This is a genomic window from Microbulbifer sp. S227A (assembly GCF_049800935.1).
Window position 1 is genome coordinate 56,774 of the sequence record NZ_JBNAFZ010000002.1, and the last position, 112,350, is coordinate 169,123.

The window sequence follows — 112,350 nt, forward strand, 5'->3', positions numbered from 1 at the left end:
AACTTCACCGATGTACAGCCACAAGTTCTGATCGGCGAGGTTGTGGGCTAGGTCACCGTTTTCCTGAAACCGCGCGCGGCGGGTCTGCTCCGGGTCAGGTGATCACCCGCCGCCAAACGCAACGGGGCGCGCCAGCTTGCCCGGCGCGCCCCTATCTCTTGACATGATCCCGGCTTACTTCCGCTTTTTCGGCGGCATCAGGTCGGTGATCGTGCCCTCGAACATTTCCGCCGCAAAGTTCAGCGTTTCGCTGAGCGTCGGATGCGGGTGGATCGTGTGGCCAAGATCGACCGCATCCGCCCCCATCTCGATGGCCAGCGCCGCCTCGGCAATCAGGTCGCCGGCATTGGTGCCGACAATCGCCGCGCCGACAACCCGGTCATCCTCGGGATCAAACAGGATCTTGGTCATACCTTCGCTGCGCCCGTTCGACAGGGACCGGCCCGAGGCAGCCCAGGGGAACACGCCCTTCTCGACCTTGATGCCCTTTTCCTTGGCCTGCGTTTCGGTCAACCCGACCCAGGCAACCTCGGGATCGGTATAAGCGACCGACGGGATGACCATGGCGTCAAAGGCCCGCTTGTGACCGGCGGCAACCTCTGCCGCGACCTTGCCCTCATGCACCGCCTTATGCGCCAACATCGGTTGGCCAACGACGTCTCCGATGGCAAAGATATGCGGCACGCCGGTGCGCTGCTGGTTGTCGACTGCGATAAAGCCACGCTCATCCACCGCGACACCCGCGGCCCCGGCATTGATCAGCTTGCCATTGGGCCGCCGCCCGACCGAGACCAGAACCCGGTCGAACGTGTCAGTCGTGACCTCGCCCTTGGCATCCTCGAAAGTGACCTTCAGCCCCTTTTTCAGAGCCTCCATCGCGGTCACCTTGGTCTTGAGCATGATCTTTTCATAGCGACCTTCGATCCGCTTGTGCAACGGGCGCACCATGTCCTTGTCGGCCCCCGGCATCAGCTGGTCCATGAATTCGACCACCGTGACCTTGGCACCCAGGGCGTCATATACACAGGCCATTTCCAACCCGATGATGCCGCCGCCCAGAACCAGCAGACGTTTCGGGATCTCGGCCAGCTCCAGCGCGCCGGTGCTGTCCATCACCCGCGGATCGTCATGCGGAATGAAGGGCAATTCGACAGGCTCGGACCCGGCGGCGATGATGCACTGGTCAAAGCTGACCGTCGTGTCGCCGTCCTCGCCCCCGGAAACCGCGATCATGTTCGGCCCCGAGAAAGTTCCGGTGCCACGCACCACCTTGACCTTGCGCGCCCGCGCCAGCCCGTCCAGACCGCCGGTCAGCTGGCTGACCACCCCGTCTTTCCAGCCGCGCAACGCGTCCAGATCGACCTTGGGCTTGGCAAAACTGATACCATGCGCGCTCATCTCCTCGGCCTCGGTGATCACCTTGGCCGCATGCAGCAAGGCCTTGGACGGGATACAGCCCACGTTCAGACACACGCCGCCCAACCGGTTTTCACGCTCGATCAGGATAACCGACTTGCCCAGATCGGCCGCACGATAGGCCGCCGTATAGCCACCCGGCCCAGACCCCAAAACCACCACCTCGGCGTGATGTGCGCCCGCACCGCTGGCGGTTCCGGTCGCTGCGACGGCAGCCGGAGCTGCCGGCGCAGCCGCGGGGGGCGGGGGGCGGGGCGGGCCGGGGGGGGCGCCCCCCGCCCCACCACCCCCGCCCCGGCCCCCCCGCCCCCCCCCGCCACCCCTTCCAACACGATAATCACGCTGCCTTCCGACACCTTGTCGCCCTCGGCCACCTTGATCTCGGCCACCTTGCCCGCCGCCGGGCTTGGCACTTCCATCGTCGCCTTGTCGCTTTCCAGCTCGATCAGCGGATCTTCGGCGGCCACCTCGTCGCCCACGGCGACCAGTATGCTGACAACCGGCACTTCGGCGAAATCGCCTATATCGGGAACTTTGACATCCATCTCCACGCCCTCCTTACAGCATCAGCCGGCGTACATCGCCGAGCAGGTGTTTCAGCGTGGCACAGAACCGCGCCGCCAGCGCCCCGTCGATGGCCCGGTGATCATAGGACAGGCTCAGGGGCTGCATGTTACGCGGCACAAACGCCTCGCCATCCCAGACCGGTGCCATCTTGGACCGGGTCAGACCCAGGATCGCCACCTCCGGCGCATTGACGATGGGCGTGAACGAGGTGCCGCCAATCCCGCCAAGCGACGAGATCGTGAATGTTGCCCCGGACATGTCATCGCCCTTGAGCTTGCCTTCACGCGCCTTGGCCGACAAATCGCCCAGCTCCTTGGAAATCTCGATGATCCCCTTGCGATCCGCATCCTTGATCACCGGCACGACCAGCCCGTTCGGCGTGTCGGCGGCAAACCCGATATTGTAGAAATCCTTTCTGATCAGCTTGTCGCCATCCGGATGGATCGAGGAATTCACCTCCCAATGTTTCTTGAGCGCCGAAACCGACCCCTTGATGACAAAGCTGAGCAAGGTGACGCGATACCCCTCCTGCTTGGCCTGCCCATCCAGCTCGCGGCGATACCCGTCAAGATCGGTGATATCCGCCTCTTCGTTGTGGGTGACATGCGGAATATTCAGCCACGAGCGATGCAAGGCCGGACCGGACAGCTTCTTGATGCGCGGCATCTCCACGTCTTCGACGGGGCCGAACTTGCTGAAATCCACAACAGGGATCGGCGGGATCCTCATGCCACCCTGCGCGCCACCCGCAGCCGCCACCGGGGCGGTCGAGGATTTCAGGAACTTGGTCACGTCCTCGCGCAGGATACGCCCCTTGCGCCCGGTGCCGTTGACCTTGCCCAGGTCGACATCCAGCTGACGGGCAAAGGCCCGCACCGACGGGCTGGCGTGAACCTTGCCAAACCCCGCATCGGTTACCGCGGGCGCCGCCGCCGGCGCTGCCGGGGCCGCAGGTGCCACGGGGGCCGGGGCGGCAGCGGCCGGGGCGGCCTCGACGGCCGGCGCGGACGCCCCCGCTTCGGCCTCGACCATCATGATCACGCTGCCCATCGACACCTTGTCGCCTTCACTGACCCTGATCTCGGTCACCTTGCCCGCTGCCGGGCTGGGCACTTCCATGGTTGCCTTGTCGCTTTCCAGCTCGATCAGCGGGTCTTCCTGCGCGACCACGTCGCCGACGCTCACCAGGATGCTCACCACCGGAACGTCGTTGAAATCGCCGATATCCGGCACGGTTACTTCAATTGCCATTATTCTGTCTCCTCGTGCCCGCACTCAGACCAGGCGGGGGTTCGGCTTGGCGCCGTCAATGTCGTATTTGCTCAGGGCGGATTCCATTTCCTCGCGGCTGACATGGCCGGCGCGATAGAGCCGCTCCATGGCCGAGGCCGCGATATGGTTGGCGTCCACCTCAAAGAACCGCCGCAGGTTGACCCGGCTGTCCGAGCGGCCATAGCCATCCGTGCCCAGCACCGTGTATTCCCCCGGCACCATCGCCCGGATCTGTTCGGCATAGTTCTTCATGTAGTCGGTCGCCGCGATCACCGGCCCCTTGGCCCTGGCGAGTTGACGGGTCACAAACGGGACCATCTCCTCGGCCAGCGGGTTCAGACGGTTGTGGCGCAGACAATCCTGCCCCTCGCGGGCCAGCTCGTTGAACGATGTCGCCGACCAGATGTCGCTGGTCACACCAAAATCCTCTTCGAGCATCTCCGCCGCCTTCAGCGCCTGAACAAGGATCGTGCCCGACCCCATCAGGTTGACATGCTTGTCGCCGGGCTTGGGCGTTTCGCGGAACCGGTACAGCCCCTTGATGATGTCATCCTCAACACCCATCGGCATGTCCGGATGGCTGTAATTCTCGTTCATCAGGGTCAGGTAGAAATAGACATCCTCCTGGTCGCCATACATGCGCTGCAACCCGTGCTGCACGATCACCGCAACCTCGTATTGGAAGGTCGGATCATAACTGATGCAGTTGGGAATGGTCCCCGCGAGGATATGGGAATGTCCATCCTCGTGCTGCAACCCTTCGCCGTTCAGCGTGGTGCGCCCGGCGGTCCCGCCCAGCATGAAGCCCCGCGCCCGGCTGTCGCCGGCGGCCCAGGCCAGATCGCCGATCCGCTGGAACCCGAACATCGAGTAATAGATGAAGAACGGGATCATCGGCACGCCGTGGTTGGAATAGGCGGTTGCCGCCGCGATCCAGTCGGCCATGGCCCCAGCTTCGTTGATGCCCTCCTGAAGCACCTGACCGTCGGTGCTTTCCTTGTAATAGGACATCTGGTCGGCATCCTGCGGGGTGTATTTCTGCCCCAGAGGGTTATAGATGCCGACGCTGCGGAACAGCCCTTCCATACCGAATGTCCGGCTTTCATCCGGCACGATCGGCACCACGTTCTTGCCGATTTTCTTGTCGCGCAACAGCGTGGTCAGAATGCGAACAAAGGCCATGGTGGTCGAAATCTCGCGATCACCGGTCCCCTTGAGCTGGGTCGCGAATTTGTCGAGCGCCGGGATTTCCATCTTGTCGCTGACCGATTGACGCTGTGGGAACGCCCCGCCAAGCGCCTTGCGGCGATCCGCCAGATACGCCTTTTGCGCGTTGTTCAGCGTTACGAACGGAGCCTTGCCCACATCCTCGTCGCTGACCGGGATCTGGAAACGGTCGCGGAAGGCGCGCAGCTGGTCTTCGTTCAGCTTTTTCTGCTGGTGGGTGGTGTTCTGCCCCTCGCCCGCGGTGCCCATACCGTGCCCCTTGACGGTCTTGACCAGCAGGCAGCTCGGCTGTCCCTTGGTTTCGGTTGCGCGCTTGAATGCGGTATAGACCTTTTCCGGATCATGCCCGCCCCGACGCAGTGCCCAGATCTGGTCATCGGTCCAATCCTCGACCAACGCCGCGGTTTCCGGGTACTTGCCAAAGAAATGCTCGCGGATATAAGCGCCATCCTTGGATTTGAAGGTCTGGTAATCCCCGTCGACGGTTTCGTCCATCAACTGGCGCAACCGGCCGCTGGAGTCCTTTTCCAGCAACTCGTCCCAGCCCTTGCCCCAGAGCAGCTTGATGACATTCCAGCCCGCGCCGCGGAAATCGCCCTCGAGCTCCTGCACGATCTTGTGGTTGCCGCGCACCGGCCCGTCCAGACGCTGCAGGTTGCAGTTGATCACAAAGATCAGGTTGTCCAGCCCCTCGCGCGCGGCAAGGTCAATGGCGCCCCGGCTTTCGGGTTCGTCCATTTCGCCGTCGCCAAGGAAACACCAGACCTTACGGTCGGCCATGTCGATCAGGCCACGGTTGTGCATGTATTTCATGAACCGCGCCTGATAGATCGCCATCAGCGGGCCAAGGCCCATAGAGACTGTCGGGAACTGCCAGTAATCAGGCATCAGCCACGGGTGCGGATAAGATGACAGCCCCTTGCCGCTCACTTCGCTGCGGAAATTCTCCAGCTCTTCTTCGCTGATGCGGCCTTCCATAAAGCTGCGCGCATAGATGCCGGGGATCACGTGACCCTGGAAAAACACCAGGTCGCCTCCATGCACCGCCGACTTGGCACGCCAGAAATGGTTCAGGCCGATGTCATACATTGCCGCCGAGCTGGCAAAGGACGCAATATGCCCGCCATATTCGCTGCTCTCCTTGTTGCGGCGCACGACCGTGGCCATGGCGTTCCAGCGATTGATGGTGCGGATCCGCCACTCCATCTCCATGTCGCCGGGAAAGGGTTCCTGATCATCCGCCGGAATGGTGTTCTGGTACGGCGTGGTCGCCGAGAACGGCAGGTTGGCCCCGGCGGCGCGGGCTTGCTGTACCGCCTTGTCCAACAGGAAATGCGCCCGGTTCGCGCCATCGCGTTCGATGACGTCCTCGATCGCTTCCTGCCACTCCTGGGATTCGACAGGATCAATATCCTGAGCGTGGTCTGTCATATGCCCTCTCCCTTGCCCCGCCCTACTGCGAGGTTAGTTTAAGATTAAACTATACTCCAGACACCACATCCAGAACATAGCGAGAGCCAACCGGAATGATCGGCCCGTTTCAATGAGCGGTGCCTATCACGCCACCCTTACCTCGCGTAGCCCCCATTGCGCATATCTTGTCTGCGCGCGGCGCATAGCCGATAGTTTAACGCTGAACTATTTTACCCACCCGGGCAAAACGCACATATTTTATGCGCGATCCTCCACCCTCGAATGGACTACAGCAATTTTTGCGCATCCTGTCTATGGCCCCGGCAATCCGGATAGCCATGTGCGATTCGACGGGGTGCCGACGTGTGCCAACAGCAAGCACTACAGCCACAGCACGCGGTCCGGTGTCGGCGAAACACTCGCTTGCCCCCACGTCAACTTTGCTTTAGAAGCGCCGCACCAAACTTCGCAAGCATACGGCCTCGCCATTTTCCGGCGGATTTAACCAACCTGAGGAATCCTCGCCCTTGCTCGATCAGATCGCGTTGCGCGCCGAACTCTCCGATCACTACGATCTCTCCCCTTCCATCGAAATCGCCGAGACCAACGCCCATATCCATGCGCGTATGAACCGCGTCGTTTCGCCACCGGACTGGGCGATCTTTGCGCCCTATGTCGCCGCGATCAACAAACTGAAGGCCGAACGCAATGCGGTGATCCTCGCGCATAACTACATGACGCCCGAGATTTACCACGGCATCGCCGACGTAGTTGGCGACAGCCTGCAACTGGCGATCGAGGCAACCAAGGTCGAGGCCGAAGTGATCGTGCAATGCGGCGTTCATTTCATGGCCGAAACCTCGAAAATCCTGAACCCAGCCAAGACCGTGCTGATCCCCGACAGCGAGGCGGGCTGTTCGCTGGCCGAAAGCATCACCGCCGAAGGCATTGCCGAGATGCGGGCGCGCTATCCGGGCGCCCCGGTGGTCAGCTATGTGAACACCACTGCCGAGGTAAAAGCCGCCTCCGACATCTGCTGTACCTCGTCGAACGCCGCCCAGATCGTTGCCGCCCAGGACAGCGACACCGTCATCATGACGCCGGACAAATACCTGGCCCAGAATGTCGCGAAACAGGTTCCCCACAAGCGGATCGTCTGGTGGGACGGGGCCTGTATCGTGCATGAACGCTTTACCGCCCGCGACCTGCGCGATTTCCGCGAGGGCGACCCGCAGACCCGGATCATCGCCCATCCCGAATGCCCGCCGGACGTGGTGGCCGAGGCAGATTTTTCCGGCTCGACCAGCGGCATCATCGACTATGTCGAACGCGAACGCCCCACCAAGGCGCTGCTCGTGACCGAATGCTCGATGGCCACCAACATCTCGGATGCCCTGCCCGAGGTCGAATTCGTCGGCCCGTGCAACATGTGCCCCTACATGAAAAAGATCACGCTCGAAAACGTACTCTGGTCCTTGCACTCGATGCAGGGCGCCGTAGAGGTCGACCCCGCCACCGCCGCCAAGGCGCGCGTTGCGGTCGAACGCATGATCGACCTGTCCCGACGCCAACCCGCGTGAGCGGCATGCACAGGCTTGACACCGACCGCGTCGTGATCGTCGGCGCGGGGCTGGCGGCGCTTTATGCCGCGCTACAGCTTGCGCCGCGCCCGGTGCTGATCCTGTCTCCCGACCCGCTCGGAACCGGGGCCAGCTCGATCCTGGCGCAGGGCGGTGTTGCCGCCGCCATGGACCCGGCCGACAGCGCCGGGGCCCACGCATTTGACACGATCCGCGCCGGGGCCGGTTCGGTGCTGCCCGATATCGCGCGGCTGGTCACCGCCGAGGCCCGCGACCATATCCTCGACCTGACCGCCCTTGGCACCCCGTTCGATGTCACCGACGAAGGGCGCTATGTCCTCTCGCGCGAGGCGGCGCATTCCTGTGCCCGCGTGGTGCGGGTCAGCGGCGATCAGGCCGGGGCCGAGATCATGCGAACGCTGGTGGCACTGGTCCGTCGGACGCCGTCAATCCAGGTGCTTGAGCATGTCGTGGCCACCGGATTGCACAGTCAGGGCGACACCGTTACCGGGGTCGAACTTGCCCATTGCGCCCCGAACGGGTCCGGATCCTGCCTGATCCGGGGGCCCGCTGTCCTACTGGCCGGGGGCGGCTCCGGCGGGTTGTATGCCGTGACCACCAATCCGCACCGTATTCGCGGCGAGGTCATGGGCATGGCGGCCCGCGCCGGCGCGGTGATCGCGGATGCGGAATTCGTCCAGTTCCACCCCACCGCAATCGATTGTGGCCTTGACCCCGCGCCGCTGGCCACCGAGGCACTGCGTGGCGAGGGGGCGACGCTGGTCAATGCTGCGGGAATCCGGTTCATGCAGGCCATGCATCCCGAGGCCGAGCTGGCAACCCGCGATATCGTGGCCCGTGCGGTCTATGCGCAAACCCAATCCGGCGGACGGCCCGCACTCGACACCCGCGCGGCCATCGGTGTGCGCATCCACGATGAATTTCCCGCCGTTGCGGCGGCCTGCCGCGCCGCAGGGATCGACCCCGCGCAACAGCCGATCCCCATTGCGGCGGCGGCGCATTACCACATGGGCGGCGTCGCCACCGATGCCAATGGCAAGAGCTCGCTTTCCGGTCTCTGGGCCTGTGGCGAGGCGGCATCGACCGGGTTGCACGGCGCCAACCGGCTGGCCTCGAATGGCCTGCTCGAAGCGCTGGTCTTTGCCCGCCGCGCGGCGCTTGATATCGACGGGCAGCTTGGCGCATCGCGCCGGGCGGCACCGGTTGTCACCCTGCCTGATCTGCCCCCCGCGCCAGCCGCCGATCCCGGCCTGATCGCGCGGCTGCGCCGGACGATGACCGACGGCGCGGGGGTGATCCGTGATGCCGACGGGCTACGGCGAACATTGGGTGAAATCGCCGCCATCGAAGCCGCCCAACCCGATTGCGCGCCGCTTGCCAACATGACCGCCACCGCCAGCCTGATCGCCGCAGCCGCGCTGGCCCGCGAGGAAAGCCGCGGCGCGCATTACCGCTCGGATTTCCCGGATCAGGATGGTGACACCGGCCAGCGCTCGGCGCTGACCCTGACCGATGCCCTGGCTCTTCGCCACGACGCCCGATTGGAATACACATGACCCACACACCCCTTCCCGACCTGGTCCTCGAACCGCTGGTCCGCGCTGCCCTGTTCGAGGATCTCGGCACCAGCGGCGACATCACCACCCAGACGGTGATCCCCGCCGGGACCACCTATGTGGCCCGCCTGAATGCCCGCGCGGCCGGGGTTGTTTCAGGGCTTCAGGTCGCCGCGCTGGCCTTTCGCCTGATTGATCGCGACTTGCGCATCACGCCCCGCGCCACCGATGGCGACCAGATTGCGCCGGGCGATCTGCTCATGGAGATCGAGGGCGCAGCGGCATCGATCCTGTCGGCCGAACGGGTGGCGCTCAACTTTGCAGGGCGGCTCAGCGGCATCGCCACGCTGACCGCCGGTTTCGTCGACCAGACCAAAGGCACCCGGACCCGCATCACCTGTACCCGCAAGACAACTCCGGGGTTGCGCCTCGTCGAAAAACAGGCGGTCCTGCATGGCGGGGGCTTCAGTCACCGGTTTTCCCTGTCGGATGCGATCCTGATCAAGGACAACCATATCGCCGCCGCCGGGGGGATCCGCCCGGTGTTGCAGGCGGTCAAGGCACGGGCCTCGCATATGATCCGCACCGAGATCGAGGTCGACCGGCTCGACCAGCTTGCCGAGGTGCTGGACGAAGGCGGGGCCGACGTGGTGTTGCTGGACAACATGGACACCGCCACCCTGCGCGACGCGGTTGCGCTGACTGCCGGCCGCCTGCCCCTCGAAGCCTCGGGCAACATGCGCCTGGACCGCGTCGCCGAAGTGGCGGCCACCGGGGTTGACTATATCTCGTCCGGGGCGCTTACCCATTCGGCGCAAACGCTCGATCTCGGCCTCGATTTCTGACCGCTGGCGGCTCAGGCGGCGAACGGGCGCAGCTGCGCAAGGATCGCCAGCGCCACCACCAGCAGCATCGACAGCGCCATGCCGATATTGATCGTCCGGTGGACCCGCTCGGGCAGATCAAGCTGGCCCAGCCGAATACCCGCCCAAAGCCACAGGAAATGGATCGGGATCCAGATCGCGTTCATGATCAACAGTTTGATCGCCGTTTCCAGGAACAGGTCATCGGCGAGAAAGGAAAACCCGGTAAACAGCGTGGTGTTCACCGCATAGGCCTTGGGGTTGATGACCTGCAAAGCCACCCCGCCCAGCACCCCCGGCGCGCGCGACCGGCGGATGAACGCCAGGCGCGAGCCGGCCAAGGCAATCCGCGCCGCGAGATAGAACAGGTAGGCCACCGACAGCAGGAACAGCACCGTGCGCAGCCGCGCGTCGGCCAGTACAATCGCGGCAAGCCCGCTGATCACCGCGACAGAGACGAGGTTTTGCCCGATGAACAGGCCGCCCACATAGCGGCTGCCCGCCGCGCGGCCAAAGGCCGATCCGACCCCGGCGGTCGACAACACCCCCGGCCCCGGTGTGATGATCAGGAAGAAAACCGCCGCCGCAAAGGTCAGCATGACAGACCGGTCACACCAGCCATGGTTCTAGCGGCGCCCATGTCGGGCCTCGATCATCTTTTCACGCCACCAGATCACCAGCCCCGAGAACACCACCACCCCCGCTCCGATCACCGTCCATTGGTCGGGCAGGTTGCCAAACACTACGTAGCTGCTGATCGTGAGATAGATCATGAAGGAATAGGTATAGGGCATCAGCGTCCCCGCCGGCGCGAACCCGTGCGCGCGGGTCAGCAATTCGTGCCCCAGCCAGCCCCAGAACCCAAGCGCGATCATCAAAGCCCAGTCCAGCCCGGTTTCCGGTGTCTTCCATGTCATGATCGCAAATGGCAGCAAGGCAATGGTGCCCACCGCCCCGGCATAAAGCTGCATGGTCTGCGCCGCGATCTGCCCCGCGAGGCGACGGGTCAGGATCGAGTAAAGCGCCATCATCACGGCATTGATCACCGACAGCAGCGCCGCGGGATGGAACGCCTCGCCAAACGGGCGGATGATCACCAGCACACCGATGAACCCCATCAGGATCGCCAGCCAGCGCCAAGGCCCCACACGCTCGCCCAGCAGCGGCATCGACAGCGCACAAACGATGATCGGGGCCGAGAACATGATCGCCGAGGTCACCGTCAGCGGCAGATAGTTCAGCGCAACAAAGTTCAGAACGGTCGAGCCCACCAGGAAAAACGCGCGCAGCAGCACCAGCCCGATCTGGCTGGTGGCAAAACGCGACCACGACACCCCGCCCCCGCCGATATGCACAAGCGAGATCGCAAAATGGCCGACATAGCGGAAAAAGGCCAGTTGGAAGGCGTGAAAGCCGCCGACAACCAGCCATTTCACCGAAGTATCGAGCGTCGCGAACAGGAAGTAGGCCGCCAGCATCATCACGATGCCCAGTTCGGCGCGATCCTGCCTGACCTGGGCGCTCAGCCCGGCCATCTGTTACTTTGCAAATCGTTTGACATAGAAATCCACCATTTCCGGCACCAAAGCATCCCCCATTCCGCCATCGACGGCAAGGCCAAGCGCCTCGCGGGCGCAGTTGGACATGATCGAGGGGGCCTCCAGATCCGCAGCCATCTGCGCGTAATACCCCACATCCTTGTTCGCATTCCGCACCGAAAAGGCAAGGTTGCTGGCATCGCCCTCCACCGCGTAGGCCTTGATGAAGTCCATCATCCCGGATTTCAGCGGCCCCGCCGACATCACGTCATACAGATCGCTGCGCTTCACGCCCGCACGATCCGCCATGGCAAAGGCTTCGGCCATGGCATTTGCCGTGGTCATCGCAAAGAAATTGTTGATGAGCTTGATCGTGTGCCCGTTGCCCAGAGCACCGAGGTGGAACACGTTTTCGCCCAGGTCCCGGAACACCGGTTCGACCCTGTCAAAGGCCGTCTTGTCACCGGAACACATGATGTTCAGCAACCCGTCAACCGCATGGGCCGGCGTGCGGCCCAGCGGCGCATCCAGATAGGTGCCGCCCCGTTCCGCCACCGCCGCACCCAGGGCCTTGGTCGAGCCGGGCAGCGAAGTGCCGAAATCGACCACGATGGTGCCCGGCCGGAGCCCCGCGATGACCCCCTCCTGGCCCTGCATCCGGCTCTCGACGGATTCGGACGTATCCATGCACAGCATCACCACGTCCGACGCGCGGGCCAGCTCTGCCGCCGTCTTGGCCTCGGTCGCCCCGGCGGCAACCGCCGCGTCGATACGGGTGCGGGTGACATTGCCCATGACGGTCAGGTCATACCCCTTGTCCTGAAGCCGCCCGACCATCGCCGCGCCCATCAGGCCCAGCCCGATAAATCCGATATGTGGTTTGCTCATCTCTTCTTCTCCGTTCTTGAGTTCGACCTATCCGGTCCCGCCCCTCAGGCGCTGGCATCCAAGGCGAGTGCGGACCCGCAGGCGGATCGCCCGGCTTGATCCAGCATCTCCGATCGTTCAATTGGGTCAGGGCATCACGGCAGCCCGGCCGCCCGCATCCGAAGTCACATCACGGCCCCGATCTGCCAGGGGACGAATTCATAGTCCCCAAGCCCCTGCGCTTCGGATTTGCTGACCTCTCCCGAGGCGACCCGCAGGATCAGCTGGTAAATCTCGCGCCCCTTCTCCTCGACCGTGACGCCGTCGGTCAACATGTCGCCGGCATTGACGTCCATGTCGTCAACCATGCGGGCAAACATCTCGCTGTTGGTCGCCACCTTGATCGTCGGCGCGGGCTTGGAGCCAAAGGCCGATCCGCGCCCGGTGGTGAACACCACGAGGTTGCAGCCCCCGGCGATCTGACCGGTAACGCTGGCCGGGTCGTAACCGGGGCTGTCCATGAAGGTAAATCCGCGCGCTGTGACCGGCTCGGCGTATTTGTAGACCCCCATCAGCGGGCTGGTGCCGCCCTTGGCCGCCGCGCCCAGCGATTTCTCAAGAATGGTGGTCAGCCCGCCCTTCTTGTTGCCGGGGCTGGGATTGTTGTCCATGCTGCCCCGATTGCGCGCGGTATAATCTTCCCACCAGCGGATAAGCCCGACCAACCTGTCGCCGGTCGCCCGGTCCGCCGCGCGCCGCGTCAAGAGATGTTCGGCACCGTAGATCTCGGGGGTTTCGGCCAGCACGCCAGTGCCGCCCTGTGCCGCCAGCAGGTCGCTGGCATAACCAAGCGCGGGGTTCGCGGTGATCCCCGACCAGGCATCCGAACCGCCACATTGCAAGGCCACCATCAACTCCGAAGCCGGGCACGGTTCGCGCCGCGCCTGATTGGCCAGCGGCAACATCGCGCGCACCTTCTGGATGCCCATGTCGACGGTGCGCTGCAACCCCGCGACCGACTGGATGTTCATGGTCTGAAACAGTGGCCCCTGTTGCAGCCCGTAGGCCTCGAGCAGCCAGTCGATCTGGTTCATCTCACAGCCCAGCCCCACCATCAGGACCCCGGCGTGGTTCGGGTGGCGGGCATAGCCCCACATCACCCGCTGCAACGCCTCGAACCCTTCGCCATCGCCGGCCATGCCGCACCCGGTGCCATGCACAAAGGCCACCACGCCATCGACATTCGGATATTGCGCCATCTCGTCTGGGCCGAACGCATCCGCGATCCGGCGCGCTGCCGTCGCGGAACAGTTCACCGAGGTGACCACCGCGATATAGTTGCGGGTGCCGACCCGCCCGTTCGCGCGCCGATAGCCCATGAACGTATCGGCCCGTGCCTCGGGAACCGGGTCAACCGGACGCAGGTCGGTGCCGAATTCATAGGCCGTTTCGGTGTTGCGGAACGATACATTATGGGTGTGCACGTGATCGCCGGGCGCGATGTCTTGTGACGCAAGGCCGATGAACTGCGCGTATTTGCGGATCTGCTCGCCCTCGCGGATCGGGACCGTGGCGATCTTGTGGCCCGAGGGCACCAACCCGGTTGTCGCGGTCTCTTCGACCGGGATGCCGGCCTGCAACGCGTGGGTGGCGGTCACGACGTTATCGTCGGGATCAAGGCGGATGAAATCTCTCATCTCTCTACTCTCTCTTTGCCGCGGGACATATGCGCCCATCATCACCGGGCGCAGAGGCACAGGCGGTACAGGCCCGCGCCCCGCAAAGGGCGTCTGCCTGGCTCACACCCGCATGCGCAGCCTGCGACTATTCGGTTGAACACGCAACTGATCAACACATCGCCCGCCCATCCGTTCAGCCCCGGAAGAACATGGTCAGTTCCGGGAAGAACAGGATCAGCATCAACACGAACAGCTGGATGGCGATGAACGGCAGGAAACCACGGAAGATGTCGGGCAACGAAATATGCGGCGGTGCCACGGATTTGAGGTAGAACGCCGCCGGTCCGAACGGAGGCGACAGGAACGACACCTGCATGTTCACGCAGAACAGGATGCCGAACCAGACCGACAGAAAGCGCGGATCCTCGACCAGCGGCGCGAAGACCCCGATCTCGTCAATCGGCAGCTTCAGCACGATGGGCAGGAACACCGGCATCACCAGAAGCACGATCCCCACCCAATCCATGAAAGCGCCGAGGAACAGGAAGATGATCATCATCACCGCCAGCACACCCAGAGTCGGCAGGTCATAGCCGACAATCAGGTTCGCCACATAGGTCGGGCCACCGGCAATCGTATAGGCCCCCGCAAGCGCAGTTGCCCCGAATGTCACCCAGATGATCGTGCCGGTGGATTTGAACGTGCGCATCAGGGCTTCGCGCACCAGGGTCCATGAAAACTCACCGCGCATGATGATCAGGACCAGTACCGCGAACGTTCCCATGCCCGCCGCCTCGGTGATGCCGGTGATGCCGCCATAGATCGAGCCAAGCACGACCCCGACCACCAGCAGCGGTGCGATCAGCCCCTTGCCCACGTTCCATGCGGCGGCAATGCGGGGGGGGCGCACATAGATGAACAGATAGGCGAGCAGGATGGCAATGATGCCCGCGCGGGTCATCATCTGCCCCGAACTCAGAACGGCGGTGTCCGCATCGATGCGGCCCATGGCGGTGATGAAACCCGAACGGATCAGCGTGACAGCCAGAAAGCCGATGGCGATCATGGCCAGGAGGCTGGACCCGTATACCGCCTTTTGCGCCCCGGTCATATCGTCAGGCCCCGGCTCGGGAAGCGGAGCCAGCGACGGGTTCATCCGCGTGCGTACTATAATATAGAGCATGTAACACGAGGCGAGGATGAAGCCGGGAACAAACGCCCCCTTGAACAGCGCATGGATCGAGGTTTCGGTGATCAGCCCGTAAAAGATCAGCACGATCGACGGCGGGATCATCGTGCCCAGGGACCCCGAGGCACAGATGGTGCCAATGGCGAGGTTCTGATCATACCCCAACCGCAACATCTGGGGCAGCGCGATCAGACCAAGCAGCACGACTTCGCCGCCGATGATACCCGACATCGCCGCCATCACCACCGCCATGACCGACGTCACCAGCGCGATGCCGCCCCGTGTCCGGTTGAGCCAGACCGACAGCGAGGAATACATGTCCCGCGCGATCCCCGATCGCTCCAGCAATGTCGCCATGAGAATGAACAGGGGCACCGAGATCAGCACGTAGTCGGTGGTCAGCCCGTACATCCGCTGTGCGAGGATGTTCAGCGGCCCGGACCCGAAATTGCTGAACAGCAGATCGGGACCGAACTTCATCACCATCACGACGACGGCGAGAAACCCAGAAGCAAACCCCAGCGGCATGCCAATTGCCAGCAATGCCAGCATCCCGACCAGCAGGACCAGTGAAATAGTACCGATATCCATAAACTGTCCCCTGCCGCGTCAGCCCCGATCGTGGTCGGCCTGGCCCTGTGCGCGTTTGACTTCTTCGATTGCGATGTCGATCTCGTCGGTCACGTCATGTGACTCGGGTTCCTTGTTCCAGTCGTTGATCAGGTTCGACACCGCCTGGATCGTCACCAATGTCAGCGTGATCAGGATCAACGGTTTCATCGTCGCCGGGATCGGTGGATCCCACGCGGTTCCGAACCGCTCCCATCGCATGAACTTGGCATAGGCCTCGCCATATCCGCCCCAGATCACCGCAAGGCAGAAAATGATGATCGCCAGAGTCGACAGCAGGTCGAACAGGTGACGCAACCATTTCGGCGCGATGTCATACAGGATGAAGATACGAATATGGCTGCGCTGCTGCATCGCGTAGAGGCCGGAGAACAGATAGACCATACCGCCCATCCACAACGACGCCTCGTTCACCCACAGGGTGGGACGCTCGAACACGTAGCGCATGATGACTTCGTAAAACATGATGGCGACGATCACCGCCGGTAGGATCATCGCCACCCGGCTGAACCGCCAGGTAAACGCATCCACCCAGCCGGTACGTTCATGTTCGACCATGACAACCTCGCAGGATCAGCCCGAAAGAAAACGGGCGGCCGATGATCCGGCCGCCCGTGAGCAAGAGCAGTTACTCGGACACCAGCCCGAGCTGCTTGAGATAGCTCAGATGCGCCTCGACCAGGGCCTCGGCCTCGGGCGTGGTCGCAAATTCGCTCCAGGTGGCCTGCGCGGCATCCCGGAATTTCTGCTTTTCTTCCGGTGTCCATGCCGACAGCGTCACCCCGGCCTCGGTCAGCTCGGCAGCCGCCTCGGCATTCTTCTTCTCGAAGGTCAGCGCCGTGCGCAGCGCCAGGGATTCCATCGCAACCGACATGATCCGGCGATGGGATTCAGGCATCGCATCCCACTTGGCCTTGTTGCAGGCAAGGTGGTCGGAGGGCATCGAATGGAAACCCGGATAGTTGGCGTATTTCACCAGGTCATACAGCCCCAGCCCGACATTGTTGGCCAGGCCCGACGCATCCGCGCCATCGATGATGCCGGTTTCCAGCGCGGTAAAGATCTCGGTGAAATCCATCACGATCGGCTTGGCGCCAAGCTTTTCAAAAATCTTGGTCTCCATGCCCGGAGGCGAGCGGAATTTCCAATCCTTGAAGTCCTCGACCTTGGCAATCGGCTTGGACGAGGCAAAGCTCTCCTGCCCATAGACCCACCAGCCGATCAGCTGCATGTCGTATTTGTTGTAGAGCTCCTGCGCCGCATCGAGCCCGCCACCGTAGTAGAGCCAGCTCAGCTGCTGATAGGGCGTGTCATAGCCGCCCATGATGTCGCCGACGAACTGGAACGCGGCGTTCTTGCCGGTCTGATACGCCCCGCCGGTCATGTCGCAATCGACGATCCCGGTTGCCGCCGCATCAAAGGTCTCAACCGATTTGACGACCGAAGACGAATAGAACATTTCGATTTCGATTTCGCCGTTCGACATGGTCTGAACGTTATCGACATACTCGGCGGCAAGCTTGCCGGAAACCGTCTCGGGCGCGTAATGCGTCTGGATGCGCAGGCTGGTTGTTTGCGCCGATGCGGTGAGTGCGGTCGCCGACAGGAGCGCGGCGACACCAACGGCGGATGCCGCCCTGGTCAAGATCTTCATTCTGTCCTCCCAAACAAATGTCACCGGCCTCACGCTGTTCTCCTCCCGCGCTTGGTGGCCGTAAAGACGAGCCTAGCAACCCGCTTGGCATGCGGCAACAAAAAATCTGAAATTTTAAAAATTTTGAAATTCTTGCGATAATTCAAAATTTGTGCTTAGGTCTCCGGCACCAGGGAAGGCCGCCTCATGACCAAGCGTTACGAGACCATCGAGATCTACGAGGACCTGCGGGTCAAGCTGACCACCGCGCATTTCGCACCGGGCACCAAGCTCAAACCTTCGGATTTGCAGCCCCTCTACGGGCGGTCGGCAAACACGTTGCGCGAGGTTCTGTTCCGCCTGTCGACGGTGGGTCTCGTACAGTTCGAGGACCAGCGCGGATTTCGCGCCCAGCCCTCTGACCGCCGCAGGCAGCATGATCTCGCGAGTTTCCGCATCACCCTTGAGCAGGTCGGCGCGGCACAATCCATGCGCAATGGCGGTATCGAATGGGAAGCCCGGCTGACCGCCGCGCATTACAAGCTCTCGCATATCGAGAACCGAATCGCGGCCTCGGGTGACATTACCGGCATCGTCGTGCCCTGGTGCACCGCCGAATGGGAATTCCACGAAACGCTGGTTTCGGCCTCGGACTCGCCGTTGCTGCGCAGCACGTTTCAATCGATCTACGACCAGTTCCGCCAACAGCTTGTCACCAAGGAGCGCAACTACGGTTATTTTCCGCGCAACGTGGCCGAACACGCGCATATCGTGGAATGCGCGCTCGCGGCCGACGCGGCGGCGCTGCAACAGGCGATCCACGATCACCTGTCGCGCAATCTTCTGGAAAATCAGCCGGCGGGCCGTTCCTCGGCGATGTAGGTCCGGATGATTTCGGAAAACTCCGTTTCCGCCACAAAGCCCAGGGCCCGCGCCCGTGCGGTATCGAAATCGCGCGGCCAACCGGCGACGATCTGCATGATCGACTCGTCCGGCTCGCGCCGGATACGCGCGACGGCATCCGCGCCCGCCACCTGGCGCAGGGCTTCGATCTGTTCGGCAACGGTGCAGGACAGGCCCGGCATGTTCAGGCTGCGCCGCGCGCCCAGCGGATCAAGGTCCATGGTGCCCGCTTGCAGCAGGAACCCCACCGCAGAACGGGGCGACGCGTGCCAATGGCGCACAGTGTCAGGCACCGGCAGCACTGCCTCCTGACCGTTCAGGGGCTCGCGGATGATCCCCGAAAAGAACCCCGAGGCCGCCTTGTTCGGCTTGCCCGGACGCACGCAGACTGTGGGCAGGCGAATCGACACCCCATCAATGAACCCCTTGCGGCTGAAATCGCCGACCATCATCTCGCAACATGCCTTTTGCGCCCCGTAAGAGGTCAGCGGCGCGGCCAGGAACTCGTCGCCGATCTTGTCGGGAAACGGCGCGCCGAACACCGCGATGGACGAGGAAAACACCACGCGCGGCCGATAGGTTTCGCCGCTGTTCACATGCTCGGCCCGCAGCGCCGACAGCAACGCCCAGGTGGGAAACATGTTCACATCCCACCCCTTGTCGAAATCCTGCTCGGCTTCGCCCGACACGATCGAAGCCAGGTGAAACACCACGTCAGGGCGCATCGCGGCCAGCCGCTCGGAAATGCCGGCCTCGGTCAGGCTGCTGGTCAGTCGCTGCGCCGCTTTGGCCCCCGCCGGCGGAAAGGCGATGTCGTGCAGGATCACGTCGGCGGCACTGCCTTGCCAGCCATCCGTCGCCAGCCGGTGGGCCAGCTTCTGGCCGATCATGCCGCCGCCGCCCAGGATCAGGATCTTGGTCATCGTTCACTCCACCTTCAGGTTGTTGCGGGCACAGAGTTCGAGAAAGAGGCCCGAATGGTCCTTGTCGCCACCCTGCATCGCGTCACAGAAATGCGCGAACCGGTCCCGGATATGTCGGGATGTCGGAAGCGCAAGGCCCAGGCTGTCGGCCTCGTTCAGCAGGTTGTCCAGATCCTTGAGCTGGAACCTGGACAAACCGCCCGGTTCGAAATTGCGCTCGCTCATCCGCTCGCCATGCTGTTGCAGGATGGTGCTGTCGGCAAACCCGCCCCGGAGCGCGTCGCGCACAGCCGCCGGGTTGGCACCGCCTGTCTCCAACAGCAGCATCGCCTCGGCCACCGCCCCGATCGTGATGGCGACAATCGCCTGATTTGCGAGCTTGGACAATTGCCCCGCCCCCGCCGGCCCCACGTGAACCGGGCGGCCCATCGGCTGAAACACGGGCTCCGCGCGATCGAATGCTGCCCTGTCGCCGCCGACCATGATGGCCAGGCTGCCCGCCTCGGCGCCGCGCGTGCCGCCAGAGACCGGCGCATCCAGATGATCCACGCCCAGCCCGGCAAGATGTTGCTGTTGTGCCCGCGCCTCTTCCGGCTTGGTCGAACTCATGTCGAGCCAGAGCGCGCCAGGTTGCAACGCCGCCCCGACCTCTGCATCGCGGGTCATCGCCCCGGTCGCCACTCCGTCGCTGAGCATGGTGATGATGACATCCGCGCCCTGCACCGCCCCGGCGGGTGTCTGGCATATGGTGGCGCCGTCGGACAGCAGCGCCTCGGCCTTGCTCGACGTGCGGTTCCACGCCCGCACCGGGAACCCGGCCCGCAGCAGGTTGCGCGCCATCGGCCCGCCCATCAGCCCGGTGCCCAGAACGGCAATTGTCGGTTTCATGTGCAATCTCTCCCTCAGATCGACGCGGTCATGCCGCCATCGACAAACAATGTCTGGCCATTCACGAAAGACGACCCCTCCCCGGCGAGGAACACCGCCGCCGCGACCAGCTCGTCGACATCGCCCCAGCGTCCGGCGGGGGTGCGGTTTTCCAGCCATTCCGTAAAGGCCGGATCATCCACCAGCGCCTGGTTGAGCGGCGTCTTGAAATAGCCCGGCGCAATGGCGTTGCATTGCAGACCGTGCCGTGCCCAGTCGGTCGCCATCCCGCGGGTCAGGTTGCGGATCGCCCCCTTGGTGGCGGTGTAGGGCGCGATACCGGGGCGGGCCAGTTCGCTCTGAACCGAGGCGATGTTGATGATCTTGCCGCGCCCGCGCGCAATCATGTGCCCGGCCACCGCCTTGCCCACGAGAAACGCGCTGGTCACATTGGTGCGCAGCAACCGGTCCCAGGCGTCTTCCGGGAACGCGTCCAGCGGCGCGCGATGCTGCATCCCGGCATTGTTGACCAGGATATCGATTGCCCCGATCCCGTCCTCGAGCCGCGAGATGGCGGCGCTCACGGCGGCACTGTCGGTGACGTCAAAAGCCGCCTCGGCCACGTCCAGCCCCTCGGCCCGCATCGCCTCTGCCGCCTCGCCCAGACGTGCCGCATCGCGTGCATTCAGCACCACGCTGGCCCCGTGTTCTGCCAGGCCCCGCGCCAGCGCGCGGCCAATTCCCAGGCTCGACCCGGTGACCAGCGCCCGCCGGCCCGACAGGTCAAAATAATTCTTCCTCAAACGCTCTCTCCCCCAAGCTCATGTGCCGGCGACCCGACGGAACTGGACCCTAGTATTTTGAATCGCTTTCGACTAGGCCATTAAAAAACGGCCCGGTTCGGGGCCGGTTCGGGGGGGATAGATGAAGGCTGTGGTCATCCACGCGGCAAGGGATTTGCGCATAGAATCATGCGCTTGCGATCCTGTTGCGCCCGGCCGGGTCAGGGTTCGCATCGAAGCCGGCGGCATCTGCGGCTCGGACCTGCACTATTATCACGACGGAGGATTCGGCACCGTTCGCCTGCGCGAACCGATGATCCTGGGGCATGAAATTTCCGGCACCATCGCCGAGCTTGGCGCGGGTGTCACGGGACTTGCCCAAGGGGACCGGGTCGCCGTTTCGCCAAGTCGCCCCTGTCATGATTGCGGCTATTGCGATCGCCAACTGTTCAACCATTGCGCGAACATGCGCTTTTACGGCAGCGCCATGCCCATGCCCCATATCCAGGGCGCGTTTCGCGAGGAACTGATCGCGGATGCGAGCCAGTGCCACGTGATTGCACCGGATGTTCCGGCCGAACTGGCGGCCTTTGCCGAACCTCTCTCGGTCGCCCTGCACGCGCTGAACCGCGCCGGGGACATTGCCGGCAAACGTGTCCTGATCACCGGCTGCGGACCGATTGGCGCACTGGCCCTGCTGGCGGCAAAGCAACGCGGCGCGGCTCTGGTGGTGGTGACCGACGTGATCGATCACGTGCTTGGCATCGCCCGCGCGGTGGGCGCGGACCGGGCGATCAATGTTGCCAATGAGGCCGATTGGGCGAATGCGTTTCGCGCCGATGCCGACGGGTTCGACGTGATGATCGAGGCGTCAGGCAACGAGCGGGCCCTGCGATCCGGGCTCGAACTTTTGCGCCGGCGTGCGGTGCTGGTCCAGGTGGGGCTGGGCGCGGATGCCTCGCTGCCGCTGAACCTGATGGTGGCCAAGGAGATCGATCTGCGCGGTGCCTTTCGGTTCCATGAAGAATTCGCCGAGGCCGTGGCGCTGATCAACGCTGGCGCGCTTGATCTGGCAGCCCTGCTCAGCGCCCGCTATCCCCTGCACGATGCCCTGCAAGCCTTTGAAATGGCCGGAGACCGCAGCCGCGCAATGAAGGTGCAGATTGACTTTACAACTCACCCACCAGGCGAGACCAACCATGGCAAGACTTGACGGAAAACGCGCATTGATCACCGCCGCCGGACAGGGCATCGGCAGGGCATCCGCCCTTGCCATGGCTGCCGAGGGTGCCCAGGTCTTTGCGACCGATATCAACCCCGACGCGCTGGCCGCGCTGGCGCAGGACAGCGACGGCCGGATCGAGACCTTTGCGATGGATGTCCTGAACGCGGACTCGGTGAACCAGGGCGTCGCCCGCGCTGTGCCCGATGTGCTGTTCAACTGCGCCGGGTTTGTCCATGCCGGGTCGGTGCTGGACGCGACGGACGAAGACATGGATTTTGCGCTCGACCTGAACGTCAAATCCATGTTCCGCACCATCCGCGCGGCGCTGCCCGGAATGCTGGAACGCGGCACCGGCTCGATCATCAACATGTCCTCTGCCTGCTCCTCGATCATCGGCGCACCGAACCGGTTCGTCTATGGCACGTCCAAGGCGGCGGTGATCGGCCTGACCAAATCGGTCGCCATCGAATACATCGCCAGCGGCGTGCGCTGTAACGCCATCTGCCCCGGCACGGTCGAGAGCCCGTCCCTGCATGAGCGGCTGCGCGCCACCGGGGACTACGACAAGGCCATGACCGAGTTCATCGCCCGCCAGCCGATGGGCCGTATCGCCAAGGCCGAGGAAATCGCGGCCCTTGTCGTGCATCTCGCCAGTGACGAGAGCGCCTTTACCACCGGACAGCCCTATATCATCGACGGCGGCTGGTCCGGCTGACCGCAACACATTACCCAAGGAGAGCGCACATGACGGACAAGAAACCCCCGCTCCGGTCGCAAAAATGGTTCAACAACCCGGATGACCCGGAAATGACCGCGCTCTATCTCGAGCGTTACCTGAACTATGGCCTGACGCGCGAGGAATTGCAGTCGGGCAAGCCGATCATCGGCATAGCCCAGACCGGCAGCGACCTCAGCCCCTGCAACCGGCACCATGTCGAGCTCTCCAAGCGCGTGCGCGACGGGGTGATTGCGGCGGGCGGCACGGTGATCGAGATCCCGGTTCACCCGATCCAGGAAACCGGCAAGCGTCCCACCGCGATGCTGGACCGCAACCTTGCCTACCTGTCGCTGGTCGAAACGCTTTACGGCTATCCCATCGACGGCGTGGTTCTGAACATCGGCTGTGACAAGACCACGCCCGCGCTGCTGATGGCGGCGGCGACGGTCAATATCCCGGCCATCGCCCTGTCGGTTGGTCCGATGCTGAACGGCTGGTTCCGGGGCGAGCGCACCGGGTCGGGCACCATCGTCTGGAAAGCGCGTGAATTGCTGGCCGCCGGCGACATCGACGAGGACGGGTTCATGGAACTGGTTTCGTCCTCGGCCACCTCGGTCGGCTATTGCAACACCATGGGCACCGCCAGCACGATGAATTCGCTGGCCGAGGCACTTGGCATGCAACTGCCCGGTTCCGCCGCGATTCCCGCCGCCTATCGCAAGCGCGGGCAGATCAGCTATGAAACCGGCAAGCAGATCGTGCAGATGGTGCATGACGATCTGCGCCCCACCGACATCATGACCCGCGAGGCGTTCGAAAACGCCGTCGTCGTCAATTCGGCCATCGGCGGTTCGACAAATGCGCCGATCCACCTGAATGCAGTGGCCCGTCACCTGGGGGTCGAGCTTGACAATGACGACTGGCAAAGGCTGGGCCACAAGGTGCCGCTGCTGGTCAACCTGCAACCGGCGGGGGCCTATCTGGGCGAAGATTATTTCCACGCGGGCGGCGTGCCGGCGGTGATCGGCGAACTGCTTGGGGCCGGGTTGCTGCCGCATCCCGATGTGATCACCGCGAACGGCAGGACCATGGCCGAGAACTGCGGCGACAAGCGCAGCGAAACTCCCGACGTGATCAAGCCGATCGCCGAGCCGATGACCGGCGAGGCCGGGTTCATCAACCTGTCGGGCAACCTGTTTGACAGCGCGATCATGAAAACCAGCGTGATCTCCAAGGAGTTCCGCGACCGATACCTGTCGAACCCCGAGGATCCGGATGCCTTCGAAGGCCGCGCCATCGTGTTTGACGGGCCCGAGGATTTCCACAAGCGGATCGACGACGAGAGCCTCGCCATTGACGAGCATTGCATCCTGATCATGCGCGGTGCCGGGCCTATCGGCTATCCCGGCGGGGCCGAGGTTGTGAACATGCGCCCACCCGCCTACCTGCTCCGGCGCGGTATCCATGCGCTGCCCTGTGTCGGGGACGGACGCCAGTCGGGCACCTCGGGCAGCCCGTCGATCCTCAACGCCTCGCCCGAGGCGGCGGATGGCGGCGGGCTGGCCCTGGTGGCAACCGGCGACCGGGTGCGCATCGACCTGCGGGCCTGCACCGCCAATATGCTGGTGGATGATGCCGAGCTGGACCGTCGCCGCGCCGCCCTGCCCGAACGCCCCTTTGCCCCGCCCAGCCAGTCGCCCTGGCAGGAAATCTTCCGCGAAAAGGTCCGTCCCTTCTCGGAGGGCATGGTGCTGGAGGGGGCCACCGAATTCCAAGACATCGCGCGCAAATCGATGCCGCGTGACAATCACTGACAGGAGAGCCCAAATGAAACTGGTACGATACGGTGCACCCGGCGCGGAAAAACCCGGCCTGATCGATGGGGACGGCACGCTGCGCGACCTGTCCGGCAAAGTTGCCGACATCGCGGGCGCGGCCCTGGATGATGCCACGCTCGATCAGCTGCGCGCGCTCGACGCCGCCAACCTCCCCGTGGTCGAGGGCAACCCGCGCCTTGGCCCCTGTGTCGGCGATATCGGAAAATTCCTGTGCATCGGGCTGAACTATTCCGACCACGCCGCCGAGACGGGTGCCGATATTCCCGAGCATCCGATCCTGTTTTTCAAGGCCAACTCGGCGGTGGTCGGCCCCAATGACACCGTCAGCATGCCGCGCGGTTCGACCCATACCGATTGGGAAGTCGAACTGGGCGTTGTGATCGGCAAGACCGCGAAATATGTCAGCGCCGCCGATGCGCTGGATCATGTGGCGGGCTATTGCGTGGTCAACGATGTCTCCGAACGGTATTTCCAGACCCAACTCACCGGCCAGTGGACCAAGGGCAAATCCTGTGACACTTTTGGCCCGACCGGCCCGTGGCTCGTCACCCGCGATGAAGTGCCCGATCCGCAAAAGCTCGACATGTGGCTGGATGTGAATGGCAAGCGGATGCAGACCGGCAATACCAGCACCATGATCTTTACCGTCGCGGAAATCATCGAACATCTGTCGGGGCTGATGACCCTGCATCCGGGCGACGTGATCTCGACCGGCACGCCTCCGGGTGTTGGCATGGGGATGAAACCCGAGCCGGTCTATCTGAAATCCGGGGACCGGATGGATGTGTGGATCGAAGGGCTGGGCCAACAGACCCAGACCGTGACCGAGGACAGCTGAGATGACCGCGAAACCCGATCTGCTGGTGATCGGCGGGGTAACCGAGCGCATGATGGGCCGGCTGACCGCCGAGTTCACCGTTCATGCGCTCTATGACCAACCGGACCAGGGCGCGTTCATGGCCGCGCATGGCACCGCGATCACCGCCGTTCTGACCAACGGTCATGACGGGTTGCGTCCTGACCTGATGGCGGCGCTGCCCAACCTGAAAATCGTGTCGAGCTATGGTGTCGGCTATGACGCCATCGACGCGACCGCCGCCGCCGAACGGGGCATCGTGGTGACCCACACGCCCAACGTGCTGAATGACGAGGTTGCCAATACCGCCCTGCTGCTGTGGTTCTCGGTCAGCCGGCGGCTGGTGCCAAATGACGCCTATGTGCGCGCCGGCCGATGGGAGGCCGAAGGCAACGCCCCGCTGTCCCGCTCGGTTCAGGGGCGCACCGTGGGCATTGTCGGGCTGGGTCGTATCGGGCAGGCCATTGCCGACCGGCTCGCGGTGTTTGACAGCACCGTGGTCTATCACTCGCGCAGCCCCAGGGATGTGCCCTATCGCTATTATGCCGATCTGACCGAGATGGCCGGCGATAGCGATGTGCTGATCTGCATCACACCGGGCGGGGCCGGGACAAGACACCTGATCAACAGGGACGTGATTGACGCGCTTGGCTCCGAGGGCATTCTGGTCAACGTCTCGCGCGGCTCGGTGGTGGATGAAACCGCCATGGTTCAGGCGTTGCGCGAGGGGCGGCTCGGCGGCGCCGGGCTTGATGTGTTCGAAGCGGAGCCGCGCGTCCCTTCCGAACTGTTCGACATGGACAACGTGGTGCTGCAACCCCACGTGGGCAGCGCCACCCATGAGACCCGGCAGGCGATGGGCGATCTGACCTGCGACAACCTCAGCCAATGGCTTGGTGATGGCAGCACCATCACGCCGGTGCCGGAGTGTCGGAACATCGGCTGAAACCCTGCGGGCTCTGGCAGGCTGCTAGAGCCCGAAACTGCCATAGGGAATGAACCGCACCGGATCTCCGGGCTGGATGTGCCGCTCTGCATCGCCGATCTCGACCAGGCCCTCGGCCCAGCTCAGCCCGCTGATCCGCCCGGATCCTTCCGATGCAAATACTTCGGCCCGCCCGTTCCGAATCCGCGCCCGCAGGTATTCACGCCGCCCCGGCTTCTTGCGCTTCCCGAACGCCGCGGGCACGTCGAACCCCTGCGGTTCCCGCCATTCGGCCCCGGCCAGCAGGCACATGGCCGGGCGGGCAAAGATCAGGGTACAGACCATCGCCGCCACCGGGTTTCCCGGCAGCCCGAATACCGGCACACCCCGCCACAGACCCAATGCCAGCGGCCGCCCCGGCTTGATCGCGATGCGCCATTCCTGCATCGCACCCGCCTCTTGCAACAACGCCGAAACATGGTCCTCGTCCCCTGCCGAGGCCCCACCGCTGGTCAGGATCACGTCCGCCGAGCCCGCCGCCGCATCCAGCCGCGCCCGCAGGGCCGCGCGGTCATCGGCCACCCGCCCCAGGTCCAGCGCCTCAAATCCAAAGGCCCGCGCCATCGACAGCAACATGGGCCGGTTGGCGTCGAAAATCTGACCCGTGGTCGCGGTATCCCCCGGCTCGACAAGTTCATCCCCGGTGGACAGGACCGCCACCCGCAATCGGTTGCGCACCGGCACATGCGCGATGCCGACCGCCGACAACAGGGCCATGTCCGCCGACGTGATCACCCGCCCCGCCGCAAGCGCGAGGTCGCCCGCGACAACGTCTTCCCCGGCCTTGCGAGTGTTGGCCCCCTGTTTCAACGGCCCGCGAAAGGCGATCTGGCGGCCATCGCAGGTCACATCCTCTTCGAGAATCACCGTGTCGACGCCCCCGGGCACCGCCGCCCCGGTCAGGATGCGGATCGCGTGACCGGCGGGCACCGACCCCGCAAAGGGAACACCCGCCGCCGCCCGCCCCTCGATCAGCGGCAGCACATGCGCGCCATCGACTATTGCCCCGGCAAACCCATAGCCATCCACGGCGGAATTCGGCTGGGGCGGGTTCGACCGCAGCGCCATCACGTCCCGCGCCAACACCCGGCCAAACGCCTGTTGCAGTGGCACGGTTTCATCCCCCGTCACCGGGTTCAGGCGGGTGCGCAACATCTCCAGCGCCGCGTCGACCGGGGTCCAGGCCACGCCTGCGGGCAGGGCGAAACAATCGTTACGCAAGGGCGGCGGCGCCAGCGGCTTGGCCCCCGTGCCGGTCTGTTTGTCCTGATGTTGCGACCCCATGTTCTGCCCTTTCCGCGCTGCGTCCGTCACCCGCGTTCCGCCAATCCCGGCGCCGAAAGCGCGGCCCGGCCCAATCGGCTCACAGACCCACCTCGGCAAGGATGAAATCCGCGATCCCCGTGGTATCATCCAGATCAAAGACCGGGCGATCCAGCGTGATTGCGGTATCGCTTGCCACTGCCCGGACGGTCGGATCGTCAGGCGCGATCAGCGCTTGGCCGACCTCGGCGCGATGGGTTTCGATCTTGGCATGCGCCTCGCGCTTGTAGCCCTCGACCAGCACCAGGTCGACCGGGGACAACCGCGCCAGCAGCTCCCGCATCCCCGGTTCCCGGTCCTCGCGCAGTTCGTGCATCAACGCCCAGCGTTTGCCCGACGCCAACAGAACCTCCTGCGCCCCGGCCACGCGATGCCGGTGGCTGTCCCGCCCCGGCTGATCCACGTCAAAGCTGTGATGGGCGTGTTTCAGGGTCGAAACGCTGAACCCCCGCTCGGAGATTTCGCGCACCAACCGTTCAACCAGCCCGGTCTTGCCGGTGTTTTTCCAGCCGACGATGCCAAACAGCTTCATGCCAGCACCCCTAGCATCTGTTCGGCACGCGCCAGGTCGTCGGGGGTGTTGACGTTGAAGAACGGGTCGATATCGGCAACCGGAAACACCGCCTCGCGCCCGCCATGACGCTCGGTCCAGAGCACCACCTTGCGCAGCCCGTCATTCAATGCCGCGCGCAGATCGTCGCGCAACGATACCGGCCACAAGCCGAACGTCGGGTGGCGAACCTGCCCGCGCCGCGCATCCGGTGTCGCCGCCAGCACCAAGGGGGCCGCCATGCCCTGCCCGGTCTCTTGCAGACGGGCAACGAGATCTGTCGGAAAGAACGGCGTATCCGCCGCCGCCGTCACAATGGCCTCTGCCCCCTGCGCCGCGGCCCAGTCTAGCCCGGCCAGAACCCCGGCCAGTGGTCCGGCAAAGCCCTCGATACTATCGGCCAGCACCGGCAGCCCACAGGCCTCGAACCGGGCCGGATCGCCATTTGCGTTCAGGGCCAGCCCCGCCACCTGCGGCGACAGCCGGTCGATGACCCGCGACAGCAGGGTCTGTCCACCCAGAGGCAGCACCCCCTTGTCACCGCCCCCCATCCGGGTTGCCCGCCCACCGGCCAGGATCACGCCCAGCGGCGCGCTCATGCGCGGGCACTCTTGCGGCGGTGTTTGCCGTCCTCCGCCGGGACCGACGCCGGGTCTACATCGCGCAGCAACCGCTCCTCTCCGGCCAGGCAGATGAACCGCTGCCCCCGCATCCGCCCGATCAGGGTCAGCCCAACCTGCCGCGCGATTTCCACGCCCCAGGCGGTAAATCCCGAGCGCGACGCCAGCACCGGGATCCCCATCATCGCCGTCTTGATCACCATTTCCGAGGTCAGCCGCCCGGTCGTATACAGGATCTTGTCATCCGCCGCCGTTGCGGTCTGCAACATCCAGCCGGCGATCTTGTCGACCGCGTTATGCCGGCCGACATCCTCCATGTAGACCAGCGGACGGTCCTGCCAACACAAGACGGTGCCATGGATCGCCCCGGCCTCGAGATAGAGCGACGGCGTGCGGTTGATCGTGGCCGCCAGCGCATAGAGCCAGCTGCTTCGCACCTGCGTTTGCGGCAGGGTGACGTCTTCAAGCCCGTCCATCATGTCACCAAACACCGTGCCGACGGCACAGCCCGAAGTTCGGGTCTTTTTGCGCAGTTTCTCTTCATAGCTGGTCTGGCGTTCGGTGCGCACCACAACGGTTTCCAGGTCTTCGTCGTAATCGACCCCGGTGATCCGGTCATCGGGCAACAGCATCCCCTGGTTTCTCAGAAACCCCAGGGCAAGATATTCCGGATAATCCCCGATCGTCATCGCCGTCACGATTTCCTGCGCGTTCAGGAAAATCGTCAGGGGGCGCTCCTCGACAACGTTGATGCGGCTGATTTCGCCTGCCTGGTCAATACCCTCGACGGCCCGTGTCAACCGGGGCGCCGTCGGGTCCGGTGCGATGAGGTAGCCCGAGATGTCCTGCTCTTTGGCCAATTGCAAACCTCTCCGTTCGTCGATAGTGCAGTCCGGCACAGTCTAGGGTCAACGCATGTCATCCACCACCGCGAAATCGTATTTCTGGAAAGGCGTCAGGGACAGCACTCCCTTTCTTTTTGTCGCCACGCCCTTTGGGCTGCTGTTCGGCGTGCTGGCGACCGAAGCGGGCCTGAAAGTCTCGGAAACCATGATTTTCACCATGACGGTGTTCGCCGGGGCCGCGCAGTTCGCGGCACTGCAACTCATGCAGGAAAACGCGCCGACCCTGATCGTTCTGGCCTCGGCGCTGGCGGTGAACCTTCGGGTTGCGATGTATTCCGCCTCGCTCACCCCCTATCTCGGAGCCGCGCCGGTCTGGCAGCGGGCGCTGGTGGCCTATTTCACCGTCGATCAATCCTATGCGCTGTCGGTATCGCAATTCGAAACACATCCCGAGATGAGCCTGCCTTCGCGGATCCGTTATTTCGCGGGCACCTGCGCGCTGATCGCGCCGTTCTGGTATGCCGCCACGCTGGTCGGGGCGCTGATGGGGGCAAGCATCCCGGAGAGCTGGGCGCTGGATTTCGCGTTGCCCATCGCCTTTCTGGCGATGATTGCGCCGATGTTGCGCACCGCCGCGCATGTGATCGCGGCGCTGGTGTCGATCGTGGTGTCGATTGCCGCCGCCGGCCTGCCCTATAATTCCGGCCTGCTGGTCGCCGGGATCATCGCGATGATGGCCGGCGCACGCACCGAACTCTGGCTCCAGCGGCGGGGATTGTGGACATGAGCATCGCCCCCGGCACCCTCTGGATCGTCATCATCGGGCTGGCCATCGGCAGCTTTGCCCTGCGGTTCGTGTTCATCGGATTGGTCGGTGACCGGCCCTTGCCCGCATGGCTGTTGCGGCACCTGCGCTATACCGCCGTGGCGATCCTGCCCGCGCTGGTCACGCCGCTGGTCATCTGGCCCGCGGCCACCGGCGGCACGCCCGACCTGCCGCGCATGGCGGCGGGGGCGGCAACTATCGGGGTCGGATTGCTGACCAAGAACGTGATCGCCGCCATCATTGCGGGGGCCGGCACGCTCTATGGTCTGCTCTACCTAGTCGGCTAGCGGGGTCACGCCCTCGTCCAGCGCCTTGTGCAGGTCCGGATCGTCATCCTCGTAATAGCGCGTGGTGGTGACGCCGGGGATCTCTTCGAACTGCGCCATCAGCTTGTTCGGGTACATCACCTGCCGGATCGATTCGAAACCCGACACCTGCGACAGCAGTTCGGATGTCGACGACGTGCATAGCGCATCCATCACCGGCCCGGCCTGCAACGCCAACTGATAGGCGATCTGGGCCTGTTCGGGGGACACGGCGATGGTCTGGCTGACCACGTGATAGGTGCTGCGGGCATGGGCGCTGCGATAGCCCTTTTCCATACCCGGCGTGATGCCGAACAACACGTCATGGCGCTCGGGCGTCGCTTCGGAATGGAACGATCCGGCGGGATCGAAAATCACCCGTTCAGAGGCATTGATCAGCAACGCGCTATGCGCGCCATTGCCGGTCCGGTTGTTGACCATCGTGTAGAGCGTCAGCGACGGCGGTCCGGAATGCCGGTACGAGGCACGCGCCACCACATCATCCGGGGCATAGACGCGCGGCTTGCTGCAACCGGCCACGACAAGGATCAGGGCCAGACAGGCAAAGACGGTTTTCATCGATGAAACAGGGGCGTCAGCGCGCAAAGATCGCGAGGAACACCAGGAATGCGAGGATACCCACAACGGCCCAGGTGGTGAACCGCATGAAGCCCTCGAAAGTCTTGGTCTGAACTTCGATATCCATCTCGCCGTGCTTGTATTCCGCCATCTCAGAAATCCTATTCGCGTTGCGTTGTCTCTTGTTATCGCATTCGCAAATCCCTGTCACCGCGTCAACCGGGCACGGCGCGGCAAATCCACGTCACTCCGCCCCGCCCAGTTGCAGGATCGAGCAATCGGGCCAGCCATAGCCCCACCGCCATGGCAACCCGGAACAGGGCCCCCCGCCGAATCGCACGGCGAGATACATGCTCTCGGCGATCACCTGATAGGCCTGCTCGACAGTGGCGACATCCACCTCGTAATGCGCCGCCAGCCGGGCCTTGCGGGTCTCGCCGGTCTGCACGACACAGCTGCGCAGGGCGGCATCAGCCTGCAATCGCGCATCATAGCTTGCATTGGCATCCTGGGCCCCGGTGATGTCGTGATAGGCCCGGTCATGGGTAACACAGCAGGATTCCCAGGGCGGGGCGGCTTGGTGAGCAGCGGCAAAATCCGGCAGCTGCGCCGAGACCAGCCGCCACACCCCGGACAGGCCGCCGCTACAGCCATCGGTCTCGAACGGGGCCAGTTCCGCCCCCTCATCGGCGATGGTATCGATCAGAACGCGGTGCGCCGGCATCTCGAGCGCCCGGCTGATCCCGCCGCTTTCGATCCCGCTTTCCTGCCCGGATACCGCATGGCACGGCACCAGCATCGCCAATGCCAGCACATTACGGTGACGCATCGCGATACTCCCTTGTATTGACCGACAGGCCAAGCTCTTCGGACATCCACAACACCAACCGCTCGGCAGTGCTCAGCTCGGCGCGGAACGCAAGAACCTGCCGTGCCAGCGCCGGTTCGTCAGTGATCAGCCCGTTCACCCCCATCGAAATCATCTTGGACATTTCCAGCGGGTCATTGACGGTCCAGACATAAAGGTCCTTGCCCGCCTCCTGAACGCTGCTCGCCAGCCAGGGGGTCGCGCGCGCCTTGCTCAGGGCGACGAAATCGCCGTCCAGCCGCGCCATGTCGCCCACGGCGGTTGCCGCCAGCACCCCGGCACGCCAGTCGGGTTCGAGCCGCAGCATCTTTTGCACCGCCGGATACTTCAACGACATTGTCGCGATATTGCCGACCATGCCGGTTTCCTTGACAAGTCCGATCACCCGGTTTTCGAGATCCTCGTCATAGCCATAATATTTCAACTCGATCAGGACCTTTGATCGCCCCTTCGCAAGTTCCAGAACATCGCGCAGCAACGGCGTCCGCTGGTCGGAATAGGCCGGATCGAACCAGCCACCGATGTCGATACCGGCAAGCTCCGGCATGGTCGCGTCCCAGATCTTGAGATCAACACCCGCCAGTTTCATGAAGTCGCTGTCATGCATGACCACGACCTGGCCATCGGCGGTTTCCTGGACATCGATTTCCACCCAGTCGGCCCCGTCCTGCAACGCCTTTTCCACCGAGGCCAGCGTATTTTCGGGGCGGCTGCCTGCCGCGCCGCGATGGGCGATGATCGTCACATCATCCTGCGTCGAGATCTCGTCCAGCAATTCCGCGGCAGACCAGAAGCCGAGCGCCACGAGCACGGCCAGCCCCGCGCCCAGCCATTTCAGACGAAGGGTCAAACGGGCCGCATCGGCCTTGCCAGCGGGCGCAAGATGGGCATGATCGGAAAAGAACCCGTTGACCACATGCGCCAGCGCGCCAAGCGACAGGGCCGAAACCGCGGTATTGGCCAGCCCCCACAGGCTTGCCATCGCCAGCGTCAGGGCCAGAACCAGCCGCAAGCCGCCCTCCGTCGGCAGCGGTATCAGGTTGAGAACAGCGGTCGCGATCACCCCCACCAGCGTCAAGAGCACCACCCGGATTGCCAGCCAGATCACGATGTCCCGCTGCAACCGGACCCGTTGCCCGGACATGCGCGCGGCGCTGGCGGCAAAGGCCCGGCGCGGCGACAGGTCTTCAAACAGCACGAGATGCAGCGACAACGCCCAGCCGGTCAGCGTCAGCAGCAAGACAATCGCCAGCACCAGGCCCAGCCCACCGATCAGCGCGCCGGCGATCCACGCCTGTGGCGGCATCTCGGTCAGGTAATAGTTGATGTCGTAATCCGACAGCAGCAGCCACGCAACACCCAGCCCGAGCAGCACGAAAGGCAAGGCAATCGCCAGGATGCGCAGCACGAACAGCACCGCAAAGGCAATCAACGGCCGGGTGCGCCGCAGTACCGCAACCAGCGCCGCGCGCGCCCGCGTAAGACGATCTCCCCGGTCCGCGCGCCAGAGCGCCGCCATCACGGCAAAGCCCAGAACCTCGATCAGCAGGAACAGCGCGATGACCACGATAGCGGCCACGAACCCGGCCGGCGTCAGAAAGAACCCGGCAATATCCTGATCGGTCAGCGCCGATTGATCGGACAGCGACACCGCGCGGTTGAGCAACGCCCCCAACAGCGGGGCAAGCACCGCATAGACCGCCAGCCGCAGGGCCAGGTAAAGCCCAGTGATGACAATGCCGCGCGACCACGCGGCGCGGTAGGCGGAAATCACCGTGGTCAATGCGGTCATGGGCGCAGGGCTCCTGTGGCGTGCCGGGCTGGTCCCATAGAACGCCAGCCCCCGCCAAGGTGCAAGACCGCGTCAGGCGTTTTCCAGATCCGCCGCCAGCCGGAACCCGATGCGATTGGCCGGAACATCCGCGCTCGGCCTGGGCAGGGCCCGCAACATCACGCTGAGCTGGCTCACATGCTGGATCAACTGGGTGCGGGCCCCGGTGCCGTCGCTGCCATAGAAGGTCACGATATCGGGATCGTAATATCCCAGCCCCTCGATCCGCAGCACCCCGGCCCCGCCGCCGACAAACCCCATGGCGACCTCGTGCTCGCCATCCAGCTGTTCCTCGAAATTGCGTATATACAGGATCAGCCGCTCATAGGCCCATTGCGCCGCGCTCTTGCCCGCAACCGGTTGTTTCAGGCGGTCCGGCACGCAATCCGGTGTCGTACATTTTTCGGGATCGGCGTGAACCTCGTGTATCCGGGGCAGAATATCGCCCTCGATGAGTTCGGCCGTTGTCTTGATATCGTCATCCATCTGAACCACCCTCTGCCTGGTACAGCCATGCGCCATCGTCGCCGCGGGTGCGGCTGACAAGGCCCGCATGGTAAAGATGGTTCACATGGGCCACCGCTTCAACCAGTGCCAGGCCATATTCGCCGGCCCCGATCCGCCGCTTGAACAGGGTCGGGAAACAGGCCGCCGCCGTCTGCGGTGTCTTGAGGAATTCCTGCAACCTGCGAAGCGCACCGTGGTGGTTCTCGATCAGCTGCTGCAACCGAAAGGGAAGACCGGTAAAGGGCAGCTTGTGGCCGCCCAGAACCAGATGGTCTTCACGCGCCAGTGGCAGCAACCTTTCGCACGCCTCGAGCCACCCCTCGAGCGGATCGGCCTCGGGTTCGGTGGCATAGACCCCGATATTGGGGCTGATCGAACACAGGATCTGATCGCCCGAGATCACCAGATTGTCGTCACGGCTCCAGAAGGTGGCATGTTCCGGGGCATGGCCATTGCCGATATGCACATCCCAGCAGCGCCCGCCCATGCGGATCGTATCACCCTGTTTTACCCGCCGGAATCCCAGCGGCATCGGGGCAACGATATCCGCGTAGTTGAACGGCTTTTCCCCGGTCCTCTGGGCGAGGATAGCCGCGTCCATCCCCGCGCTGCGCCAGAATTCGAGCGTTTCCGGCGGCGGTCTCTGCTGGTCATCCAGCAACAGCATCCGCGCAAACAGCCACGCGGTGCGGGTTGCGACCAGCTCGGCGCCATGGTCGCTCTGAAACCACCCGGCCAGCCCCACGTGATCGGGATGATGATGGGTGACGACCACGCGATGCACCGGCTTGCCCGCCAGCGGCCCGGCCATCAGGTCGGTCCAGATGCCCCGGCTGAGCTTGCTGTTGAACCCGGTGTCGATGATCGTCCAGCCGTCGCCATCATCCAGCGCATAGACATTCACGTGGTTCAGCTTCATCGGCAGAGGCAGGCGCATCCACAGCACGCCCTCGGCCACTTCTATCGCCTCTCCACGCTCGGGCGGAGCCTGCCAAGGATAGCGGATAACGGGTGTGGTCGCGCCATCCATGCTCATGCGCCCAACTCGTCAATACTCAGCGCGTAGAGATCCGCCGCACCCGCCTGGGCCTGCGCCAGCAGCCCCGCATGTTCCGGCAGCATCCGCGTGATATAGAACCGGGCCAGTTTTTCACGGGGGCCGTCACGGCCGGCCAGCGCCGCCATCACGTGGAAATGCCCGCCCAGAACCCGCGCAAAGGCCCGCAGATAGGGCACCGCCCCGGCAAAGCGGTCATTCATGTCGTTCTGCGATACCAGCCATTCCGTCGTTTCGCGCAAGGATTCGGTGGCCTGCCACACCGCCTCGGCCATCTCGGGGAATGTCGCCCGCGCGCCCTCTGCATGGGCCTCGATCTCGTCCAGCAGGCGCGATGCCGCCTCACCGCCATCCATCATCTTGCGCGCCACGAGATCCATTGCCTGGATGCCGTTGGTGCCTTCGTAGATCGCCGTCACCCGCACATCGCGATAGAATTGCGCCGCGCCGGTTTCCTCGATAAAGCCCATGCCGCCATGAACCTGCACGCCCGTCTCGGCGATCGCGATCCCCACATCGGTGCCAAAGGCCTTGGCAATCGGGGTCAGCAAGGCGGCGCGCGCGGCCCAATCCGCATCCCCCGTTGCCGTCTGCATGTCGATCGCCACCGCACAGGCCAGCAGGATGGCACGGGCCGCGAACAGGTCGGCTTTCATCGTGGTCAGCATCCGGCGCACATCGGCATGGTCGATGATGGTGCCGCTGGGGGTTTTCCCCTGTTTGCGCTCCTGCGCATAGGCCAGCGCGTGTTGATAGGCCCCTTCGGCCACGCCCACACCCTGTCCGCCGACACCCAGCCGCGCATTGTTCATCATCGTGAACATCGCCGCCATGCCGCCATGTTCCCGACCGACGAGCCAGCCGGTTGCGCCGTCATATTGCATCACGCAGGTCGGGCTGCCATGCAGGCCCATCTTGTGTTCGAGGCTCACCACCTTGAGGCTGTTGGCGACGCCGGCATTGCCCGCCTCGTCCGGCAGGCGCTTGGGCACGAGAAACAGGCTGATGCCCTTGGTGCCGGCAACCCCGTCGGGCAACCGGGCCAGCACGAGGTGACAGACATTGTCGGTGAAATCATTGTCACCCCAGCTGATGAAGATCTTCTGACCGGTGATCGCGTAGGTGCCGTCGTCGTTGCGTTCGGCGCGGGATGACAGCGCCCCCACATCCGATCCGGCCTGCGGCTCGGTCAGGTTCATGGTGCCCGCCCATTCGCCGCTGATCAGTTTCGGCAGATATAGATCGCGCAGCGCGTCGCTGGCGTGGTGCTCCAGCGCCTCGATCTGTCCCTGGCTCATCAGCGGGGCGAGTTGCAGCGACAGGCAGGCGGCGCTCATCATTTCATTGACGCTGGTGGTCACGGTCATCGGCAGCCCCATGCCGCCCTGCGCGGGGTTGCCGCTCATCCCGATCCAGCCGCCCTCGGCAATGGCCCGCCAACCCTCGGCAAAGCCCGGCGAGCTGCGCAACACGCCGTTCTCAAGACGCGCCGGGTGCAGATCGCCATTGCGTTGCACCGGGGCCATCACCTCTTCGCACATCTTGCCCGCCTCGGTCAGGATGGCGCTGACGAGATCGGGGGTGGCCTCGTCAAAACGCCCGGTTTCCGCGACCCGGTCAAAGCCGACAACATGGCGAAACAGGAACTCGTAGTCTTGGACAGGCGCGCGGTAGGGCATGACGGACCTCTTGAAATGACGGGCGGCGGGCTTGGCTTTGCCGGGTGTCGCCACTATGGAACGGGGTAGAAGCCATTGCAAACCAGCGCGCCCGCCTGCGCAACCGAAACGCCGCGTCACGGATATGTCCGAAGAATCCACCCTGATACTGTCCCCCTCGCCCGGCGACATGGCCCGGGCCGCCGGGCTGCTGCGCCGCGGCGAACCCGTCGCGTTCCCGACCGAGACGGTTTACGGGCTGGGCGCGGATGCGCGTTCGGGGCCGGCGGTGGCGCGGGTTTATGCAGCCAAGGGGCGACCGGCATTCAACCCGTTGATAGCGCATGTTCCGGATGTCGAAACGGCGCGGGAGCTGGTCATCTGGACGCCGATGGCCGACAAGCTGGCCCGGGCCTTCTGGCCCGGTCCCCTGACCCTGGTTCTGCCGCTGCGCGAGGGTCACGGCATTGCCTCGCTGGTCACTGCCGGTCTTGAGACATTGGCGGTGCGCGTTCCGGCGCATCCGACGGCGCAGGCGCTGCTGCGGGCTTTTGGCGGCCCGCTCGCCGCCCCCTCGGCGAACCCCTCGGGACGAATCAGCCCGACCACCGCCGCCCATGTCCTGGCCGGGCTGGACGGGGACATCGCCGCGCTGATCGATGACGGCGCTTGCGCGGTGGGGCTGGAATCCACGATTGTCGGGCTGATCGACAAGACCCTGCGCCTGTTGCGCCCCGGTGGCCTGGCGGCGGAACCGATCGAAGCGGTGATCGGTCGGCCCTTGCAGCAACATGCAACCACGGATGCGCTCGTGGCGCCGGGACAGCTCTTGTCGCATTATGCGCCCAGGGCGGCGATGCGGCTGAATGCAGAGGAGTCGCGCAGGGGCGAACTGTTGCTGGGGTTCGGCAATGTGGAGGGTGAGCTGAACCTGTCACCGGGCGGAGACCTGGCCGAGGCGGCGGCCAATCTCTTTGATCACCTGCACCGCCTGGACCAGATCGGGCGCCCCATCGCGGTGGCACGGATCCCCGGTCACGGGTTGGGCGCGGCGATCAACGACCGGCTGAAACGGGCGGCGGCACCCCGCGATACCTAGGGGCTGATACGGTCATGGGATGAGGGGCGCTGCCCCTCAAACTCCCCGGAGTATTTGCACAAAGATGAAGATCAGGCGTGCCCGGCACTTGCCGAGAGGCTGAGGGGATCGACGCCGAGCGAGTGCAGGGCCGCGCCCCATTTTTCCTCGTCGGCCATGTCAAAGACCAGTTTCGCGTCGGCATCGGCAGTGAGCCAGCCATTCATCGAGATCTCGCCTTCGAGCTGGCCGGGCCCCCAGCCGGCATAGCCAAGCAGCATCAGACCACGTTCCGGGCCCTGGCCGGTGGCGATATCTTCGAGGATGTCGAGCGTTGCGGTCATGCTGAATTCATCGGAAATCGACAGGGATTGCAGGTTGGAGCGGTAATCCGGCGAGTGCAGCACGAAGCCGCGCGCACCCTCGACCGGGCCGCCGAAATAGACCGACATGTCGCGCGCCGGTTGTTCGGGCGCGATGTCGAGCTGTTCGAGCAGGTGCGACAGCCGCACGTCCTGGGCCGGTTTGTTCACGATCAGGCCCATGGCCCCCTCGGCACCGTGGCTGCAAAGGAAGATCACCGCATGTTCGAACCGCATGTCCCCCATGCCCGGCATCGCGATCAGCAGTTTTCCGGTCAGGTCCATTTGATGTCCAGATGTCGTATCAGCAATGCCCATGCATTCAACATGGCCCCAGCCCCCGCGCGGTGCAAGAGTCAGTTGGCCGAATTGCCGGCTTGTCATGGAATTGACCGGAACGTGACTTGGCATTTCGGCGGTGAGCGCGCATGTAGAGGCCATGAGATCACCTGTTCCCTCCTTGTTGGCGCTGGCCGCCACGCTGACCCTGGCGGCGATGCCGCTGTCCGCGCAGGTCAGGGTGGATGACCTGGTGCGGGCAGACGTCCTGGATGGCGGGCTGACCAAGCGCGGCACCTATATCACGGCGCTGCGCCTGACCCTGTCGGATGGGTGGAAGACCTATTGGCGCGCCCCCGGGGATGCGGGCATTCCACCGCAATTCGATTGGGGCAGGTCCCAGAACCTTGGGGCGCTCCGGATCACCTGGCCAACGCCGCGCGTGTTTGACCAGAACGGCATGCAGAGCATCGGTTATGACCGGCAGCTGGTTTTGCCGGTCGAGATCACGCCGGCCGACCCGCAGCGTCCCGTGCGGTTGCGAGGCAAGGTCGAGGTGGGGATCTGCAAGGATATCTGCGTACCCGGCACGCTTGCGGTGGATCATGAGCTGGATGCCGGGGCCGATCGCAACCCGGCGATCGTCGCGGCGCTTGCACAGCGCCCGTTCACCCGCAAGGAGGCCGGGGTGACGTCGGCCAGCTGCCGCCTGGCGCCGGTCGAGGGCGGGATGCGGATCGAGGCGCGCATCGCCATGCCGTCGGCCGGGGGACCCGAGATTGCCGTGATCGAACCGGGAAGCCCGCGCATCTGGGCGTCGCAGACCGAGACCCGGCGCGATGGCGGCACGCTGGTGGCCACGAGCGAGCTGGTCCCGGTGACGGGCGGTCCGCTGGCGGTGGATCGCTCGGCGGTGCGCATCACGGTGCTGGGACAGCGGCACGCGGTGGATATCCGCGGCTGCACCCCCGGGTAACGTGATGTCCCAACGGCCCAAGCTTGGCGCGATCGCAGTGGTGATTTCCGAAGGTCACGTGCTGTTGGCGCGGCGCAGGAACCCGCCCGATGCCGGGCTGTGGGGCTATCCGGGTGGCCATGTGGAGTTTGGCGAAACCGCGCTCGCCGCCGCTGCACGCGAGTTGAAAGAGGAAACCGGGATCGTTGCCACCCCCGTCGACTATGTCACCAATATCGACGTGATCGGGCGCGATGCCGAGGGCGGCCCGTCGCTCCATTACCTGCTGGCCGCGGTACGCTGCGATTATGTCGGCGGATCGCCGATCCCGGCGGATGATGTCGCGGAGGCGGCGTGGTTTCCGTTTGAGCGGGTCCGCAGCGGTGACATCCCGATGAGCGAACGTGTCGCCGAGGTGATGGATCAGGCCATCGCCCTGCGACGGTAGGCCAGCACCGCGCCCAGCCACGCCAGTATCACGATCAGCAACGCGCCGGGCACAAAGGCCAGCAGGGCCGCGCGCATCGGTGCCATGTCTTGCAGCATAGGCACGAGGCCGGTCAGCGGTGCGGGCAATGCGCCGGTAAGCGCGGTCAGCCCCAGCGTGGCCCCCATCCATGCAGCCAGAAACATGCCCGTCGTCCAGATGACCCCGCGCACGGTAGTTGCCGGGCTGCGCAGGGCGCGGCGCAATGCGGCCAATGGCCGGGCGATATCCTGTTGCGCCGCCACCAGGGCCGGCACCACGAGCAGCACCAGCACCATGCCAAAGGCCAGCCCGTAGACCAGCGTGATCACCGTGGGTTTGAGGAATTGCGCCTGCTGGCTTTGCTCGAACAGCAGCGGTGCCAACCCGAGAACCGTGGTCAGCGTGGTCAGCATCACCGGGCGCAACCGGTCGGTCGCACCTTCGATGATCGATTGCATCAGGCCGCGTTCACGGGCGTATTGGTCGATCGTGGTGACCAGAACGATGGAATCGTTGATGATGATCCCGGTCATCCCCAACAGCCCGACAACGGTGAACATGCTGAGCGGCACGTCCCAATGGTGATGCCCCCAGATCGTCCCGACCAGCCCGAAGGGAATGATCGCCATCACCACCAGCGGGCGCGTCCAGCTTGCAAAGACCCAGGCCAGCACCAGGTAAATCCCCGTGAGGCACAGGATCAGCCCGTTGCGCGCATCGGTGAGGAAATCGCTTTCCTGTTCGCTCAGCCCGGAAAGGCGCCAGTCCACCTGCCGTTCACTGGCAATTCTCGGCAGGATTTCGGTTTCCAGCGCGGTCTGGATTTCCACCGCACGGGCCGGGTCATCCTCGGCGATGTCGCCGGTGACCGAGATCAGCCGGATGCCGTTCTCGCGCCGCACCGTGGAAAAGCCGGTGCGCTGCGCAACGCTGACGACATCCGACAGTGGCACATAGACCCCACCGGGCGTGCGCATATAGGTGCGTTCAAGGAAATCGGCACTCAGTTCCCCTTGGGGGAGTTCCACCCGGATCGTCGCGCTGCGCGGACCGTCGGGATAGGTCGCGGCCTCGATCCCGTTCAGCCGCGACCGCAAGGCCCGTCCGAGCGTGTCGATGGTAAAGCCAAGGGCCTGCCCGCGGGGTGTCAGATCAAGGATCAGCTCTTCCTTGTCATAGGCCAGATTGTCCTCGACCGCCGACACTTCGGGATAGCGCAGCAAGGCCGCCTGCAAATCCTGGCTGGCGGCCTTGAGCGTCTGCACATCCGCGCCATGAAACTGCACGTCCAGCGCATCGCCACCCGGCCCCGAGCGCCAGCCCCGGAACGACACGATCTCGGCCAGGGGATGACGGCGCACGCGGTCCTGAAGCTCGCCGACAAAGGCAAAACTCGAATAGGGGCGCAGGTCCGCATCAATCAATTCGATGGCGATACCGCCCAGCAGGTCGCTGTCCTTGGTCTCCGCGCCGGGCAGGTTGCGGCCCGAATTGCCACCGGTTTCCGCCATCACGTAGAGCAGCGGGTTGGTGCCGTATCGGTCCTCATAGTCCCTGCCCAGTTCCTCGGTCGCCCGCTGCATTTCGCGCATCATGGCAAGGGTATCGGCGCGCACCGCGCCTTCGACCATCGCGAAGTTTCCGGTCACGGAACCGCGTTCGGGCGCGTTGAAGAACCGCCACTGCACATCGCCCCGGATGAACACCGCGACCTGGCTGGCCAGCACCGCCACCGCCGCCGCCAGCACCACGTAGCGCGCCCTGATGACCCAGCCCATGAAGGGCGCGAACAGCCGGTCGCGCACCCAGCGGAACCCGCGATTGACCGCCCGGTTGGGCCAGTCATACCAATGCTCTTTCGCGGAATGGGCAATGGCGTGTGACATGTGATTGGGCAGGATCAGGAAACATTCGACCAGCGACGCGATCAGCACCGCGATCACGGTAAAGGGGATATCCCGGATCAGGTCGCCAAAGCGCCCCCCCACTGCGGTCAGCCCGAAAAACGCGATCACCGTTGTCAGCGTTGCGGCAAAGACCGGCATTGCCATGCGCCGCGCGGCATTCTCGGCGGCGGCAACCGGATGCTCGCCCAGCCGCCGGGCCCTGAAATCCGCGTGTTCACCGACCACGATGGCATCATCCACCACGATCCCCAGCGTGATGATCAGGCCAAAGAGGCTGACCATGTTGATGGTCAGCCCCCCCACATACATCAGTGCAATCGCGGCAAACATCGCCACCGGTATCCCGGCTGCGACCCAGAATGCCGTGCGCGCGTTGAGAAACAGGAACAACAGCGCCACCACGAGGCCAAGCCCCATGATGCCGTTATCCACGAGGATGTTCAGCCGACCGCTGATCGCTTCGGCACGGGTGCGGATCAGGTCGATGGTAACCCCGGCCGGCAGGCTGAGCAGCATGTCGGCGGCGACAACTTCGACCTGTCGCTGGATGCCGATGGCGTCGCCCTGGTCCGAGCGATCCACGCGGATCGACATGGCGGGGTTGTCACCGACGAAATAGCTGCGGTTGCGGTCCACGCCCTCGACCCGGATCGTGGCGACATCGCCCACCGTCAGCTTGGACCCATCGTCATTTGACCGCAGAACGATCCCGGCAATGTCATCGGGCGCGCGTTTCTGGGTGCCGGTGCGCACCCGTGCATTGGCGCCGGTCACGTCACCCGCCGGGCTGGTTTCGACTTCGGCCGCGATGGCCTCGGCGATCTCCGCCATGCTGATATCATTGCGGATCAGCTTGACCGACGGCACCTCGATCAGGGTCTGCGGTGCGGCAACGCCGCGGATTGTCGTCCGTGTCACGCCCACCGCGAACAGGCGATTGACGAATTCATCGGCAAACAACGCCAGTTGCCCGGCACCGATGGGGCCGGTGATCACCACGTCGGTCACCCGGTCCCGCCACGCGCCACGCCGCACAGTGGGCTCTTCTGCCTCGTCCGGCAGGGTGGTCACCGCGTCCACCGCCGCCTGGGTGTCATCCGCCGCCCGCGCCATGTCCCAGCCCGGTTCGAATTCGAGCACGATGGTTGCAATGCCCTCGCGCGAGGTCGAGGACGAGCTTTCGACGCCATCCACCGCCAACAACGTCGGTTCGAGCACCTGCACGATTGCGCCGTCCACGTCCTCGGGGCCCGCGCCCTCCCATTCGACGCGCACCGTCACCTCGTCGACGATCACATCGGGAAAGAACTGTGCCCGCATGTTCGGGATCGCCGCCGCGCCCAGAACCAGCATGACCAGCAACAACAGGTTCGCAACCGTGCGATGCCGGGTAAAGTAGGACAGAACGCCGCCAGCGGCCCTTGGAATGTCGCGCGCCATCCCCGATTACCCGCCGTTGCGGGATTCGATCCGCTCGACAAGACGGGACGGCACCCGTGCCTCGGACAGCTGGGCCAGAACCCGGGCCTTGGCCTCGGCGGGCATCCGGTCATTGGCCTGCACCACCGCGACCAGCCGCGCGCGGTGATCCTCGCTCAGTTCGAGCATGGCCTGTTCCGGTTCGGCGCGCGCCTCGTCACGCAGGGGGCGCACGCGGATCCCGGCACCCAGCAACGGGGTGCGCCCCACGACGACCTCGCGCCCCGCCAGCGCCGGCGCGCGGACCAGCACATCATCGCCCTGCCGCCGCACCAGTTCGACGCCGATGGTTTCCAGCCGGTCCCCCGCCCCCAGCACCAGCACCGTCTGCGCCGCGTCCAGCGACGAGGCCGGCAATCGCGTCACCATGTCAATCGCAGGTTCCTGAACGGTGACGGTGACAAAATCGCCAGGCTTGAACCCCGGTGCGGTGTCGAGCCGGGCAAAGATCATCCGGCCGGACTGGCCTTCGCCGGCAATGGCGCTGTCGCGGCTGATCCGGCCCCGCGCCGTCAATTCGGCCCCGGTCACATCCAGCGTTGCGGTCACATCGGCGGCCAGCAAATCGCCGCGCCCGTCCAGCAGCCGTGAATATTGCGCCGTCGAGACCCGGAACGCCACTTCCAGCGCGTGTGGGTCCACCAGCATCGCCAGCTTTTCATTTGCCGAGACCAGCCGCCCCTCGACAAGGCTGACCTCGCTCAGCGTGCCTTCGAACGGTGCCCGCATCGTGGTTTCGGCCAAGTCACGCTCGGCGGTGGCAACCGCGATCCGCACCCGCGCCAGCGAGGTGGCCGCCTGATCCACCCGCGCCTCGGCCTGGGCCACGGCCTGGCGGCGGGACAACACGGCCTGGCGCGCCGAGGCGGCGGCCAGTTCCGCGGTCTCGACCGTGGCGGCGGTGCCCACCCCGCGGTCCTGCAAGTTCTTCTGCCGCTCAAAGGCCCGTTCGCGCAATGTCGCCTGATCTGCGGCCGCGGCCAGCTCATCGCGCGCCAGCACCAGCACCCGCTCTGCGTCCCGCTGCTCGGCTTCGGCATCCAACCGGTCGCTCAGCAAGCGGTCCAGCGCCGCCTGCGCGTTGGCGGGGTCGATCTCGACCAGCACATCACCGGCATGCACCTCGCCGCCTTCCTCGAAACTCTCGGCCAGCGAGACAATCCGCCCCGCCGCCGCTGTCCGCAATTCCAGCAGGCGACGGCTTTCGACCTGTCCGAACGCCTGCAAAACCGGGGCAATGGTTTCGGTTCTGGCGGTAACAACATTCACCGCGAACACCCGCTCGCGCGCCTGTGGCGGCGTCTTGTCGCTGTTCATTCGTGACTGGACCGCAGACATTACCGTGGTGACCGCATAAATCAACAGCGCCATCATGAGCGACGCCAGAAACAGGCCAACCAGACTTTGTCGCAAAAACCGCATCCGCACACATCCCCAGGGCCGCGTCTGCGGCCAAACCTATCCTAGCGCGGCCCCGGCAAAACCCAAACCACAAGGGTGTTACGCAGCGCGGCGCTATTTCCGTCGCTGATGTTCGTCCAATCTGGGCATTATTTCCACGAAATTGCAGGGACGATGCCGGTAATCCAGTTGCAACGACAGGATCTCGTCCCACGCATCCTTGCAAGCCCCCGGACTGCCGGGCAGCGCGAACAGGTAGGTGCCCCCCGCAACGCCGCCCGTGGCACGCGACTGCACCGCGCTGGTGCCGATCTTGGCCATCGACACCATGGTGAACACCGTGCCAAAGGCATCGATCTCTTTTTCATAGACATCGCGATGCGCCTCGACCGTGACATCCCGCCCGGTCAGGCCGGTGCCGCCGGTGCTGATCACCACATCGATTTCGCTGTCCGCGATCCATTTGCGCAACTGTGCCGCGATGGCGTCGCGCTCATCCCGCACGATCGCCCGATCGGCAAGCACATGCCCCGCCCCGTCCAGCCGATCCACCAGAACCTGCCCCGAGCGATCGTCTGCCATGCTGCGGCTATCGGACACCGTCAGGACCGCGATACGGACCGGGATGAACGCCTTGCTTTCGTCGATACGTGACATATTTCACCTTTCGCGCGGGTCGATGTCAAACCAGTTGGGCAAGGGCCCGAGATTGACCACCTCGCTGGTTCCGATGCTGCCGCGCCTGCCCCAACTGTCGTGAATATGCCCGCAAACCGCCAGCTGCGGCTGGATCCGCGCAATCGCCGCATGGATCGCGTCTGAGCCGACCGATTGACCGGTCGAGGTGAGATCGGCAATGCCCTTGGGCGGGGAATGCAGGATCAGGATGTCCGCCGTCTCGCAATCCGCCAGCATATCCCCTGCCCGCGCCTCTGACAGATCACAGGACCATTCGCCAAACGGCGTTTCCGGCACCCCGTAGCCCAGCCCGAACAGGCGCAGCCCCGCGACCTCGGCCCCCTGCCCGTGCAGCACAACCGCCCCGTCCGGAGCGGCGGCGGCCAGTTCGTCGTGGCTCTCGGCATTGCCCGGCACCAGCACCAGCGGCGCGGCGATCCCCGCGAGCATCGCCATCGCCTCGTTCAGCCCCTTGCGCATGTTGCAGAAATCCCCGGCCCCGATCACCAGGTCGGCCGCCGCGCTGGCCTCGACAATCGAGGCCGCGCGGTTGCGTGCCCCGTGCAGGTCGGAAAAAGCCAGAATTTTCATGTATTCCCTTTCAATCGCGCCTGTAGGCTCAGCAGATCCGCCCAAGCCTCGCGCTTGGCAAGCGGCTGGCGCAACAGGTAGGCCGGATGAAACATCGGCAGCACCGGCTTGCCAAACGCCGTGCCCCAATTGCCGCGCAACCGTGTGATGCCACGCCGCCCCAGCACCGCGTCACAGCTGATATTGCCCATGGCGATGATCAAATCCGGCGCCGCCAGTTCCACGTGCCGTTGCAGGAACGGACGCATCATCGCGATCTCGTCGGGCTTGGGGTCGCGATTCTGCGGCGGACGCCATGGCAGGACATTGGTGATATAGACCGAAGTTTCCCGGCTCAGGTCCACCGCCGCCAGCATCCGGTCGAGCAACTGCCCGGCACGCCCGACAAAGGGACGCCCCTCGCGATCCTCGTCGCGTCCGGGGGCTTCGCCGATAATCATCACCCGCGCCCCGGCAACCCCGTCGCAGAACACGAGGTTGCGCGCGCCCTTTTTCAGCTCGCAATGTTCGAATGCCGACAGCGCCGCGCGCAATGCCTCAAGCGAGCCCGCCTGTTTCGCCGCCGCGCCGGCGACCGCAACCGGGTCCTCCTCGGGCGCAGCCATGGGCATTGCGGCGGCGGCCGGCTTGGCGGCGTTTCTTTTCTGCTGCCACGGGGCGGCACCCGGCAAGTCATACCGGTTAACCGGCACATCACCGAGCGCATCGGTCACGCCGAGTTCAAATTGCCATTCGAGCAGCGCCCGCGCCGTCTGGTGATCCAATGCCGATTCCATGATTGGCAAGCTAGTCTGCCCACCGGGGCGCGAAAACCCTTGCCATCACGCTGGGCGCAAATTTCCTTGCTAGGCGGCGATCTGCTCGCGCAGGGCAGAGACGGCGCGTGCCTGAATATCGGCATAGGGGTCCAACTGAGTCCTGAGCCGCTCAAGCCGCGGCAACCGCGCCTGGTAATCCGCCTCGGACATGCCCTCCAGCGCGGCGAGGATCTCGGCCTCGCTGGTGCATTGAATGATACCGTCAGGGTCGAGAAAATCGGGCAGGTTCGGACAGCCCCAATAGATCGGGACGGCACCGCAGAACACCGAATCCAGCAGCTTTTCCGAGAAATAGTTCTTTTCGCGCATGTTCTCGATCACCACAGAATATCTATAGGGCGCGAGGCCATCCGCCTTGTCCTTGAACGGGGCATAACCACCGCCCATCACGTCGACATCCAGACCGCGCACCCTTGCGTGATCCACGATCGCGTGGCGCAGCTTGTGCCCGGTCGTGTCCTTTTTCGCCGACGCGATCAGCGAACAGGCCCTGGATTTTGTCAGGTCGCGCTCGCGCCAGTCGGGCACCCATGTGCCGCCCAGCGGAAACATCACCGCATTGGGAATGCTATCAAGCAGCGTCTGGCTGAAGGTCAGCACCCGATAGAAACGCCGATAGGTCAGACGCAGCAGGCGGATATGCTTGGCATGGATAAAGGACGGCTCGCCCATCATCAGCGTGACCCGCGCCCGGGTGCCCCAGTTGCGCCGGAAATGCATGCTGGTTCTGGGAAATACGATCAGGTGGTCGTCGCGCCGCAACTCGCCGATGCGGGCCCCGTCGTAATGCGCGGGGCATCCCTGTGGCCAGATCAGGTCGGTGACCGGACGCGCCGCCAGCGCCGCGCCCAGCGACTTGCCATAGGGCAGGATAGCGATTGCCGGTGCCTCAGCCATGCGGCATGTCAACCTCGCCGCGCATCAGGATGTGCCCCTGCCCTGCAACCCGGATCCCGGTCATCGCGTCAGGCGGGCCCACCCGCGTGACCCGCGCCTGGCCGGGACGACCCATCCAGTGCCCCTGCTGCGCGACGAAACTGTCCTTGTCCATCAACCCGTGATGCCAGAGATAGGCCGCCATTGCGCCGGTCGCCGACCCGGTAAACGGATCTTCCTGCGGGCTGGGCGGGGCCAGCAGCAGGCGGGAAAATGTATCTCCGGCGTTTGTGGCACCGGTCAATGTCACAAGAAATGGTTCCATCATATCCGTGCCATCATAGCCCAAATCGACCGCCATGTCGCGTAGCGCCTCGACATTCAGCCGCGCGGCCCGCAGGTCGCCATGGTCGCGCAGGACGGTGACGCAAAACGGCAGCCCGGTCGAAACAATCTGTGGTTGCGCAACGATGGCATCCGGCATCAACCCCACCGCATGGGCGACGCGCGCGGCATCCGGCGTGGCACCAAAGGTCGGTGCCACCTGGGTCATCTCGATCAGGTCGCCGTCCAGAACCACCTCGACCACCCCGGCCCCGGTTTCCAGCCGCAGCCGGTCGCCATCGACCATCCCGCGGGCGCGCATCGCCGCCACGGTCGCGATCGTCGGGTGGCCGGCAAAGGGAATCTCGCGGCTGGCCAGGAAATAGCGCACCCGGATGTCGGCAACTTCGGAGGGGCCGGTAAAGGTACATTCGACCAGCGAGGTTTCCCGCACATAGGCCATGCAGGTCTGATCGCTCAGCCCCGCACCCCCGTGCACCACCGCACATCCATTGCCGCAGAACGGGGTATCGGTGAACGCATCCACCCAATCGAATTCGTAACTTGCCATGGCGGCCCTCGTTGCTGGCAGCGTGGGCCGCCGTCCGGCTTACATCGTTTCGCGCTTCACGCGGCGCAGGGGCTGTCGCCCAACGCGTTGAAACCCAGTGTTCCTATCCGCGTCGGGCGGGTCGGGTTCAGACCCGGCGCGTCAATGTACTGCAACCGGGGAATAATCATGCTGGCGCGCCAGCACGAAGGCCGTCTTGCGGTCAGAGACCAATGCCAGCTGCTGTCCGTCGGCGCTGTGCACTGCGTAGAGATGTTCCAGCTCGCCGGCCTCTGCGCGCACGTCCTGCGGCAGGTCGGTCACGTCCACGGTCTTGACATAGACGATCCGGTTGTCGGATTGGTCAATTTCATATGGCGTATTCATAACTTACCCTTTCCTGATACTGATTGTCTGAACCACGGTCTCCGGTGCGGCGCGGGTCAGGTCCACGTGCAACAGCCCGTTTTCCATGATCGCCTCGCCGACCTCGACCCCGTCCGCCAACACGAACATGCGCTGAAACTGGCGTGCGGCGATGCCACGGTGCAGATAGATGCGCCCTTCGCTGTCATCGGATTGCCGCCCGCGGATCACAAGCTGGCGGTCCTCGACGGTGATCGAAAGATCGCCTTCGGCAAAGCCCGCGACGGCGAGCGTGATCCGGTAGGACCGGTCCGACGTCTGTTCGATATTGAAGGGGGGATACCCCTCGTTCCCGGTCTTGGAGGAGCGCTCAAGCAGGCGTTCGAGTTGCTCGAACCCCAACAGGTGAGGGTAGGAAGCCAGAGTGAGTTTTGACACGTACTTCGTCCTTTGACATGAAAAGCGACGCTGCGCGCGGTCCCGTTCCGGCAACCGTGCCCGATATACATGGGGCCAATCTCGCGGATTCACAAGGTCTAGGCGAAAACATCTTCTCCGCGTACTCTGGGCAGCAATCCTGCCCTGATTCTGGATCGCCTACATGAACGTTCAATCCGATCTCTCGATGAAGACCGATGACGTGCTGCGCGTCGAACTCGAGGTGTTTCGCCGCGAACACCGCGATCTTGACGAAGCGATCACCGCCCTGACCGAGCGTGGCACGGCGGACCAGCTGACACTGAAACGCCTGAAAAAGCAGAAACTGCGGCTCAAGGACATGATCGCGCTGATCGAAGACCGGCTGACTCCGGACATCATCGCCTGAAATACCGTGCCGGGCGCATTGCCTCGCCCCGTGATCCGGCTATAGTGCGCGCTCTTTTTGCTAGGCAGGGGTAGGCAATGTCCGACATTCACGTGGGCATCATCATGGGCAGCCAGTCCGATTGGGCGACCATGAAAGAGGCGGCTGACATTCTCGACGAACTGGGCATTCCACATGAAACCCGCATCGTTTCGGCGCATCGCACCCCCGACCGGCTCTGGGACTATGGCAAGGGCGCAGTCGCCCGTGGGTTGCGGGTGATCATCGCCGGAGCCGGCGGCGCAGCGCATCTTCCGGGCATGATGGCGTCCAAGACACGGGTGCCGGTGATCGGTGTACCGGTGCAGACCCGGGCGCTGTCGGGGGTTGATTCGCTCTATTCCATCGTGCAGATGCCCCGCGGTTTTCCGGTTGCAACGATGGCGATCGGCGCGGCGGGGGCCGCCAATGCGGGGCTCATGGCCGCCGGCATTCTTGCCTTGCAGGATCCGGCGCTCGCCACCCGGCTGGATGCGTGGCGACAAGCGCTCTCGGCTTCGATCCCGGAACAGCCGGTGGACTGACCCAACTGCCCGGGTTGGGACACGCCCCCGGCCCGCGCATATCGAAATAGGACCTCGTCACCATGGTAGAAACTCCTGCTCCCCTGCCGATCGGCGCAACCATCGGCATCCTTGGCGGTGGACAGCTGGGCCGAATGCTGTCGGTCGCCGCAAGCCGCCTCGGGTTCCTGACGCATATCTACGAACCCGGTGCCAACCCGCCCGCCGGACAGGTCGCGGATCGGGTCACCACCGCGCCCTACGACGATCATGACGCGTTGGCCGCCTTTGCCGCGTCTGTCGACGTGATCACCTATGAGTTCGAGAACATTCCGACCGAAGCGCTCGACATCCTTGAGGCGCACAGGCCGATCCACCCGGGACGGGAGGCCTTGCGGATCAGCCAGGACCGGTTGACCGAAAAAACCTTTCTGCAAGGGCTGGGCCTGCGCACCGCTCCCTTTGCCGACATCGCCTCGCTTGACGGATTGTCCCGCGCCATCGACGAAATCGGCACACCCGCGATCCTCAAGACACGGCGGTTCGGATATGACGGCAAGGGGCAGGCCCGGCTCGCGGCTGCGGCTGACGCCGAGGCCGCCTATGCCGCGATGGCCGGCGCGCCCGCGCTGCTCGAAGGCTATGTCGATTTCAGCCACGAAGTATCGGTGATCGCCGCCCGCGGCATCGATGGCCAGGTCGCCTGTTTCGATCCCGGCGAAAATATCCATCGCGACGGCGTCCTGCACACCACCACAGTGCCCGCACGGCTGTCCTCGGCGCAGCGGACGGATGCAGTGCTCCTGGCTGCCAATATCCTGAATGCGCTCGACTATGTCGGGGTGCTGGGTGTCGAGCTGTTCGTAACGGCGCAGGGGCTGATCGTGAACGAAATCGCCCCGCGGGTGCACAACTCCGGCCACTGGACGCAAAATGGGTGCAACGTGGATCAGTTCGAACAGCATATTCGCGCGGTGGTTGGCTGGCCATTGGGAGACGGGCAGCGTCACGCCGACGTGGTGATGGAAAACCTGATCGGGGACGAGATGGAAAAGGTACCGGATCTATCGCGGCAACCGATGATCGCACTGCATCTCTACGGCAAGGCCGAGGTCAAACCGGGACGCAAGATGGGGCATTTCAACCGCATCGTCCAAAACGGCTAGGATACCAGGCACCGGCAACACAAGGTATTGCGCCGCCTTCGGCGCCGCCAGGGGCGAGGGGCTCTGCCCCTCGCGCTCCCCGGGATATTTGAGGCAGGAAAAAGTGAAGGCGTCGCATTCAGGCAACGGCCGGCAAACTTGTTCGTAGCACGAAACGCTTGGCAACAGGAGGATGTGAAGGCCCGCAGGGCGTTCACGCGCCCTGACGAGGGCTCGTTGAGCCCGAGAAGGGGCGCCTTTGACCGATCAGGCGGCTGGCAATATCGCCATGCAGGTAGCTGAGCCTCCCGGCGGATATGGTAGCGGCGACCCGTTGGGACGCCGCGTCGAGAATCACGAGGTCCGCCCGCAAGCCCGGCGCAATACGCCCCCGGTCGCTCAAGCCGAGTATCCGCGCAGGACCTTGGGACAGCAGGTTCCATGCAGTCGCCAGGTCGCATATTCCGCTGCGCACCAACATCAGCGCAGCGCGGCGCGGGCTGGGATAGTGGTAATCGGATGCCAAGGCATCGCCCAGCCCCATGGTAATGAGCTCCACCGCGCTGGCATTTCCCTTGTGCGAGCCGCCGCGCACAACGTTGGGGGCGCCCAGAATGACCGAATCCGCAGCATCGCGCGCCGCTTCGGCGGCCTCAGCCGTTTCGGGAAACTCGGAAATCGCAACGCCCCGGGACCGCCATGTCGCGCGGTCGATCTCGGTGTGGTCGTCATGGCTGCCCATGCGGAGCCCCGCCGCGGCCAATTGCGGCACCAACCTGTCCAGCGCCGCCGGCACTTCGGGGCTGCGGTCGTGCAACTCGCGCAGAAACGCCCAGTGGCGTTCGGGATTGCGTCCGGCCTTGAGCGCCTGCCCGGTCAGGCGGGGCGGTTTTTTGCCTGCTGCCAGCCGGTCATGCGGCAGGTGGTCGTTGAAGACCACATACGGCACATCCCACTCCGCGATCTGCTTGGGCAGCCCCGCGTAATGATCGAGCAGGTTGATCTCGAACCGCAGCTGCGGGATCAGGTCGGTGACCACTTCGCCGCGCACATCGCGGATCGCCGCAAAAACCCTGGCGGCAAATTCCGGCCCGCGAAGCCCGCCTTCCCAGCTGTAGAACTGCGCCATGACCCCGGTGGTGATACCATTGGCGGCCAGCTCTGCTTCCGCCGCGACCACCCCTTCGGTCATCTCTTTCATGGCCCCTCTGCGCGGGGCGAGGTGTCGTTCGAACCCATCGCCATGCAGATCGATTATGCCCGGCAAGACGAGGAACCCACCAAGGTCCACCTCGTACCCTGTCGGGTCGGATGTGATCACCCCGTCGGCAAAGGACAACCGTTCCCGTCGCAGCCCGTCGGGAAACAACACCTCGGCCCCTGTGAGGTCCAGCGCCAGTCCGGTCATCGGTTCAATTCTCCTGCCTCGCATCGTCGCAGGGGCGTCCCCGGCAAATGTCGTCGATCACACCGAACACCGCGTCCAGCCATGAGATGTCGGGATCAAAGCGCCCGTGCTCGATGAAATGCAGCGCCTCGGCGATGACCCTTGGATTGTTCATCATGAAGGTATGCGTAACCGGCAATACCATGTGATCTGCCATCCCCGCCACCACGGTCGAGCGAACCGAAACCTTGCCATCGTCCGGCCCTTCGATCAATGCCGAGAACACCGGGTTCAACGAGCTTGTGCCGGCGATCACCCCAAGCGGGAAATTCACCGGGGGCAGCCGTCGCGGCAGGCTGTCGGGGCCGGTTCCCAATTGCATCCCCGCCGGGCCGTTGAGCAGGCCGAATACCTCGAGATCGCCCAGCACGTCGACCAGCTCGCTACCCTGGTTGGGCGGGCCCAGCATCACAACCCGTCCGAGATTGTCCGGCCTGCCCCGCTGAAACGCATAGCGGATCAGGATACCGCCCATGGAATGGGCCACGAAATGCACGGTTTGCGCGCCACATCGGTCGATGGCGGCAGGGACCGTGCCCTGCGCCAAGATCGGGATCGGCAGATCGGTCGAGGGATATCCCGGCCGTACCACGTCATAGCCACGCCGGGTGAGCACGTCTTCCATCAGGGCAAATGACGTTTCGGTACGTGCCAGCCCATGCAGCAGCACCACGCACTCCGCCCTGAGCGGCGCGGCCCAGAGCGCCAGCAGCAATGCCCCCAGCCGCATCATGTCACGACGAGGCCGCACGTTGCCTCCGCGCGGCGCGCGATTTGCTGACCGCGAGCGCGATACCCCCAAGCACCAGCAGCGTCCCGGCCACCAGTCTCAGGCTCGCCTGTTCATCAAGCAGCATGATGCCGGCGGCCAGGGCAATGACCGGCACCGCCAACTGGATGATCGCAACCAGCGACGGCGCATAACGCGGCACGAGGCTGTACCACAAGGCATAGCCCATGCCCGAAGTGACCGCACCCGAGAGGACCGCCAGCGCGACGCCCGGCGCGGTGATCGTGGTGGCCACCGGGATCACCAGCGCCCCCGCCGCAACCAGTGGCGAGGCCACGCAGAAATTCGCCGCCGTCCCGGCCAGCGCATCGGCTTCGCTGCGGCCTTCGAGCGTGTAGACCGCCCAGCCGATCCCGGCCAGCACCATCAGCAGCAACCCCAGCTGGTCAACCACGACCGGTCCGGAAGGCCACAGCACCCAGACGAGACCGGCAAAGGCGATACCGGCCCCCGCCAGTTGCCGCCAAAGCGGCGGTGTGCCGGCAAGCGAGGCGATGGCAAAGATCGACAATTGCACCACGCCGAACAACACCAGCGCGCCAAGGCCGGCCTCGAGCGTCAGGTAGCTCCAGGAAAACCCGATCATGTAGAGCGTGAGGGATCCCGCCCCGATCAACCGGCGCGGCGCGAAGATCGGCACCCGCCGCCCGCGCAACAGAACCAGCGCGCTGAGCACCCCCGCCCCGGACAGGATGCGCAGGATCGCAAAGCTTGCCGGATCGATCGCGCCGCTGTCAACGGCGAGACGATTGAGAATCGAATTCGCCGCAAAGGCGATCATGGTCACGGAGGTGAGAAGAAACAGGCGCATGAGTCTCCCATAACCGCAACGCGCGCGGAACAACACTCCCGTTTGCTGGCGCGGCCGTTCCGATGCAGCCCATTCCCGGGTGGAAAAGGAAAAAGGGGGACCAAATGGCCCCCCTTTGCAGTCGTTCACAAGAACGGGCTGGCTTACATCATGCCGCCCATGCCGCCCATGTCGGGCATGCCGCCGGCCGGTGCTGCACCTTCCTTCTGCGGACGGTCTGCGACCATCGCTTCGGTGGTGATCAGCAGGCCAGCAACCGACGCTGCGTCTTGCAGCGCGGTGCGGACAACCTTGGCAGGGTCGATGACGCCAAAGCTGAACATGTCGCCATATTCTTCGGTCTGCGCGTTGAAGCCGAACTTGACATCGTCGCTTTCGCGGATTTTGCCGGCAACAACCGAACCGTCGACACCGGCGTTCTCGGCGATCTGGCGCAGCGGTGCTTCCAGGGCTTTGCGAACGATGCGGATACCGATGTTCTGGTCGTTGTTTGCGCCTTCCAGACCTTCCAGGACCTTGCCGCCCTGCACCAGAGCCACGCCGCCGCCGACAACGATACCTTCCTGAACGGCCGCACGGGTCGCGTTCAGGGCATCGTCAACGCGGTCCTTGCGCTCTTTCACTTCGACTTCGGTCATGCCGCCAACGCGGATAACGGCAACACCACCTGCCAGTTTGGCAACGCGCTCTTGCAGCTTTTCACGGTCATAGTCGCTGGTGGTTTCTTCGATCTGGTTGCGGATCTGGGCAACACGTGCTTCGATCTCGGCCTTCTCGCCGGCACCGTCAACAACAGTGGTTTCGTCTTTGGTGATGGACACTTTCTTGGCGGAACCCAGCATGTCGACCGTGACGTTTTCCAGCTTCATGCCAAGGTCTTCGCTGATCACCTGACCACCGGTCAGAATTGCGAGGTCCTGCAGCATCGCTTTACGGCGATCGCCAAAGCCCGGTGCCTTGACAGCAGCAATTTTCAGGCCGCCGCGCAGCTTGTTGACAACCAGGGTTGCCAGCGCTTCGCCTTCAACGTCCTCGGCAATGATCAGCAGCGGCTTTTGCGACTGGATGACCGACTCGAGCAGCGGAACCATCGGCTGCAGCGAAGACAGTTTCTTCTCGTGCAGCAGGATCATGCAGTCTTCGAGTTCCGCAGTCATCTTGTCGGCGTTGGTGACAAAATAGGGGCTCAGGTAGCCGCGGTCGAACTGCATGCCTTCGACGACATCGGTCTCGGTTTCCAGACCTTTGTTTTCCTCGACGGTGATGACACCCTCGTTGCCGACTTTCTGCATCGCGTCCGCGATCTGCTGACCGATTTCCGCTTCGCCGTTGGCCGAGATGGTGCCGACCTGCGCGACTTCGGCGCTGTCGTTGACTTCACGAGCGGCGGCTTTGATCGACTCGACCACCTTGGCGGTCGCGAGGTCGATACCGCGCTTGAGATCCATCGGGTTCATGCCGGCGGCAACCGATTTCAGGCCTTCCTTGACGATGGCTTGTGCCAGAACCGTCGCGGTGGTGGTGCCGTCGCCGGCTTCGTCATTGGTGCGGCTGGCGACTTCTTTCACCATCTGCGCGCCCATGTTCTCGAACTTGTCTTCCAGTTCGATTTCCTTGGCAACCGAAACACCGTCCTTGGTGATGCGCGGTGCGCCAAAGGATTTGTCGATGACCACGTTGCGGCCTTTGGGGCCCAGGGTCACCTTGACCGCGTCGGCAAGGATGTTGACACCCTTGAGCATGCGATTGCGGGCGTCGGTGTCGAATTTGACGTCTTTTGCAGACATGGATTGTCTCCTAGTTTACTGGCTTGGGATCAGGCGAAGCGTGGCGATCAAGCCGCTTTTGCGGTTGCGCTTGCTTCGATGATGCCCAGGATGTCGCTCTCTTTCATGATCAGCAGTTCTTCACCGTCGACGGTGACTTCGGTGCCGGACCATTTGCCGAAGAGGATTTTGTCACCTTCCGCAACAGCCATCGCGATCAGTTCGCCGCTGTCCTTGCGGGCGCCTTCGCCACAGGCAACAACGATGCCTTCGGCGGGCTTTTCTTTGGCGCTGTCGGGAATGATCAGCCCGCCAGCGGTTTTCTCGTCGCTTTCGACGCGGCGCACCAGCACCCGGTCATGAAGTGGTTTGAATGCCATCTTTGCAGCTCCTTAACGCTCAAAGTTTCGGGGTCCTCCGCAACCCTCAGAGGGTATTATCACTCACCCCGCAGGAGTGATAACGGCACATAGGTAGGCGGCACCGCCAAGCCTGTCAACAGGTCGTTTCACAAAAAATCACGGTCAATTGAGCGCGCGACCGCGCCCCCGGCCAAGGTAGCGAAACACCAGCAATAATTGCCCCTTTGGCGCGGTTGGCATGTGTGGGGGCGGCAACCGGGTCAACCCGTTTGGCCGAGATTGCGGAATTTCCACGCACTGCGGGCTACCAGCTTTCCGCCCAATGCCTGAGTCCCTCGCTCCCCGCTTCGCTCAGCGCATAGACCCCGCGACTCAGCCGCTCGAACCAGCCATAGTGGTTGTCGGCCATCAACCGGGTCGCCGCCCCGACACCGGTGGCGCGCGCCACCTCCGCCCCCTTGCTGGGACCGTGTTCGGCAAGGTATGCCGCACAGCGCAGCGCGTCCTGGCGATAGCCGGTCACGATACCATGCCGGGTTGCGCCCCCGGCATTCGGATCGCCGCGCAGCCTGCCGAACTCGCGCAACAGCCGTTGCGCCCGTTTCTTCGACTTGCGCGGCGCGTAGGGGCCGGGATCGCAATGAACCTCGACATGCCCGTCGGGCCGCACCGTCATCAGGCCCAGCCCGAGCCGGCGGCAGAGCGCCAGGTTGTCCTTCAATGCCCGCCGCGCACTACGTCCCGCCGGGCGCGCCACGGCCACATAGACAAGGTCGGTGAGTTTCAGCCGCTCAACCGCCTGATGGAACAGCGATAGCGAAAAACGCAGCTTCAACTCGACAATGACCGGCGGTTCATCGTCACGGCGGGCGACCACGTCCGCCGCGCCCACCTCGCCCTTGACCACGTATCCCTGACGCTCGAGCAGTGACTTGACCGGCGGATAAAGCTGCTGCTCCTGGGCAAAGGCATCACCGCTCATGACCGGGCGCCCCACATCGACGGAACCACGGGCCGCCGACCGGCACCGGTGCGCGCCGGTTGCCGGGACACGAGGCCCTCTCTGGACATGGGAAATCATCGACGGATCGGCGCATTGCGGGCCTACCGTCACAATCGCCTGCACGAAAGTCAACGCATCCGCTGCGCGGACCGATCAGACCAAGGGTCGCAGCCCGCGCAACAACGGGTGACAACCCGGGATGACATTCCTATAAGGCGCGCAAATTATACCCTGCACAGGACGCACAAGATGACCATTCAGGTTTTTGGACATAAATCCCCCGACACCGACTCGACAGGGTCCCCCATTCTCTGGGCGTGGTACCTGAACGAGGTCAAGGGCACGCCCGCCGAGGCGGTGCTGCTGGGAGAGCCCAACACCGAGGCTGCCTTTCTGCTGCAACGCTGGGATCTGCCGAAACCGGCAATCATCGCCGACGTGGCCGACGACGCGCCGGTTGTGATCGTGGACACCAACAACCCCGCCGAGTTGCCCGCGAATATCAACAATGCCGACATTCAGGGCATCATCGACCATCACAAGCTGGTTGGCGGGCTGGAAACCAAAGGCCCGATCGACATCACCATCCGTCCGCTCGCCTGCACCGCCACCATCATGCACGACCTGATGGGCGAGGATGCCGCCAGGATGCCCGATTGGGCCAAGGCCACCGCGCTGACCTGCATCCTGTCCGATACGCTGGAATTCCGCAGCCCGACCACCACACCGCATGACAAGGCCGTGGCCGAGGCGCTGGCCGCCGATCTGGGCCTGTCGATCCCGGAATATGCTGCCGAAATGTTCGCCGCCAAATCCGACGTGTCGTCGTTCAGCGATGCGGAATTGCTGCGCATGGACAGCAAGGAATACGAGGTCGACGGCACCAAGTTCCGCGTTTCGGTGCTGGAAACCACGTCGCCGGCAACCGTTCTGGACCGCAAGGCCAGCCTGATCGAGACCATGACAACCGTCGCCGCCGAAGATGGCGTTGATCAGGTTCTGCTGTTTGTTGTCGATATTCTCAACGAAGAATCGACGCTGCTGGTGCCCAACGACCTGGTCAAGACGGTCGCCGCCAAGAGCTTTGACGCCGCCGCAACCGGCGACAGCGTTGTCCTGCCCGGAGTGGTGAGCCGCAAGAAACAGATCATTCCGAATCTCAAGGTCTGATCCGGTTAGTGCCGCCCCCGGTAATTGCACCGGGGGCGCGTACCCTTGTGTCGCGCGCTCTAGCTGCTGCTCATCCCTGCCAGCATCGCGCCGAGCGCCACCAGATGCACCAGCATCAGCGCCTTGTCCTTCCACAACGCGCCCACGGCAAACCAGCCGATCACCCCGACCAGGAACAGGTACAGGTTCAGTGGAGTCCAGCCAAAGCCGGTCGCCGTATAGCCGAGGATCTGGATGATCGACGCGGCCCATTTGACGAAAAACACCACGGTTTCGCGCGATGGTCTGACGGGTGTGACAACAGATTGCATGGTTCTTTCTTTCGCTGGACGGACGAGAGAACGCCCTGTCTCTCGCCGCACTTGATATGATAGGTTGATGTTACGGCCCATTGATGCGGTCTATACCCGTCACGCCGGCCGCAATCTCGCCAGTTCGATCCACGCCTGGCAGCAGTTTTTCTACTGTCACTCCCCCGCCCCGCCGGGTTCTGACATGCGAAACAACCGCGCGACCACGCATCGGGCACGCCGCCGCTAGGCCTGGATACGCCTTCAAACGCTTGACAACCCGCCGCCCCTTGGTCATTCCGCGACATGTTGGTTTCTGCGAAAGCAGATGAAAAGGGAATGCAAGACGCAGCCGCCCCCGCGACCGTGACCGGAGAGGTCGCCCAAGCCACTGGCCATTCGGGTCGGGAAGGCGGGCAGACCGCCAGAAAGCCCCGGCTTTCTGACATCCGCAAGCCGGGAGACCTGCCAGCGCCGATATGACGTTAACCGGGCGGGGTGCCTCGGTGACGGGCCCGGCCCCGGCTTTGCCCGCCCGCCCCGCCTGCCAAAGATGGAAGGTGACCGGATGAACCAGACTGCAAACGGGACCGCCCCGGTCGAATTGCTGGTCTGCACGACCTGCCGCAAGGGCATGCCCACCGATACCGAGGGTCCGCGCCCCGGCGCCGTGCTGTACGAGGCGCTGGCGGCGGGCCAGCTGCCCCCCGGCGTCACCCTGCGCCCGGTCGAGTGCCTGTCAAACTGTGACAGCGGCTGTTCCATCGTGCTGCGCGGCGGCGATGGGCGCTGGACCTATGTTTATGGCAATTTCGACGAGACCGGTGACGCGGACATGATCCTCGAGGTCGCCTCTCGCTATCACGACACGCCCGATGGGCTGATACCCTGGCGTGAACGCCCGGTGCATTTCCGCAAGAACTGTATCGCCCGCATTCCCCCGATTGGAGACCAGTAACATGTCCGACCTGTCCAAACTGCCCGTCACCGTGATCACCGGATTTCTCGGGTCCGGCAAGACCACCCTGATCCGCCACCTGATGCAGAACCCCCAGGGCAAGCGGCTGGCCGTTGTCGTCAACGAGTTTGGCGATGTCGGCGTCGATGGCGAGATCCTGAAATCCTGCGCCATCCCGGATTGCCCCGCAGAGAACATCATGGAACTGTCCAACGGCTGTATCTGCTGCACGGTGGCCGATGATTTCATCCCCACCATCGAAGCCCTGATGGCGCTGGATCCCCGCCCGGATCACATCCTGATCGAGACCAGCGGGCTGGCCCTGCCCAAACCGCTGCTCAAGGCGTTCGACTGGCCCGATATCCGCAGCCGCATCACCGTCGATGGCGTGATCGCGCTTGCCGATGCCGAGGCGGTGGCCGCTGGCCGCTTTGCCCCCGATGTCGCGCGCGTCGATGCACAGCGCATGGCGGATGACTCGATCGACCACGAAACCCCGCTGTCCGAGGTTTTCGAGGACCAGATCAGCTGTGCCGACATCATCCTGCTGACCAAGCCCGATCTGGCCGGCCCCGACGGCATCGCCAAAGCGCGCGAGATCATCGCCGCCGAGGCGCCCCGCCCGCTGCCGGTGGTCGAGGTAGCCGAGGGCGCGGTTGATGTGCGGGTGGTCCTGGGCCTTGAGGCCGCCGCCGAAGACGACATGGACGCCCGCCCAAGCCACCATGACGGGGCCGACGACCACGAACATGACGATTTCGAAAGCATCGTTGTCGAACTGCCCGAACAAGCCGATCCCGCCGACCTCGTTGCACGGATCGAGCGCCTCGCCAACGAAAGGAACATTCTGCGGGTCAAGGGGTATGTCGCCGTGACCGACAAGCCCATGCGGCTCTTGGTGCAGGCGGTGGGTGCGCGTGTGCGGCACCAGTATGACCGCCCGTGGACACCCGGCGAAGCCCGTCGCGGCCGGCTCGTGGTGATTGCCGAGCATGACGACATCGACGCCGCCGCGATCAACGAGATGCTGACCGGCCTCGCGGTCGCCGCCGAATAGGAAAGCGCGCCGCCGATGCATGTCGTCTTTCGCGAAAGCCATGGGCTCGAGGAAACGGAAACCCCGACCGACCTGGGCCAGAGCCCGGCGGATCTGGTGGTTCTGTCCTTTTCCGACAGCGACCTTGGCGCCTTTGCGGCGGGCTGGCATCGCGGCGGCGGCCCCGAGGGGCGGATGCCCACGCTGCGGCTGGCCAACCTTGCGGCGCTGAAACACCCGCTGTCGGTCGATACCTATGTGGAACAGACGCTGAGCGGGGCCCGGGGCATCCTGATCCGGCTGATCGGCGGGGTGCCCTATTGGCCCTATGGCTTGCAGCAGGTGCAGGCGCTGGCCGCGCAAAACGGGCTGGCGGTTGCGGTGTTGCCCGCCGATGGCCGCCCCGACCCGCGGCTTGACGATTTCTCGACGCTGCCGCGCTCGACCCTGCGGCGGCTGCAACATCTCTGCGACACCGGCGGAACCGTCGCGGCACAGGCGGCCCTGGCCCAGTTCGCGCTGGCGGCAGGGCTGTATGCCGGCCCGGTGCTGGGCTCCAAGACCCTGCCACAGGTGGGCGCGTGGACCCCGGAACAGGGCGTGACCTGCCCGGCCACGATATTCGGCGACCGGGCGCGTCCACGCATCCTGATCACCTTTTACCGCGCCTATCTCGCGGCGGCGGATCTGGCCCCGATCGAGGCGCTGTTCACCGCGTTCCGCGCGCGGGGGTTCGAGGTTGGCGCGCTGTTCGTTCCCTCTCTCAAGGCCCCCGAAGCGGCCGGTTGGCTGGCGCGGCAGGTCGAGTCCCTCGCGCCCGCTGCCATCGTCAACGCCACCGCCTTTTCCGGCAAGGGCGAGGGCGGCGTGTCGCCGCTGGACAATGCCGGGGTGCCGGTTTTTCAGGTGGCGCTCGCAACCTCGTCACAGGCCGCCTGGACCCAGGCCGAGCGCGGCCTTTCGCCTGCCGACCTTGCCATGCACGTGGTTCTGCCCGAGGTCGACGGGCGCATCCTTGCCGGCGTCGCCAGCTTCAAGGAGCCGGACAGGCGCGACGAGGCACTGCAATTCGCCCGCAATACCCACCATCCGATGCCCGCGCGGATCAACGCGATAGCCGACCGGGTCGCCGGATGGGTGCGGCTGGCGCGGAAACCGGATGCGGACAAGGTGCCGGTCCTGGTGCTGTCGACCTATCCCGGCAAGGATTGGCAGATGGCCCATGCGGTGGGGCTGGATGCGCTGGCTTCGGCACAGGCGATCCTGGACGATCTGCGAGAACAGGGCTTTGATACCACACCGGGCGAGGCGCTTGATACGGCGCTTGCCACCGCCCGGATCGACTGGCCGCTTGACGCCTACAAATCCGCCCTCGCGCGCCTGCCTGACGCGCTGCGCGACGATCTGGCCGCGACCTGGGGACCGCCCGAAAACGACCCGGCCTGTTTTGACGGTTCCATGCGCTTTGTCGCCCTGCGGCGCGGCAAGGCGATCATCGCCCTGCAACCGGAACGCGGCCAACCGGAAAGCCGCGATGACGAATATCACGACCTGTCGCGCACGCCCCGGCATGGGTATGTCGCTTTCTACCTCTGGCTGCGCCTTGCGCTCGGTGCCGATGCGCTGGTCCATATCGGCGCCCATGGCACTCTGGAATGGCTGCCTGGCAAGGCGGTTGCCCTGTCGGATGACTGCTGGCCCGAGGCGCTGATCGGCGAACTGCCGGTGATCTACCCGTTCATCGTCAACGACCCCGGCGAGGCGGCACAGGCCAAACGGCGTATCGGCGCGGTGACATTGGGCCACGTGCCGCCGCCCCTGCGCCGCAGCGAAACACCCGACCGGATGATACGGCTGGAAACCCTGCTGGACGAGTTTTCGAACGCCGACGGGCTGGATCCGCGCCGCCGCGACCGGTTGCAGGCCGATATCCGGGCCGAGGCACAGGCCATCGGGATCGAGGACGATCTGGGTCTTGATCGCGCCAGCAGCACCGCCGAAGCGATCACCCGGATCGACCGCTTTGTCTGTGACATCAAGGAGAGCCAGTTCGGCGACGGGCTGCATGTCTTTGGCCGCGCGCCGCAGGTTGCCAGCCCGTTTGACCCGCAGATGACCGCCGAGGCCGAACGCGCGGGCCTGATCGATGCGCTGCACGGGCGGCGGATCAAGGCCGGTCCCTCGGGTTCCCCCTATCGCGGGCGGACCGACGTGCTGCCCACCGGGCGCAACCTGTATACCACCGATCCCCGCTCGGTCCCGACCCGCAGCGCCCATGCGCAGGGTGTCAAGCTGGCCGAAGAGCTGGTGCGCCGCCATTTGCAGGACGAAGGCGATTACCCCAGGGGGCTGATCGTCGATCTCTGGGGGTCGGCCACCATGCGCACGGCGGGCGAGGAATTTTCCATGGCGCTGCACCTCTTGGGGGTCAGGCCTGTCTGGGATACCGGCAGCGAGCGGGTTTCGGGGATCGAGATTCTGCCCATCACCGAGCTGGAGCGCCCCCGGCTGGATGTCACGCTGCGGGTGTCCGGCCTGTTTCGCGACGTGTTCCCGACGCTTTCCGCGCTGTTCGGGCAGGCCGTGCGCGCCCTCGCCGACCGGGACGAGGCCGCGGACTGGAATCCCTATGCGGGCCACGCCCCGGCCGCGCGGGTCTATGGCCCCGCACCCGGCAGCTATGGGCTGGGCATGGGCGATCTGCCGGAAACCTATACCGCCGAGGCCCGTGCGCAAGCGGGCGAAGCGTGGCTGGGAGCGAGCAGCTTTGCGCTCGAAGGCGATCATGTTGCCCGCGACCCGGATGGTATCCGCGACCGGGTGGCGCGGGCCGATGCCTATGTGCATTTGCAGGATCTGTCCGAGACCGACCTGCTGCTGGCCAATGACTATGCCACCCACGAAGCCGGGTTTGCCGCTGCCAAGGCGCAGACCGGCGGCGGGGCGGCGCTTTACCATCTGGACAACACCAACCCGGCGACACCCCGCGCCCGCTCCCTGCCCGAAGAGATCGCCCGCGTGGTACAGGCCCGCGCCGCCAATCCCGGCTGGATCAGGGGGATGCAACGGCACGGGTTCCGAGGGGCCGCGGAAATTGCCGCAACGCTCGAACATATGGCCGCCTTTGCCCATCTTGCCGATGCCGTGGGGTCGCACCTGTTCGACCTTTACCACGACGCAACGCTGGGGGATGCGGCGGTCGACCGTTTCATCGCCGAGGCCAATCCCGAAGCACATCGCGCCATGCAGGACCGGTTCCGCGCCCTGCACGACGCCGGCCTGTGGACAACCCGGCGCAATTCCATCCGCGCCGCCATCGGGGACGGCACATGAGCGCGCAGGTCAGGGGCTGGTGCCCCGGCGCCTATCGCCCGATGATGTCGGGCGACGGGCTGGTTGTACGGGTGCGGCCACGGCTCGCGCGGCTGGAACGCGAACAGATCCTCGGCCTGTGCGCCGCCGCCGCGCGATACGGCAATGGCATGATCGACCTGACCAACCGTGCCAACCTGCAACTGCGCGGCGTGCAAGCGACCGATCATGACGCCCTGCTCGCGGATTTGGCGGCGCTTGACCTGCTGGATGCGGACCCGGCGATCGAAACCCGGCGCAATATCCTCGTGACGCCGTTTTACGAATGCGGCGACCTGACGGCCCGGCTGGCGCGGGACCTGAGCGACCGGCTGCCAGACTTGCCCTTGCTGCCGGCCAAGTTCGGATTTGCCATCGATACCGGACCCGCCCGTATGCTGGCGCACGGTTCTGCCGATATCCGGCTTGAGCGGAGCGCAACCGGGCTGCTGCTGCGCGCGGACGGGGCGGATACCGGGCGGACGGTAACCGAGGGTGACGCCATTGAACAGGCGATTGCGCTGGCCCGCTGGTTCGCCGAGACCCGTGCGCCGCAGACCCGGCGCATGGCGCGATTGACCGCCGATCACCCGCTGCCCGGGCGGTGGCGCGGCACGGCCCCCGTCGCCTGTGCCCCGGCTTGCCAACCCGGCCCGCATGATGCCGGAACGCTTTATGGCGTGCCCTTCGGACAGCTTGACGCCGATGCCCTGACCACGCTGATCCGGCAGACCGGGGCCAGCGCCCTGCGCGTCACCCCCTGGCGGATGTTCCTGCTGGAAGGCGCGGACGCGGGCCTCTCCCGTGCCTTTGTGACCCGGTCCGGTGATCCGCTCCTGTCTGCCGATGCCTGCCCCGGAGCCCCCTATTGCCCGCAGGCCGAGGTGCAGACCCGCGAAATCGCCCGGGCGCTCGCGCCCCGGACCCGCGGCAGCCTGCATGTCTCGGGCTGCGCCAAGGGATGTGCCCGCCGCAACCCGGCGGATGTGACGCTTGTGGGCCGCGCCGGGCGATTTGATCTTGTAAAACATGGCTGCACGGGGGATGAGCCTGCGATGCGTGACCTGACACCCGATGACCTGCTGACCCTGACGGACCTGACCTGATGCCCTACGAATACGAAACCGATGGCGCGGCGATCTATGCGCAATCCTTTGCCACCATTCGCGCCGAGGCCGATCTGGCCCGGTTTGACGCAGACGAAGAACAGGTCGCGGTGCGCATGATCCACGCCGCCGGAATGGTCGGGCTGGAAGAATTCGTCCAGTTTTCCGACGGTTTCGTCGCCGCCGCCCGCGCCGCGCTGGACAATGGCGCGCCGCTGCTTTGCGATGCCCGCATGGTCAGCGAGGGCATCACGGTTGCGCGCCTGCCCGCCGATAACGAAATCATCTGCACCCTGCATGACCCGCGCGTGCGGGCGCTGGCGGCTGGCATGGGCAATACCCGTTCGGCCGCCGCGCTGGAACTGTGGCGCCCCCGCCTTGCGGGGGCCGTGGTTGCAATCGGCAACGCGCCGACCGCGCTGTTTCACCTGTTGAACATGCTGGAAGACCCCGACTGCCCGCGCCCGGCCGCGATCATCGGCTGCCCCGTGGGGTTCGTCGGCGCGGTCGAGAGCAAGGACGCCCTGTGGCAGGCACAGCCGGTGCCCTGCTGCATCGTCAAGGGCCGGTTGGGCGGTTCCGCGATCACTGTCGCCGCGGTCAACGCCATCGCGAGCCGCGCCGAATGAGCGGCGGCACAATCTACGGCGTCGGGCTGGGCCCCGGCGATCCCGACCTGATGAGCGTGCGCGCCGACCGGCTGCTGCGCAGCGCCCGCCACGTGGCCTATTTCCGCAAGGCCGGACATGTGGGCCGGGCGCGGGCCACGGTTGACGGCCTGCTGCCGGAAAACGCCGTGGAATTCCCGATGGAATATCCCGTGACCACGGAAATCCCGCTGAGCGATCCGCGCTATAACCAGATGCTGTCGGAATTCTATGCCGGTTGCACCGAACATCTGCGCGCGCTGGCGCGGGCGGGCGAGGATGTCGTCGTGCTGTGCGAGGGGGATCCGTTTTTCTACGGCTCTTTCATGCATCTCTACAGCCGCCTGCACGGCAAGGTTCCGGTGAATGTCGTGCCCGCGGTGACCGGCATGTCCGGCGCATGGACGGCGACGGGAACCCCGATCACCTGGGGCGACGATGTTCTGACCGTGCTGATGGGCACCCTGCCCGAGGACGCTCTGGTGCGGCACATGACCGATACCGACGCGCTGGTGGTGATGAAGATCGGGCGCAATTTCGACAAGGTGTGCCGCGCGCTGACCCGTACCGGCCTTGCAGACCGGGCCTGGCTGGTGGAACACGCCGCCATGCCCAACCAGAGCGTGACCCCGCTGCGCGATGTCACAAGCGTCGCCGCCCCCTATTTCTCGATCATCCTTGTGCATGGGCAGGGGCGCAGACCATGAGCGGCTGGGTCCGTATCGCCGGTCTGGGCCCGGGCAAGGACGCGCTTGTCACGCCCGAAGTGACCGAGGCGCTGGCGCAGGCCACCGATGTGATCGGCTATATCCCCTATGTCGCCCGCATCGCACCGCGCGACGGGCTGACCCTGCACGCCAGCGACAACCGCGTGGAACTGGACCGCTCGCGCCATGCGCTGGAGTTGGCGGCACAGGGGCGGCGGGTCGTGGTCGTATCATCCGGCGATCCCGGCGTCTTTGCCATGGCGGCGGCGGTGTTCGAGGCCCTCGAGGCCGGACCGGCAAGCTGGCGCGCGCTCGACATATCGGTCCTGCCCGGCATCACCGCCATGCTGGCCGCCGCCGCCCGTGCCGGTGCGCCGCTGGGCCATGATTTCTGCGCCATCAACCTGAGCGACAATCTCAAACCCTGGAGCCTGATCGACAAGCGCTTGCGCCTCGCGGCAGAGGGCGATTTTGCCATGGCGTTCTACAATCCCCGCTCGAAATCCCGGCCCGAAGGCTTTGAAAAGGCGCTGCGCCTGTTGCGTGACACATGCGGGCCCGAGCGGTTGATCCTGTTCGCTCGGGCGGTGTCGACACCCGACGAGCACCTGAACGTCACGACCCTTGGCGACGCGACCCCGGACATGGCCGATATGCGAACCGTGGTGATTGTCGGCTCATCCCGCACGCGCGTCGTAGACAACAGCAGGTCCACCATCGTCTACACCCCAAGGTTCACCCCCGAATGAGCGAGCCAGCCCAAAACCTGTGCCGGCGTCTGCGCCTCGGGGCGTGCGGGAATGGCTGGGCGGTCGATCATCAACACCGGCACCCCCAATTGCCGCGCCGCATCGATCTTGGAACGCGCGCCGGTGCCACCGGCATTCTTGGACACCACCCATTCGATCTGGTGGTGCCGCAACACCTCAATATCCGATTCCACGCTGAACGGGCCACGGTCAATCACCACGCTGGCCCCCGGCAGGGGAAGCGCAACGGGCCGGTCGACCAACCGCAGCAGGTAGCGATGCTGCGGTTGCGCCGCAAAGGCCGCCAGATGCATGCGCCCAACCGCCAGGAACACCCGTCTGGGCGGCCCGGCGAGCGCCGCGACAGCGGCATCCATGTCGGGCACCCGCGTCCAATGATCCCCCGGCCCGGCACTCCACGGCGCGCGGGTCAGCGCGATCAGCGACACGCCGGTTGCCGCACAGGCCATGACCGCATTGGTGCTCATCTGCGCGGCAAAGGGGTGCGTGGCATCGATCACGTGGCTGATGGCCTGTGCGCGCAGGTACCGCGCCAGCCCCGCGACCCCGCCAAAGCCGCCAACCCGCACCGGGACCGGCTGTTCGCGCGGGCGATCCACCCGTCCGGCATAGGAAAACACCGCCGGCATCCCGGCCTCGGCCACTTTGCGGGCCAGCGCGCTGGCCTCGGTGGTGCCGCCCAGGATCAGGAGTTTGGCTGGCATGGCTGAGGCTCCGTGGTTGACCATTGTCGGATTGGGCGAAGATGGACCGGCGGGGCTGTCGCCTGCAAGCCGGGAAGCGCTGGATCAGGCGGAAATCGTCATGGGCCCGCCCCGGCATCTTGGCCTGCTGCCCTCGCTGAACGCCGAACGGCTGGAATGGCCGGTTCCTTTCGCCGATGGCATCGACCGGTTGCTCGGCCTGCGTGGGCGGCGGGTGGTTGTGCTTGCCTCGGGCGATCCGTTCTGGTTCGGGGCCGGAGCGGTCATCGCGCGCCATCTGCCGGCGGAAGAATGGCGTGCCCTGCCCGGCCTGTCGGTCTTTGCGCTCGCCGCAGCCCGGCTGGGCTGGCCGCTGGAACAGACGGTGACGCTGGGCCTGCATGCCGCACCGCTGACTCGGGTCCGCCCGCATCTGGCCCCGGGACAACGCGCCATCGTGTTGCTGCGCGACGGGGCCGCGGTTGCGGATTTGGCCGCGCTGATTACGGAGCTGGGCTTTGACGACAGCATCATGCATGTGTGCGAAGCATTGGGTGGCCCGCGCGAGAGGTGCCGCAGCAGCCGCGCCGCGACGCTGGGTCTTGACGACATCCGCCACCCGGTCTGTGTCGGGATCGAGGTTGCCGGAGCCGGCGCGCCCCTGCCCCTGACCGCCGGCAAGCCGGACCGGGTTTTCGAAACCGACGGGCAGATCACCAAGAGCCCCATGCGCGCATTGACGCTTGCCGCGCTTGCCCCGCGCCCCGGCGAACATCTCTGGGACATTGGCGGCGGCAGCGGATCCGTCGCGATCGAATGGCTTCTGACCCATCCCAGCCTGCGCGCCACCAGCATCGAGCCCCGCGCCGACCGGGCCGCGCGCATCGAGCGCAACGCCCGACAATTGGGGGTGGATCATCTGCGGGTGGTCACGGGCGCGGCACCCGACGCAATTTGCGACCTGCCCCTGCCGAATGCGGTCTTTGTCGGCGGTGGCCTGTCGGGTGACATGCTGGCCTGGCTTGTCGGCAACCTGCTCCCGGGAACGCGGCTGGTGGCCAATGCGGTGACGCTCGAGAGCGAGACCCTGCTGGCAGAGGCACAGGCCGCGCATGGCGGAGACCTGTTGCGGATCAACCTTGCGCAGGCGCAGCCGCTAGGACGCAAACGCGGCTGGAAATCCGCCTATCCGGTGGTGCAATGGAGCGTTACCCTATGATCGTTGCCGGGTTCGGATTTCGTGCAGCCGCCAGCCAAGCCAGCCTGCAATCGGCGTTTGACCGCGCTGCAGATGGGCGCGCCGTTGCCGCGGTCGCGGCCCCCGAGGACAAGGCGGATGCCGGCTGTCTGACGGAATGGACGGGGGCGCAGGGCCTGCCGGTGCAGCCGGTTTCGCCCGCCGCAATGCGTGCCGTTTCGACCGCCACCCACTCCGCGCAGAGCCTGGCGCGACGCGGCACCGGCAGCGTCGCCGAGGCGGTTGCCCTCGCCGCCGCCGGGCCGGGCGCGCGGCTTCTGGAACCTCGCCATGTCTCGCAGGACCGTCTGGCCACCTGCGCCATTGCAATCGGAAAGACCACATGACCGTACATTTCATCGGTGCCGGACCGGGTGCCGCCGACCTCCTGACCCTGCGCGGGCGCGATATCATCGCCGCCTGTCCTGTGTGCCTCTATGCCGGATCGCTGGTGCCGGAAGAGATCCTCGCGCATTGCCCACCCGGCGCGCGGGTGGTCAATACCGCCTCGATGGACCTCGATGCCATCATCGCCGAGTGCCGGGCCGCCACGGATGCGGGACAGGATGTTGCGCGGCTGCATTCCGGTGATCTGTCGGTCTGGTCGGCGATGGGTGAACAGATGCGCCGCCTGCGCAGCGAGGGCATCGCCGTGAGCGTGACACCGGGTGTGCCGTCCTTTGCCGCCGCCGCCGCGTCGCTGGGCACCGAACTGACGCTGCCGGGGCTGGCGCAATCGGTGGTGCTGACCCGCACGCCGGGGCGGGCATCGTCGATGCCGACCGGTGAAACGCTGGCGAACTTCGCCGCAACTGGCGCGACGCTGGCGATCCACCTGTCGATCGGCAATCTTGATCACGTGATCGCGGAACTGACTCCCGGCTATGGCGCGGCGTGCCCGGTGGCGGTGGTCTATCGGGCAAGCTGGCCTGACGAGCGGATCATCCGTGCGACATTGGGCACGTTGAAGGACGCGATGGATGACGGTATCTCGCGCACGGCGCTGATCCTCGTGGGGCCGGCGCTGGCGGCGGAAGGGTTCACCGAAAGCTGTCTCTATTCCAAGGATTACGATCGCCGCTACCGGCCGCAAAGCGCCGACAGCCCGTGGTCGAGCTGGAGCCATGGCGATGACTAACCCCCCCGGCCTGCTGATTTCCGCGCCCTCTTCGGGCACTGGCAAGACCACCGTGATGCTGGGCCTGTTGCGGGCGCTGGCCGAGGACGGTCTGGCGGTGCAACCGTTCAAGAGCGGACCGGACTACATCGATCCGGCCTTTCACCGCGCGGCGGCCGGGCGGGCCTCGTTCAACATGGACAGCTGGGCCATGCATGACGGGCTGCTGGACGCGGTGGCGACGCAGGCGGCAGGTGCGGATATCGTGATTGCCGAAGGCTCGATGGGGCTGTTTGACGGGGTGGCAAAGCCGGGTGAGACCGGGCATGGCACCAGCGCCGAAACCGCCCTGCGCATGGGCTGGCCGGTTGTTCTTGTACTGGATGTGGGTGGACAGGCGCAATCGGCCGCGGCCACGGCGCTCGGGTTTCGGCGTTACAACCCCGATCTGCCCTTTGCCGGCGTGATCCTGAACCGGGTCGCCAGCCCCCGGCACGAGCGCCTGACCCGGCTGGGGATGGAGCGGGCCGGCTTGCCGGTGCTGGGGGTGTTGCCCCGGCGCGGGGATCTCATGCTGCCGGAACGGCATCTGGGGTTGATCCAGGCGGTCGAACATCCCGACCTTGAAAGTGCGATTGCAGGATATGCCGCGTTCCTGCGCGACCATGTGGACCTTGCCGCACTCCGGGCGGCGGCCTCCTCGGGCCCCGATGGGCCCTCGTCGGCCGCGCTGCCGCGACCGCCCGCGCAACGGATCGCCCTGGCGCAGGACGCGGCATTCTCTTTCACCTACCCGCATTTGCTGGCCGGGTGGCGTGCCGCCGGGGCCGAGATCCTTCCGTTTTCCCCGCTGGAGGACCAACCGCCCGCACCGGATGCCGACCTGGTCTGGCTGCCCGGCGGCTATCCCGAACTCCATGCCGGGCGGATCGCCGCAGCGAGCCGGTTCCTGACCGGGCTGCGGCACCATGCGCAAACCCGCCCGGTGCACGGGGAATGCGGCGGCTACATGGCGCTTGGCGAGGCGCTGATCGACAAGGAGGGTAAGCGGCACCGGATGGCCGGGCTGCTCGGGCTGGTCACGTCTTATGAGAAGCGCAAATTCCACCTTGGCTATCGCAAGGCGACGCTGGCCACGGCGATGCCCGGCTTTGCAGCCGGTTCCGCGCTGCGCGGGCACGAGTTCCATTATTCCACCATTCTCGAGCAGCCGGACAGGCCGCTTGCGGATGTCACCGATGCCGAGGGGGCCACGGTTCCCGAGACCGGTTCGATACGGGGCAATGTCACCGGCACGTTCTTTCACCTGATCGCGGAGGCCGTGGCATGAGCGGGTTTGTTTCCTTTGTCGGGTCCGGGCCCGGAGACCCGGAATTGATGACGCTGAAGGCCGTGGACCGGATGAAACATGCCGATGCCATCCTGTTTGACGACCTGTCCTCGGGCCCGATCCTGTCGCATGCGGGGGCCGGGGCCGATCTCGTCGGGGTTGGCAAGCGCGCCGGGCGCCCCTCGCCCAAGCAGGACCATGTCAGCCGCCTGTTGGTTGACTATGCCAAGGGCGGTGCGCGGGTGGTGCGCCTGAAATCCGGGGATGGCGGCATGTTCGGACGGCTCGAAGAAGAGCTTGTCGCACTGCGCGACGCGGGGATTGCCTATGAGATCATTCCCGGCATCCCTTCGGCCTGCGCGGCGGCGGCGGCGGCGGGCATACCGCTGACCCGCCGTCTGACGGCACGGCGGGTGCAATTCGTGACCGGTCATGATGTTGCCGGCGAATTGCCCGAGGATCTGAACATGGCCGCACTCGCGGATGATCAGGCCACAACCGTGGTGTTCATGGGCAAGCGCACCTTTCCAAGGCTGGCGGAGATGCTGATCGCACACGGGCTGGCGGCAGACACCCCCGCGCTGCTGGCCGAAGCCGTGGGCACAGCCGAACAGGCGCTGCACCGCACCACCATCTCGGCCCTGGCAGAACGGTTGGGCGGGGAACGCGGCTCGGCACCGGCGCTGATCCTGTACGGGCCGCTGGCAGAGGGCTGATTGCCGGTTTTGGACTTGACGCAAGACGGTGCTGTCACCCATGAAAGGGAACACGGTGCCCGTGCCCGCAAGGCCCGGGATAATAGGGAACAGGGTGAAATGCCCGGACTGCCCCCGCAACTGTAATCGGGGAGCATGTGCGAAGCTAACCACTGGCATATCGCCGGGAAGGTTCAGCGCATGCGCCGATCCGAAAGTCAGGAAACCTGCCGTGGAGAAACCGGCCGCGCTGGCGGCCACGCAATCCGCCGGGGTTGGCGGTAAGGAGACAGAACATGCATATCGAACCCGGAATCGTACATGGCGCCAAGATGGTCCTGGCCTATAGCACCGCGGCAGCCGCCGCTGGCTATTCGCTGAAACTCATCGCGGACGAGTTGAAAACCCGCTCTTTGCCGTCCCTTGTGGCGCGCAGCGTGATTGCCACGCTGGCGGTTTTCATATTTTTCGAAGTCCTGCCGCATTTCCCCGTCGGGGTTTCCGAGGTGCACTTTATCCTGGGCACGACCTTGCTGCTGATCCTGGGGATCGCCCCCGCCGCCGTCGGCCTTGCCGCCGGGCTGGCGATACAGGGCCTGTTCTTTGCGCCCAGTGACATGCCGATGTATTTCGTCAACATCACCACGCTGCTGGTGCCGCTCTTTGCAATCGGGGCCATGGCGCGCCGGGCCGTGCCGCAGGACGTGGCCTATGTCGACCTGAAATACATGGATGTGTTCAAGCTGTCGGCGGCCTATCAGGGTGGCGTTGTTGCCTGGGTGGCGTTCTGGGCCTTTTATGGCCAGGGCGTCGGGGCCGAGAGCTTTGCGTCGGTGGCCAGCTTTGGGATCGCCTACATGATGGTCGTGCTGATCGAACCGCTGATCGACCTTGCCGTGCTCGCCGGGGCCAAGTCGATCAAGGGCTTGCGGGACTCCGCGTTGGTCACGGATCGCCTGCACAACCCCGCATAGGAACCCACGACATAAAGAGAGGGGGGCCTCGTCCGGTTGCGCGACGGGGCCTTTTGTTTGCCATGCAAGACTTGTTGCTGATCGGAATCGGCTCGGGAAACCCGGACCACCTGACCCGCCAGGGGGCCGAGGCGATCCGCTGCGCCGACCTGATCCTGATCCCGCGCAAGGGGGCCGGGAAATCGGACCTTGCCGGGCTGCGCGAAACCATCATCGCCAACGTGACGGAGCAACCGCCGCGCATCGCTTATTTCGACATCCCGCAACGCCGCGCCGATGACGGGTATCTGCGCGGGGTGGATGCATGGCATGACGCGATCGCGGCGCGATGGCAGGCGGCGATCGATACCTGCCCCGAGGCACGGGTCGTTGCCCTGTTGGTCTGGGGCGATCCGTCGCTTTATGACAGTTCGCTGCGCATTGCCGCGCGCCTTGATCCGCGCCCCCGCACCCGGGTCATTCCGGGCATCACGGCCTTGCAGGCACTGACCGCCGCCCATGCCATTCCGGCCAACGAACTTGGCGCGCCGTTCGTGGTGACGACGGGCCGGCAATTGCGCGACAATGGCTGGCCGCAAGGCACCGACACTGCGATGGTCATGCTTGACGGGGAATGTTCGTTTCACAGCCTCGATGCCACCCAATACGATATCTGGTGGGGGGCCTATGTGGGCATGGACCAGGAGCTTTTGCTCAGCGGACCGTTGGACAAGGTCGCCGGTCAGATCCAGACCACGCGCGAGCAGGCACGCGCCGAACATGGCTGGATCATGGATATCTACCTGCTGCGCCGGCGACGCTAGCGCGCCACCGCAAGCAATCCGGGCAGGTCCAGATGCGCCTCGATATGGTCGGCCAGCGCATCCAGCGTGGTCTCGACGCCCGCGTCATACCGAATGCCGGAACTGCGTGCGCCAAGGCCGGACAGGAATGCCGCGCGAAAGCCGTCATGGCGAAAGAGCCCGTGCAGATAGCTCCCCATCACCCGCCCGGTGCCATTGATCGCGCCCTCGTCAACGCCGTCGATACGCGCAAATGGCCGGGCGCAATCGGGGCCACCGGTCTGGCCGATATGGATCTCATAGCCATCAAACATCTGCCCCGTAGCCAGGTGCTCGGCCTGGACCCGCGTCAGGCGTTTTTCGGGTTCCATCACGGTAGCCACGTCCAACAGGCCCAGCCCCGGCGTTTCACCTGCCGGTCCCTCGATCCCCTGCGGATCGCGCACGATCTGTCCAAGCATCTGGTAGCCACCGCAAATGCCCAGCACATGACCACCACGCCGCACATGGGCCGCAAGATCGATGTCCCAGCCCTGTGCCCGCAGAAAGCCAAGATCGCCACGGGTCGATTTGCTGCCCGGCAGGATCACCAGATCCGCATCACCGGGGATCGGCTCGCCCGCGCGCAACATCGTCAGCGTCAGGCCGGGCTCCTGCGCCAGCGGGTCGAGATCGTCGAAATTGGCAATCCGCGACAGGCACAGACAGACCACGTGAAACGCACCCGTATGCGGGGCCGACGCAATGTCGAGCGCGTCTTCGGCAGGCAATTTCCAGGCGTCGTCAAACCACGGCAAGACGCCAAACCCCTGCCATCCGGTCTGCGCCCGGATCAGATCATAGCCATCGTCAAAGAGGCGCGGATCACCGCGAAACTTGTTGATCAGGAACCCGGCAACCGTTGCCCTGTCCTGATCTGACAGAACCGCGCGGGTACCGACCATCTGGGCGATCACCCCGCCCCGGTCGATATCCCCGGCGAGCACGACCGGCACACCGGCGGCCACCGCAAAGCCCATATTGGCAATGTCCCCTTTGCGCAGATTGACCTCGGCGGGGCTGCCTGCACCCTCGACGATCACCAGGTCATGCGCCGCCCCGAGGCGGTTGAAACTCTCGAGCACCGCCTGCAGCAGCGCCGGTTTGAGCTCCGCGTATTCCCGCGCCCGCGCGGTGGTGCGATACTGCCCCTGAACCACCACCTGGGCACCCATGTCGGTTTCGGGCTTAAGTAGCACCGGGTTCATGTCGGTATGCGGCTCAAGCCCGCAGGCCAGTGCCTGCATCGCCTGTGCGCGCCCGATTTCGCCACCGTCTGCGGTGACGGCGGCATTGTTGGACATGTTCTGCGGCTTGAACGGCGCGACCGACAGCCCCCGCCGCCGCGCCGCCCGGCACAACCCCGCCACCAACATGGATTTCCCCACATTCGAACCGGTTCCCTGGATCATCAAAGCCGGCACGACCGGTCAGAACTCCACGCCGGCCTGCGCCTTGATGCCATCGCGGAACGGGTGTTTCACAAGGGTCATCTCGGTCACCAGGTCCGCCGCCTCGATCAATTCAGGCTTGGCATTCCGGCCGGTCAGCACCACGTGGGTCATCGCGGGTTTCTCGGTCAGCAGGAAATCGACCACCTCGTCAATGTCCAGATAATCATAGCGCAGCGCGATGTTGATCTCGTCCAGCAGAACAAAGCGGATATCCGGGTCGCGGATCAGCTCTTTTGCCCTGGCCCATCCGGCCTGGGCGGCGGCAATGTCACGCTCGCGGTCCTGGGTCTCCCAGGTAAATCCTTCGCCCGAAATCACAAAGGTACATTCATCGGCGAACCGTTCGCGCAGGAAATCCGCCTCGCCGGTTTTCCAGTTGCCCTTGATGAACTGCACCACGGCGCAGGGCATGCCATGGGCGATGCACCGCATCACCATGCCAAAGCCTGACGAGGACTTGCCCTTGCCCGGTCCGGTATGCACGATCACCAGCCCTTTCCTGTCTGTCTTGGTCGCCATCATCCGGTCGCGCGCGGCCTTGATCTTGCGCATCTTTTCGCGGTGGCGGGCGTTCTCGTCTTGCATGGCTCTGTCCTGTGCGTGGCGGCGAAGTGCTGTTGATCCTGTCTATACCAGCGCCCCGGGGAACGCGATGGTCCCTATGCGGAATTTTTCCGCGACCGGCCCCTGCATAACGTGGTTTGCAATTGCCATATTCCATTGAAAATCTTAGACTTTGCCCCATACGGATTGACCTGACCGGGAGAGGATTTCATGCTGCCTGAAACCATGAAGACGGTAGAGATGCGCGAACCCGGCAAACCCGAGGTGCTGATCGCGGGAGAACGCGCCGTGCCGACCCCGCGCGATGGCGAGGTTCTGGTCCGCGTCACCGCCGCCGGGGTCAATGGCCCAGACCTCGTGCAGCGGCGCGGGCATTATCCGCCGCCCAAGGGGGCCTCCGACCTGCTCGGCCTCGAAGTGTCCGGGGAAATCTGTGCCAAGGGGTCCGCGGTGACAGGCTGGGCAATCGGCGACCGGGTCTGCGCCCTGACCAATGGCGGCGGGTATGCGGAATATGTCGCCGTCGATGCCGGGCATTGCCTGCCGCTTCCCGAGGCGGTCAGCGAACAGGATGCCGCCGGTCTGTGCGAGACCTATTTCACCGTATGGAGCAACCTGTTCCATCGTCAGCCGGATCCGCAAGGCAAGCTGTTGCTGGTACATGGCGGCGCGGGGGGCATCGGGTCAACCGCGATCCAGCTGGGCAAGGCACTGGGCATGCGGGTCTTTACCACCTGTGCCAATTCCGATGATTGCACCTATGTGCAAGGTCTTGGAGCCGAGAGGGCCATCAATTTTCATAACGAGGATTTTGTCGACGTGGTGCGCGATGCAGGCGGTGCGAACCTTGTTCTTGACATCATCGGCGGCGACTATGTCGCCCGCAACGTCAAGGCCGCCAGCCCGGATGCCCGCATCGTGCAACTGGCGTTCAACGCCGGGTCCAAGGTCGAAATCAACCTCATGCCGATCATGCTCAAGCGGCTGGTCTATACCGGGTCGACCCTGCGCTCGCGCCCCGAGAGCTTCAAGACCGAGATCGCCGGCGACCTGCGCGACAAGGTCTGGCCAATGTTCGCTACCGGGCAGCTTTCGGCGCAGACCCATCGTGTCTTTGGGTTCGACGCGGCGGCAGAGGCCCATGACATGATGGAAAAGGCCGCGCATCGGGGCAAGATTCTGCTCTCGCCCACCGGTTGACCGCCCGGGAGGTCACGCAACCATCCCCATAAATGGCGAGGTTCACTCGCCCTCTGGCTGTGCTATCGACAATGGGCAGCCATCTGAGGGGAGCGCGCCGATGAAGAACCTGACAAGGTCGGGTCTATTGCTGATGCTCGTAACCGCTTCGCCCATTGCCTCGGCCGAGGACTGGTCGGGGTTCTATGCCGGGGCGCAGATTGGCAAGATCGACACCGAGATGACCTATTTCGGCAGAACCATGACCGAGGATTCCGGCACATATGGATTGATTGCCGGGTATAACCACGTCTTCGGCCCCGGCGTGCTGCTGGGTGCGGAGCTGAATATCGACAAGCTGAACTACTCGGAAATGCCGTTTGAACACGACCTGATGGCCCGGCGGGTCAAGGCCAAGCTGGGCTATGACCTGGGGTCGGTACTGGTTTACGGCACCTATGGCTATTCCGAGATCGGCGACGGCACCGGCAACAACGAAGACGGAACCGCAGTCAGCCTGGGCCTTGACTACAGCGTGAATGACTCGCTGACGGTCGGCGCCGAGTGGTTGCGCGATTCCTACGAGTTCAAGGGGCTCGACATGGAGATTTCGGCCCTGCGCGTTCGGGTCGCCTTTCAGTTCTGAACCGCGCGCCGATCAATCGCCGCCCCACGTGCCAACGGTGAATTTCCGATCCGCATCGATGTCCACAGGCATCGCGCCCGATGCATCCGAGGAAACCATAGCGCTGCGTCCTGCCCGTTCGGCAAGACGCTTGCAGATACCGCCCAGCGACAGGCCGTCAAGATACCCCTCGCGCGCATAGAAACAGGTGCCATCCCGGATCTGCGCTCCGACCTCGAGGCTCGCCTGATCGGCAAAGGTGACATTGGCCACCCGCATCATGCACTCCGCGAGGATGTCCTGGCCGGGGGGATCGCCGGGCAACAGTACCTCCTGCGGGCTGCGCGCTTCGATGTTGATATTGTGATAGCGCCCCATGCTGCGCATGCAATCGGGGTCAAGTATGGTGATGCTGTCATTCCAGCCAAACGCCGCCGTCCTTGGGCGCTCCCCAAGCGGCACGCTGTTGTCCAGAAACTCGAAATGGATTTTCTGGTTGGTTTTCTTGACCCAGTTGAAGAACAGCTGGGGCATGCCGATATTCGCCTCGATATTGAAATGCAACATGTCGTCAAGCGCCTTGTACCGTCCGGTCTTGAGCCCGCGCTGCCAGGCCCGTTCGACCGTATCCTGGGGCGGCGTGATCATGAAGAACAGGTAAACCGTGTCGGCAAAGCGGCTGAGCAGGGTACCGCCGGGTTTCTGGTAGGGTGCCGGCATGAAGCTGTCGAAACGGAACCGGTCAACCAGCACATGCGGCATTTCGGAATTGGCCGCCTTGGCCTCCATGTAGCCATCGATCTTGCGGTCTATGATCTCGAGCTCTTGCGCGGTGAAGGACGAGGCATAGCGAAAATCTGCCCCGAGGCTATCGTAATCAAGCAGGAACTTGCGGCAATAATCCGGGCTGATCTTGGCGAAATCCTCCCACGGAACGTTCAACCGCCCTGCCAGCTCGCGCTGGAGCGGGCGCAGGGTGCTCTTGCCCGCGCCGGGGCCGCCCTTGACACTCATGAAGAGCGGCGCGGACTGGAACGGCAGGGTGCGATACCCTTCGCGGCGCACGGCCTCTTTGATCAGGGGCTGAATCTGCTGGCCGATCCGGTGGGTGCCATAGCTGTTCGAGACCCAGTTGGTCGCCCATTTCAACACCAGATCGCGCTCGGCGAACAACCGCCCCCGCTGGCCGACGATCCCGCCGACAATCGCAAGCAGCCCCCCGAGACAGGCGCGTTCAAAGGCGTCGCCGGGGCGGTCCACCTCGTCTTTCCATTGCACCAGCGCCAGGATTTCCGGCGCTTCGGGGGCCTCGCCGGGCTTGGGCTTTTGCAGGCCAAGCCGCGCCAGCAACCCCTCGGCCCTGCCCTGATCTGCCGGGCCGCGCGCATAGACATCCTGTTCGAGCCGCGCCGCAAGGCGTTGGGAGATCCGTTCGCGCAAGCGGTCGAATTCAAGCTCGAGCGATGCCATCCTGGGTTCGATGTACCCCTCCAGAATGGTCTGCGCCATCGCGCGCAGATGCTCGCCCAGTTCCGGGTATTCCGGCCCGTCCGGGATATTGATATCGGCCATCAGCCGGATCAGCAATTCATGCCGAACCAACCGCCGCGCGGTAAAGGCGTTCATTTCCATGGGCTTGCGTCCGCAGAATTCCGAGGCCTCCTTGGCCTCGGAATAGGATACGGTAGAAGCCTCGGGGCGGTAGAGCGTGACCATCGGCATCAGCTGCGCCGGAATTTCCGAGTTCAGCCCCGGATTCCATGCGTGGAACTCTTTGCTCGTGTCCGTCATGACCGTTCCTCCGGTTTGGTGTGTTCCGCGACCTAGGCCTCGCTCGCCCGGCGCGCCCGGTCACGGATGGCCTTGATGAGCGGCAACAGGATCAGGATGATCGCGATAACCGTGATCGGGCCGGCAATCGGCCGGGTGAAAAAGATCGTCGCATCACCGGATGACAACAGCAGCGACTGCCGCAGGGTCGGCTCGGCAATCGGCCCCAGCACAATGGCCAGAACCGCGGGGGCGAGCGGGTAGTCCAGCTTGCGCAGGAAGAACGCGCCGAACCCGAAGAACAGCATCAGCCAGACATCATGCATGTCCTGCGTCGCCGCGTATCCACCCACAACCGACAGCACAAAGATCAGCGGTGCCAGCACGGTGAACGGCATGCGCAGCATCCAGATGAACAGCGGGATGAAGGCCAGGTTCACGATGACCGCGAACAGGTTCGAGATGTAGAATGACCCGATCAGACCCCAGACGAAGTCCGGCTGGTCGGTGAACAGGCGCGGCCCCGGTGTCAGCCCCCAGATCACCATACCACCCAGCAGGATCGCGGTGGTGGGCGAGCCGGGAATACCCAGTGTCAGCATCGGCAGCATGGCCCCGGTCGAGGCCGAGTTGTTGGCCGCTTCGGGCGCGGCGACTCCGCCGGGATGCCCCTTGCCAAACTCCTCGGGCCGCTTGGCGACCAGCTTGGCAACACCATAGGACATGAGCGATCCGGGCGTTGCCCCCGCAGCCGGCAGGATGCCGACAAAGAAACCGAGCACCGAGCCGATCGCCGTGCCCTTCCAGCCGCGTTTCATGCCTTCTTTGGAGTCATCGACGATCCCCTTGACCGACATCTTGGCCTCGGTCGTGGTGATCTCTCCCCGCGTGCTCTCGATGGTCCAGATCATCTCGCCGATGCCATAGACACCAATGGCAAGCACGAGGAAGTTGATGCCGTGCAAAAAGCCCGAGATGTCAAAGAACACCAGCCGCGGCGCGCCGGAGATCTCGTCAAACCCGACGGCGGCAAACACCAGCCCCAGACAGATCGACAGAATTGTCTTGGGAATGTCGTCGCCCCCCAGCCCGACAAACGTGGCAAAGGCCAGCAGCATCAGGGCAAAGATCTCGGGTGGGCCAAAGATCAGCGCCACCTTGGCCAGCAGCGGGGCAAAAACCGTGAACAGCACGTTGGACACCGTGCCGCCGATGAACGAGGCCAGCGCCGCCGTGACCAGCGCCAGGCTCGCCCGCCCCTTCATCGCCAGCGGGCGGCCGTCAAAAGTGGTGGCAACCGCGGTCGAGGCACCCGGAATGCCCAGGGTGATCGAGCTGATCGCGCCGCCATACATCGCCCCGTAATAGATCGCGGCGAGAAAGATGATCGCGGATCCCGGCGGCACCAGGAAGGTGATCGGCAGCAGGATCGCCACGCCGTTCACCGACCCCAGCCCCGGCATCGCCCCGATGAAAAGACCCAGCGTCACCCCGACCAATATCAGCAAGATGTTGATCGGCATGAGCGACGTCAGAATGCCGTCAGTGAGTAGCCCCAGAATTTCCATGGCCTTAGTCCTCCGTTACCGTGCGCGCGTCAGCTGGCCGGGTCAGTAGATGATCGAATAGAGCAGGTTGAAGAACGGTTCGGTGAACTTCATCCCCTTGGGCAGGGTGATCCGCATGAGCGCCTCGAAGAAAAAGAAGAACCCGATGGGAATTGCCGTGCACAGGATCAACGTCAGCTTCCAGCTGTGCCGTCCCAGGAACCGCAGGTAGTAAAGCAGGAACACCGCCATCGCGCCATACATCGAAATGATGCCTGTAAGGGCGATAAAGCCCAACAGCCCGCCGCCGACCAGCACAAGGGTGCGTTTGCCATAACCGTCCAGCAGCGGCTCGCTCGAGCGGGACGGCGGCGAACTTTGCCGATACCAGTTGATCGCGATCATGACGGTGCAAATCAGCATGATACCCGACAGCCAGAATGGCCAGGCCCCGCCGCCGGGGCCTTCGCCAGCGATATATCCCACGTTCAACTCGGTACTTTTCCACATCAGGTAGATGGAAAGGAGGGCAAGAACCCCCGCGGTGACGATTTCTGCAAGGCGCATGTTGCCCTCCTTAGACTCCGAGATTGTGCAGGCGGTCCGGGTTTACTCGCCCATCGAGGCCAGCAGTTCCTTGTGACGTTCGACCTGGGTGGCCCAGTATGCCGTTTGCTCGTCCGGGTTCATCCAGAGCGGGGAAAGGCTCTCTGTATTCATGTATTCCTGCCATTCCTCGGTGTCGTAGATGGTCTTGAACAGCTCCTGATAATAGGTCGCGGCTTCGTCCGACATGCCGGGCGCTCCAACCACTGCGCGCTGGTTGTAATAGCTGAAGTCATGCCCTTTTTCCTTGAGCGTCGGAACATCGGGGAAGGCCGGCATGCGTTCGTCCGAGAAGGACAACAACGGCACCACGTCGCCAGACGCGTAAAAGCCCTTTGTTTCCGCCGGGTTGTTTACGGTGGCCATGATCTGCTTGCCCGCCAGGTCCTTGGCGACGGCCCCGCCCCCCTTGTAGGGGATGTACTTGATATCAAGATCAAACGCCTGCTGGAGATAGGTGATGACGAGGCTGTCTTCCTGGCCCTTGCCGGTGCCCCCCATGACGTAGCCGCCTTTTTTCACCTCTTCCAGCCACTGCTCGAACGTGGTGATGCCGCTGTCCTTGTGAACCCAGAGAACAAACGGGTCCACGCCCATCATCGCCACCGGGCTAAAGGTCTGTACGTCAATGCCCAGGTTCTCCTGACGCAAGGGCGTGGTAAAGAACGAGTTCAGCGTGACAAGGATCGTGTGATCCGGGTCGCTCGCCCCTTTCAGGGCGATCAAGGCCTCGGCCCCCGAGCCGCCACCCTTGTTGTTTGGCACCAGGGGGCGTCCGGTGAGGTCTTTCTTTTCGGAAACGGATTGCAGGAAACGCGCGATCTGGTCCGCGCCGCCACCGGCACCCGCCATGATCACGAAATCGACCGGCTTGGTCGGTTCCCACGCCGCGGCGGGGCCCGCAAGCATGCCGGCAAGCGCCGTGGCACCGGCCAGTTTGACAAACATACGCTTAGTAAGGGTCATCTTTTCCTCCCTGGATGCTCCTTGGGTGACGCGAAAGTGTCGCGCCGCACGGCCCACCGTTCGGTTCGGCGGATCTGTTATGGTCTCCTCCTTGTTCAACCGCGCCCGGTGCTCTCCTCAGTGCACCAGGATCACCGGCATCTTGGCCTGGTCGACGATATGCTGGGTATTGCCGCCAAAAACCGTTTCCTTTTCGTGGCTGTCGCCATAGGCCCCCATGATCAGGGTATCGGCCCCGACCTCGCGGCTTGAGGCGAGTAGCGCCGGCCCGACCCGGCGTGCGCCTTCAAAGCGGTGAATGGCCGACGTGATCTGATGCGCCAGCAGGTAGTCCTGCAAATCCGCTGCCGTGGCCGCGTTTGGTTCGCCGCCCGAGGTCAGGATGGTCACCTTTCCCGCCTCTTTCAGGATCGGCAAGGTCATGGTGACGGCGCGCGATGCCTCCATCGAGCCGTTCCACGCCACGGTGACATGTTCGCACAGCTTCTGCGGCGGCTCGATGCCATTGGGCACCATCAGGACCGGCCGCCCGGTACGAAACAGCGCGGCCTTGAGTGTATTGGCCCCAAGGTTCCTGTCGACATCCGGCTGTGGCACCGCGATGACATCGGCGAGCCGACCATGCCGGCGGATCACGTCTACCTGCTTGCCGGTTTCCTCGACCCATTCCGCCGTTGCGCGGTCGGAATGCGGATCGACATCGGTTGCGAGGTCCAGCTTGTTGACCAGCGCCCGCAGCTCTTCGCGCATGCCCGCTTCCTCGACATCCGCGAGCTCTTCGGCCTGCTTCAGCATCTGCTTGCGGAACACCGCAGGGATCGGAACCCCGAACGGCATGAGATCCTCGGGGCGGGCGCGGCAGTGGGTGACCACCACGTGGCTGTTGTTGCGATGCGCGAGCACCGCCGCATGCGCAAGGACATTGTCGCCCTTGCCGTCACCGCGCACCGGAACCAGGATCTTGCGTATCATGGCATTCCCCCCTTCAGAACAATCCGTCGATCTGGCCCTTGTCATTGAGCATGATGGCTTCGGATGACGGGACACGGGGAAGGCCTGGCATGGTCATGATTTCACCGCAGATGACCACCACGAACCCGGCCCCCGCCGACAGGCGCACTTCGCGCACCGGCACCGAATGGCCCGTGGGTGCCCCCCGGCGGTTGGGATCGGTGGTAAAGGAATACTGCGTCTTGGCCATGCAGATCGGCAGGTTGCCATATCCCGCCTCTTCCCATTGTTTCAACTGGTCGCGGATCTTCTTGTCCATCAACGCCTCGTCGGCGCGGTAGATGCGCTTGCAGATAGTCTGGATCTTGTCGGCCAGCGACATCTCGTCGGCATAGAGGGGCGCGAAATTGGCGCTGTCCTTGTCGGCAATCTCGGCCACCCGCCGCGCCAGTTCTTCGGAACCTTCCGAGCCCAGCTCCCAATGCCGCGACAGGATCGCTTCGGACCCATGTTCCTTGACGAAATCCTTGACCGCCTCGACCTCGGCATCGGTGTCGGTGACGAAATGGTTGATCGCCACCACCACCGGCACGCCGAACGACTTCAGGTTCTCGATGTGACGGCCCAGGTTCGGACAGCCCTTTTTCACCGCCTCGACATTCTCCGCGCCCAGGTCCGCCTTGGCCACGCCGCCATTCATCTTCATCGCCCGCACCGTGGCGACACAGACCACAACCGACGGTGCGATCCCGGCCTTGCGGCACTTGATGTTCATGAATTTCTCGGCCCCCAGGTCGGCCCCGAAACCGGCCTCGGTCACCACGTAATCCGCGAGTTTCAGCGCCGTTGTCGTCGCCGTCACCGAGTTGCAGCCATGCGCGATATTGGCAAACGGGCCGCCATGCACAAAGGCCGGGTTGTTCTCCAGCGTCTGCACCAGGTTGGGCTGCATCGCGTCCTTGAGCAGCACGGTCATCGCCCCGTCCGCCTTGATGTCGCGGGCATAGACCGGCGTGCGGTCGCGGCGATAGGCCACGATGATGTCCCCGAGCCGCTTTTGCAGATCGTCAAGATCAGAGGCCAGGCACAGGATCGCCATCACTTCTGAGGCCACCGTGATGTCAAACCCCGCCTGCCGCGGAAAGCCGTTGGCGACGCCGCCGAGGCTGGTTACGATGTCGCGCAGGGCGCGGTCGTTCATGTCCATGACCCGCCGCCAGACCACCCGGCGCTGGTCGATCCGCAACTCGTTACCCCAATAGATGTGGTTGTCGATCATCGCGCTCAGCAGGTTATGCGCGCTGGTGATGGCGTGGAAATCGCCGGTGAAATGCAGGTTCATATCCTCCATCGGCACAACCTGCGCCATGCCCCCTCCGGCGGCCCCGCCCTTCATCCCGAAACACGGCCCCAGCGACGCCTCGCGGATACAGATCATCGCCCTCTTGCCAATCCGGTTCAGACCATCACCCAGCCCCACGGTTGTCGTGGTCTTGCCCTCGCCCGCCGGCGTCGGGTTGATCGCCGTCACCAGGATCAGCTTGCCATCGGGACGATCCTGCACCGAGTCGATGAACGCCTGCCCGACCTTGGCCTTGTCATGCCCATAGGGCACAAGGTCATCGCTTGAAATCCCCAGCTTTGCCCCGATCTCCTGGATCGGAGCCTTGACCGCCTCGCGCGCAATCTCGATATCCGTCTTGTAGGCCATGTTGCTTATCCTCCCAGGGTGTCGCCGGTGTTCAGGGCCACGTCGCCGGCCCAATCCGCGGCCGGCTGCTTGGCACCGCCCGCTGGCTTGACGCGTTTCATCCGGATGCGCCCGCCGATGCATTGCACCGTGACGCCGTTGTCGCTGATCTCCATGATCCGGCTGGAAATGCCGTCGCCGGGCACCCGCTCGCAGTCATAAACGCTGAGGTCTTCCCCCCCATGCGTGGTCCATGCACCGGGGGCCGGGTTGGTGCCCCGGATCAGGTCATAGACCTGTTTGACCGGCTTGTTCCAATCGATCCTTGCGTGTTTTTTTGTACAGCGGCGCTCATAGGTGGCGGCGCTTTCATTCTGTTCGCTATGGGGTGGATTGCCGGCGCGAAACAGGTCGCAAACCTCGAGCACCGAGTCGACCGCCGCCGGATAGATCTTCTTGAAATAGAGGTCGATCACCGTGTCGTCCGGCGCGATGTCACAGACCCATTGCAACAACACATCCCCCTCGTCCAGCCCATCGGTCGGGTAGAACCACGAGAACCCGGACTTGGTGTCGCCCATGATGATCGGCCAGTTCACCGCCGACGGCCCGCGATAGAGCGGCAGCAGCGACGGGTGAAAACAGATCGAGCCATGGGTGGGAAGGTCGCGCGCGGCCTCGGGCACAAAGACGTTCACATAGGCCATGACCATCAGGTCGGCGTTGAACGCGGCCAACTCGTCGAGCGTTTCCTGATCCTTGAAATGTGCAGGCTGCTTGACCGGCAGGCCACGTTCCAGGGCGTATTCCTTGATCGGATCAACCGGCTTGCCGTCGCGGTCGGGTTCGCAATAGACGGCGACGACCTCGTCGGCACCGCTGTCGAGGATCTTGGCCAGCGCATCCTTGCCGAATGCCTGCTGGCCCATCACGATGATGCGCATGGGTTTGGTCATTCCGCGGCCTTCCGCGTCACTTCTCCCACCGCGCCAGACCCGATCACCCGCTCGAGTTCTTCGCCGGCATAACCCAGCACGCTGGACAGGATCTCCTCGGTATGCTCCCCCAGCAGCGGCGAACGCTCGACTTCGACCGGGCTGTCGGACAGCTTGATCGGGCAGCCGACGCTGATGTATTCGCCGCGCTCAGGATGATCGACCTTGACCAGCGTGCCGGTCGCATAAAGGCCTTCATCCTCGGCAATTTCCTTCATCGACAGGATCGGACCCACCGGGATGTTCAACGGGTTGCAGATGTCCATGACCTCGAACTTGGTCTTGGTCATCGTCCATTCCTCGATCCGCTCGAAAATCTGGTTCAGCTTGTCCAGCCGTTCTGGCGGCGTCTTGTAGCCCTCCTTGGTTTTCCAGTCCGGCTCGCCGATCACGTCACAGATCTTTTCCCAAACCGCCGCCTGGGTGATGAAATAGGTATAGGCGTTGGGATCATCCTCCCACCCCTTGCATTTCAGGATGCGGCCCGGCTGACCGCCGCCCGAGTCATTGCCCGCGCGCGGGGTTGCATCGCCAAAGGGTATACCCTCGCCATATTGGCTGTATTCGTTCAACGGACCCGCCGCCAGGCGCTGCTGGTCGCGCAGCTTTACGCGCGACAGGTTCAAAACCCCGTCCTGCATCGCCGCCGACACTTTTTGCCCGCGCCCCGATTTTTCGCGATGGAACAGCGCCGTGACAATGCCAAGGCACAAATGCAGGCCGGTGCCGGAATCACCGATCTGCGCCCCTGTCACCAGCGGCGGGCCATCCCGGAACCCGGTGGTCGAGGCCGAGCCGCCGGCACATTGCGCGACGTTTTCATAGACCTTGCAATCTTCGTACTTGCCCGGACCGAACCCCTTGATCGAAGCCATGATGATGCGCGGGTTGATCTTTTGGATATTCTCCCAGCTGAACCCCATTCGATCCAGCGCACCGGGGGCAAAATTCTCGACCAGAACATCGCATTCCTGGATCAGGCGGGTCAGGATTTCCTTGCCGGTCTCGTTCTTGGAGTTCAACTCGATCGAACGCTTGTTGTGGTTGAGCATGGTGAAATAGAGACTGTCCGCGCCCGGCACATCCACCAGCTGTTTGCGGGTGGCGTCGCCGACGCCGGGGCGCTCGACCTTGATCACATCCGCGCCAAACCAGGCGAGCAACTGTGTACAGGTCGGTCCCGACTGGACATGGGTGAAATCGAGAACCTTGATACCTTCAAGTGCTTTCATGGCTGTCTTCCTGTTCGTGAATTACGTGCGGGCCTGCGGATAGCGCGCCTGCGCCACCACCGACTGCGGATTGAGGTTGCCGATATTGCCGCTCTCGCGCCCGGCGGCGGGATCGATCACCGCGTTGATCAGGGTGGGCTTGCGGCTGGCAAAGGCTTCGCCGATGGCCTGGCGCAATTCGTCGGCATTGGTGACATGCGCTCCGACGCCGCCAAAGGCCGTCATCATCTGGTCATAGCGCGAATCCGGCACAAACACCGTGGTCGCCGGGTCTTTGCCACCGGACCAGTTTTCGCCATCGCCGCGATAGATGCCGTTGTTGTTCATGACAACGATGCAGACCGGCAGGTTGTAGCGGCTGATGGTTTCCACCTCCATGCCGCAGAAACCGAAGGCGCTGTCGCCTTCAACTGCCAGAACCTGGTTGTCGGTTTCGACGGCGGCGGCCACCGCGCTGCCCATGCCGATCCCCATGATCCCCCAGGTGCCCACATCCAGCCGTTTGCGCGGCTTGATGACATCCACGATCGAACGGGTCAGGTCGAGCGCATTGGCCCCTTCGTTCACCAGCACCGTATCGGGATTGTCGGCGATCGTCTGCTTGATGACGCCAAGCGCCGAATGGTAATCCATCGGCGAATTGTTGTTCTGCAACCGGGGCGCCATTTTCTCGACATTGCCGATAACCTTGTCACGCACCGCGCCGGTCCAGCTTTCATCGGGCTTTTTCCAGGTGGTACCGATGGCATCCAGGAGCGCCGTGGCGCAGCTCTCGATATCACCGATCAGCGGGGCCGAGATCGACTGGTTTGAATCCATCTCGGTGGGTTCGATGTCGATCTGTACAAAGCTCTTGCCGCCCTTTTCACCCCAGCCCGGCCCCTGCCCGTGGCTGAGCAGCCAGTTCAGCCGCGCGCCGATCAGGAACACGCAATCGCTCTGCTTGAGCACCAGCGACCGCGCCGCCGAGGCGCATTGCGGATGGGTGTCGGGCAGCAACCCCTTGGCCATCGACATGGGCAGATAGGGAAAGCCCAGAGTCTCGACCAGTTCGCGGATCTTGTCATCGCATTGCGCATAGGCGGCGCCCTTGCCGATGATGATCAGCGGCTTCTTGGCGTTTGACAGGACATCCACGGCGCGCGTTACCGCTTCGGGCGACGGCAGGCTCGCGGGGTTCGGATCGACCACCTTGATCAGCGATTTCTCGCCCTCGACCGCATCCATCACCTGCCCCAGAAGTGCGCCCGGAACATCCAGATAGACGCCACCGGGCCGTCCCGACAACGCCGCGCGCACCGCCCGCGCCACCCCAAGCCCGATATCCTCGGCATGCAGGATGCGATAGGCGGCCTTGACATGGGGGCGGGCGATGGCCAGCTGATCCATCTCCTCATAGTCGCCGCGCTGCAAATCGACGATTTCGCGCTCGGACGAGCCCGAGATCAGGATCATCGGCCAGCAATTGGTGGTGGCATGTGCCAGCGCCGTCAGCCCGTTCAGAAATCCGGGCGCAGACACCGTCATGCAAACCCCGGGCTTCCTGGTCAGGAACCCCGCCGCCGCCGCCGCATAGCCCGCGTGTTGCTCGTGGCGAAACGAGATCACCCGCATGCCCTGCGCCTGCGCATAGCGGCCCAGATCGGTGATCGGAATGCCCGGCACGTTATAGATGGTGTCGATATCATTCAGCCTGAGCGCGTCGATCAACAGGTGGAACCCGTCGGTCAAGCTCTGCGGCGCGGCATCTGCCGCGTCATCCTGCGCGAGTGCGGATTGTGTCATGTTCGATCTCCGAATTCTTCCCGTGTCACTAGCCAGCTTCCGTTCGTGCGGACCCGAGGCTTTCCAGCCGGGTCCAGGTCTTGTGGATATGATCGTGCAATCTCATCGTGTGTTCGCGCACCCGGCGCGACGCGAGGTCGGCATCCCGCGCCTCGAGCGCCTCGAGAATCTCGATATGGTCCGCCACCGATTTGCGGGCGCGGTCGCTCTCGCCCATCGCCCGGCGGCGCACCGCCTTCATATGAGTGAACAGCCCGTCCGCCGTGGTCTTGAGCAACTCACAGCCCGACAACTCGAGGATCGTCTGGTGAAACTTGATATTGGCGTCCGAATATTCTTCGAGCTCCGCGCGGGCCGCATCGCTGCTGTGGCGCATCGCAAAACGGCGCAGCGCCCTCAGATCGGCATCGCTCGCCACTTCGGTCGCCAACCGTGCGGCCATGCTCTCCAGCGCCGCCCAGGTCACCACCATCTGCAAAATCTCATCCCGTGACTTGCGCAGAACGAACACCCCCCGGCGCGGAACAATCTGCACCAGGCCCTCATGAGCCAGCCGCGCCAGAGCCTCGCGGATCGGAGTACGCGACACCGCAAGCCGCTCGGCCAACTGCCGCTCATCCAATCGCAAATCCGCGTCCGGGTGATAGATATTCATGCCCAGAATAGCTTCCCTCAAGACCTCGAAAGTGTGGTCCTTCAGCGTGAAATTCACGGAAATCGGATTCAGGCTGTCACCAATCGACACGCGCGGCACCCCTCCCAAGGCATCCAGCCAAACCCCAAGCGTCGGGCGGCTGGCGTTGTGTATGTGGTATACCATATACGAGACACCTCATCGGTCAACAGAATTTATATCGTTTCAAATCAGCAAATTATCTTGACATTTCCCTTGGTGGTATACCACATACCTGAAAATCGATTCTGCGATTTGGAGCAAGGAATGCTGATTAGGGCAACGGACTCGGCGCTTGTCGTGATCGACATGCAGGACCGCCTGGTTCCGGCGATGCAGGCCCCTGCGCGCACCATCGCAAATACGCGGCTGCTGCTGACCGCCGCAAGACGCACCGGGGTGCCTGCATTGCTGACCGAACAATACCCGCAGGGGCTTGGCAAGACGGTGCCAGAGGTACGAAACGCCGCAGAAGGCGCACTAGTCCTGCCCAAGATGCATTTTTCCTGTATGGAAGAGCCAGCGTTCGCCGACGCGTTTCTCGCACTCGGACGCAAACAGGCCGTTATTGCCGGAATGGAGGCACATATCTGCGTGGTACAAACTGCCGAAAGCCTTGTCGAAGCAGGCTTTGATGTCTTTGTCGTATCCGATGCGACGGCGTCCCGCACGCTAGAGAGCGAGCGCGCCTGCCTCGACCGCCTGGGTGCGGCGGGCGTTGGCATCGTAACCGCGGAAATGGTGGTCTTCGAATGGCTTGGCCGCGCAGGTACCCCTGCATTCAAAGAGCTTCTGCCTCTCATCAAGTAAAATTTCCACACCGGGAGTCCTAGACGAATGAACATCCACGAATACCAGGCCAAACAGGTGCTGAAAGGGTTCGGTGCCCCGATCGCCAACGGCGTTCCCATCACCAGCCTGGACCAGGCCGAAGCCGCCATCGCATCGCTTCCGGGCCCTGTCTGGGTTGTCAAAAGCCAGATCCACGCGGGTGGACGCGGCAAGGGCAAGTTCAAGGAACTGGCCGAGGATGCCAAGGGCGGTGTGCGAGTCTCGTTTTCCGCCGATGAGGCGCTGAGCAACGTCAAGGAAATGCTCGGCAACACGCTGGTGACCAACCAGACCGGCCCAGCCGGCAAGCAGGTCAATCGCCTGTATATCGAAGACGGTGCCGATATCGACCGCGAGCTTTACCTGTCGATCCTTGTTGACCGCGAAACCGGCAAGGCGTCTTTTGTCGCCTCGACCGAGGGCGGCATGGACATCGAAGCCGTTGCCGAGGAAACCCCCGACAAGATCCACACCATCGGCATCACCGCGTCCCAGGGTGTCACCGATGCCGACGCGGAAAAGATCGCCGACGCCTATGAACTCACCGGCGACACCCGCGCACAGGGCAAGGCGCTGTTTGCACAGCTTTACGAAGCCTTCACCAGCAAGGACATGAGCCTGCTGGAAATCAACCCGCTGATCGTGACCAAGGCCGGGGATATCCAGGTGCTCGACGCCAAGGTGTCGTTCGACGGCAATGCCCTGTTCCGCCACCCCGACATCATGGAACTGCGCGACGAGACCGAAGAGGACGACAAGGAAATCGAGGCGTCCAAATACGACCTGGCCTATATCGCGCTTGATGGCGAGATCGGCTGCATGGTCAATGGCGCCGGGCTGGCGATGGCCACGATGGATATCATCAAGCTCTACGGCGCATCCCCGGCCAACTTCCTGGACGTGGGCGGCGGCGCGACCACCGAAAAGGTCACGGCCGCGTTCAAGATCATCACCTCGGACCCCAACGTCAAAGGCATTCTCGTCAACATCTTTGGCGGCATCATGCGCTGTGACGTGATCGCCGATGGCGTGGTGCAGGCGGTCAAGGACGTGGGCCTCAAGGTGCCGCTGGTCGTGCGGCTGGAAGGCACCAAGGTCGAAGAAGGCAAGGCCATCATCAATGACAGCGGTCTCAACGTGATCGCCGCGGACGATCTGGATGACGCCGCGCAAAAAATCGTCAAGGCCGTGAAGGGGTAAGAGCATGTCCATTCTGATCGACAAGAACACCAAGGTCATCGTTCAGGGCCTGACCGGCAAGACCGGCACGTTCCACACGGAACAGGCGCTGGCCTATCACGGCACCCAGATGGTTGCAGGCACCCACCCGAAAAAGGGCGGCACCAACTGGACCGGATCGAATGGCGAGAGCCTGCCGATCTATGCCAGCGTTGCCGAGGCCAAGGACGCCACCGGCGCGACCGCCTCGGTGATCTATGTGCCCCCCGCGGGTGCGGCGGCGGCCATCGAAGAGGCAATCGACGCGGGGATCGACCTGATCACCTGCATCACCGAAGGCGTGCCGGTGCTCGACATGGTGCGCGTCAAGGAAAAGCTCGCCGGCTCCAGCAGCCGCCTGATCGGCCCCAACTGCCCCGGCCTGATGACCCCGGATGAATGCAAAATCGGCATCATGCCGGGATCGATCTTCAAAAAAGGCTCGGTCGGGGTTCTGTCGCGCTCGGGCACGCTGACCTACGAGGCGGTGTTCCAGACCACCGCCGCGGGGCTGGGCCAAAGCTCGGCCGTCGGCATTGGCGGCGATCCGGTCAAGGGCACCGAATTCATCGACGTGCTCGAGCTGTTCCTCGCCGATGACGAGACCCAGTCGATCATCATGATCGGTGAAATCGGCGGCAGCGCCGAAGAGGACGCCGCCCAGTTCCTGATCGACGAGGCCAAGAAGGGCCGCAAGAAACCGGTCGTCGGGTTTATCGCCGGGCGCACCGCCCCTCCGGGCCGCACCATGGGCCACGCCGGCGCGGTGATCTCGGGCGGCAAGGGCGGAGCCGAGGACAAGATCGAGGCCATGCAATCCGCCGGCATCCGTGTCTCGCCCTCGCCCGCCAAGCTGGGCGAAACGCTGGTCGACCTTCTGGGCTGACCCTGCGCGGGCGGAGGGTTTCACGCCTTCCGCCCGCCACAACGCGCGCGTCAGAGCGACGACCGCGACCAAAGTCTACTCGATCCGCGCGATAGAATGTTGCGCACGAGCAGCAAATGATTTCTAGATCGAACCCGAAAGATTGGCCCACCGGCCTGCCCCCGTCCTGATCCGGCCCGCCGGATTGCGCAACTTACGGAGCTGACTGTCTCATGCCTTACAAGATCCTCATTCTCGGCGCCTCCTATGGCTCGCTTCTGGGCACCAAGTTCCTCGCCGCGGGGCATGATGTCACCCTGGTCTGCCGCGACAAGACGGCGGCGCTGATCAACGATGCGGGCACCGAGGTGCGGATCAAGCTGCGCGATGAAGACACCCATCGCCACATCCGGTCGGGCGATCTTGACGGAAAACTCGACGCACGGACCCCGGAGAGCGCGCAACCGCAGGAGTATGACCTGGTTTGCCTCGCGATGCAGGAGCCGCAATATTCGCACCCCGCGCTGCGCGACCTGCTGGCCCGGGTGGCCGAGGCCCGCGTGCCCTGCATGTCGATCATGAACATGCCGCCCCTGCCCTATATGCGGCGCATCCCCGGCCTGGATTGTGCGCCCCTGGGCGGGGCCTATCAGGATCCGGACATCTGGGACCGGTTCGATCCCGCGCTGATGACCCTGTGTTCGCCCGATCCACAGGCATTCCGCCCGCCGGACGAAGACGCCAACGTGCTGCATGTGGGTCTGCCGACCAATTTCAAGGTCACCCGCTTTCACGATGCCAAGGCCGACGCCATGCTAGCGGAATTGGAACAGGGCATTCTCGACCACCGGATCGACGGCAAGGACGTGCCGGTGAAACTGCGCGCCTTTGACTCGCTCTTTGTGCCCTTCGCCAAATGGGCGATGCTGGCCACCGGCAATTACCGCTGTATCCAGACCGGTGACCCGATCGCCATTCGCGATGCGGTGCATGGCGACATCGACAAGTCCCGCGCGATCTATGGCGCGGTGAACGATCTGGTGGTGGGCCTGGGTGCGGAGCCTGAAGACATGGTGCCGTTCGAGAAATACGCACGCGCCGCCGAGGGCCTGCTGAAACCCTCCTCCGCCGCCCGCGCCATCGCCGCCGGAGCCCCCGCCATCGAACGCGTCGACAAGTTGATCCTGCTGATCACCCAGTCACTGGGCCCGGACAACGCCGATCTCGCCGCCACGGTGGAACTGGTCGACAAGAAATTGGCCGAGAACCAGCGGCGAAAGTAGCACCGCTCTGCTGGCATGTGGTAGCTACAAACCAAATGCGTAAGAGAAACCGAAGCATCGACACCTCATACGCAATTCAGTGAAAGCTACGGTACACTTCTCAAATCAATTAAGCGACCAAAGATTTCCTAAATAGTCAAACCTTAACTATCGAGAAAGAGATTATTCGGCTTCATTATCTTCCAACGAAAACTCAAAGTCTTCGATCTGCTTCAATATCTCACTCTCATCCGCTCTCCAAATAGTTCCGTCCTCCATCCTGACAATTGCAACATAGGCTAGACCTTGCCCGTAATCCTTAAATAGAAACGCTGATCCGGGCCTTTGCTCCCAAGCAGCTTCATCAATCGCATCGACCTCAACGCCGCTCATAGAATACCCAACAAAGGGTCGCCCCATGTCCCTCTTGAAAGCATCAAATATGTAGAAACCAATCCCAAATGCAGAAACATAATCCTTTGATGTGTTCGCAATACCCACTCGGTGAATTACGGTTCCGTCACCAACTCTATCTGGTTTCTTATATCGGCTTGTGTAGCTCTCAATCCTTAATGGAGAGTTATCCTGTGCAAGGATAAGCGCGTTTTCTGCCTGAGCAAAGGAAACAGACAAAGCGAAGAAGACAATGGCAAAGCGAAACATCATTATTATCCTCTCAAATGTTCTCGAATAGGATTTTTGAGTATTGGCTATCAGTTTTCAAGACCTATTTGTCCGCCTTTTCACATTCCCGCCCCGTTGCCCCGGTCTTCCAGCCGTTGATCGGCCACGGGAGTTCACCGCCTGTTCGCTGGCCTTCTCGACCGCGTATTGGCGGGCCAGCGGATCGTCGGCGACGGCAAGGTCTACTGCTTCCAGACGCTTAACCTCATCCCGCAACCGCGCCGCCTCTTCGAATTCGAGGTTCTCTGCCGCCTTGCGCATGTCGGTGCGCAGGCCATCCAGCACCGCCTCCAGGTTGCCGCCATGCAAGGGCTTGTCGATGGTCGCCGTGACCCGCGACATGTCGGTGTCGCCCTGGTACAGCCCGGCCAGCACGTCCTCGACATTCTTCTTCACCGTTTCCGGCGTGATCCCGTGTTCCTCGTTATAGGCGATCTGCTTGGCCCGCCGCCGCTCGGTCTCGCCCAATGCGCGTTCCATGCTGCCGGTGATCCGGTCGGCATACATGATGACCCGCCCGTCGGCATTCCGCGCCGCGCGTCCGATGGTCTGGATCAACGAGGTTTCGCTGCGCAGGAACCCTTCCTTGTCCGCATCCAGAATCGCCACCAGCCCGCATTCCGGGATGTCCAGCCCCTCGCGCAAGAGGTTGATCCCGATCAACACGTCAAACGCCCCGAGTCGCAGGTCGCGCAGGATCTCGATGCGTTCCAGCGTGTCGATGTCGGAATGCATGTAGCGCACCTTGATGCCCTGTTCGTGCATGTATTCGGTCAGATCCTCGGCCATGCGCTTGGTCAGCGTCGTGACCAGCGTGCGGAACCCGCTGGCCGCCACCTTGCGCACCTCGTCAAGCAGGTCGTCCACCTGGGTCTCGACCGGGCGGATTTCGACCACCGGGTCCAGCAGGCCGGTGGGCCGGATCACCTGTTCGGTGAAGACGCCGCCGGATTGCTCGACCTCCCACGCCGCCGGGGTCGCCGACACGAACACCGATTGCGGGCGCATGGCGTCCCATTCCTCGAACTTCAGCGGGCGGTTGTCCATGCAGGAGGGCAGCCGGAACCCATGTTCGGCCAGCGTGAACTTGCGCCGGTGGTCGCCCTTGTACATGCCGCCGATCTGCGGCACCGAGACATGGCTTTCATCGGCAAAGACAATGGCATTGTCGGGGATGAATTCGAACAAAGTCGGGGGCGGCTCGCCCGGTGCGCGCCCGGTCAGATAGCGCGAATAGTTCTCGATCCCGTTACAGAATCCCTGCGCCTCGATCATCTCGATATCGAAATTGGTCCGTTGTTCCAGCCGTTGCGCCTCGAGCAGCTTGCCCTCGGCAACCAGGTGATCGAGGCGCTCGCGCAGTTCCTTCTTGATGTTGATCACCGCCTGGTTCAGCGTCGGTTTCGGGGTGACATAGTGGCTGTTGGCGTAAACCCGGATCTGTTCGAACGTGTCGGTGCGCTCCCCGGTCAGCGGGTCAAACTCGGTGATGCTCTCCAGCTCTTCGCCAAAGAATGACAGCCGCCAGGCCCGGTCTTCGAGATGCGCCGGGAAAATCTCGAGACTGTCACCGCGCACCCGAAAGCTGCCGCGCTGAAACGCCTGGTCGTTGCGTCGGTATTGTTGCTCCACCAGCCCGGCCATGACCTTGCGCTGGTCGTATTCCTGCCCGACCTTCAAATCCTGTGTCATCGCGCCATAGGTTTCGACCGACCCGATGCCATAGATGCAGGACACCGAGGCCACGATGATCACGTCATCCCGCTCGAGCAGCGCCCGGGTCGCCGAATGGCGCATCCGGTCGATCTGTTCGTTGATCTGGCTTTCCTTCTCGATATAGGTATCGCTGCGCGGCACATAGGCTTCGGGCTGGTAATAGTCATAAAAGCTGACGAAATACTCGACCGCGTTGTCCGGAAAGAAGCCTTTGAACTCGCCATATAGCTGCGCCGCCAGCGTCTTGTTCGGGGCGAGGATAATGGCTGGCCGCTGGGTCTCTTCGATGACCTTGGCCATGGTGAACGTCTTGCCCGTCCCAGTCGCCCCCAACAGCACCTGGTTGCGCTCGCCCTCACGCACCGCCTGCGCCAGCTCTTCAATCGCGGTGGGCTGGTCGCCGGCCGGTTCGAACGCGGTCGCCATCACCAGGCGCTTGCCGCCCTCGAGCTTTTCGCGGGGGGCGGCGTCGGGCGCGGTCATCATCGGCATCGAACGATCGGTATGAACATGGGGCATGGGGAACTCCGGGCGGCAGGTTCCACAGATTTGTTCTCTTTCCCTGCGGGTTCAACCCCGGAATCCGGGCATTGCCCCCGCTGATGCCAGAAAGTGTCATCATGATACGGCCAACGCGCGACGAAACGGCGCTTGCCCCACATCCCGGAATGGCTGATAAACATGGCGACGACCACAGGAGCGACCAATGCGTGCACGCATCTACAAGCCGGCAAGAAACGCGATGACCTCGGGCCTGGCCAAGACCCGGAGCTGGGTGCTCGATTTTGCCCCCGCCACGTCGCGTGATGTCGATCCGCTGATGGGCTGGACATCCTCGGACGATACCCAGAGCCAGGTGAGGCTGCGCTTTTCCAGCAAGGAAGCCGCGCTGGACTATGCCAAGGCACATGGCATCGATGCCGAGGTGATCGCACCCAAACCGCGCAAGCAGAACATCCGCCCCGGCGGCTATGCCGACAATTTCGCCGCGACCCGGCGCACGGTCTGGACCCATTGAAACGCATCGAGATTCGCCCGGCAGACCCCGGTTCTCCGGCGATCCGTGCGATGATCGACGCCCATCTGGCACATAGCCAGGAAACCACCCCGCCAGACAGCATTCACGCCCTGCCGGTTGAGGCCCTGCGCGCGCCCGGCATCCGGTTCTGGGCGTTGTTCGAGAATGACGTACCGCTGGGCTGTGGCGCGCTCAAGGATCTCGGTGACGGGCTGGCCGAAGTCAAATCGGTTCACGTTACACGGGCGGCAAGACGCCGGGGACTGGCCCGCCAGATCATGCAATTCCTGCAATCCCAGGCCACCCGGGCTGGCCACACGGCGCTGGCGCTTGAGACCGGCTCGGACCTGCTCCCCGATTTCGACGCGGCGCGCGCGCTCTATCACTCGCTTGGTTTTACCCCCTGCGGCCCGATCCCCGGCTATGCCGCCGATCCCTACAGCGTTTTCCTGCGCCTGTCCCTCGTTACGCCAGCCCGCTGACGGCCCGCCAAGCGGAAACACAGCGGCGGGAGGCCCTCGATCAGCGGAAAATCCGGGCGGTTGGCGGTTTGACAAGGCGATGAATTTGGCTGATACAGCCGTCACAAGAGCGGGCCGTTAGCTCAGCTGGATTAGAGCAGGGAACTTCTAATTCTCAGGTCGGGGGTTCGAGTCCTCCACGGCTCGCCAAGTCATGCGTGTTGCCATGAAGAACGCCGCTTGTGGCGTCTGCGAGCGGACGACCGCCCCGAAATGCGGGCGTCTCGCGCCAAAGGCGACCATGCGGCCGCGCGCGCAAGTCAGAAGGCCCACCGGGGGCGGGACTTCTGACATGATCAGGGCCGGGTCACATGCATTGAAGCATGCGACCGGCGATCAGCAGCCTGCCGCGTTGTTGGCCGCGATGCCACCGGCTACTGCGCCGCCCGCGGTCAGGATGTCCTTGCCGCTGCCACCGCCGAACTGGTTGCCGACCACTCCGCCCAGAACCGCGCCCGCGACGGTCGCGCCCGCGCATCCGACCTGGTGTTGCTGGGCCGGGGTCGTCGCGCATGCCTGCAACAGACCCATGGTCGCGAGGATTGCCAATATGCTGCCTTTTTTCATCTGCTTCACCGTTTATTATCTATTGTTTCGTGCCTACCGGTGGCGCGAAACATAGCCGGTTGCAGATTCTCAGTAAAGGCGCGCCGGTCCCATGCCAGCCGGGTGATCGGCGTCTTCCCGCCGGGTCGGGCGGGGCGATTGCATGCCCAACCGCACGCCTGTCAGGCGGCTTTGCCGCTCAGTGCGCCTCGGCCCAGTTCGCCCCCTGCCCCGCATCGACGGTAAGTTTCACGTCCAGATGCACCGCCGGATCGGCGGCGTTTTCCATCACCTCGCGGGCGCGCCCGATCACCGTATCCACCGCGTCCTCTGAGACTTCGAACAGCAATTCGTCATGTACCTGCAACAGCATTTTCGCAGGTTGATCCGCGATGGCCGCGGGCATTCGCACCATGGCGCGGCGGATCACGTCGGCGGCCGTGCCCTGGATCGGCGCATTGATCGCGGCGCGATATGCAAAGCTGGCGCGCGGTCCCTTGGCATTGATCTCGGGCGTGTGGATCCGGCGTCCGAACAGTGTCTGGACATAGCCGTGCTCCTTGGCGAATGCCTTGGTGTCGTCCATATAGGTACGGATACCGGGGAAACGTTCGAAATAGCGGTCGATGAACCCCTGTGCCTCGCCACGCGGAATGCGCAGGTTGCGCGCCAGCCCGAATCCCGAAATGCCATAGATGACGCCAAAATTGATCGCCTTGGCCTGGCGGCGGATTTCCGGCGTCATTTCCTCAAGCGGAACGTCGAACATCTCGCTCGCAGTCATGGCATGAATATCCAACCCCTCGGCAAAGGCCGACTTGAGCGCGGGAATGTCGGCGATATGGGCCAGGATACGCAATTCGATCTGTGAATAGTCGAGGCTGACCAGAACATTGCCCGGTTCGGCGACAAAGGCCTCGCGGATGCGGCGCCCTTCCTCGGTTCGGACCGGAATGTTCTGCAGGTTCGGGTCGGTCGAGGCCAGACGCCCGGTATTTGCCCCGGTGATCGCATAAGACGTGTGCACCCGCCCCGTATCGGGGTTGATATGGGTCTGCAAGGCATCGGTGTAGGTCGATTTCAGCTTGGACAATTGCCGCCAGTCCAGCACCCGGCGCGGCAGTTCATGTTCGGTCGCGAGGTCTTCGAGAATATCCGCACCGGTGGAATATTTACCGGTCTTGCCGCGTTTGCCGCCCTCAAGCCCCATCTTGTCGAACAGGATTTCACCCAGCTGCGCGGGCGAGCCGACATTGAAGTTTTCACCGGCCAATTCGTGAATCTCGGCCTCAAGCCCCGCCATCTTCTGGGCAAAGGCATTGGACATCCGGCTGAGCGTGTCCCGGTCGACCTTGATGCCGTGCATCTCCATCTGAGCCAGAACCGGCACCAGCGGCCGTTCCAGCGTTTCATAAACGGTGGTGACCCTGCTGCGATGCAGTTGCGGTTTGAAGCTTTGCCACAGGCGCAGCGTGATATCCGCGTCTTCGGCGGCATAGTCGACGGCCTTGTCCAGCGGCACACGGTCAAAGGTGATCGCCGATTTACCGCTGCCCAGCAGGGGTTTGATCGGGATCGGTGTATGGCCCAGGTAACGCTCGCTGAGCGTGTCCATCCCGTGCCCGTGCTCGCCGCCATGCATGGCATAGGACATCAGCATCGTATCGTCGATCGGTGCAACCGTGATGCCGTGACGCGCAAGAATCTTGGCGTCGTATTTCATGTTCTGCCCGATCTTGAGGATCGCCGGGTCCTCGAGCACCGGCCTGAGCAGGTCGAGCACCACCTGCATCGGCATCTGCCCCTCGGCCAGATCGTCAGAGCCGAACAGGTCCTCGGCGGCCCCGGCCTTGTGGATCAGCGGGATGTAACAGGCCTGCCCCGGCTCGACACAGAGCGAAATGCCCACCAGCTCGGCGATCATCTCGTTCAACCCCGTGGTCTCGGTATCCACCGCGACCCAGCCCCGCTCGCGGATCCGGTCGATCCAGACCTGCAAGGTTTCGGCATCGCTGACACAGCTATACTCGGCCTGATCAAAATCCGGGGCCTCGGGCGCATCCGCCGCCGGTTCCGCGGCGGTCGCCTCGGTGATGACCGGGGCCTCGACCCCGAGCTGGTCGGCGACACGGCGCGACAGGGTGCGGAACTCCATCTCGGCCAGGAACGGCATCAGCGTTTCCGGATCCGCATCGCGCACTTCGAGATCGTCCAGGCCGAATTCAAGCGGCGTTTCGCAATCCAGCTGCACCAGTTTCTTGCTCAGCTCGATCTGGTCGCGTTTCTCGATCAGGGTCTGGCGGCGCTTGGGTTGTTTGATCTCCCCCGCCCGGTCCAGCAGGCTTTCCAGATCGCCATATTCGTTGATCAGCAACGCGGCGGTCTTGATGCCGATCCCCGGCGCACCGGGCACGTTGTCGACGCTGTCGCCGGCCAACGCCTGAACATCGACCACCCGTTCGGGGCCGACACCGAATTTCTCGAACACGCCATCGCGGTCGATGCGCCGGTTCTTCATCGCGTCGAGCATCTCGACCCCGTCACCGACCAGCTGCATCAGGTCCTTGTCCGAACTGATGATCGTCACCCGCCCCCCCGCTTCGCGCGCCTGACAGGCGAGCGTGGCTATGATGTCGTCGGCCTCGTACCCTTCCAACTCCTTGCAGGCGATGTTGAACGCCTCGGTGGCACGGCGGGTCAGCGGCATCTGCGGGCGCAGGTCTTCGGGCATCGCCTCGCGATTGGCCTTGTAAAGATCATAAAGATCGTTGCGAAAGGTATGGCTGCCCTTGTCGAAAATCACCGCCACATGGGTCGGCGCATCGGGGCCGGTATTGCCCTCGACATAGCGGTGCAGCATGTTGCAAAATCCGGCGACCGCGCCGATCGGCAGGCCATCGGATTTGCGCGTCAGCGGCGGCAAGGCGTGGTAGGCGCGGAAAATGAAGGCCGATCCATCGATCAGATGCAGATGGCAGCCCTTGCCGAAAGTCGTTTCACCCAAACCGCATCCCCCGGTTGCCGTGTTTCCGTAGTGTCACGGGGCGCGTTCCGACCCCGCCCGTGCCTGCTCAGGCCGCGTCGGCGTGATCCTTGTGCACGTATTTGCAATCGCAATACGGGCATTCGACCCAACCCCTGTCCTGCGGGATCGACAGCCAGACACGCGGATGCCCCAACGCGCCCTCGCCACCGTCACAGGCGACGCGATAGCTGTCCACGATCTTGGTTTCCGGCGCTTGGATGGTCATCTCGGGGTGGTCCTTCCGGGTCTTTGAACTCGAGCCAGTGCTTGGCCCGTTTATGAGCCAAGCGCCTTGCGGGGGCAAGAGCGCGCAACCCCGTCAGCGACGTGAAACGCCCGTCGCCCGGCTCAGATGTCGTGTTCGCCCGGACGCACCGCCTGACAGGTCCAGCGCGCAACTTTCCATCGCGGATGGGTGGTGATCCAATTGGCCAGTTCAGGTGGCGCGCGCCGCACGCAGGCCCTCGGGGACATGTCCGTGTACAACAGGCTGCGCTGCTCGCAATCCCCCGGGGCCGCCGCAAGACAGACAATGAAAATCAGTTCAATCATGAAAACACCTCGTCAACCGATACAATAGTACGGATCCATCATAGCACAGTTCCGGCTGGTTTCCTGAATCACAATGATACCAGCCTGACGGCTGGCTTGTTATCGAGCCAATAGGCTAAGGTCGCCGCGACAACCCGGCCTCCGGACCGCCGCCATCAGGAGCAGAAACCGATCCGCAATCGCCTCTTCGCCCCCTCACTCAAGATCCGCCTGGGGATCGGTGCCGGCATGCTGGGCCTCGTGGCGCTGATTGCGGCGGCTATTACCGTGGCCGGGATGGAGCGTGTCGCCGACCGGCTTGATGCCGCGCTTGCCGCCGGGCATCGCATCGATCGCTACTCGGTCCTGTCGACGCAGGTCTCAAGCTTTCTGGTGGTGGCCTCCGAGGCGCTGCAATCCGGGATTTCGCCCGCCGACCGGCGCGGCCGGCTTGCCAGCCTGACCGAGAGCATCGGCACCACTTTCGAACGGCTGCGCGCGGATCACGCACAGGCGGTGGCCGATGCAGACCGGCTGGGGCTGGATGAGCAATCGCGCCGCGCCACCCAGAGCCTTGGCATCGCCCGGATGGAGGCGCTGTTTGCCTCGACCCGCGACGCGTTGTTGTCGGATGTCACCGGACACGAACGCCTGCAAGGTCACATCGACACCTTTGCCATCGGTTTCGATCCGCTGCTGAACGGAGTCATCACCGGCGAATTGCGGGTGCGCAACGAGGTGCTGCACGGCATCACCGTGTTGCGCCAGCGTCTGACCTATGTGGCCATGGGCGTGTCGGTGGCAACCCTCCTGCTGCTGGCGCTGTTCTATCTCGGCCTTGTGCGCCCGCAATTCCGACGCCTTGACCAGTTGCAAACCGCCGCGCGGCAGATCGGCCGGGGCGCATTCGACATTGCGCTGCCCGAGGACCGACAGGACGAAATCGGGCAATTGTTCACCGAAACCAACCGCATGGCCGGGGCGCTCGCGACGAGCAGGGCCGAGGTTCAGGACGATTGGGCGCGGCTGAACGACACCATCGCGGAACGCACCGAGGAATTGCGCGCGGCGAATGACGCCCTGGCGCGCACCGACGAAAACCGCCGCAGGTTCTTTGCCGATATCAGCCACGAATTGCGCACGCCGCTGACCGTGATCCTGATGGAGGCCCAGATCGGCCGCAAGGCGGCACCCGGTGCCGGGACCGCCTTTGCGACGATCGAAAACCGGGCGCTGCGGCTGAACCGGCGCATTGACGACCTGTTGCGCATAGCCCGGTCCGAATCGGGCCAGCTTGAACTGGCCTCGGCGCCGTTCGACCTGGCGGTGATCGCCCGCGAAGCCGCGCAGAACCTTGACGCCGAAATCAAGAGCGCGGGCATGATCCTGACCGGCCCCCCGCCCGCGCCGGTCCCGGTGATCGGCGATGCAAACTGGGTTCGGCAGGTGATCGGCGGGCTGATCCAGAACGCCATCCGCCACGCCCGCGACGGGGGACGGATCGAACTCGGCCTGGACCGCGCAGCGGGCATGGGGCGCGTCGATGTCACCGACCACGGGCCGGGCATCGCCGCGCAAGAGCAACAGGCGATCTTTGAACGTTTCACACAGGGGCGCGGCGGCGCGGCTTCCGAAGGCTTTGGTATCGGGCTGGCCTTTGCCAAATGGGTTGTCGAGGAACAGGGCGGCGCAATCACCCTGACCAGCCCGCCGCCCGATGACGAAACGGGGACCAAAGTCACTGTGGGCATCCCGCTTGCGCCGGACTAACCTCGCCCCATGACCGACGCCGCACGCATCCTGATTGTCGATGACGACCCGGAGATTCTCTCCGCCTTGTCGCGCGGTCTGGAACTGCATGGCTATGCGACGCTAACGGAAAACCGGGTCGATGCGGCACTTGCACGCTTTCATGATGCCAAGGTCAGCGCCGCCATCGTCGATGTCATGATCGGCGAAGATAGCGGCTTTGACCTGGTGCGCGCGGTGCGTGCCGCCGGGCACCGCACCCCGATCCTGATGCTCAGCGCCCTGTCCGAAGTGGATGACCGCAGCCGCGGGCTCGAGGTCGGGGCAGATGACTATGTGGTCAAACCGTTTTCCTTCGATGAGCTTGTCGCCCGGCTCAAGGTGCAGGAGCGCCGCGCGACACCGGCAGCCCCCCGCCCGGCCCAGCTCGATCCGGGCGACTGGAGTATCCGACTTGACCAGCACAAGGTGACCCTGACCCAGCGGGAATTCGAACTGCTCTCGATGTTTGCCGAACACCAGCACGAAACCCTGTCGCGGGCCCGGATCTTTGACTGCCTCTGGGCCGGAAAGGGGGCCAGTTCGGGCAATGTCGTCGATGTCTATGTGGGCTATCTGCGCAAGAAACTCGACCCGATGCGGGCCTTTGGATTCGAGATCAAGACCATCCGGAACCGTGGCTTCATGCTCGCCGGTGTTGCGCCCGTCGCGGGGCAACACGATGATTAGCGGGCATGTTTATTTTTTCTTAGAACTTAGGCTTTGAACATCAGGGCCGATACGGGCAAGGTATGAGCAGCGAAACAGAAACCGACAGGAGGGCAAACCCATGTCCTGGAACACCCCCAAGTTCCGCGAGATCGAATGCGGAATGGAAATCAACATGTACGGACCCGACGGCGACGACGACGGCGTCCTGTTCTGAACCCCGCCCGGGCGCGAGCCGCCTGGGTTTTCGCGCACGGATATTGGGGGCGGCCGCCGGCGGTGGGCTGCCACAATGGAATTGCGGCTGTGAAAACTGCAACCTCGCCCGCGCGGGCAAAATTCCGTCCCAGACACAGTCTTCGGTCGCCTTTTCCGGGAATGGCCGCGATTGGGCGTTGCTGAACGCTTCGCCGGACATTCGCCAGCAATTCGCCGACTGTCCCGACCTGCAACCCACCGGCCTGCGCGAGATGCCGCTGCGTTCGGTGCTGCTCACCAATGGCGATATCGATCACGTGGCGGGCCTGCTCACCCTGCGCGAGATGCAGGCTTTCACGATCTACGCGACCCCCGGCATTCACGAGGTTCTGGACGACAACCCGATCTTTGCAGCGCTGAACGCTTCGGTCGTGACCCGCAGAACCATCGCGCTCGAGCAGCCGACCGAGATTGCGCCGGGCCTTGTGGCGACGTTGTTCCCGGTGCCAGGCAAGGTGCCGCTCTACCTCGAAGGCGACACCGTCGATACCGAACTTGTCGGCGAACAGACCGTCGGCGTCCACCTGCGCGCGGATGGGCGGGATGCGTTCTATATTCCCGGTTGCGCCAAGCTGAGCGATGATCTGCGCGGGCGGCTGCGCGATGCCGCGCTGGTGTTCTTTGACGGTACCCTGTGGCGCGATGACGAGATGGTGCGCGCCGGGCTGGGCAGCAAGACAGGCAAGCGGATGGGGCATATGTCGATGTCCGGCGCGGATGGCTCGATTGCCGCTTTTGCCGATCTCAACGTGGCCAAACGCGTCTTTGTACATATGAACAACACCAACCCGGTCCTGCGCCCGGGCTCGGCCGAACGGGCCGAAGCCGAGGCCGCGGGCTGGATCGTCGGGCAGGACGGAATGGAGGTTACCCCATGACCCAGACACAGGCCGAATTCGAGAACCGCCTGCGCCAGATCGGGGCCGAACGTTACCATGACAAGCACCCGTTCCATCACCTGTTGCATGGTGGCCGGTGCAGCCCCGAACAGGTGCGCGCCTGGGTCATCAACCGCTATTATTACCAGCATTCGATCCCGATCAAGGACGCCGCGTTCATGTCGCGGGTCGAAGACCCAACCCTGCGCCGCATCTGGCGCAGCCGGATCGAGGATCATGACGGCACCGACACCAACGAGGGCGGCATCCGGCGATGGTTGCGGCTGGCCTCGGCGGTGGGGCTTGATCCCGATTATGTGGCCTCCAACCGTGGCGTGCTCCCGGCGACACGGTTTGCGGTGGACGCCTATGTGCGCTTTGTCCGCGACAAGACCCTGCTCGAAGCAGTGGCCGCCTCGCTGACCGAGCTGTTTGCCCCCAAGATCCACGCCGACCGGATCGAGGGGTTGCTGCGAAACTACGATTTTGCCGATGACAGCAGCCTCAGCTATTTCCGCAACCGGCTGAAAGAGGCCCCCAAGGATGTTGCCTTTGGCCTGTCCTGGGTCCTTGAACACGCGGATACCCAGGAAAAGCAGGATGCCGCCGCCGCCGCGCTGATCTTCAAGACCGATGTGCTCTGGTCCCAGCTTGACGCGCTCTATGCCGCTTATGTGGAACCCGGCCGCATCCCGCCCGGCGCGTGGCAGCCCGGCCAGGGCATGGCGCTGGCCGCCGCCTCATGATCGAGGGTACGGATATCCCGTTTCTGCCGCGCGGCGTGCGGATGCATTTTGACAAGCTGCGCGACAGTTGGGTGTTGCTGGCTCCCGAGCGGGCGATCACGCTGGACGGCATCGGCCATGCGATCCTGTCCGAGATTGATGGCCAACGCAGCTTTGCCGAGATCACCCAGACGCTCGCCACCCGCTATAACGCACCCGCCGAGGATATCGCCAAGGATACGGCGGGGTTCCTGGGTGCGCTCAGGAACCGGCGATTTCTGGAGATACGCCCATGACGGTCCAGCCCCCCATCGCCATGCTGGCGGAACTGACGCATCGTTGCCCGCTGTCCTGCCCCTATTGCTCAAATCCTCTGGAGCTTGCCCGGCAGGACCGGGAGCTCGACACCGAAACCTGGAGCCGCGTATTTCGCGAAGCCGCGGAAATCGGGGTCCTGCAACTGCATCTTTCGGGGGGCGAACCCGCCAGCCGGCGCGATCTGGCCGAGCTTGTCACCGCCGCGCGCGAGGCCGGGCTTTATACCAATCTCATCACCTCGGGCATCGGGCTGACCGAAAGACGCCTGCGCGAGCTGGATGAATGCGGACTGGACCACATCCAATTGTCGCTGCAAGGCACCGATGCCGAAATGGCGGATCATATCGGCGGCTATCGCGGCGGGTTCGCGCGCAAGATGCAGGTGGCGGCGTGGATCAGGGACATCGGCTTTCCCCTGACGCTGAACGCGGTGCTGCACCGGCGCAACCTGCATCAACTCCCCCGCGCGCTGGAAATGGCGCTCGAGATGGGCGCCCGCCGCATCGAAGTGGCCACGGTTCAGTTCCACGGCTGGGCGATGCAGAACCGCGACGGCTTGATGCCCACCCAGGACCAGGCGCGCGAGGCCGACCGGATCGTGAAACAGGCCCGCAGCGAATTGCGCGGCCAGTTGGTGATCGACTATGTGCCGGCGGATTATCACTCGGATTTCCCCAAACGCTGCATGGGCGGCTGGGGCACCACCGGGCTGAATGTCGCCCCGGATGGCGAGGTGCTGCCGTGCCACGCGGCACAGACGATCCCGCATCTTCAGTTCGACAACGTGCGTGACCTTCACCTGCGCGACATCTGGTACGAGGGGTCGGCGTTCAACGCCTATCGCGGCACCGACTGGATGCAGGAACCCTGCCAGAGCTGTGACAACAAGCTCAGGGATTTCGGCGGCTGCCGCTGCCAGGCCATGGCCGTGGTCGGCGATGCCGGTGCCACCGATCCCGTCTGTGTGAAATCCCCGCATCATGGCGCGCTTCAGGCCAGGGCCGATGCCTTTTCCCACAATGACACCGCCGAGCTGATCTATCGCACCGCCCCCGGCAAGGCGTTGCCGGAACCGACCGACTCCTGACGCTGCGGCACACCCCGGCGGCACACAGACTTTGGGCTGTGTTTGCGCGCGCGCGTCTTGGCGCTAGCTTTCGAACATGTGCCCCTGCATGCTGGCACGCGAGAGGGAGGCGGCATGGACGCGACCACAGGCAACGGGCTGAGTGCCCTGCAATCCCATCTGGCATCGGGATTGATCGGGCATGATCTGCTGATCGAACGCCTGCTGATCGGCGTCCTTGCGGGGGGGCACCTGCTGGTCGAGGGGGCGCCGGGGTTGGCCAAGACCCGCGCCGTCAAATGGCTGGCCGATGCCATCGAGGGCGGTTTTGCCCGCATCCAGTGTACGCCCGACCTGTTGCCATCTGACCTGACCGGCACGCCGGTGTTCCGTCCGCAGACCGGCGAGTTCGAATTCGTGCCCGGTCCGGTGTTTCACAACCTGGTTCTGGTGGACGAGATCAACCGCGCCCCGCCCAAGGTGCAATCCGCGCTGCTCGAAGCCATGGCCGAGGCGCAGGTCACCAGCGGCAACGAAACCCACGCCCTGCCCGATCCGTTCCTCGTGGTCGCGACCCAGAACCCGATCGAGCATGACGGCACCTTTCCGCTGCCCGAGGCACAGCTTGACCGTTTCCTGATGCATGTGGTCCTGCATCTGCCGGATGCCACGACCGAGCGGCGCATTCTCGATCTGGTCGAGGCCGAGGGCCAGGGCCCGGTCGCCGCGCCGGTTCGGCTGAAACTCGACGATATCCGCGCCGCGAAAAAGGCCGCGATGGCGGTTCACCTGTCCTCGCCCCTGCGCGACTATATCGTGCGGCTGGTGACCGCGACCAGGCAACCGCCCTTTGCGCAAGACATTGATCACGCGGTGTCGCCGCGCGGGTCGCTGGCGCTGGCCTCGGCCTCCAAGGCCCGTGCCTATCTGGCCGGGCGCGACCATGCCCTGCCCGAGGATGTACAGGCGGTGGCGGCGGACGCTCTTGCCCACCGGCTGGTGATGACATGGCGCGCGGTCTCTGAAGGGCGCAGCGCCCGCGACCTGATCGCCAGGGTGGTCGAAACCGTGGAGCCATTGTGACGGCGGCCTTGCACATACCCGGCGTCGCGCTGCATGCCGAAACCCTGATCGCACTGCGACCGCTGGCCCTGCACCCGGATGAAGACGGCCAGCTGGCCGCGCTGCCCGGCGGTTTTGTCACCAGGCGGCGCGGGCACGGTCAGGAAATGGCCGATGTCCGCGAATATGTCGCCGGCGACGATATCCGGCATCTCGACCGTGGCAGCACCGCGCGCACCGGCGTTCTGCATGTGCGCTCTTTTCAGGAAGAGCGCGACCGGGTGACATTGCTGGTTGCCGATTTCCGCCCCGCCATGCTCTGGGGCACCCGGCGCGCCCTGCGCTCGGTCGCGGTTGCCGAGGCCTTGGCGCTGATCGGTTGGCGGGTGGTCGAACAGGGCGGGCGCGTCGGGCTTCTGGCCATCGGTGCCGGCGCGCCGGTGGTCGTGTCGATACAGGGGCGCGTGCGCGGAATGCTCGCGGTGATCGGCGGCCTTGTGCGGGCGCATGACGCCGCGTTGCAGCTCGCGCTGGCGGGCGGGCAGCATGATCCACCGCTGGACGAGACGCTCGCCCGCATTCCCCGCATCGCCCCCGCCGGTTCCGAGATCGTGATCGCCTCGGGTTTCGACAGCCCCGGCCCGTTGCTCGACGACCGGCTGGGCCAGATCGCACAGCGGCGAATGCCGCGCCCAGTACTGGTGGTTGACGATGTTGCCGAGAACCTGCCGCCCGGTGTCTATCCGATCGTGTTGCCGGACGGGTCGCGCCGCCGGGTGCGCATCAGCGGGCGCAACACGAATGCCCCGGTCTCGCAGATTGCCGGCTTCCCGGCCCTGCGGCTGGACGCCGGGCAGGAGGTCACGGCAACCGCCCGCCTGCTGCACGCGGCATTCCCGCCGGACCGGGCCCCCTGATCATGGCCGACCGCGCGCTCACACGAGAGGCAATGCTGAACGGGCTGCACGACATCCGCCTGCCCGCCGATGCCCCTGGAGGCCTGGTTGCGGAACTTCTCGCCGTGATCGGAATCGCGCTGGCCGCGGCCTTGCTGATCGGCCTCGCCCTGCGGGTCATCTCGCGGCCGAACCACGCAGAAACCTCGACATCCCCCGCCAACCGTTTCGCCGCATTGCGGGATCTGCCCGCCGCCGAGCGCCAGATCGCCCTCTTGCATCTGCTCAAGTCCGAGCACCCCGAGGCCTTTCGCCGCCTGGCGCACCGGCTTTATGCGCCGGGGGGGCTGCCCGACCTCGCCACGCTGGAAACCGAGGCTGGCAGGCATGATTGAGCTGGCCGATCCCCTGTTCCTGCTGTTGCTGCCCCTGCCCTTGATCGCGATGCGCCTGTTGCCGGGCGACAGGGCGCGCGGAGCGGCGCTGGCGGTGCCGGAGCGGATCGGCAAGGGCATGCTTGCCGGGGCCGGGGATGCGACGCCGGTCCTGCTGCGAAAACAGGTTGCGCTCCTGCTGGCCTGGGGTTTGCTGGTGTTCGCGCTGGCCGGTCCCCGGCAATTGACACCGGTCTCGGCGCTCAAGGTGTCGGGGCGCGACCTTGCCATTGCGATCGATCTTTCGGGGTCGATGGTGCGCGATGATTTCCATCTGAACGGCAAACAGATCACGCGCTTGCAGGCGGTTCAGACGGTTGGCGCGGATTTCGTGCGCCGCCGCGCCGGGGATCGCGTGGCGCTGATCGTGTTCGGCTCCGACGCCTATTACGCGGCCCCGTTTTCCTTTGACACCGAGGCAATCGCCCGCCGCATCGAAGAAGCCACCATCGGCATCTCCGGGCGCGCGACCAACATGTCGGACGCGCTTGGACTGGCGCTCAAGCGAATGGAACGCTCCGAGGCCGCGTCGCGCGTGGTCATTCTGCTGTCCGATGGCATCAGCAATGCCGGGGCCACCAACCCGCGCGGCGTTGCCAGGCTGGCCGCCGATCTTGGCGTGCGGGTCCATACCATTGCGCTCGGCCCCAGGGACCTTGCCGACAGCGCGCCGGGCGAGCGCGGTGTCGTTGACGCCGCCACCCTGCGGGCGATCTCCGAGCTTAGCGGCGGCACCAGTTTCCGCGTGCGCACCACCAACGAACTGCA

Annotated in this window: 113 protein-coding genes, 1 tRNA gene and 2 riboswitches (2 of these 116 only partly in view); of the genes, 53 read left to right on the forward strand and 61 right to left on the reverse strand. The window is 64.3% G+C overall.

Features of this window, described 5'->3' with window-relative positions; genetic code table 11:
- Positions 1-51, forward strand: the final stretch of a protein-coding gene (locus ACP15R_RS05065; protein ID WP_424985300.1) for an EthD family reductase. Its footprint begins 258 nt before the window's first position; 51 of the gene's 309 nt are visible here — the last part of the coding sequence; its start codon lies off the left edge, out of view; it ends in the stop codon at positions 49-51.
- 123 nt (positions 52-174) lie between these two features.
- On the opposite strand, the gene lpdA is transcribed toward ACP15R_RS05065, so the two are convergent.
- From lpdA to aceE, 4 genes are read right to left on the reverse strand one after another with little or no spacing between them, the layout of a single operon-like run.
- The gene (gene lpdA / locus ACP15R_RS05070; RefSeq protein WP_424985301.1) at positions 175-1,575 is read right to left on the reverse strand and encodes a dihydrolipoyl dehydrogenase; all 1,401 of its coding nucleotides are present in this window, start codon (positions 1,573-1,575) and stop codon (positions 175-177) included.
- On the reverse strand, positions 1,500-1,961 hold the full coding sequence (locus ACP15R_RS05075; protein WP_424985302.1) for a biotin/lipoyl-containing protein: 462 nt from the start codon (positions 1,959-1,961) through the stop codon (positions 1,500-1,502). Before ACP15R_RS05075 ends, lpdA begins: the two co-directional genes overlap by 76 nt.
- A 13-nt stretch (positions 1,962-1,974) precedes the next feature.
- Positions 1,975-3,234 carry a dihydrolipoyllysine-residue acetyltransferase gene (gene aceF, locus ACP15R_RS05080; protein ID WP_424985303.1) on the reverse strand — a complete coding sequence of 420 codons (1,260 nt, stop codon included), beginning with the start codon at positions 3,232-3,234 and terminating at the stop codon, positions 1,975-1,977.
- A 24-nt stretch (positions 3,235-3,258) separates the two neighbouring features.
- The gene (gene aceE / locus ACP15R_RS05085; RefSeq protein ID WP_424985304.1) at positions 3,259-5,913 is read right to left on the reverse strand and encodes a pyruvate dehydrogenase (acetyl-transferring), homodimeric type; all 2,655 of its coding nucleotides are present in this window, start codon (positions 5,911-5,913) and stop codon (positions 3,259-3,261) included.
- Positions 5,914-6,422: 509 nt separating this feature from the next.
- Between aceE and nadA the strand changes: the two genes are divergently transcribed.
- From nadA to nadC, 3 genes are read left to right on the forward strand one after another with little or no spacing between them, the layout of a single operon-like run.
- On the forward strand, positions 6,423-7,475 hold the full coding sequence (gene nadA / locus ACP15R_RS05090; RefSeq protein WP_424985305.1) for a quinolinate synthase NadA: 1,053 nt from the start codon (positions 6,423-6,425) through the stop codon (positions 7,473-7,475).
- Positions 7,476-7,480: 5 nt separating this feature from the next.
- Entirely contained in the window at positions 7,481-9,052 is a 1,572-nt protein-coding gene (locus tag ACP15R_RS05095) for an L-aspartate oxidase (RefSeq protein WP_424985306.1), read from the forward strand.
- A complete protein-coding gene (gene nadC, locus ACP15R_RS05100) occupies positions 9,049-9,897 on the forward strand; it encodes a carboxylating nicotinate-nucleotide diphosphorylase (RefSeq protein ID WP_424985307.1) in 849 nt (282 codons plus the stop codon). The genes ACP15R_RS05095 and nadC overlap by 4 nt, the downstream gene beginning before the upstream one ends.
- An 11-nt stretch (positions 9,898-9,908) precedes the next feature.
- On the opposite strand, the gene ACP15R_RS05105 is transcribed toward nadC, so the two are convergent.
- The 7 genes from ACP15R_RS05105 to ACP15R_RS05135 all read right to left on the reverse strand — a co-directional run bounded on the left by ACP15R_RS05105 (position 9,909) and on the right by ACP15R_RS05135 (position 17,472).
- On the reverse strand, positions 9,909-10,514 hold the full coding sequence (locus tag ACP15R_RS05105) for a LysE family translocator (protein WP_424985308.1): 606 nt from the start codon (positions 10,512-10,514) through the stop codon (positions 9,909-9,911).
- Between the two features lie 27 nt (positions 10,515-10,541).
- Positions 10,542-11,450, reverse strand: coding sequence for a DMT family transporter (locus tag ACP15R_RS05110; RefSeq protein WP_424985309.1), 909 nt, complete (start codon positions 11,448-11,450; stop codon positions 10,542-10,544).
- Between the two features lie 3 nt (positions 11,451-11,453).
- Positions 11,454-12,341, reverse strand: a complete 888-nt coding sequence (locus ACP15R_RS05115) for an NAD(P)-dependent oxidoreductase (RefSeq protein WP_424985310.1) — start codon at positions 12,339-12,341, stop codon at positions 11,454-11,456.
- A gap of 164 nt (positions 12,342-12,505) precedes the next feature.
- Positions 12,506-14,017: a UxaA family hydrolase gene (locus ACP15R_RS05120; RefSeq protein ID WP_424985311.1), complete on the reverse strand. Its 1,512-nt coding sequence runs from the start codon at positions 14,015-14,017 to the stop codon at positions 12,506-12,508.
- A 175-nt stretch (positions 14,018-14,192) separates the two neighbouring features.
- Entirely contained in the window at positions 14,193-15,779 is a 1,587-nt protein-coding gene (locus ACP15R_RS05125) for a TRAP transporter large permease (protein WP_424985312.1), read from the reverse strand.
- Positions 15,780-15,797: 18 nt separating this feature from the next.
- Positions 15,798-16,376, reverse strand: a complete 579-nt coding sequence (locus tag ACP15R_RS05130; RefSeq protein ID WP_424985313.1) for a TRAP transporter small permease subunit — start codon at positions 16,374-16,376, stop codon at positions 15,798-15,800.
- Positions 16,377-16,446: 70 nt separating this feature from the next.
- A complete protein-coding gene (locus tag ACP15R_RS05135; protein ID WP_424985314.1) occupies positions 16,447-17,472 on the reverse strand; it encodes a TRAP transporter substrate-binding protein in 1,026 nt (341 codons plus the stop codon).
- Positions 17,473-17,658: 186 nt separating this feature from the next.
- Between ACP15R_RS05135 and ACP15R_RS05140 the strand changes: the two genes are divergently transcribed.
- The gene (locus ACP15R_RS05140) at positions 17,659-18,333 is read left to right on the forward strand and encodes a GntR family transcriptional regulator (protein ID WP_424985315.1); all 675 of its coding nucleotides are present in this window, start codon (positions 17,659-17,661) and stop codon (positions 18,331-18,333) included.
- Here the strand turns inward: ACP15R_RS05140 and denD are convergent.
- The 3 genes from denD to ACP15R_RS05155 are packed head-to-tail and all read right to left on the reverse strand — an operon-like array spanning position 18,303 to position 20,947.
- Positions 18,303-19,277 (reverse strand): D-erythronate dehydrogenase, encoded by a 975-nt coding sequence (denD, locus tag ACP15R_RS05145; protein ID WP_424985316.1) that lies wholly within the window; start codon positions 19,275-19,277, stop codon positions 18,303-18,305. The two genes, ACP15R_RS05140 and denD, sit on opposite strands and share 31 nt — an antisense overlap.
- 3 nt (positions 19,278-19,280) lie before the next feature.
- On the reverse strand, positions 19,281-20,165 hold the full coding sequence (locus ACP15R_RS05150; RefSeq protein ID WP_424985317.1) for an NAD(P)-dependent oxidoreductase: 885 nt from the start codon (positions 20,163-20,165) through the stop codon (positions 19,281-19,283).
- Between the two features lie 14 nt (positions 20,166-20,179).
- Positions 20,180-20,947 carry an SDR family oxidoreductase gene (locus tag ACP15R_RS05155; protein WP_424985318.1) on the reverse strand — a complete coding sequence of 256 codons (768 nt, stop codon included), beginning with the start codon at positions 20,945-20,947 and terminating at the stop codon, positions 20,180-20,182.
- 121 nt (positions 20,948-21,068) lie between these two features.
- Between ACP15R_RS05155 and ACP15R_RS05160 the strand changes: the two genes are divergently transcribed.
- From ACP15R_RS05160 to ACP15R_RS05180, 5 genes are read left to right on the forward strand one after another with little or no spacing between them, the layout of a single operon-like run.
- Positions 21,069-22,139 carry an L-idonate 5-dehydrogenase gene (locus ACP15R_RS05160; protein WP_424985319.1) on the forward strand — a complete coding sequence of 357 codons (1,071 nt, stop codon included), beginning with the start codon at positions 21,069-21,071 and terminating at the stop codon, positions 22,137-22,139.
- The gene (locus ACP15R_RS05165; RefSeq protein WP_424985320.1) at positions 22,126-22,866 is read left to right on the forward strand and encodes an SDR family oxidoreductase; all 741 of its coding nucleotides are present in this window, start codon (positions 22,126-22,128) and stop codon (positions 22,864-22,866) included. Before ACP15R_RS05160 ends, ACP15R_RS05165 begins: the two co-directional genes overlap by 14 nt.
- A 29-nt stretch (positions 22,867-22,895) precedes the next feature.
- Entirely contained in the window at positions 22,896-24,683 is a 1,788-nt protein-coding gene (locus ACP15R_RS05170) for an IlvD/Edd family dehydratase (RefSeq protein ID WP_424985321.1), read from the forward strand.
- A 13-nt stretch (positions 24,684-24,696) separates the two neighbouring features.
- A complete protein-coding gene (locus ACP15R_RS05175; protein WP_424985322.1) occupies positions 24,697-25,545 on the forward strand; it encodes a fumarylacetoacetate hydrolase family protein in 849 nt (282 codons plus the stop codon).
- Position 25,546: 1 nt separating this feature from the next.
- Complete coding sequence (locus tag ACP15R_RS05180; protein WP_424985323.1) at positions 25,547-26,509, forward strand: 2-hydroxyacid dehydrogenase; 963 nt, start codon at positions 25,547-25,549, stop codon at positions 26,507-26,509.
- Between the two features lie 24 nt (positions 26,510-26,533).
- On the opposite strand, the gene glp is transcribed toward ACP15R_RS05180, so the two are convergent.
- The 4 genes from glp to ACP15R_RS05200 all read right to left on the reverse strand — a co-directional run bounded on the left by glp (position 26,534) and on the right by ACP15R_RS05200 (position 29,901).
- Positions 26,534-27,832 (reverse strand): gephyrin-like molybdotransferase Glp, encoded by a 1,299-nt coding sequence (gene glp / locus ACP15R_RS05185; protein WP_424985324.1) that lies wholly within the window; start codon positions 27,830-27,832, stop codon positions 26,534-26,536.
- Between the two features lie 79 nt (positions 27,833-27,911).
- On the reverse strand, positions 27,912-28,403 hold the full coding sequence (gene mobB, locus ACP15R_RS05190) for a molybdopterin-guanine dinucleotide biosynthesis protein B (protein WP_424985325.1): 492 nt from the start codon (positions 28,401-28,403) through the stop codon (positions 27,912-27,914).
- On the reverse strand, positions 28,400-29,020 hold the full coding sequence (gene mobA, locus ACP15R_RS05195) for a molybdenum cofactor guanylyltransferase MobA (protein WP_424985326.1): 621 nt from the start codon (positions 29,018-29,020) through the stop codon (positions 28,400-28,402). The genes mobB and mobA overlap by 4 nt, the downstream gene beginning before the upstream one ends.
- Complete coding sequence (locus ACP15R_RS05200; RefSeq protein ID WP_424985327.1) at positions 29,017-29,901, reverse strand: formate dehydrogenase accessory sulfurtransferase FdhD; 885 nt, start codon at positions 29,899-29,901, stop codon at positions 29,017-29,019. The genes mobA and ACP15R_RS05200 overlap by 4 nt, the downstream gene beginning before the upstream one ends.
- A gap of 55 nt (positions 29,902-29,956) precedes the next feature.
- Here ACP15R_RS05200 and ACP15R_RS05205 point away from each other — a divergent pair, with 55 nt between their 5' ends.
- Together ACP15R_RS05205 and ACP15R_RS05210 are read left to right on the forward strand one after the other, a co-directional pair.
- On the forward strand, positions 29,957-30,673 hold the full coding sequence (locus tag ACP15R_RS05205; RefSeq protein WP_424985328.1) for an AzlC family ABC transporter permease: 717 nt from the start codon (positions 29,957-29,959) through the stop codon (positions 30,671-30,673).
- Positions 30,670-30,999, forward strand: coding sequence for an AzlD domain-containing protein (locus ACP15R_RS05210; protein WP_424985329.1), 330 nt, complete (start codon positions 30,670-30,672; stop codon positions 30,997-30,999). The genes ACP15R_RS05205 and ACP15R_RS05210 overlap by 4 nt, the downstream gene beginning before the upstream one ends.
- Here the strand turns inward: ACP15R_RS05210 and ACP15R_RS05215 are convergent.
- From ACP15R_RS05215 to ACP15R_RS05245, 7 genes are all read right to left on the reverse strand, one after another.
- Complete coding sequence (locus ACP15R_RS05215) at positions 30,988-31,596, reverse strand: hypothetical protein (RefSeq protein ID WP_424985330.1); 609 nt, start codon at positions 31,594-31,596, stop codon at positions 30,988-30,990. The two genes, ACP15R_RS05210 and ACP15R_RS05215, sit on opposite strands and share 12 nt — an antisense overlap.
- Before the next feature lie 16 nt (positions 31,597-31,612).
- On the reverse strand, positions 31,613-31,747 hold the full coding sequence (locus ACP15R_RS05220) for an aa3-type cytochrome c oxidase subunit IV (protein WP_424985331.1): 135 nt from the start codon (positions 31,745-31,747) through the stop codon (positions 31,613-31,615).
- 93 nt (positions 31,748-31,840) lie between these two features.
- Positions 31,841-32,425 (reverse strand): hypothetical protein, encoded by a 585-nt coding sequence (locus ACP15R_RS05225; RefSeq protein ID WP_424985332.1) that lies wholly within the window; start codon positions 32,423-32,425, stop codon positions 31,841-31,843.
- A complete protein-coding gene (locus tag ACP15R_RS05230; protein WP_424985333.1) occupies positions 32,412-34,256 on the reverse strand; it encodes a glycerophosphodiester phosphodiesterase family protein in 1,845 nt (614 codons plus the stop codon). The genes ACP15R_RS05225 and ACP15R_RS05230 overlap by 14 nt, the downstream gene beginning before the upstream one ends.
- 72 nt (positions 34,257-34,328) lie before the next feature.
- Positions 34,329-34,781, reverse strand: a complete 453-nt coding sequence (locus ACP15R_RS05235) for a DUF6173 family protein (RefSeq protein WP_424985334.1) — start codon at positions 34,779-34,781, stop codon at positions 34,329-34,331.
- Positions 34,774-35,838, reverse strand: a complete 1,065-nt coding sequence (locus ACP15R_RS05240; protein ID WP_424985335.1) for an MBL fold metallo-hydrolase — start codon at positions 35,836-35,838, stop codon at positions 34,774-34,776. Before ACP15R_RS05240 ends, ACP15R_RS05235 begins: the two co-directional genes overlap by 8 nt.
- Complete coding sequence (locus ACP15R_RS05245) at positions 35,835-37,538, reverse strand: acyl-CoA dehydrogenase (RefSeq protein WP_424985336.1); 1,704 nt, start codon at positions 37,536-37,538, stop codon at positions 35,835-35,837. Before ACP15R_RS05245 ends, ACP15R_RS05240 begins: the two co-directional genes overlap by 4 nt.
- Before the next feature lie 124 nt (positions 37,539-37,662).
- Here ACP15R_RS05245 and ACP15R_RS05250 point away from each other — a divergent pair, with 124 nt between their 5' ends.
- Positions 37,663-38,616 carry an L-threonylcarbamoyladenylate synthase gene (locus tag ACP15R_RS05250; RefSeq protein WP_424985337.1) on the forward strand — a complete coding sequence of 318 codons (954 nt, stop codon included), beginning with the start codon at positions 37,663-37,665 and terminating at the stop codon, positions 38,614-38,616.
- A 71-nt stretch (positions 38,617-38,687) separates the two neighbouring features.
- Here ACP15R_RS05250 and ACP15R_RS05255 read toward each other — a convergent pair whose 3' ends face one another.
- Positions 38,688-39,242, reverse strand: a complete 555-nt coding sequence (locus ACP15R_RS05255; RefSeq protein ID WP_424985338.1) for a YqgE/AlgH family protein — start codon at positions 39,240-39,242, stop codon at positions 38,688-38,690.
- A 154-nt stretch (positions 39,243-39,396) separates the two neighbouring features.
- On the opposite strand from ACP15R_RS05255, the gene ACP15R_RS05260 reads away from it, so the two are divergent.
- Together ACP15R_RS05260 and ACP15R_RS05265 are read left to right on the forward strand one after the other, a co-directional pair.
- Positions 39,397-40,212, forward strand: coding sequence for a protein-disulfide reductase DsbD domain-containing protein (locus ACP15R_RS05260; protein WP_424985339.1), 816 nt, complete (start codon positions 39,397-39,399; stop codon positions 40,210-40,212).
- Positions 40,213-40,216: 4 nt separating this feature from the next.
- Entirely contained in the window at positions 40,217-40,639 is a 423-nt protein-coding gene (locus ACP15R_RS05265; protein WP_424985340.1) for an NUDIX hydrolase, read from the forward strand.
- Here ACP15R_RS05265 and ACP15R_RS05270 read toward each other — a convergent pair.
- The 9 genes from ACP15R_RS05270 to ACP15R_RS05310 form a co-directional block, all read right to left on the reverse strand.
- Positions 40,615-44,007 (reverse strand): efflux RND transporter permease subunit, encoded by a 3,393-nt coding sequence (locus tag ACP15R_RS05270; RefSeq protein ID WP_424985341.1) that lies wholly within the window; start codon positions 44,005-44,007, stop codon positions 40,615-40,617. The two genes, ACP15R_RS05265 and ACP15R_RS05270, sit on opposite strands and share 25 nt — an antisense overlap.
- Positions 44,008-44,013: 6 nt before the next feature.
- Positions 44,014-45,459 (reverse strand): efflux RND transporter periplasmic adaptor subunit, encoded by a 1,446-nt coding sequence (locus tag ACP15R_RS05275; protein ID WP_424985342.1) that lies wholly within the window; start codon positions 45,457-45,459, stop codon positions 44,014-44,016.
- Between the two features lie 102 nt (positions 45,460-45,561).
- A complete protein-coding gene (gene moaB / locus ACP15R_RS05280) occupies positions 45,562-46,104 on the reverse strand; it encodes a molybdenum cofactor biosynthesis protein B (protein ID WP_424985343.1) in 543 nt (180 codons plus the stop codon).
- A 3-nt stretch (positions 46,105-46,107) separates the two neighbouring features.
- Entirely contained in the window at positions 46,108-46,716 is a 609-nt protein-coding gene (locus tag ACP15R_RS05285; protein ID WP_424985344.1) for a metallophosphoesterase family protein, read from the reverse strand.
- Complete coding sequence (locus ACP15R_RS05290) at positions 46,713-47,492, reverse strand: uracil-DNA glycosylase (protein WP_424985345.1); 780 nt, start codon at positions 47,490-47,492, stop codon at positions 46,713-46,715. The genes ACP15R_RS05285 and ACP15R_RS05290 overlap by 4 nt, the downstream gene beginning before the upstream one ends.
- 69 nt (positions 47,493-47,561) lie before the next feature.
- The gene (locus ACP15R_RS05295; protein WP_424985346.1) at positions 47,562-48,431 is read right to left on the reverse strand and encodes a hypothetical protein; all 870 of its coding nucleotides are present in this window, start codon (positions 48,429-48,431) and stop codon (positions 47,562-47,564) included.
- The gene (locus ACP15R_RS05300) at positions 48,424-49,305 is read right to left on the reverse strand and encodes a PhzF family phenazine biosynthesis protein (RefSeq protein ID WP_424985347.1); all 882 of its coding nucleotides are present in this window, start codon (positions 49,303-49,305) and stop codon (positions 48,424-48,426) included. Before ACP15R_RS05300 ends, ACP15R_RS05295 begins: the two co-directional genes overlap by 8 nt.
- A gap of 141 nt (positions 49,306-49,446) precedes the next feature.
- A complete protein-coding gene (locus ACP15R_RS05305) occupies positions 49,447-49,671 on the reverse strand; it encodes a DUF1150 family protein (RefSeq protein WP_424985348.1) in 225 nt (74 codons plus the stop codon).
- Positions 49,672-49,674: 3 nt separating this feature from the next.
- Positions 49,675-50,088, reverse strand: a complete 414-nt coding sequence (locus tag ACP15R_RS05310; RefSeq protein WP_424985349.1) for an Hsp20 family protein — start codon at positions 50,086-50,088, stop codon at positions 49,675-49,677.
- Between the two features lie 163 nt (positions 50,089-50,251).
- On the opposite strand from ACP15R_RS05310, the gene ACP15R_RS05315 reads away from it, so the two are divergent.
- The 3 genes from ACP15R_RS05315 to ACP15R_RS05325 all read left to right on the forward strand — a co-directional run bounded on the left by ACP15R_RS05315 (position 50,252) and on the right by ACP15R_RS05325 (position 52,184).
- Entirely contained in the window at positions 50,252-50,476 is a 225-nt protein-coding gene (locus tag ACP15R_RS05315; protein WP_369954957.1) for a YdcH family protein, read from the forward strand.
- A 77-nt stretch (positions 50,477-50,553) separates the two neighbouring features.
- Positions 50,554-51,039 (forward strand): 5-(carboxyamino)imidazole ribonucleotide mutase, encoded by a 486-nt coding sequence (gene purE / locus ACP15R_RS05320; RefSeq protein WP_424985350.1) that lies wholly within the window; start codon positions 50,554-50,556, stop codon positions 51,037-51,039.
- Positions 51,040-51,101: 62 nt separating this feature from the next.
- Positions 51,102-52,184, forward strand: coding sequence for a 5-(carboxyamino)imidazole ribonucleotide synthase (locus tag ACP15R_RS05325; protein ID WP_424985351.1), 1,083 nt, complete (start codon positions 51,102-51,104; stop codon positions 52,182-52,184).
- A gap of 193 nt (positions 52,185-52,377) precedes the next feature.
- Here the strand turns inward: ACP15R_RS05325 and ACP15R_RS05330 are convergent, their stop codons facing one another.
- The 6 genes from ACP15R_RS05330 to ACP15R_RS05355 all read right to left on the reverse strand — a co-directional run bounded on the left by ACP15R_RS05330 (position 52,378) and on the right by ACP15R_RS05355 (position 58,321).
- Positions 52,378-53,571 (reverse strand): alpha-D-ribose 1-methylphosphonate 5-triphosphate diphosphatase, encoded by a 1,194-nt coding sequence (locus ACP15R_RS05330; protein WP_424985352.1) that lies wholly within the window; start codon positions 53,569-53,571, stop codon positions 52,378-52,380.
- Between the two features lie 4 nt (positions 53,572-53,575).
- Complete coding sequence (locus tag ACP15R_RS05335; RefSeq protein ID WP_424985353.1) at positions 53,576-54,361, reverse strand: esterase/lipase family protein; 786 nt, start codon at positions 54,359-54,361, stop codon at positions 53,576-53,578.
- Entirely contained in the window at positions 54,345-55,211 is an 867-nt protein-coding gene (locus ACP15R_RS05340) for a DMT family transporter (protein ID WP_424985354.1), read from the reverse strand. Before ACP15R_RS05340 ends, ACP15R_RS05335 begins: the two co-directional genes overlap by 17 nt.
- Positions 55,212-55,354: 143 nt before the next feature.
- Complete coding sequence (groL, locus tag ACP15R_RS05345) at positions 55,355-56,998, reverse strand: chaperonin GroEL (RefSeq protein ID WP_424985355.1); 1,644 nt, start codon at positions 56,996-56,998, stop codon at positions 55,355-55,357.
- A gap of 47 nt (positions 56,999-57,045) precedes the next feature.
- A complete protein-coding gene (locus tag ACP15R_RS05350; RefSeq protein ID WP_424985356.1) occupies positions 57,046-57,357 on the reverse strand; it encodes a co-chaperone GroES in 312 nt (103 codons plus the stop codon).
- A 286-nt stretch (positions 57,358-57,643) separates the two neighbouring features.
- A complete protein-coding gene (locus ACP15R_RS05355; protein ID WP_424985357.1) occupies positions 57,644-58,321 on the reverse strand; it encodes a DUF2161 domain-containing phosphodiesterase in 678 nt (225 codons plus the stop codon).
- A gap of 270 nt (positions 58,322-58,591) precedes the next feature.
- Here ACP15R_RS05355 and ACP15R_RS05360 point away from each other — a divergent pair, with 270 nt between their 5' ends.
- Positions 58,592-59,512, forward strand: a complete 921-nt coding sequence (locus tag ACP15R_RS05360; protein ID WP_424985358.1) for a manganese-dependent inorganic pyrophosphatase — start codon at positions 58,592-58,594, stop codon at positions 59,510-59,512.
- Between the two features lie 59 nt (positions 59,513-59,571).
- Here ACP15R_RS05360 and ACP15R_RS05365 read toward each other — a convergent pair whose 3' ends face one another.
- Positions 59,572-59,823 carry a DUF6552 family protein gene (locus ACP15R_RS05365; RefSeq protein WP_424985359.1) on the reverse strand — a complete coding sequence of 84 codons (252 nt, stop codon included), beginning with the start codon at positions 59,821-59,823 and terminating at the stop codon, positions 59,572-59,574.
- 272 nt (positions 59,824-60,095) lie between these two features.
- A riboswitch (cobalamin riboswitch) is annotated at positions 60,096-60,289 on the forward strand.
- Between the two features lie 81 nt (positions 60,290-60,370).
- Between ACP15R_RS05365 and ACP15R_RS05370 the strand changes: the two genes are divergently transcribed.
- Genes ACP15R_RS05370 through cobJ form a run of 7 tightly spaced genes read left to right on the forward strand, consistent with a single transcriptional unit; the run spans position 60,371 to position 68,356 of the window.
- On the forward strand, positions 60,371-60,760 hold the full coding sequence (locus ACP15R_RS05370; protein WP_424985360.1) for a DUF1636 family protein: 390 nt from the start codon (positions 60,371-60,373) through the stop codon (positions 60,758-60,760).
- 1 nt (position 60,761) lies between these two features.
- Positions 60,762-61,817 carry a cobalamin biosynthesis protein CobW gene (cobW, locus tag ACP15R_RS05375; RefSeq protein WP_424985361.1) on the forward strand — a complete coding sequence of 352 codons (1,056 nt, stop codon included), beginning with the start codon at positions 60,762-60,764 and terminating at the stop codon, positions 61,815-61,817.
- A gap of 15 nt (positions 61,818-61,832) precedes the next feature.
- Entirely contained in the window at positions 61,833-65,129 is a 3,297-nt protein-coding gene (gene cobN / locus ACP15R_RS05380) for a cobaltochelatase subunit CobN (RefSeq protein ID WP_424985362.1), read from the forward strand.
- The gene (gene cobG / locus ACP15R_RS05385; protein WP_424985363.1) at positions 65,126-66,253 is read left to right on the forward strand and encodes a precorrin-3B synthase; all 1,128 of its coding nucleotides are present in this window, start codon (positions 65,126-65,128) and stop codon (positions 66,251-66,253) included. Before cobN ends, cobG begins: the two co-directional genes overlap by 4 nt.
- Positions 66,253-66,882, forward strand: a complete 630-nt coding sequence (locus tag ACP15R_RS05390) for a precorrin-8X methylmutase (RefSeq protein WP_424985364.1) — start codon at positions 66,253-66,255, stop codon at positions 66,880-66,882. Before cobG ends, ACP15R_RS05390 begins: the two co-directional genes overlap by 1 nt.
- Positions 66,879-67,607: a precorrin-2 C(20)-methyltransferase gene (locus tag ACP15R_RS05395; protein WP_424985365.1), complete on the forward strand. Its 729-nt coding sequence runs from the start codon at positions 66,879-66,881 to the stop codon at positions 67,605-67,607. The genes ACP15R_RS05390 and ACP15R_RS05395 overlap by 4 nt, the downstream gene beginning before the upstream one ends.
- Positions 67,604-68,356: a precorrin-3B C(17)-methyltransferase gene (gene cobJ / locus ACP15R_RS05400; RefSeq protein WP_424985366.1), complete on the forward strand. Its 753-nt coding sequence runs from the start codon at positions 67,604-67,606 to the stop codon at positions 68,354-68,356. Before ACP15R_RS05395 ends, cobJ begins: the two co-directional genes overlap by 4 nt.
- Here cobJ and ACP15R_RS05405 read toward each other — a convergent pair.
- Complete coding sequence (locus ACP15R_RS05405) at positions 68,329-69,081, reverse strand: cobalt-precorrin-6A reductase (protein WP_424985367.1); 753 nt, start codon at positions 69,079-69,081, stop codon at positions 68,329-68,331. The two genes, cobJ and ACP15R_RS05405, sit on opposite strands and share 28 nt — an antisense overlap.
- On the opposite strand from ACP15R_RS05405, the gene cbiE reads away from it, so the two are divergent.
- From cbiE to cobF, 7 genes are all read left to right on the forward strand, one after another.
- Positions 69,080-70,279, forward strand: a complete 1,200-nt coding sequence (gene cbiE / locus ACP15R_RS05410) for a precorrin-6y C5,15-methyltransferase (decarboxylating) subunit CbiE (RefSeq protein ID WP_424985368.1) — start codon at positions 69,080-69,082, stop codon at positions 70,277-70,279. The genes ACP15R_RS05405 and cbiE overlap by 2 nt on opposite strands.
- Positions 70,261-70,644, forward strand: a complete 384-nt coding sequence (locus ACP15R_RS05415; RefSeq protein ID WP_424985369.1) for a cobalamin biosynthesis protein — start codon at positions 70,261-70,263, stop codon at positions 70,642-70,644. Before cbiE ends, ACP15R_RS05415 begins: the two co-directional genes overlap by 19 nt.
- A complete protein-coding gene (cobM, locus tag ACP15R_RS05420; protein WP_424985370.1) occupies positions 70,641-71,435 on the forward strand; it encodes a precorrin-4 C(11)-methyltransferase in 795 nt (264 codons plus the stop codon). The genes ACP15R_RS05415 and cobM overlap by 4 nt, the downstream gene beginning before the upstream one ends.
- Entirely contained in the window at positions 71,428-72,744 is a 1,317-nt protein-coding gene (locus tag ACP15R_RS05425) for a cobyrinate a,c-diamide synthase (protein ID WP_424985371.1), read from the forward strand. The genes cobM and ACP15R_RS05425 overlap by 8 nt, the downstream gene beginning before the upstream one ends.
- Positions 72,741-73,460: a uroporphyrinogen-III C-methyltransferase gene (cobA, locus tag ACP15R_RS05430; protein WP_424985372.1), complete on the forward strand. Its 720-nt coding sequence runs from the start codon at positions 72,741-72,743 to the stop codon at positions 73,458-73,460. Before ACP15R_RS05425 ends, cobA begins: the two co-directional genes overlap by 4 nt.
- Positions 73,461-73,496: 36 nt before the next feature.
- A riboswitch (cobalamin riboswitch) is annotated at positions 73,497-73,688 on the forward strand.
- 47 nt (positions 73,689-73,735) lie between these two features.
- A complete protein-coding gene (locus ACP15R_RS05435) occupies positions 73,736-74,413 on the forward strand; it encodes an energy-coupling factor ABC transporter permease (protein WP_424985373.1) in 678 nt (225 codons plus the stop codon).
- Between the two features lie 62 nt (positions 74,414-74,475).
- Positions 74,476-75,216 carry a precorrin-6A synthase (deacetylating) gene (gene cobF / locus ACP15R_RS05440; RefSeq protein WP_424985374.1) on the forward strand — a complete coding sequence of 247 codons (741 nt, stop codon included), beginning with the start codon at positions 74,476-74,478 and terminating at the stop codon, positions 75,214-75,216.
- Here the strand turns inward: cobF and ACP15R_RS05445 are convergent.
- Together ACP15R_RS05445 and cobO are read right to left on the reverse strand one after the other, a co-directional pair.
- Positions 75,213-76,646, reverse strand: coding sequence for a cobyric acid synthase (locus ACP15R_RS05445; protein WP_424985375.1), 1,434 nt, complete (start codon positions 76,644-76,646; stop codon positions 75,213-75,215). The two genes, cobF and ACP15R_RS05445, sit on opposite strands and share 4 nt — an antisense overlap.
- Before the next feature lie 18 nt (positions 76,647-76,664).
- The gene (cobO, locus tag ACP15R_RS05450; protein WP_424985376.1) at positions 76,665-77,273 is read right to left on the reverse strand and encodes a cob(I)yrinic acid a,c-diamide adenosyltransferase; all 609 of its coding nucleotides are present in this window, start codon (positions 77,271-77,273) and stop codon (positions 76,665-76,667) included.
- A gap of 189 nt (positions 77,274-77,462) precedes the next feature.
- On the opposite strand from cobO, the gene ACP15R_RS05455 reads away from it, so the two are divergent.
- Together ACP15R_RS05455 and ACP15R_RS05460 are read left to right on the forward strand one after the other, a co-directional pair.
- Positions 77,463-78,452 (forward strand): NAD(P)H-quinone oxidoreductase, encoded by a 990-nt coding sequence (locus ACP15R_RS05455; protein ID WP_424985377.1) that lies wholly within the window; start codon positions 77,463-77,465, stop codon positions 78,450-78,452.
- Positions 78,453-78,552: 100 nt separating this feature from the next.
- Complete coding sequence (locus ACP15R_RS05460) at positions 78,553-79,077, forward strand: porin family protein (RefSeq protein ID WP_424985378.1); 525 nt, start codon at positions 78,553-78,555, stop codon at positions 79,075-79,077.
- Positions 79,078-79,089: 12 nt separating this feature from the next.
- On the opposite strand, the gene ACP15R_RS05465 is transcribed toward ACP15R_RS05460, so the two are convergent.
- From ACP15R_RS05465 to ACP15R_RS05510, 10 genes are all read right to left on the reverse strand, one after another.
- The gene (locus ACP15R_RS05465) at positions 79,090-80,847 is read right to left on the reverse strand and encodes a hypothetical protein (RefSeq protein ID WP_424985379.1); all 1,758 of its coding nucleotides are present in this window, start codon (positions 80,845-80,847) and stop codon (positions 79,090-79,092) included.
- Between the two features lie 32 nt (positions 80,848-80,879).
- Positions 80,880-82,394 (reverse strand): tripartite tricarboxylate transporter permease, encoded by a 1,515-nt coding sequence (locus ACP15R_RS05470; RefSeq protein ID WP_424985380.1) that lies wholly within the window; start codon positions 82,392-82,394, stop codon positions 80,880-80,882.
- A 42-nt stretch (positions 82,395-82,436) separates the two neighbouring features.
- Positions 82,437-82,940, reverse strand: coding sequence for a tripartite tricarboxylate transporter TctB family protein (locus tag ACP15R_RS05475; RefSeq protein WP_424985381.1), 504 nt, complete (start codon positions 82,938-82,940; stop codon positions 82,437-82,439).
- A 42-nt stretch (positions 82,941-82,982) separates the two neighbouring features.
- The gene (locus tag ACP15R_RS05480; RefSeq protein ID WP_424985382.1) at positions 82,983-83,945 is read right to left on the reverse strand and encodes a Bug family tripartite tricarboxylate transporter substrate binding protein; all 963 of its coding nucleotides are present in this window, start codon (positions 83,943-83,945) and stop codon (positions 82,983-82,985) included.
- Between the two features lie 117 nt (positions 83,946-84,062).
- On the reverse strand, positions 84,063-84,917 hold the full coding sequence (locus ACP15R_RS05485; RefSeq protein WP_424985383.1) for a universal stress protein: 855 nt from the start codon (positions 84,915-84,917) through the stop codon (positions 84,063-84,065).
- Positions 84,918-84,930: 13 nt separating this feature from the next.
- The gene (locus tag ACP15R_RS05490) at positions 84,931-86,607 is read right to left on the reverse strand and encodes a formate--tetrahydrofolate ligase (RefSeq protein WP_424985384.1); all 1,677 of its coding nucleotides are present in this window, start codon (positions 86,605-86,607) and stop codon (positions 84,931-84,933) included.
- A 5-nt stretch (positions 86,608-86,612) separates the two neighbouring features.
- Positions 86,613-87,542, reverse strand: coding sequence for a methionyl-tRNA formyltransferase (locus tag ACP15R_RS05495; protein ID WP_424985385.1), 930 nt, complete (start codon positions 87,540-87,542; stop codon positions 86,613-86,615).
- The gene (frc, locus tag ACP15R_RS05500) at positions 87,539-88,813 is read right to left on the reverse strand and encodes a formyl-CoA transferase (RefSeq protein WP_424985386.1); all 1,275 of its coding nucleotides are present in this window, start codon (positions 88,811-88,813) and stop codon (positions 87,539-87,541) included. The genes ACP15R_RS05495 and frc overlap by 4 nt, the downstream gene beginning before the upstream one ends.
- Before the next feature lie 21 nt (positions 88,814-88,834).
- Positions 88,835-90,598, reverse strand: a complete 1,764-nt coding sequence (gene oxc / locus ACP15R_RS05505) for an oxalyl-CoA decarboxylase (RefSeq protein ID WP_424985387.1) — start codon at positions 90,596-90,598, stop codon at positions 88,835-88,837.
- A 28-nt stretch (positions 90,599-90,626) separates the two neighbouring features.
- A complete protein-coding gene (locus ACP15R_RS05510; RefSeq protein ID WP_424985388.1) occupies positions 90,627-91,418 on the reverse strand; it encodes a GntR family transcriptional regulator in 792 nt (263 codons plus the stop codon).
- Between the two features lie 120 nt (positions 91,419-91,538).
- Here ACP15R_RS05510 and ACP15R_RS05515 point away from each other — a divergent pair, with 120 nt between their 5' ends.
- The 4 genes from ACP15R_RS05515 (at position 91,539) to ACP15R_RS05530 (ending at position 95,468) form a co-directional block, all read left to right on the forward strand.
- Positions 91,539-92,081 (forward strand): hydrolase, encoded by a 543-nt coding sequence (locus tag ACP15R_RS05515; protein ID WP_424985389.1) that lies wholly within the window; start codon positions 91,539-91,541, stop codon positions 92,079-92,081.
- Between the two features lie 27 nt (positions 92,082-92,108).
- Complete coding sequence (gene sucC / locus ACP15R_RS05520; RefSeq protein WP_424985390.1) at positions 92,109-93,302, forward strand: ADP-forming succinate--CoA ligase subunit beta; 1,194 nt, start codon at positions 92,109-92,111, stop codon at positions 93,300-93,302.
- 4 nt (positions 93,303-93,306) lie between these two features.
- A complete protein-coding gene (gene sucD / locus ACP15R_RS05525) occupies positions 93,307-94,206 on the forward strand; it encodes a succinate--CoA ligase subunit alpha (RefSeq protein ID WP_424985391.1) in 900 nt (299 codons plus the stop codon).
- 212 nt (positions 94,207-94,418) lie between these two features.
- The gene (locus ACP15R_RS05530; protein ID WP_424985392.1) at positions 94,419-95,468 is read left to right on the forward strand and encodes a ketopantoate reductase family protein; all 1,050 of its coding nucleotides are present in this window, start codon (positions 94,419-94,421) and stop codon (positions 95,466-95,468) included.
- Positions 95,469-95,630: 162 nt separating this feature from the next.
- Here the strand turns inward: ACP15R_RS05530 and ACP15R_RS05535 are convergent, their stop codons facing one another.
- Both ACP15R_RS05535 and uvrB read right to left on the reverse strand, forming a co-directional pair.
- Positions 95,631-96,110 (reverse strand): hypothetical protein, encoded by a 480-nt coding sequence (locus ACP15R_RS05535; protein WP_424985393.1) that lies wholly within the window; start codon positions 96,108-96,110, stop codon positions 95,631-95,633.
- 57 nt (positions 96,111-96,167) lie between these two features.
- Positions 96,168-98,366, reverse strand: coding sequence for an excinuclease ABC subunit UvrB (uvrB, locus tag ACP15R_RS05540; RefSeq protein WP_424985394.1), 2,199 nt, complete (start codon positions 98,364-98,366; stop codon positions 96,168-96,170).
- Positions 98,367-98,553: 187 nt separating this feature from the next.
- Here uvrB and ACP15R_RS05545 point away from each other — a divergent pair, with 187 nt between their 5' ends.
- The 3 genes from ACP15R_RS05545 (at position 98,554) to ACP15R_RS05555 (ending at position 99,536) form a co-directional block, all read left to right on the forward strand.
- Positions 98,554-98,865, forward strand: a complete 312-nt coding sequence (locus ACP15R_RS05545; protein WP_424985395.1) for an ETC complex I subunit — start codon at positions 98,554-98,556, stop codon at positions 98,863-98,865.
- Entirely contained in the window at positions 98,862-99,347 is a 486-nt protein-coding gene (locus ACP15R_RS05550) for a GNAT family N-acetyltransferase (protein WP_424985396.1), read from the forward strand. Before ACP15R_RS05545 ends, ACP15R_RS05550 begins: the two co-directional genes overlap by 4 nt.
- Positions 99,348-99,458: 111 nt before the next feature.
- Positions 99,459-99,536 (forward strand) — tRNA-Arg (locus ACP15R_RS05555).
- A gap of 186 nt (positions 99,537-99,722) precedes the next feature.
- On the opposite strand, the gene ACP15R_RS05560 is transcribed toward ACP15R_RS05555, so the two are convergent.
- The 4 genes from ACP15R_RS05560 to ACP15R_RS05575 all read right to left on the reverse strand — a co-directional run bounded on the left by ACP15R_RS05560 (position 99,723) and on the right by ACP15R_RS05575 (position 103,509).
- Positions 99,723-99,953, reverse strand: coding sequence for a glycine zipper 2TM domain-containing protein (locus ACP15R_RS05560; RefSeq protein ID WP_424985397.1), 231 nt, complete (start codon positions 99,951-99,953; stop codon positions 99,723-99,725).
- Positions 99,954-100,131: 178 nt separating this feature from the next.
- Positions 100,132-102,936: a DNA polymerase I gene (polA, locus tag ACP15R_RS05565; RefSeq protein ID WP_424985398.1), complete on the reverse strand. Its 2,805-nt coding sequence runs from the start codon at positions 102,934-102,936 to the stop codon at positions 100,132-100,134.
- Positions 102,937-103,003: 67 nt separating this feature from the next.
- On the reverse strand, positions 103,004-103,183 hold the full coding sequence (locus ACP15R_RS05570; protein ID WP_424985399.1) for a zinc-finger domain-containing protein: 180 nt from the start codon (positions 103,181-103,183) through the stop codon (positions 103,004-103,006).
- A gap of 122 nt (positions 103,184-103,305) precedes the next feature.
- On the reverse strand, positions 103,306-103,509 hold the full coding sequence (locus ACP15R_RS05575) for a hypothetical protein (RefSeq protein WP_424985400.1): 204 nt from the start codon (positions 103,507-103,509) through the stop codon (positions 103,306-103,308).
- 228 nt (positions 103,510-103,737) lie between these two features.
- On the opposite strand from ACP15R_RS05575, the gene ACP15R_RS05580 reads away from it, so the two are divergent.
- The 11 genes from ACP15R_RS05580 to ACP15R_RS05630 all read left to right on the forward strand — a co-directional run.
- On the forward strand, positions 103,738-105,258 hold the full coding sequence (locus ACP15R_RS05580; protein ID WP_424985401.1) for an ATP-binding protein: 1,521 nt from the start codon (positions 103,738-103,740) through the stop codon (positions 105,256-105,258).
- Between the two features lie 9 nt (positions 105,259-105,267).
- Positions 105,268-105,966, forward strand: coding sequence for a response regulator transcription factor (locus ACP15R_RS05585; protein ID WP_424985402.1), 699 nt, complete (start codon positions 105,268-105,270; stop codon positions 105,964-105,966).
- 100 nt (positions 105,967-106,066) lie between these two features.
- Positions 106,067-106,162, forward strand: coding sequence for a pyrroloquinoline quinone precursor peptide PqqA (gene pqqA / locus ACP15R_RS05590; RefSeq protein WP_424985403.1), 96 nt, complete (start codon positions 106,067-106,069; stop codon positions 106,160-106,162).
- A 43-nt stretch (positions 106,163-106,205) separates the two neighbouring features.
- Complete coding sequence (gene pqqB / locus ACP15R_RS05595) at positions 106,206-107,081, forward strand: pyrroloquinoline quinone biosynthesis protein PqqB (protein WP_424985404.1); 876 nt, start codon at positions 106,206-106,208, stop codon at positions 107,079-107,081.
- On the forward strand, positions 107,078-107,827 hold the full coding sequence (pqqC, locus tag ACP15R_RS05600) for a pyrroloquinoline-quinone synthase PqqC (RefSeq protein ID WP_424985405.1): 750 nt from the start codon (positions 107,078-107,080) through the stop codon (positions 107,825-107,827). The genes pqqB and pqqC overlap by 4 nt, the downstream gene beginning before the upstream one ends.
- Positions 107,824-108,102, forward strand: coding sequence for a pyrroloquinoline quinone biosynthesis peptide chaperone PqqD (gene pqqD, locus ACP15R_RS05605; RefSeq protein ID WP_424985406.1), 279 nt, complete (start codon positions 107,824-107,826; stop codon positions 108,100-108,102). Before pqqC ends, pqqD begins: the two co-directional genes overlap by 4 nt.
- Positions 108,099-109,211 (forward strand): pyrroloquinoline quinone biosynthesis protein PqqE, encoded by a 1,113-nt coding sequence (pqqE, locus tag ACP15R_RS05610; RefSeq protein WP_424985407.1) that lies wholly within the window; start codon positions 108,099-108,101, stop codon positions 109,209-109,211. The genes pqqD and pqqE overlap by 4 nt, the downstream gene beginning before the upstream one ends.
- A 114-nt stretch (positions 109,212-109,325) precedes the next feature.
- Positions 109,326-110,273, forward strand: coding sequence for an AAA family ATPase (locus tag ACP15R_RS05615; RefSeq protein ID WP_424985408.1), 948 nt, complete (start codon positions 109,326-109,328; stop codon positions 110,271-110,273).
- Entirely contained in the window at positions 110,270-111,169 is a 900-nt protein-coding gene (locus ACP15R_RS05620) for a DUF58 domain-containing protein (RefSeq protein WP_424985409.1), read from the forward strand. Before ACP15R_RS05615 ends, ACP15R_RS05620 begins: the two co-directional genes overlap by 4 nt.
- Before the next feature lie 32 nt (positions 111,170-111,201).
- Entirely contained in the window at positions 111,202-111,543 is a 342-nt protein-coding gene (locus ACP15R_RS05625) for a hypothetical protein (protein ID WP_424985410.1), read from the forward strand.
- Positions 111,536-112,350, forward strand: partial view of a VWA domain-containing protein gene (locus ACP15R_RS05630; RefSeq protein ID WP_424985411.1) — the 5' portion only. The gene runs 142 nt beyond the window's last position; 815 of the gene's 957 nt are visible here — the first part of the coding sequence; the start codon lies at positions 111,536-111,538; its stop codon lies beyond the right edge, outside the window. The genes ACP15R_RS05625 and ACP15R_RS05630 overlap by 8 nt, the downstream gene beginning before the upstream one ends.

Bases quoted from the DNA above. Each gene is read 5' to 3' on its own strand.
- ACP15R_RS05535 (WP_424985393.1), bottom strand. From the start codon at position 96,110: ATGTTTCGCTTTGCCATTGTCTTCTTCGCTTTGTCTGTTTCCTTTGCT.
- ACP15R_RS05205 (WP_424985328.1), top strand. From the start codon at position 29,957: ATGTCATCCACCACCGCGAAATCGTATTTCTGGAAAGGCGTCAGGGAC.
- ACP15R_RS05160 (WP_424985319.1), top strand. From the start codon at position 21,069: ATGAAGGCTGTGGTCATCCACGCGGCAAGGGATTTGCGCATAGAATCA.
- ACP15R_RS05365 (WP_424985359.1), bottom strand. From the start codon at position 59,823: ATGCAATCTGTTGTCACACCCGTCAGACCATCGCGCGAAACCGTGGTG.
- ACP15R_RS05330 (WP_424985352.1), bottom strand. From the start codon at position 53,571: ATGACCGGACTGGCGCTGGACCTCACAGGGGCCGAGGTGTTGTTTCCC.
- ACP15R_RS05545 (WP_424985395.1), top strand. From the start codon at position 98,554: ATGCGTGCACGCATCTACAAGCCGGCAAGAAACGCGATGACCTCGGGC.
- cobF (WP_424985374.1), top strand. From the start codon at position 74,476: ATGCAAGACTTGTTGCTGATCGGAATCGGCTCGGGAAACCCGGACCAC.
- pqqD (WP_424985406.1), top strand. From the start codon at position 107,824: ATGATCGAGGGTACGGATATCCCGTTTCTGCCGCGCGGCGTGCGGATG.
- ACP15R_RS05390 (WP_424985364.1), top strand. From the start codon at position 66,253: ATGCCCTACGAATACGAAACCGATGGCGCGGCGATCTATGCGCAATCC.
- ACP15R_RS05465 (WP_424985379.1), bottom strand. From the start codon at position 80,847: ATGACGGACACGAGCAAAGAGTTCCACGCATGGAATCCGGGGCTGAAC.
- ACP15R_RS05170 (WP_424985321.1), top strand. From the start codon at position 22,896: ATGACGGACAAGAAACCCCCGCTCCGGTCGCAAAAATGGTTCAACAAC.
- ACP15R_RS05215 (WP_424985330.1), bottom strand. From the start codon at position 31,596: ATGAAAACCGTCTTTGCCTGTCTGGCCCTGATCCTTGTCGTGGCCGGT.
- ACP15R_RS05305 (WP_424985348.1), bottom strand. From the start codon at position 49,671: ATGAATACGCCATATGAAATTGACCAATCCGACAACCGGATCGTCTAT.
- ACP15R_RS05530 (WP_424985392.1), top strand. From the start codon at position 94,419: ATGCCTTACAAGATCCTCATTCTCGGCGCCTCCTATGGCTCGCTTCTG.
- cobA (WP_424985372.1), top strand. From the start codon at position 72,741: ATGAGCGGGTTTGTTTCCTTTGTCGGGTCCGGGCCCGGAGACCCGGAA.
- aceE (WP_424985304.1), bottom strand. From the start codon at position 5,913: ATGACAGACCACGCTCAGGATATTGATCCTGTCGAATCCCAGGAGTGG.
- mobB (WP_424985325.1), bottom strand. From the start codon at position 28,403: ATGAAGCTGTTTGGCATCGTCGGCTGGAAAAACACCGGCAAGACCGGG.
- ACP15R_RS05435 (WP_424985373.1), top strand. From the start codon at position 73,736: ATGCATATCGAACCCGGAATCGTACATGGCGCCAAGATGGTCCTGGCC.
- pqqE (WP_424985407.1), top strand. From the start codon at position 108,099: ATGACGGTCCAGCCCCCCATCGCCATGCTGGCGGAACTGACGCATCGT.
- ACP15R_RS05075 (WP_424985302.1), bottom strand. From the start codon at position 1,961: ATGGATGTCAAAGTTCCCGATATAGGCGATTTCGCCGAAGTGCCGGTT.
- ACP15R_RS05360 (WP_424985358.1), top strand. From the start codon at position 58,592: ATGACCATTCAGGTTTTTGGACATAAATCCCCCGACACCGACTCGACA.
- ACP15R_RS05415 (WP_424985369.1), top strand. From the start codon at position 70,261: ATGGAGCGTTACCCTATGATCGTTGCCGGGTTCGGATTTCGTGCAGCC.
- cobJ (WP_424985366.1), top strand. From the start codon at position 67,604: ATGAGCGGCTGGGTCCGTATCGCCGGTCTGGGCCCGGGCAAGGACGCG.
- cobM (WP_424985370.1), top strand. From the start codon at position 70,641: ATGACCGTACATTTCATCGGTGCCGGACCGGGTGCCGCCGACCTCCTG.
- ACP15R_RS05470 (WP_424985380.1), bottom strand. From the start codon at position 82,394: ATGGAAATTCTGGGGCTACTCACTGACGGCATTCTGACGTCGCTCATG.
- ACP15R_RS05395 (WP_424985365.1), top strand. From the start codon at position 66,879: ATGAGCGGCGGCACAATCTACGGCGTCGGGCTGGGCCCCGGCGATCCC.
- ACP15R_RS05455 (WP_424985377.1), top strand. From the start codon at position 77,463: ATGCTGCCTGAAACCATGAAGACGGTAGAGATGCGCGAACCCGGCAAA.
- ACP15R_RS05135 (WP_424985314.1), bottom strand. From the start codon at position 17,472: ATGAAGATCTTGACCAGGGCGGCATCCGCCGTTGGTGTCGCCGCGCTC.
- ACP15R_RS05370 (WP_424985360.1), top strand. From the start codon at position 60,371: ATGAACCAGACTGCAAACGGGACCGCCCCGGTCGAATTGCTGGTCTGC.
- ACP15R_RS05265 (WP_424985340.1), top strand. From the start codon at position 40,217: ATGTCCCAACGGCCCAAGCTTGGCGCGATCGCAGTGGTGATTTCCGAA.
- ACP15R_RS05245 (WP_424985336.1), bottom strand. From the start codon at position 37,538: ATGCCCTACCGCGCGCCTGTCCAAGACTACGAGTTCCTGTTTCGCCAT.
- ACP15R_RS05120 (WP_424985311.1), bottom strand. From the start codon at position 14,017: ATGAGAGATTTCATCCGCCTTGATCCCGACGATAACGTCGTGACCGCC.
- ACP15R_RS05490 (WP_424985384.1), bottom strand. From the start codon at position 86,607: ATGGCCTACAAGACGGATATCGAGATTGCGCGCGAGGCGGTCAAGGCT.
- ACP15R_RS05355 (WP_424985357.1), bottom strand. From the start codon at position 58,321: ATGAGCGGTGATGCCTTTGCCCAGGAGCAGCAGCTTTATCCGCCGGTC.
- sucC (WP_424985390.1), top strand. From the start codon at position 92,109: ATGAACATCCACGAATACCAGGCCAAACAGGTGCTGAAAGGGTTCGGT.
- ACP15R_RS05230 (WP_424985333.1), bottom strand. From the start codon at position 34,256: ATGACCGCATTGACCACGGTGATTTCCGCCTACCGCGCCGCGTGGTCG.
- pqqA (WP_424985403.1), top strand. From the start codon at position 106,067: ATGTCCTGGAACACCCCCAAGTTCCGCGAGATCGAATGCGGAATGGAA.
- ACP15R_RS05110 (WP_424985309.1), bottom strand. From the start codon at position 11,450: ATGGCCGGGCTGAGCGCCCAGGTCAGGCAGGATCGCGCCGAACTGGGC.
- ACP15R_RS05130 (WP_424985313.1), bottom strand. From the start codon at position 16,376: ATGGTCGAACATGAACGTACCGGCTGGGTGGATGCGTTTACCTGGCGG.
- ACP15R_RS05560 (WP_424985397.1), bottom strand. From the start codon at position 99,953: ATGAAAAAAGGCAGCATATTGGCAATCCTCGCGACCATGGGTCTGTTG.
- cbiE (WP_424985368.1), top strand. From the start codon at position 69,080: ATGGCTGAGGCTCCGTGGTTGACCATTGTCGGATTGGGCGAAGATGGA.
- aceF (WP_424985303.1), bottom strand. From the start codon at position 3,234: ATGGCAATTGAAGTAACCGTGCCGGATATCGGCGATTTCAACGACGTT.
- ACP15R_RS05350 (WP_424985356.1), bottom strand. From the start codon at position 57,357: ATGGCATTCAAACCACTTCATGACCGGGTGCTGGTGCGCCGCGTCGAA.
- ACP15R_RS05510 (WP_424985388.1), bottom strand. From the start codon at position 91,418: ATGGTATACCACATACACAACGCCAGCCGCCCGACGCTTGGGGTTTGG.
- ACP15R_RS05165 (WP_424985320.1), top strand. From the start codon at position 22,126: ATGGCAAGACTTGACGGAAAACGCGCATTGATCACCGCCGCCGGACAG.
- ACP15R_RS05150 (WP_424985317.1), bottom strand. From the start codon at position 20,165: ATGAAACCGACAATTGCCGTTCTGGGCACCGGGCTGATGGGCGGGCCG.
- ACP15R_RS05235 (WP_424985334.1), bottom strand. From the start codon at position 34,781: ATGGATGACGATATCAAGACAACGGCCGAACTCATCGAGGGCGATATT.
- pqqC (WP_424985405.1), top strand. From the start codon at position 107,078: ATGACCCAGACACAGGCCGAATTCGAGAACCGCCTGCGCCAGATCGGG.
- cobW (WP_424985361.1), top strand. From the start codon at position 60,762: ATGTCCGACCTGTCCAAACTGCCCGTCACCGTGATCACCGGATTTCTC.
- moaB (WP_424985343.1), bottom strand. From the start codon at position 46,104: ATGTCACGTATCGACGAAAGCAAGGCGTTCATCCCGGTCCGTATCGCG.
- ACP15R_RS05480 (WP_424985382.1), bottom strand. From the start codon at position 83,945: ATGACCCTTACTAAGCGTATGTTTGTCAAACTGGCCGGTGCCACGGCG.
- ACP15R_RS05625 (WP_424985410.1), top strand. From the start codon at position 111,202: ATGCTGAACGGGCTGCACGACATCCGCCTGCCCGCCGATGCCCCTGGA.
- ACP15R_RS05425 (WP_424985371.1), top strand. From the start codon at position 71,428: ATGACTAACCCCCCCGGCCTGCTGATTTCCGCGCCCTCTTCGGGCACT.
- ACP15R_RS05255 (WP_424985338.1), bottom strand. From the start codon at position 39,242: ATGGACCTGACCGGAAAACTGCTGATCGCGATGCCGGGCATGGGGGAC.
- ACP15R_RS05585 (WP_424985402.1), top strand. From the start codon at position 105,268: ATGACCGACGCCGCACGCATCCTGATTGTCGATGACGACCCGGAGATT.
- glp (WP_424985324.1), bottom strand. From the start codon at position 27,832: ATGGGGTCGCAACATCAGGACAAACAGACCGGCACGGGGGCCAAGCCG.
- ACP15R_RS05340 (WP_424985354.1), bottom strand. From the start codon at position 55,211: ATGCGCCTGTTTCTTCTCACCTCCGTGACCATGATCGCCTTTGCGGCG.
- ACP15R_RS05485 (WP_424985383.1), bottom strand. From the start codon at position 84,917: ATGATACGCAAGATCCTGGTTCCGGTGCGCGGTGACGGCAAGGGCGAC.
- ACP15R_RS05405 (WP_424985367.1), bottom strand. From the start codon at position 69,081: ATGCCAGCCAAACTCCTGATCCTGGGCGGCACCACCGAGGCCAGCGCG.
- sucD (WP_424985391.1), top strand. From the start codon at position 93,307: ATGTCCATTCTGATCGACAAGAACACCAAGGTCATCGTTCAGGGCCTG.
- ACP15R_RS05300 (WP_424985347.1), bottom strand. From the start codon at position 49,305: ATGGCAAGTTACGAATTCGATTGGGTGGATGCGTTCACCGATACCCCG.
- ACP15R_RS05515 (WP_424985389.1), top strand. From the start codon at position 91,539: ATGCTGATTAGGGCAACGGACTCGGCGCTTGTCGTGATCGACATGCAG.
- ACP15R_RS05095 (WP_424985306.1), top strand. From the start codon at position 7,481: ATGCACAGGCTTGACACCGACCGCGTCGTGATCGTCGGCGCGGGGCTG.
- cobN (WP_424985362.1), top strand. From the start codon at position 61,833: ATGCATGTCGTCTTTCGCGAAAGCCATGGGCTCGAGGAAACGGAAACC.
- ACP15R_RS05125 (WP_424985312.1), bottom strand. From the start codon at position 15,779: ATGGATATCGGTACTATTTCACTGGTCCTGCTGGTCGGGATGCTGGCA.
- ACP15R_RS05260 (WP_424985339.1), top strand. From the start codon at position 39,397: ATGAGATCACCTGTTCCCTCCTTGTTGGCGCTGGCCGCCACGCTGACC.
- ACP15R_RS05285 (WP_424985344.1), bottom strand. From the start codon at position 46,716: ATGAAAATTCTGGCTTTTTCCGACCTGCACGGGGCACGCAACCGCGCG.
- ACP15R_RS05460 (WP_424985378.1), top strand. From the start codon at position 78,553: ATGAAGAACCTGACAAGGTCGGGTCTATTGCTGATGCTCGTAACCGCT.
- ACP15R_RS05295 (WP_424985346.1), bottom strand. From the start codon at position 48,431: ATGGCTGAGGCACCGGCAATCGCTATCCTGCCCTATGGCAAGTCGCTG.
- ACP15R_RS05140 (WP_424985315.1), top strand. From the start codon at position 17,659: ATGACCAAGCGTTACGAGACCATCGAGATCTACGAGGACCTGCGGGTC.
- purE (WP_424985350.1), top strand. From the start codon at position 50,554: ATGTCCGACATTCACGTGGGCATCATCATGGGCAGCCAGTCCGATTGG.
- ACP15R_RS05570 (WP_424985399.1), bottom strand. From the start codon at position 103,183: ATGACCATCCAAGCGCCGGAAACCAAGATCGTGGACAGCTATCGCGTC.
- ACP15R_RS05180 (WP_424985323.1), top strand. From the start codon at position 25,547: ATGACCGCGAAACCCGATCTGCTGGTGATCGGCGGGGTAACCGAGCGC.
- ACP15R_RS05290 (WP_424985345.1), bottom strand. From the start codon at position 47,492: ATGGAATCGGCATTGGATCACCAGACGGCGCGGGCGCTGCTCGAATGG.
- ACP15R_RS05615 (WP_424985408.1), top strand. From the start codon at position 109,326: ATGGACGCGACCACAGGCAACGGGCTGAGTGCCCTGCAATCCCATCTG.
- ACP15R_RS05210 (WP_424985329.1), top strand. From the start codon at position 30,670: ATGAGCATCGCCCCCGGCACCCTCTGGATCGTCATCATCGGGCTGGCC.
- ACP15R_RS05475 (WP_424985381.1), bottom strand. From the start codon at position 82,940: ATGCGCCTTGCAGAAATCGTCACCGCGGGGGTTCTTGCCCTCCTTTCC.
- ACP15R_RS05445 (WP_424985375.1), bottom strand. From the start codon at position 76,646: ATGATCCAGGGAACCGGTTCGAATGTGGGGAAATCCATGTTGGTGGCG.
- oxc (WP_424985387.1), bottom strand. From the start codon at position 90,598: ATGACACAATCCGCACTCGCGCAGGATGACGCGGCAGATGCCGCGCCG.
- groL (WP_424985355.1), bottom strand. From the start codon at position 56,998: ATGTCTGCAAAAGACGTCAAATTCGACACCGACGCCCGCAATCGCATG.
- cobG (WP_424985363.1), top strand. From the start codon at position 65,126: ATGAGCGCGCAGGTCAGGGGCTGGTGCCCCGGCGCCTATCGCCCGATG.
- uvrB (WP_424985394.1), bottom strand. From the start codon at position 98,366: ATGCCCCATGTTCATACCGATCGTTCGATGCCGATGATGACCGCGCCC.
- ACP15R_RS05575 (WP_424985400.1), bottom strand. From the start codon at position 103,509: ATGATTGAACTGATTTTCATTGTCTGTCTTGCGGCGGCCCCGGGGGAT.
- ACP15R_RS05115 (WP_424985310.1), bottom strand. From the start codon at position 12,341: ATGAGCAAACCACATATCGGATTTATCGGGCTGGGCCTGATGGGCGCG.
- frc (WP_424985386.1), bottom strand. From the start codon at position 88,813: ATGAAAGCACTTGAAGGTATCAAGGTTCTCGATTTCACCCATGTCCAG.
- ACP15R_RS05325 (WP_424985351.1), top strand. From the start codon at position 51,102: ATGGTAGAAACTCCTGCTCCCCTGCCGATCGGCGCAACCATCGGCATC.
- ACP15R_RS05240 (WP_424985335.1), bottom strand. From the start codon at position 35,838: ATGAGCATGGATGGCGCGACCACACCCGTTATCCGCTATCCTTGGCAG.
- ACP15R_RS05495 (WP_424985385.1), bottom strand. From the start codon at position 87,542: ATGACCAAACCCATGCGCATCATCGTGATGGGCCAGCAGGCATTCGGC.
- cobO (WP_424985376.1), bottom strand. From the start codon at position 77,273: ATGCAAGACGAGAACGCCCGCCACCGCGAAAAGATGCGCAAGATCAAG.
- denD (WP_424985316.1), bottom strand. From the start codon at position 19,277: ATGACCAAGATCCTGATCCTGGGCGGCGGCGGCATGATCGGCCAGAAG.
- ACP15R_RS05105 (WP_424985308.1), bottom strand. From the start codon at position 10,514: ATGCTGACCTTTGCGGCGGCGGTTTTCTTCCTGATCATCACACCGGGG.
- ACP15R_RS05225 (WP_424985332.1), bottom strand. From the start codon at position 32,425: ATGCGTCACCGTAATGTGCTGGCATTGGCGATGCTGGTGCCGTGCCAT.
- nadC (WP_424985307.1), top strand. From the start codon at position 9,049: ATGACCCACACACCCCTTCCCGACCTGGTCCTCGAACCGCTGGTCCGC.
- ACP15R_RS05175 (WP_424985322.1), top strand. From the start codon at position 24,697: ATGAAACTGGTACGATACGGTGCACCCGGCGCGGAAAAACCCGGCCTG.
- ACP15R_RS05315 (WP_369954957.1), top strand. From the start codon at position 50,252: ATGAACGTTCAATCCGATCTCTCGATGAAGACCGATGACGTGCTGCGC.
- mobA (WP_424985326.1), bottom strand. From the start codon at position 29,020: ATGAGCGCGCCGCTGGGCGTGATCCTGGCCGGTGGGCGGGCAACCCGG.
- ACP15R_RS05220 (WP_424985331.1), bottom strand. From the start codon at position 31,747: ATGGCGGAATACAAGCACGGCGAGATGGATATCGAAGTTCAGACCAAG.
- ACP15R_RS05580 (WP_424985401.1), top strand. From the start codon at position 103,738: ATGCTGGGCCTCGTGGCGCTGATTGCGGCGGCTATTACCGTGGCCGGG.
- ACP15R_RS05270 (WP_424985341.1), bottom strand. From the start codon at position 44,007: ATGGCGCGCGACATTCCAAGGGCCGCTGGCGGCGTTCTGTCCTACTTT.
- ACP15R_RS05250 (WP_424985337.1), top strand. From the start codon at position 37,663: ATGTCCGAAGAATCCACCCTGATACTGTCCCCCTCGCCCGGCGACATG.